The 115,343-nt window shown below is 75.1% G+C and carries 84 protein-coding genes and 3 pseudogenes (2 of these 87 cut by a window edge); 40 read left to right on the top strand and 47 right to left on the bottom strand.

What is annotated here, in order from left to right; genetic code table 11:
• The 3 genes from ABD223_RS17965 to ABD223_RS17955 form a co-directional block, all read left to right on the top strand.
• Positions 1–997: the final stretch of a ThuA domain-containing protein gene (locus tag ABD223_RS17965; protein WP_344037413.1), read on the top strand. It extends 2,429 nt beyond the left edge of the window; only the last 997 of its 3,426 coding nucleotides appear in the window; the start codon falls outside the window, past its left edge; it ends in the stop codon at positions 995–997.
• Positions 998–1,081: 84 nt separating this feature from the next.
• Positions 1,082–1,780 (top strand): hypothetical protein, encoded by a 699-nt coding sequence (locus tag ABD223_RS17960; RefSeq protein ID WP_344037412.1) that lies wholly within the window; start codon positions 1,082–1,084, stop codon positions 1,778–1,780.
• Between the two features lie 281 nt (positions 1,781–2,061).
• Positions 2,062–3,492 carry an Nramp family divalent metal transporter gene (locus ABD223_RS17955; RefSeq protein WP_344037411.1) on the top strand — a complete coding sequence of 477 codons (1,431 nt, stop codon included), beginning with the start codon at positions 2,062–2,064 and terminating at the stop codon, positions 3,490–3,492.
• Positions 3,493–3,536: 44 nt separating this feature from the next.
• Here the strand turns inward: ABD223_RS17955 and ABD223_RS17950 are convergent, their stop codons facing one another.
• On the bottom strand, positions 3,537–4,247 hold the full coding sequence (locus tag ABD223_RS17950; protein ID WP_344037410.1) for a FadR/GntR family transcriptional regulator: 711 nt from the start codon (positions 4,245–4,247) through the stop codon (positions 3,537–3,539).
• A 281-nt stretch (positions 4,248–4,528) separates the two neighbouring features.
• Between ABD223_RS17950 and ABD223_RS17945 the strand changes: the two genes are divergently transcribed.
• The 3 genes from ABD223_RS17945 to ABD223_RS17935 are packed head-to-tail and all read left to right on the top strand — an operon-like array spanning position 4,529 to position 8,164.
• Positions 4,529–5,587, top strand: coding sequence for a sugar ABC transporter substrate-binding protein (locus ABD223_RS17945; RefSeq protein WP_344037409.1), 1,059 nt, complete (start codon positions 4,529–4,531; stop codon positions 5,585–5,587).
• 20 nt (positions 5,588–5,607) lie between these two features.
• The gene (locus ABD223_RS17940; RefSeq protein WP_344037407.1) at positions 5,608–7,113 is read left to right on the top strand and encodes a sugar ABC transporter ATP-binding protein; all 1,506 of its coding nucleotides are present in this window, start codon (positions 5,608–5,610) and stop codon (positions 7,111–7,113) included.
• Complete coding sequence (locus ABD223_RS17935; RefSeq protein ID WP_344037406.1) at positions 7,106–8,164, top strand: ABC transporter permease; 1,059 nt, start codon at positions 7,106–7,108, stop codon at positions 8,162–8,164. The genes ABD223_RS17940 and ABD223_RS17935 overlap by 8 nt, the downstream gene beginning before the upstream one ends.
• A gap of 15 nt (positions 8,165–8,179) precedes the next feature.
• On the opposite strand, the gene prcB is transcribed toward ABD223_RS17935, so the two are convergent.
• From prcB to ABD223_RS17895, 8 genes are all read right to left on the bottom strand, one after another.
• On the bottom strand, positions 8,180–8,956 hold the full coding sequence (prcB, locus tag ABD223_RS17930) for a proteasome subunit beta (protein WP_344037405.1): 777 nt from the start codon (positions 8,954–8,956) through the stop codon (positions 8,180–8,182).
• Between the two features lie 43 nt (positions 8,957–8,999).
• On the bottom strand, positions 9,000–15,071 hold the full coding sequence (locus tag ABD223_RS17925) for a type I polyketide synthase (protein WP_344037404.1): 6,072 nt from the start codon (positions 15,069–15,071) through the stop codon (positions 9,000–9,002).
• Entirely contained in the window at positions 15,068–21,838 is a 6,771-nt protein-coding gene (locus tag ABD223_RS17920) for an amino acid adenylation domain-containing protein (RefSeq protein WP_344037403.1), read from the bottom strand. The genes ABD223_RS17925 and ABD223_RS17920 overlap by 4 nt, the downstream gene beginning before the upstream one ends.
• Entirely contained in the window at positions 21,835–23,631 is a 1,797-nt protein-coding gene (locus ABD223_RS17915; protein WP_344037402.1) for an acyl-CoA dehydrogenase family protein, read from the bottom strand. Before ABD223_RS17915 ends, ABD223_RS17920 begins: the two co-directional genes overlap by 4 nt.
• A gap of 17 nt (positions 23,632–23,648) precedes the next feature.
• Positions 23,649–24,890, bottom strand: a complete 1,242-nt coding sequence (locus ABD223_RS17910; RefSeq protein WP_344037401.1) for a cytochrome P450 family protein — start codon at positions 24,888–24,890, stop codon at positions 23,649–23,651.
• 14 nt (positions 24,891–24,904) lie between these two features.
• On the bottom strand, positions 24,905–26,557 hold the full coding sequence (locus tag ABD223_RS17905) for an FAD-binding oxidoreductase (protein WP_344037400.1): 1,653 nt from the start codon (positions 26,555–26,557) through the stop codon (positions 24,905–24,907).
• A gap of 377 nt (positions 26,558–26,934) precedes the next feature.
• Positions 26,935–27,309, bottom strand: coding sequence for an ATP-binding protein (locus ABD223_RS17900; RefSeq protein WP_344037399.1), 375 nt, complete (start codon positions 27,307–27,309; stop codon positions 26,935–26,937).
• Between the two features lie 142 nt (positions 27,310–27,451).
• On the bottom strand, positions 27,452–28,105 hold the full coding sequence (locus ABD223_RS17895) for a TetR/AcrR family transcriptional regulator (RefSeq protein ID WP_344037398.1): 654 nt from the start codon (positions 28,103–28,105) through the stop codon (positions 27,452–27,454).
• Positions 28,106–28,365: 260 nt separating this feature from the next.
• Between ABD223_RS17895 and ABD223_RS17890 the strand changes: the two genes are divergently transcribed.
• Positions 28,366–28,923, top strand: coding sequence for a hypothetical protein (locus ABD223_RS17890; RefSeq protein WP_344037397.1), 558 nt, complete (start codon positions 28,366–28,368; stop codon positions 28,921–28,923).
• 10 nt (positions 28,924–28,933) lie between these two features.
• On the opposite strand, the gene ABD223_RS17885 is transcribed toward ABD223_RS17890, so the two are convergent.
• From ABD223_RS17885 to ABD223_RS17875, 3 genes are all read right to left on the bottom strand, one after another.
• The gene (locus tag ABD223_RS17885; RefSeq protein ID WP_344037552.1) at positions 28,934–30,163 is read right to left on the bottom strand and encodes an RNA polymerase sigma factor; all 1,230 of its coding nucleotides are present in this window, start codon (positions 30,161–30,163) and stop codon (positions 28,934–28,936) included.
• 2 nt (positions 30,164–30,165) lie between these two features.
• Entirely contained in the window at positions 30,166–30,495 is a 330-nt protein-coding gene (locus tag ABD223_RS17880; RefSeq protein WP_344037396.1) for a YciI family protein, read from the bottom strand.
• 87 nt (positions 30,496–30,582) lie between these two features.
• Positions 30,583–31,200 carry a dihydrofolate reductase family protein gene (locus ABD223_RS17875; protein WP_344037394.1) on the bottom strand — a complete coding sequence of 206 codons (618 nt, stop codon included), beginning with the start codon at positions 31,198–31,200 and terminating at the stop codon, positions 30,583–30,585.
• 368 nt (positions 31,201–31,568) lie between these two features.
• Here ABD223_RS17875 and ABD223_RS17870 point away from each other — a divergent pair, with 368 nt between their 5' ends.
• Entirely contained in the window at positions 31,569–33,221 is a 1,653-nt protein-coding gene (locus tag ABD223_RS17870; RefSeq protein WP_344037393.1) for a glycoside hydrolase family 27 protein, read from the top strand.
• 193 nt (positions 33,222–33,414) lie between these two features.
• On the opposite strand, the pseudogene ABD223_RS17865 reads toward ABD223_RS17870, so the two are convergent.
• From ABD223_RS17865 to ABD223_RS17845, 5 genes and pseudogenes are all read right to left on the bottom strand, one after another.
• Positions 33,415–33,888, bottom strand: a pseudogene (locus ABD223_RS17865) (sugar phosphate isomerase/epimerase family protein); the annotation flags it as partial.
• Positions 33,889–33,955: 67 nt separating this feature from the next.
• Positions 33,956–34,561 carry an NAD(P)-dependent oxidoreductase gene (locus tag ABD223_RS17860; protein ID WP_344037392.1) on the bottom strand — a complete coding sequence of 202 codons (606 nt, stop codon included), beginning with the start codon at positions 34,559–34,561 and terminating at the stop codon, positions 33,956–33,958.
• 71 nt (positions 34,562–34,632) lie between these two features.
• On the bottom strand, positions 34,633–35,706 hold the full coding sequence (locus ABD223_RS17855) for a hypothetical protein (protein WP_344037391.1): 1,074 nt from the start codon (positions 35,704–35,706) through the stop codon (positions 34,633–34,635).
• A gap of 36 nt (positions 35,707–35,742) precedes the next feature.
• Entirely contained in the window at positions 35,743–36,006 is a 264-nt protein-coding gene (locus ABD223_RS17850; protein ID WP_344037390.1) for an RICIN domain-containing protein, read from the bottom strand.
• A gap of 21 nt (positions 36,007–36,027) precedes the next feature.
• Complete coding sequence (locus ABD223_RS17845; RefSeq protein WP_344037551.1) at positions 36,028–36,471, bottom strand: response regulator; 444 nt, start codon at positions 36,469–36,471, stop codon at positions 36,028–36,030.
• Between the two features lie 676 nt (positions 36,472–37,147).
• On the opposite strand from ABD223_RS17845, the gene ABD223_RS17840 reads away from it, so the two are divergent.
• The 3 genes from ABD223_RS17840 (at position 37,148) to ABD223_RS17830 (ending at position 40,832) form a co-directional block, all read left to right on the top strand.
• Complete coding sequence (locus ABD223_RS17840) at positions 37,148–38,002, top strand: alpha/beta fold hydrolase (RefSeq protein WP_344037389.1); 855 nt, start codon at positions 37,148–37,150, stop codon at positions 38,000–38,002.
• Between the two features lie 244 nt (positions 38,003–38,246).
• Positions 38,247–39,065: a lipase family protein gene (locus ABD223_RS17835; RefSeq protein WP_344037388.1), complete on the top strand. Its 819-nt coding sequence runs from the start codon at positions 38,247–38,249 to the stop codon at positions 39,063–39,065.
• A gap of 327 nt (positions 39,066–39,392) precedes the next feature.
• Positions 39,393–40,832: a TIR domain-containing protein gene (locus ABD223_RS17830; protein WP_344037387.1), complete on the top strand. Its 1,440-nt coding sequence runs from the start codon at positions 39,393–39,395 to the stop codon at positions 40,830–40,832.
• Between the two features lie 22 nt (positions 40,833–40,854).
• Here the strand turns inward: ABD223_RS17830 and ABD223_RS17825 are convergent.
• The 5 genes and pseudogenes from ABD223_RS17825 to cmtR all read right to left on the bottom strand — a co-directional run.
• Positions 40,855–41,426 (bottom strand): annotated as a pseudogene (locus ABD223_RS17825) (EAL domain-containing protein); the annotation flags it as partial.
• A 36-nt stretch (positions 41,427–41,462) separates the two neighbouring features.
• Positions 41,463–41,672, bottom strand: a pseudogene (locus tag ABD223_RS43575) (helix-turn-helix domain-containing protein); the annotation flags it as partial.
• 314 nt (positions 41,673–41,986) lie between these two features.
• Positions 41,987–42,499, bottom strand: coding sequence for a hypothetical protein (locus tag ABD223_RS17820; protein WP_344037386.1), 513 nt, complete (start codon positions 42,497–42,499; stop codon positions 41,987–41,989).
• 88 nt (positions 42,500–42,587) lie between these two features.
• Positions 42,588–43,268, bottom strand: coding sequence for a cation efflux transmembrane domain-containing protein (locus ABD223_RS17815; protein ID WP_344037385.1), 681 nt, complete (start codon positions 43,266–43,268; stop codon positions 42,588–42,590).
• On the bottom strand, positions 43,265–43,624 hold the full coding sequence (gene cmtR, locus ABD223_RS17810) for a Cd(II)/Pb(II)-sensing metalloregulatory transcriptional regulator CmtR (RefSeq protein ID WP_344037384.1): 360 nt from the start codon (positions 43,622–43,624) through the stop codon (positions 43,265–43,267). Before cmtR ends, ABD223_RS17815 begins: the two co-directional genes overlap by 4 nt.
• 186 nt (positions 43,625–43,810) lie before the next feature.
• On the opposite strand from cmtR, the gene ABD223_RS17805 reads away from it, so the two are divergent.
• The 3 genes from ABD223_RS17805 to ABD223_RS17795 all read left to right on the top strand — a co-directional run bounded on the left by ABD223_RS17805 (position 43,811) and on the right by ABD223_RS17795 (position 49,087).
• A complete protein-coding gene (locus ABD223_RS17805) occupies positions 43,811–46,183 on the top strand; it encodes a glycosyl hydrolase 53 family protein (RefSeq protein ID WP_344037383.1) in 2,373 nt (790 codons plus the stop codon).
• A gap of 370 nt (positions 46,184–46,553) precedes the next feature.
• Positions 46,554–47,864, top strand: a complete 1,311-nt coding sequence (locus tag ABD223_RS17800; protein WP_344037382.1) for a hypothetical protein — start codon at positions 46,554–46,556, stop codon at positions 47,862–47,864.
• On the top strand, positions 47,861–49,087 hold the full coding sequence (locus tag ABD223_RS17795; RefSeq protein ID WP_344037381.1) for a PLAT/LH2 domain-containing protein: 1,227 nt from the start codon (positions 47,861–47,863) through the stop codon (positions 49,085–49,087). The genes ABD223_RS17800 and ABD223_RS17795 overlap by 4 nt, the downstream gene beginning before the upstream one ends.
• Here the strand turns inward: ABD223_RS17795 and ABD223_RS17790 are convergent.
• The 3 genes from ABD223_RS17790 to ABD223_RS17780 are packed head-to-tail and all read right to left on the bottom strand — an operon-like array spanning position 49,038 to position 50,462.
• Positions 49,038–49,325 (bottom strand): DUF3817 domain-containing protein, encoded by a 288-nt coding sequence (locus ABD223_RS17790; RefSeq protein WP_344037380.1) that lies wholly within the window; start codon positions 49,323–49,325, stop codon positions 49,038–49,040. The genes ABD223_RS17795 and ABD223_RS17790 overlap by 50 nt on opposite strands.
• A 4-nt stretch (positions 49,326–49,329) precedes the next feature.
• Positions 49,330–49,791 carry a hypothetical protein gene (locus tag ABD223_RS17785; protein ID WP_344037379.1) on the bottom strand — a complete coding sequence of 154 codons (462 nt, stop codon included), beginning with the start codon at positions 49,789–49,791 and terminating at the stop codon, positions 49,330–49,332.
• Positions 49,788–50,462, bottom strand: coding sequence for a DJ-1/PfpI family protein (locus ABD223_RS17780; protein WP_344037378.1), 675 nt, complete (start codon positions 50,460–50,462; stop codon positions 49,788–49,790). Before ABD223_RS17780 ends, ABD223_RS17785 begins: the two co-directional genes overlap by 4 nt.
• A gap of 112 nt (positions 50,463–50,574) precedes the next feature.
• On the opposite strand from ABD223_RS17780, the gene ABD223_RS17775 reads away from it, so the two are divergent.
• Complete coding sequence (locus ABD223_RS17775; protein WP_344037377.1) at positions 50,575–51,525, top strand: GlxA family transcriptional regulator; 951 nt, start codon at positions 50,575–50,577, stop codon at positions 51,523–51,525.
• Between the two features lie 79 nt (positions 51,526–51,604).
• Here ABD223_RS17775 and ABD223_RS17770 read toward each other — a convergent pair whose 3' ends face one another.
• Positions 51,605–52,441, bottom strand: coding sequence for an alpha/beta fold hydrolase (locus ABD223_RS17770; protein ID WP_344037376.1), 837 nt, complete (start codon positions 52,439–52,441; stop codon positions 51,605–51,607).
• Between the two features lie 195 nt (positions 52,442–52,636).
• Here ABD223_RS17770 and ABD223_RS17765 point away from each other — a divergent pair, with 195 nt between their 5' ends.
• The 4 genes from ABD223_RS17765 to ABD223_RS17750 are packed head-to-tail and all read left to right on the top strand — an operon-like array spanning position 52,637 to position 57,428.
• The gene (locus tag ABD223_RS17765; protein ID WP_344037375.1) at positions 52,637–53,068 is read left to right on the top strand and encodes a cellulose binding domain-containing protein; all 432 of its coding nucleotides are present in this window, start codon (positions 52,637–52,639) and stop codon (positions 53,066–53,068) included.
• 60 nt (positions 53,069–53,128) lie between these two features.
• Positions 53,129–56,155: a CHAT domain-containing protein gene (locus ABD223_RS17760; RefSeq protein ID WP_344037373.1), complete on the top strand. Its 3,027-nt coding sequence runs from the start codon at positions 53,129–53,131 to the stop codon at positions 56,153–56,155.
• Between the two features lie 9 nt (positions 56,156–56,164).
• Positions 56,165–56,524 carry a hypothetical protein gene (locus tag ABD223_RS17755; protein ID WP_344037372.1) on the top strand — a complete coding sequence of 120 codons (360 nt, stop codon included), beginning with the start codon at positions 56,165–56,167 and terminating at the stop codon, positions 56,522–56,524.
• A gap of 4 nt (positions 56,525–56,528) precedes the next feature.
• On the top strand, positions 56,529–57,428 hold the full coding sequence (locus tag ABD223_RS17750) for a hypothetical protein (protein WP_344037371.1): 900 nt from the start codon (positions 56,529–56,531) through the stop codon (positions 57,426–57,428).
• A 151-nt stretch (positions 57,429–57,579) separates the two neighbouring features.
• On the opposite strand, the gene ABD223_RS17745 is transcribed toward ABD223_RS17750, so the two are convergent.
• Positions 57,580–58,671: a cytochrome P450 family protein gene (locus ABD223_RS17745; RefSeq protein ID WP_344037370.1), complete on the bottom strand. Its 1,092-nt coding sequence runs from the start codon at positions 58,669–58,671 to the stop codon at positions 57,580–57,582.
• Positions 58,672–58,755: 84 nt separating this feature from the next.
• Between ABD223_RS17745 and ABD223_RS17740 the strand changes: the two genes are divergently transcribed.
• Complete coding sequence (locus ABD223_RS17740; RefSeq protein WP_344037369.1) at positions 58,756–61,068, top strand: helix-turn-helix transcriptional regulator; 2,313 nt, start codon at positions 58,756–58,758, stop codon at positions 61,066–61,068.
• A 185-nt stretch (positions 61,069–61,253) separates the two neighbouring features.
• Here ABD223_RS17740 and ABD223_RS17735 read toward each other — a convergent pair whose 3' ends face one another.
• Positions 61,254–61,805 carry a hypothetical protein gene (locus ABD223_RS17735; protein WP_344037368.1) on the bottom strand — a complete coding sequence of 184 codons (552 nt, stop codon included), beginning with the start codon at positions 61,803–61,805 and terminating at the stop codon, positions 61,254–61,256.
• Between the two features lie 228 nt (positions 61,806–62,033).
• Between ABD223_RS17735 and ABD223_RS17730 the strand changes: the two genes are divergently transcribed.
• A complete protein-coding gene (locus tag ABD223_RS17730; protein WP_344037367.1) occupies positions 62,034–64,487 on the top strand; it encodes a DUF6185 family protein in 2,454 nt (817 codons plus the stop codon).
• A gap of 76 nt (positions 64,488–64,563) precedes the next feature.
• On the top strand, positions 64,564–66,027 hold the full coding sequence (locus tag ABD223_RS17725) for a protein adenylyltransferase SelO (protein ID WP_344037366.1): 1,464 nt from the start codon (positions 64,564–64,566) through the stop codon (positions 66,025–66,027).
• A 54-nt stretch (positions 66,028–66,081) separates the two neighbouring features.
• Here ABD223_RS17725 and ABD223_RS17720 read toward each other — a convergent pair whose 3' ends face one another.
• The 3 genes from ABD223_RS17720 to ABD223_RS17710 all read right to left on the bottom strand — a co-directional run bounded on the left by ABD223_RS17720 (position 66,082) and on the right by ABD223_RS17710 (position 68,174).
• Entirely contained in the window at positions 66,082–66,585 is a 504-nt protein-coding gene (locus ABD223_RS17720) for a hypothetical protein (RefSeq protein WP_344037365.1), read from the bottom strand.
• A 146-nt stretch (positions 66,586–66,731) separates the two neighbouring features.
• Positions 66,732–67,253, bottom strand: a complete 522-nt coding sequence (locus tag ABD223_RS17715; RefSeq protein WP_344037364.1) for a hypothetical protein — start codon at positions 67,251–67,253, stop codon at positions 66,732–66,734.
• Positions 67,254–67,388: 135 nt separating this feature from the next.
• Positions 67,389–68,174, bottom strand: coding sequence for an AfsR/SARP family transcriptional regulator (locus tag ABD223_RS17710; protein ID WP_344037363.1), 786 nt, complete (start codon positions 68,172–68,174; stop codon positions 67,389–67,391).
• 339 nt (positions 68,175–68,513) lie between these two features.
• On the opposite strand from ABD223_RS17710, the gene ABD223_RS17705 reads away from it, so the two are divergent.
• The 10 genes from ABD223_RS17705 to ABD223_RS17660 all read left to right on the top strand — a co-directional run bounded on the left by ABD223_RS17705 (position 68,514) and on the right by ABD223_RS17660 (position 81,766).
• The gene (locus tag ABD223_RS17705; RefSeq protein ID WP_344037362.1) at positions 68,514–68,684 is read left to right on the top strand and encodes a thiazolylpeptide-type bacteriocin; all 171 of its coding nucleotides are present in this window, start codon (positions 68,514–68,516) and stop codon (positions 68,682–68,684) included.
• Positions 68,685–68,758: 74 nt separating this feature from the next.
• Positions 68,759–71,323: a lantibiotic dehydratase gene (locus ABD223_RS17700; protein ID WP_344037361.1), complete on the top strand. Its 2,565-nt coding sequence runs from the start codon at positions 68,759–68,761 to the stop codon at positions 71,321–71,323.
• Positions 71,320–72,396 (top strand): hypothetical protein, encoded by a 1,077-nt coding sequence (locus ABD223_RS17695; RefSeq protein ID WP_344037360.1) that lies wholly within the window; start codon positions 71,320–71,322, stop codon positions 72,394–72,396. The genes ABD223_RS17700 and ABD223_RS17695 overlap by 4 nt, the downstream gene beginning before the upstream one ends.
• Positions 72,393–74,177 carry a hypothetical protein gene (locus tag ABD223_RS17690; RefSeq protein WP_344037359.1) on the top strand — a complete coding sequence of 595 codons (1,785 nt, stop codon included), beginning with the start codon at positions 72,393–72,395 and terminating at the stop codon, positions 74,175–74,177. The genes ABD223_RS17695 and ABD223_RS17690 overlap by 4 nt, the downstream gene beginning before the upstream one ends.
• Positions 74,174–75,898 (top strand): TOMM precursor leader peptide-binding protein, encoded by a 1,725-nt coding sequence (locus tag ABD223_RS17685; RefSeq protein ID WP_344037358.1) that lies wholly within the window; start codon positions 74,174–74,176, stop codon positions 75,896–75,898. Before ABD223_RS17690 ends, ABD223_RS17685 begins: the two co-directional genes overlap by 4 nt.
• Positions 75,895–77,046: a nitroreductase family protein gene (locus tag ABD223_RS17680; RefSeq protein WP_344037357.1), complete on the top strand. Its 1,152-nt coding sequence runs from the start codon at positions 75,895–75,897 to the stop codon at positions 77,044–77,046. Before ABD223_RS17685 ends, ABD223_RS17680 begins: the two co-directional genes overlap by 4 nt.
• Complete coding sequence (locus tag ABD223_RS17675) at positions 77,043–78,620, top strand: thiopeptide-type bacteriocin biosynthesis protein (RefSeq protein WP_344037356.1); 1,578 nt, start codon at positions 77,043–77,045, stop codon at positions 78,618–78,620. Before ABD223_RS17680 ends, ABD223_RS17675 begins: the two co-directional genes overlap by 4 nt.
• 112 nt (positions 78,621–78,732) lie before the next feature.
• Complete coding sequence (locus tag ABD223_RS17670; protein WP_344037355.1) at positions 78,733–79,920, top strand: DUF418 domain-containing protein; 1,188 nt, start codon at positions 78,733–78,735, stop codon at positions 79,918–79,920.
• Positions 79,917–81,116 carry a sensor histidine kinase gene (locus ABD223_RS17665; RefSeq protein WP_344037354.1) on the top strand — a complete coding sequence of 400 codons (1,200 nt, stop codon included), beginning with the start codon at positions 79,917–79,919 and terminating at the stop codon, positions 81,114–81,116. The genes ABD223_RS17670 and ABD223_RS17665 overlap by 4 nt, the downstream gene beginning before the upstream one ends.
• Positions 81,113–81,766, top strand: coding sequence for a response regulator (locus ABD223_RS17660; protein WP_344037353.1), 654 nt, complete (start codon positions 81,113–81,115; stop codon positions 81,764–81,766). The genes ABD223_RS17665 and ABD223_RS17660 overlap by 4 nt, the downstream gene beginning before the upstream one ends.
• A gap of 13 nt (positions 81,767–81,779) precedes the next feature.
• Here ABD223_RS17660 and ABD223_RS17655 read toward each other — a convergent pair whose 3' ends face one another.
• From ABD223_RS17655 to ABD223_RS17645, 3 genes are all read right to left on the bottom strand, one after another.
• Positions 81,780–83,045, bottom strand: a complete 1,266-nt coding sequence (locus tag ABD223_RS17655) for a hypothetical protein (protein WP_344037352.1) — start codon at positions 83,043–83,045, stop codon at positions 81,780–81,782.
• Between the two features lie 153 nt (positions 83,046–83,198).
• Positions 83,199–85,310, bottom strand: coding sequence for a putative bifunctional diguanylate cyclase/phosphodiesterase (locus ABD223_RS17650; protein WP_344037351.1), 2,112 nt, complete (start codon positions 85,308–85,310; stop codon positions 83,199–83,201).
• A 104-nt stretch (positions 85,311–85,414) separates the two neighbouring features.
• Positions 85,415–86,212 (bottom strand): SAM-dependent methyltransferase, encoded by a 798-nt coding sequence (locus ABD223_RS17645; protein ID WP_380648986.1) that lies wholly within the window; start codon positions 86,210–86,212, stop codon positions 85,415–85,417.
• Positions 86,213–86,528: 316 nt separating this feature from the next.
• On the opposite strand from ABD223_RS17645, the gene ABD223_RS17640 reads away from it, so the two are divergent.
• Positions 86,529–87,497: an alpha/beta fold hydrolase gene (locus tag ABD223_RS17640; RefSeq protein ID WP_344037349.1), complete on the top strand. Its 969-nt coding sequence runs from the start codon at positions 86,529–86,531 to the stop codon at positions 87,495–87,497.
• A 230-nt stretch (positions 87,498–87,727) separates the two neighbouring features.
• Positions 87,728–89,743 carry a cellulose binding domain-containing protein gene (locus ABD223_RS17635; RefSeq protein ID WP_344037348.1) on the top strand — a complete coding sequence of 672 codons (2,016 nt, stop codon included), beginning with the start codon at positions 87,728–87,730 and terminating at the stop codon, positions 89,741–89,743.
• Between the two features lie 44 nt (positions 89,744–89,787).
• Here the strand turns inward: ABD223_RS17635 and ABD223_RS17630 are convergent, their stop codons facing one another.
• The gene (locus ABD223_RS17630) at positions 89,788–91,257 is read right to left on the bottom strand and encodes a class I adenylate-forming enzyme family protein (protein WP_344037347.1); all 1,470 of its coding nucleotides are present in this window, start codon (positions 91,255–91,257) and stop codon (positions 89,788–89,790) included.
• 67 nt (positions 91,258–91,324) lie between these two features.
• The gene (locus ABD223_RS17625; protein WP_465269853.1) at positions 91,325–93,067 is read right to left on the bottom strand and encodes a glycosyltransferase; all 1,743 of its coding nucleotides are present in this window, start codon (positions 93,065–93,067) and stop codon (positions 91,325–91,327) included.
• Between the two features lie 296 nt (positions 93,068–93,363).
• Here ABD223_RS17625 and ABD223_RS17620 point away from each other — a divergent pair, with 296 nt between their 5' ends.
• Positions 93,364–94,215: an alpha/beta fold hydrolase gene (locus tag ABD223_RS17620; RefSeq protein WP_344037345.1), complete on the top strand. Its 852-nt coding sequence runs from the start codon at positions 93,364–93,366 to the stop codon at positions 94,213–94,215.
• A gap of 23 nt (positions 94,216–94,238) precedes the next feature.
• Here the strand turns inward: ABD223_RS17620 and ABD223_RS17615 are convergent, their stop codons facing one another.
• Positions 94,239–94,559 (bottom strand): hypothetical protein, encoded by a 321-nt coding sequence (locus ABD223_RS17615; RefSeq protein ID WP_344037344.1) that lies wholly within the window; start codon positions 94,557–94,559, stop codon positions 94,239–94,241.
• 1,474 nt (positions 94,560–96,033) lie between these two features.
• Between ABD223_RS17615 and ABD223_RS17610 the strand changes: the two genes are divergently transcribed.
• From ABD223_RS17610 to ABD223_RS17600, 3 genes are all read left to right on the top strand, one after another.
• Positions 96,034–96,555, top strand: coding sequence for an OsmC family protein (locus ABD223_RS17610; protein ID WP_344037343.1), 522 nt, complete (start codon positions 96,034–96,036; stop codon positions 96,553–96,555).
• A 58-nt stretch (positions 96,556–96,613) separates the two neighbouring features.
• A complete protein-coding gene (locus ABD223_RS17605) occupies positions 96,614–97,966 on the top strand; it encodes a DUF6271 family protein (protein WP_344037342.1) in 1,353 nt (450 codons plus the stop codon).
• Between the two features lie 285 nt (positions 97,967–98,251).
• Positions 98,252–98,935, top strand: coding sequence for a glycoside hydrolase family 11 protein (locus ABD223_RS17600; RefSeq protein ID WP_344037341.1), 684 nt, complete (start codon positions 98,252–98,254; stop codon positions 98,933–98,935).
• Between the two features lie 97 nt (positions 98,936–99,032).
• Here ABD223_RS17600 and ABD223_RS17595 read toward each other — a convergent pair whose 3' ends face one another.
• Positions 99,033–100,373, bottom strand: a complete 1,341-nt coding sequence (locus ABD223_RS17595; RefSeq protein WP_344037340.1) for an amidase — start codon at positions 100,371–100,373, stop codon at positions 99,033–99,035.
• 94 nt (positions 100,374–100,467) lie between these two features.
• On the opposite strand from ABD223_RS17595, the gene ABD223_RS17590 reads away from it, so the two are divergent.
• The gene (locus ABD223_RS17590; RefSeq protein WP_344037339.1) at positions 100,468–100,875 is read left to right on the top strand and encodes a cobalamin B12-binding domain-containing protein; all 408 of its coding nucleotides are present in this window, start codon (positions 100,468–100,470) and stop codon (positions 100,873–100,875) included.
• Here the strand turns inward: ABD223_RS17590 and ABD223_RS17585 are convergent.
• From ABD223_RS17585 to ABD223_RS17565, 5 genes are all read right to left on the bottom strand, one after another.
• Entirely contained in the window at positions 100,865–101,611 is a 747-nt protein-coding gene (locus ABD223_RS17585) for a thioesterase II family protein (protein WP_344037338.1), read from the bottom strand. The genes ABD223_RS17590 and ABD223_RS17585 overlap by 11 nt on opposite strands.
• Entirely contained in the window at positions 101,608–104,670 is a 3,063-nt protein-coding gene (locus ABD223_RS17580) for a type I polyketide synthase (RefSeq protein WP_344037337.1), read from the bottom strand. Before ABD223_RS17580 ends, ABD223_RS17585 begins: the two co-directional genes overlap by 4 nt.
• Positions 104,667–106,523: a non-ribosomal peptide synthetase gene (locus tag ABD223_RS17575; RefSeq protein ID WP_344037336.1), complete on the bottom strand. Its 1,857-nt coding sequence runs from the start codon at positions 106,521–106,523 to the stop codon at positions 104,667–104,669. The genes ABD223_RS17580 and ABD223_RS17575 overlap by 4 nt, the downstream gene beginning before the upstream one ends.
• 20 nt (positions 106,524–106,543) lie before the next feature.
• A complete protein-coding gene (locus ABD223_RS17570) occupies positions 106,544–108,136 on the bottom strand; it encodes an MFS transporter (protein WP_344037335.1) in 1,593 nt (530 codons plus the stop codon).
• A gap of 86 nt (positions 108,137–108,222) precedes the next feature.
• Positions 108,223–108,801 carry a helix-turn-helix domain-containing protein gene (locus tag ABD223_RS17565; RefSeq protein ID WP_344037334.1) on the bottom strand — a complete coding sequence of 193 codons (579 nt, stop codon included), beginning with the start codon at positions 108,799–108,801 and terminating at the stop codon, positions 108,223–108,225.
• A 55-nt stretch (positions 108,802–108,856) separates the two neighbouring features.
• Between ABD223_RS17565 and def the strand changes: the two genes are divergently transcribed.
• Complete coding sequence (gene def / locus ABD223_RS17560) at positions 108,857–109,414, top strand: peptide deformylase (RefSeq protein ID WP_344037333.1); 558 nt, start codon at positions 108,857–108,859, stop codon at positions 109,412–109,414.
• 27 nt (positions 109,415–109,441) lie between these two features.
• Here def and ccrA read toward each other — a convergent pair whose 3' ends face one another.
• The 4 genes in view from ccrA to ABD223_RS17540 are tightly spaced (at most 34 nt apart) and all read right to left on the bottom strand, a layout consistent with a single transcriptional unit that may run on beyond the window.
• Entirely contained in the window at positions 109,442–110,779 is a 1,338-nt protein-coding gene (gene ccrA, locus ABD223_RS17555; RefSeq protein ID WP_344037332.1) for a crotonyl-CoA carboxylase/reductase, read from the bottom strand.
• Between the two features lie 34 nt (positions 110,780–110,813).
• Positions 110,814–112,610 carry a condensation domain-containing protein gene (locus tag ABD223_RS17550; RefSeq protein WP_344037331.1) on the bottom strand — a complete coding sequence of 599 codons (1,797 nt, stop codon included), beginning with the start codon at positions 112,608–112,610 and terminating at the stop codon, positions 110,814–110,816.
• Positions 112,607–114,424, bottom strand: a complete 1,818-nt coding sequence (locus ABD223_RS17545) for an AMP-binding protein (protein WP_344037330.1) — start codon at positions 114,422–114,424, stop codon at positions 112,607–112,609. The genes ABD223_RS17550 and ABD223_RS17545 overlap by 4 nt, the downstream gene beginning before the upstream one ends.
• Positions 114,421–115,343: the 3' portion of a condensation domain-containing protein gene (locus ABD223_RS17540; protein ID WP_344037329.1), read on the bottom strand. It continues 367 nt past the right edge of the window; the window shows 923 of its 1,290 coding nt (coding positions 368–1,290); the start codon falls outside the window, past its right edge; the stop codon is at positions 114,421–114,423. Before ABD223_RS17540 ends, ABD223_RS17545 begins: the two co-directional genes overlap by 4 nt.

Here is a 115,343-nt window from a genome sequence, read left to right as displayed (position 1 = left end):
CTGCGGCAGGGTGACCACCACCCCGGCGCTGGGCCACGACCAGCACGCGCACGACCTCTCGCCGATCCCCGGCTGCTCGGGCGCCTTCACGGCCGAGACCGACAGCGCGCACGCCGGCCTGAACTCGTTCTGGGTGGCGGCGAGCAGGTACACCGACAACGGCACGTCCGGCGTGCCCGCGCTGGAGGGCAGCCGGAAGGTCCTGCTGCAACCCAAGCACAAGCAGGCCGAGTTCTTCACCGGCTCCTCCGGCGTGCGGGTCGTGTCGCAGTCCGGCGCGGAGTCCGGCGGCCGGATCGGCGACATCGGCAACAACGACTGGATCTCGTTCACGCCGTACAACTTCACCGGTGTCAACCAGGTGTCCCTCCGGCTGTCCTCGCCGAGCGGCGGCGGGTCGGTCGAGCTCCGCGCCGGTTCGCCGACGGGGGCGCTGATCGCCACGGTCCCGGTCACCTCCACCGGCGGCTGGGACAACTACGCGAGCACGCCCGCGGTGAACGTCACCGACCCCGGCGGCACCACGGAGCTGTTCGTGGTGTTCAAGACCGGCTCGGGCAACGCCTACGACCTCGACTCGATGACGTTCACCGGCACCGGGGTCGGCACACCGGGCACCGGCGGTGGGACCGGCCGCGTCGTCGGCGTCGGCGGCAAGTGCGTCGACGTCAACGGCGGCAGCACCGCCGACGGCGCCAAGGTCCAGCTGTGGACCTGCAACGACGGCGCCAACCAGCGGTGGACGCGCACCGGGCAGACGCTCCGGGCCCTGGGCAAGTGCCTCACCGTCAACGGCGGCAGCACCGCCGACGGCGCGTTGGTGCAGCTGTGGGGCTGCAACGGCTCGTCCGCCCAGAACTGGTCGGCGCAGTCGGACGGCACGCTCCGCACCGGCGGCAAGTGCCTCGACGCCAACGGCGGCAGCACCGCCGACGGCACCCAGCTGATCATCTGGACCTGCAACGGGGGCGCCAACCAGCGGTGGGCGCTGCCCTGAGCGGGTGGTCCGCGGCCCCGGCGCGCGCCGGGGCCGCGGACCACCACCACGAGGTCCTTTCACCGCACGGCAAGGAGGAAGGTCATGGGCAGGACCACGCCGGTGGGGCGCGCACGGCCCGGGAAGCCCCTCCGCCACCCCGCCGGGCCACGCCCCCGGTGGGGCTCGGCCACCGCCCTGGTCACCACGTTCGCGCTCGGGTTCGCCGTCGCGTTCGGGCTCGGCTCGTGGGCGTCGGGGCCGGACGCGACGGAAAGCCGGATCGCCGAGTTGGAGCAGGCCGAAGCCCGGCGTGACGTCGAGCAGGTCGAGGCGTTGATCGAACTCGCCCGGGGTGGCCGGGAGCGCTTGACCCCGGTGCTGGGGGCGATGGCGGCGGTCTCGCCCCAGCAGGGCGTGGCGTCACCGGTCGCGCCCACCGCCGACGAGGTGCGCGGCTGGCGCGACGTGGTGTCCGCGGAGGTGCGGCGGTACTCGGAGACGCCGTCGGCGGGCAACGGGGTGAACGTCGCCCGCACCGGGATGCGGACCGCCGTCGAGCAGCTCGCCGCCGCGGTCGACGGTTTCGCCGCCGCCACCACCGCCGCCCCGGCGCAGGTGGACGACCTGCTGGCGCTGGCCGGCGCGCAGCGCACGCTGGCGCTGCGGGCCTGGTCGGTCGCCGCGCTCCAGCTGGACGTGATCAGCATCGACGCCGGGAAGGGGCACGTGCACGTGTACCTGCCCTCCGCGCCGGGTTCCGGGACGATCCCGGCCGACGGGGCGCCGGAGGGCAGCGGGTGACCTCCGATCCGACCCCGTCGGCAAGCCGCACCCACGCAGAAGGGGAGCGCACCAGTGTTGGAGGACAACCGCTTCCACCGGCGTTGGGCGTCGATCGCCGCCGCCGTGCTGCTCCTGACCGACGCCGGTGTCGCCGGCGGCGAGCCCGCGCCGGCGGCGCCGGGGCGGTGGCACCGGGGCCGTCGCCGCCCGCGCGCGGTCGGTTCTCCCCCACCCGATCATGCGGCTCCCCCCGTATGATCTCCCCGGAGATCTCCTAGTTCCGGCGAAGGGATCACCCGATGACCAGGCAGCACGACGACGTGACCGGCCGGTTCCCCAGCAGCCGCCACCTGCCGCCGCCCGAGGTCCGACCGCTGCCGGAGGCCCCGACCTCCACCTGGCGGATCACCGGACCCGGCATCGTCGCCGCGGGCGTCGGGCTGGCCTCCGGCGAGTTCATCCTCTTCCCCTACATCGCCTCCCAGGTCGGCCTCGTGTTCGTCTGGGCGGCGCTGGTCGGGCTGGCCACCCAGTTCTTCCTGAACATGGAGATCGAGCGGTACACGCTCGCCACCGGGGAGACCGCGCTCACCGGCTTCAGCCGCTCCTGGCGGCACTGGGGCCTGGTGTTCGCGGTGCTGACCCTGCTCGCGAACCTCTGGCCCGGGTGGGCGACCAGCTCGGCAACCATGATCACCTACCTGTGGGGCGGCGAGGTCCGGTGGATCTCCGTCGCGCTGCTGCTCGTCATCGGGCTGGTGCTCACGCTCGCGCCGGTGGTGTACGTGGCGCTGGAGCGAGCCGAGATGCTGAAGGTCGCGGCGGTGCTCGTGCTGCTCGCGGTCGGCGCGGTGGTCGCGATCTCGGCGGACGCGTGGGCCGACGTGCCCGAGATCGTGACCGGGGCGAGCATCCCGGTCGACCCGCTCGGCCTCGCGCTCCTGACCGGCGCGCTCGCGTTCGCGGGCGCCGGTGGCGGCCAGAACCTGGTGCAGAGCAACTGGATCCGCGACAAGGGTTTCGGCATGGGCGCGTACGTGCCGCGGATCAAGAGCCCGGTGACCGGCAAGCCGGAGGCCGCGCCGAGCACCGGGTTCATCTTCGAGCCGACCGACGAGCACCTGGCCCGCTGGCGCAAGTGGTGGCGGTTCGCGAACCGCGAGCAGCTCTGCACCTTCGTGCTGATCACCTTCCTGTCCATCGTGTTCACCTCGCTGCTGGCCTACTCGACCGTCCACGGCCGGCCGGACCTGCCGAACAACATCGGGTTCCTGCGGATCGAGGGCGAGGTGCTGAAGGAGACCGTCAGCCCCTGGTTCGGCACGCTGTTCTGGGTGGTCGGCGCGTTCGCGCTGTTCGCCGCGGCGCTGGGCATCGTGGACTACTCCAGCCGCCTCGTCGCGGACGTGGTCAAGACCGCGTACGCCAAGGGCGTCAAGGAGAGCACGCTCTACTTCGCCGTGGTGTGGGCCTTGGTGCTGGTGGGCTGCGCGGTCGTGCTGGCCGGCCTGGGGCAGCCGCTGGTCCTGCTGGTGATCTCCGCCTGCGTGGGCGCCCTGATGATGTTCGTCTACTCCGGGCTGCTGATCGTCCTCAACCGCAAGGTCCTGCCGGAGCCGATCCGCATCAGCGCCGGGCGCGTGGCCGTGCTCGGTTGGGCGGTCGCGCTGTTCGGCGCGCTGAGCGTCATGACGATCGTCGAACAGGTCGGCAGGCTGTTCGGCGGGTGACCCGCTCCCGCCCGGGAGCACCGCCGGTCCCGCGCGCCGGAGCCTTACCGGGTCCCGCCGCGGGGCGGGGCGCCGTCCCGGTCCACGTGCTCGCGCAGCCACCGCTCGGTGGTGGTGATGTGCACGAGGGCGGCGGCCTGCGCGAGCGCGGCGTCCCGGTCGACCAGGGCCCGGTAGATCGCCTCGTGCTCGGCCAGCGTGCGGCTCGCCGCGTTGTCGTCGACCAGCCCGCGCCAGACCCTGGCGCGCACCGTGCGGCCGGAGATGCCTTCGAGCAGCGTCGTCAACGTCGCGTTGCCGGTGGCGGCGACGACCGCCCGGTGGAAGGCGGCGTCGTGCTCGTTGAGCAGCTCCACGTCGTCACGGGCCAGGCGCATCTCCTGGAGGTGGCGTTCGACCTCGGCGAGGCCCGCCGCGGAGATGCGGGTGGCGGCGAGCCCGGTGGCGACCGGCTCGAACAGCCTGCGCACCTCGGTGAGCTCCAGCAGGGTCTCGCCCCTGAGCAGCTCGACCGCCGACGCGATGCTGCCGAGCAGCACCTCCGGTTCCAGGCTGGTCACGTAGGTGCCGTCGCCACGGCGGATCTCCAGCACCCGCGCGACGACGAGTGCCTTGACCGCCTCGCGCATCAGGTTGCGGGACAACCCCAGCTCGGCCGCCAGCTGCTGCTCCGGGGGCAGTTTGGACCCCGGTCGCAGCTCACCCGACCCGATCATGTCCCTGATGCGGTCGATGGCCTTGTCGGTCAGTGACATTCGGCAGCTCTCCCGGGGACGTGGCGTGCGCGGGGGCAGGCTAGCAAGACATCCCACCTCCTCGTAAAAGATGGGATGTCGTGGACTGCCACAGCTCAGCGAACCCGCGCTTCACCAGGTCAATTTCCTTGCGCTGCACTGTTCTTGCCGCCCAACCCTGGACAGCACCCCTCCTGACACCGGTAAATTCATCCCATGTCAACGTGTCCGGCCGGTGCGCCGTGGACATGCCGCTACCTCAAGGACGCCCTCCTCCCACACCGCGCGACAGGAGAACCGCCGTGCAGACCAAGACCCGCACCCGCCTCGCCGTCGCCGCCGCCCTCGCCGCCGCGCTCACCGCCTGCGGCGCCCCGGGCTCCGGGTCGGGGGCCTCGGGCGCGCCGGTCGTCGGCGTCGACTACCCCCGGTCCGACACCGACTTCTGGAACTCCTACATCCGGTACAGCCCCGGGTTCGCCGAGGAACTCGGCCTGGAGCTGAAGACCACCAACTCGCAGAACGACGTCGCCAAGCTCACCGCCAACGCCCAGACCTTCATCAGCCAGGGCGTCAAGGGCGTCGCGATGGCGCCCCAGGACACCGCGGCCATCGCGCCCGCGCTGGAGCAGCTGGAGGCGAAGAAGATCCCGGTGGTCACCGTCGACACCCGACCCGACACCGGCAACGCGTACATGGTGGTCCGGGCCGACAACCGCGCCTACGGCGAGAAGGCCTGCCGGTTCCTCGGCGCCAAGCTCGGCGGCCGGGGCAAGGTCGTGGTGCTGCAAGGCGACCTCGCCTCGATCAACGGCCGCGACCGGACCGAGGCGTTCAACGAGTGCATGGAGGCCGCCTACCCCGGCATCACCGTGTTCGGGGAGGCCACGAACTGGGACGGCGCGATCGCGGCGCAGAAGCTCCAGACCGCCCTCACCGCCCACCCGGACGTCAAGGGCGTGTACATGCAGTCCAGCTTCGCCCTCGCCGGGACCCTCCAGGTGCTCAGGCAGAAGGACCGGCTGGTCGGGCCGGAGGACCCGGGGCACGTGGTCGTGGTCTCCAACGACGGGATCCCCGAGGAGCTGCGGAACATCGCCGAAGGCCTGATCGACGCCACCGTGTCCCAGCCCGCCGACCTCTACGCCGAGCACGCCCTGCGCTACCTCAAGGCCGCGATCGACGGGAAGGTGTTCGCACCGGGCAGGACCGACCACGGCAGCACGATCGTCCAGGTCCGCGACGGCCTGCTGGAGGACCAGCTCCCCGCTCCCCTGGTGACCTCGGACGGCGGCACCTACGACGGCGTGCCCAGCATCCGGCACGACGACCGGTCCCTGTGGGGCAACGAGCTCGGCTGACCGGAAGGGCGGGACGGCAGATGGCCACGACTGCGCCCGTCGCCGAGGCGACGGGGATCACGAAGCGGTTCGGCCCCACGGTGGCCCTGCACGAGGCCGCCATCAGGGTCGAAGCCGGGCAGGCGCACGCCCTGGTCGGGCGCAACGGCGCGGGCAAGTCGACCCTGGTGTCCATCCTGACCGGGCTCCTGCCGCCGGACGGGGGCGGGGTGAGGTTCGGCGGCGAGCCCGCGCCGCGGCTCGCCGACCGCGGCGCCTGGCGGCAGCGGGTGGCGTGCGTCTACCAGAAGTCCACGATCATCCCCGGGCTGTCCGTCGCCGAGAACCTCTTCCTCAACCGGCACGAGCGCGGTCCCGGCGGGTTGATCAGCTGGAAGGCGGTGCGCGGCAGGGCGAGGGAGCTGCTGGACACCTGGTCGGTCGACGTGGACGTGCGCGCCCCCGCCGGGGACCTCGACGTCGAGCAGCGGCAGTTCGTGGAGATCGCCAGGGCGCTGTCGTTCGGTGCGCGCTTCATCATCCTCGACGAGCCCACCGCCCAGCTGGACGCCGCCGCCACCACCCGGCTGTTCACCCGGATCGGCGACCTCCGGCGACAGGGCGTCACCTTCCTGTTCATCAGCCACCACCTGCGGGAGGTCTACGAGATCTGCGACGCGGTGACGGTGTTCCGCGACGCCCGGCACGTCCTGACCGCCGCGGTCGACGAGCTGCCGCGGGCCGACCTGGTCGCCGCCATGACCGGGGAGGCCGGCGCGGTGGTCCGCGGCGCGCGCCGCGGACCGCCACCGGACGCGGCGGACGTGCTCACCGTGACCGGCGCGTCCCTGCCCGGCTGCTACCACGACGTGTCCTTCCGCGTTCGCGCCGGCGAGGTCGTCGGGCTCGCCGGCGCGGCGAGCAGCGGCCGCACCGAGATCGCGGAAACCGTCGCGGGGTTGCGGGCCGCCGCCGGCGGCACCGTGGAGATCGCGGGTTCGCGGCCCCGGCCGGGCAGCGTGCCGGCCGCCCTGGGCGCGGGCGTCGGGTTCGTGCCGCGGGACCGGCACCACCAGGGCCTCGTGCCGCAGATGTCCATCGCCGACAACGGGACCCTGACCATCCCGGAACGGCTCGGCCGCGCGGGGTTCATCGACGGCCGCCGCCGCGACGACCTCGCCAGGTCCATGATCGAGGACCTGGCGATCAAGGCGCCGGGACCGGGGGCGCCGGTCTCCGGCCTCTCCGGCGGCAACCAGCAGAAGGTCGTCATGGCTCGCGCCCTGGCCAACGACGCCGCGGTGCTGGTGCTGGTCAACCCGACCGCCGGCGTCGACGTGCGGTCGAAGGAGTTCCTGCTCGGCAAGGTCGAGGAGGTCGCCGGGTCCGGCGCCGGGGTGCTCATCGCCTCCGACGAGCTCGACGACCTGCGCACGTGCGACCGGGTCCTGGTGGTGTTCCGGGGCCGGGTGGTCGCCGAGGTCGCCCGCGGCTGGCACGACCACCGGCTCGTCGCCGCGATGGGAGGGGTGGACCTCGATGCGTGAGACCACGACCGCGGGCGCGGTCACCGGCGACGGCTCGACGGGGGAGCCGGTCGGCGAAGGCCCGCCCGCGCGGCCCGCAGGCGGGCGGCGGCTCGCCCTCGCCCGCCTGCGCGACCTGGCGCTCGTCCCCGCGATCATCGCGATCGTCGTCGTCGGGCACCTGGTCAGCCCGGTGTTCCTCCAGGCCGACAACCTGGTCAACATCCTCCAGACCATGTCGGAGATCGCCGTCCTCGTCCTGGCCCAGTCGCTGGTGCTGATCGTCAAGAAGATGGACCTCTCCCTGGAGTCCACCGTCGGCCTCGCACCCGGGATCGCCGCCTGGCTCACCGTGCCGGTCGGCGCCGGTCACGGGCTGGGCCTGCTGCCGGGCGGCTGGTCGGTGCCCGTCACGCTGGCGGTCGGCGTCCTGGTCGGCGTCGTCAACGCGCTGTTCATCATCCGGTTCGGGCTCAACGGCTTCATCGTGACGCTCGGTATGCTGATCGTGCTGCGCGGCGTCCTCACCGGCGTCTCGGGCGGGCAGACCTTCTTCCGGCTGCCGGAGTCGATGCTCTACCTCGGCACGGCGCAGTGGCTCGGCGTCCCCGCGTCGGTGTGGCTGTGCCTGGTCCTGTTCGCCGCCGGTGTCGTGGTGCTCGGCTTCACGAGCTTCGGCCGCTCCCTCTACGCGATCGGCGGCAACGTCGACGCGGCGAAGGCGGCCGGCATCCGCACCGACCGGGTGCTCTGGATCGTCCTCGTCACCGCAGGCCTGCTCGCGGCCCTCAGCGGCCTGCTGCTGTCCGGACGCCTGGCCTCGGTCGCCTCCGCCCAGGGCAGCGGCTACATCTTCACCGTGTTCGCCGCGGCCGTCATCGGCGGCATCAGCCTCAACGGCGGCAGGGGCACCGTGTTCGGCGCCTTCACCGGCGTCCTGCTGCTGTTCATGATCCAGAACGTGCTGACCCTCGGCGGCGTCCCCGCGCAGTGGATCGGCGCCCTCAACGGCACGATCATCCTGATCGCCCTGGCCCTGTCCCGCGTCACCGGGGGCAAGGCGCAGGAGTAGGCGATCCTGCCGGGGTCAGGGCGCCAACCGGGACGCGAGGCCGGCCAGCTCCGCCTCGGCGACCTCGTCGCAGCCCTCGGCCGTGATGACCGCGACGGTCGGGTAGATGTGACGTCCGAGGTCGGGGCCGCCGGTGGCCGCGTCGTCGTCCGCCGCGTCGAACAGCGCCCGCAGGGCCGCGCCGACCGCCTCGTCCCGGGTCATGTCCTGGCGGTGCAGCTTCTTCAACGAGCCCTTGGCGAAGTACCAGCCCGAGCCCGTGCCGCCGAAGTCGTCCTCCTCGGCGGGCGCGCCGGAGATGTCGAAGGTGAAGATCCGGCCCCGCTCCTCGGCCGGGTCCCAGCCGGCGAACAGCGGCACCGCGGCCATGCCCTGCATCGCCTTGTCGAGGTTGCCGCGCACCATCGTGGACAGGCGGTTGACCTTGGCGGGGAAGCTGAGCTCGACGCCCTCGATCTTCTCGTAGTGCCGCAGCTCCAGCTGGAACAGCCGCACCAGGTCCAGGCCGTGGCCGACGGTGCCCGCGAAGGCGATGCACGAGTGGCTGTCGGCCGGTTCGAGCTTGCGCAGGTTGCGCTGCGCGATGAGGTGGCCGGTGGTGGCGCGGCGGTCGCCCGCCATCACCACACCGCCGCGGAAGTGCAGCGCCAGGACCGTGGTGCCGTGCGGCGCGTCCACCACCCCGTCGGTCCGCGGCAGGTCGTGGGGAGCGGTGTCGCGGAGCAGCCCGTAGAACGACGAGCCCTTGGCCGTCATCAGGTCGGAGAAGGAGTAGGGCAACCGCTCAGGCAAGACGAGATCCCCTCATCATCCGTTGATCCCTGCGACCTCGATGCTACACACCGTAGCGATCGAACGCCCCCAGGACGAGGTCCGCGGTCACCGCCGCGGGCTCGGCGTCGAGCACGCCCCAGTGGTCCCCCGGCGCGGCCACGACCTCGATCCCACCGGGGTACAGGCGGGCCGACCGGGCGGCCAGCCGCCGCGCCCCGGTGTCGTCCACCCCGGTCTTGAGCACCACCGCGGGAGCCCGGACCGGGCGCGGGCGGTAGGCCAGCACGGCCCGGACCGCGCGGTTGTGCGACCGGACCAGCTCGTGCCCGTCCGGCAGCACCGCCGCGATCCGGTCGATGCGCGGCACCCGTGACCGGCCCGCGAGGCCCAGGGTCCGGTCGAGCGGCGCCGACCGCCCGAGCCGGGCACCGGCCAGCAGCGCCACCGCGCGCAGCGCCTGCTCCGGCCGCAGCCCCATCGGTCGTCCCTTGGTGTCGGGCAGCAGGCCGTCGAAGCTGACCAGCAGCCGCACCCGCGCCCCGGTCGCCTCCAGCTGCGCGGCCAGCTCGTGCGCCACGGCGAAGCCCGCCGACCAGCCGCCCAGCAGGTAGGGGCCCTCCGGCTGGACCTGCCGGACCAGCGCGGCGTGCCCGGCGGCGATGCCCCGGACGCCGCCGCCGGGATGATCGGCGGGCACGTCCAGGCCGAGCACCGGGCGGTCGCGGCCGATCAGCGGGGCGACGTGCCGGTAGCACAGGCTGCTGCCGGTGGCCGGGGCGCACAGCAACAGCGGGGTGCCGTCGCCGCCCTCGGACAGCGGCAGCAGGTTCGGCACGGGTCCGTCGGCGCGCGGCGCCCGTTCGGCGACCAGCTCCACCAGCCGGCCGAAGGTGGGCGTCGGCGCGAAGCGGGACGTCTCGACCCGGGCGCCGAGGTTCCGGTGCACCTCGCCCAACAGGTGCACCAGGGCCAGCGACTCCCCGCCCGCGACGAAGAAGTCGTCCTCGTCGCGGACCGCGCCCACGCCCAGGTTCTCGCACCACAGGCGCGCCAGCACGGCCCGCCGGTCGGTCGCCGGGGTGGTGGTGGCTGGGGCGGTGGTGGCGGGGACGGCGGCAGCGGTGGTTGGGGCGCTCGTGGCCGGGGTGGCGACGATGGGGGCGGTGGCAGCGGTGGTCGCGGCGCCCACTGCCGGGACGCCCGTGGGCGCGGCGGCGGCCGGACCGGCGGTGAGCGCGGTGCCGTTGACCCCTGTGCCGTTGACCCCTGTGCCGTTGACCCCTGTGCCGTTGACCCCCGCGCCGCCGGCCGCCGGAGCCTCGACCGCGCGAGGTGCGCCGCCGGAGTCCTCCGGCGCGTCCGGGGGCGGGGTCCAGCGGGCCGAGCGCGGCAGGTCCGCCGCGGTCAGCAGGCGGGGCAGCCCGGCCAGCACCCGCCGGTCGAACGCGGCCACCCGCAGGTGGTGCCACGGCGCCACCTCCCCGTCGGGCGGGTCGAGCCGGTCGCGCAGCAGTTCCGCCCGCCAGTCGCCCGGGTCCTCGGTCAGCACGACCGCCCGGCGCGCGCCGCGCTCGCGCACCGCGGCGCAGAACCCCGGCCACGCGCCGGCCGCCGCGCCCGAGGCCAGGTAGAGCACGGCGGCGGGCCGGTCGTCGCCGAGCTGGCGGGTCAGCTCGGCCTCCGGCGACGGCTCGCCCGCCGGCCGGGCCAGCACCACCGCGTGGTCGGCCCCGGCGTCGGCCGAGGCCACCTCGCAGTCCAGGCCCGCCCGGCGCGCGGCGCGCCGCCACCCGTCCGCGTCCAGGTGCAGCGAGTCGGCGCGCAGGTCGTCGGCGTAGTCCCACCAGCCCGGCAGCAGCCCGTACACCAGGTGGGTCCACAGCGCCGCGCTGGTCAGCTCCACCAGCGCCAGCAGCCCGTCCGGGCGCAGCAGCCGCCCCAGCCGGGTCAGCGCCACCGCCACGTCCGGGGCCACGTGCACCACGTTGAACCCCAGCACCACGTCGTAACCGCCCGCCGCGAAGCCCTGCGCCACCGGGTCGGCGGTGATGTCGCACCGCGCGCCGCGCAGCCACCCGACGCCGCGCTCGGCGGCCTGCCGCTCGGCCTTGCGCACCTGCAACCCGCTGACGTCGGTGAAGGCGTAGTCGACCTCCGCGTCGACGCCGAGCCGGTCGACCACCCGCCAGGTCAGGTCGCCCCGGCCGCCGCCGACCTCCAGCACCCGCAGCGGTCGGTCGCGCCCGGCGCCCAGCCGGGCCACCGCGCCGGCCAGGGCGTCCAGGCACGCCTGCTCGTCGGTCAGCGCCACCCGGTTGTCGGCCAGCAGGCGGGCGATCCGCTCGTCCGAACCGTCCTGGTAGAGCACCGCGTGCGGAGCGGTCTCCCCGGCGAACACCGCCGGGTAGCTGCGCACGCAGTGGGCGATCAGCTCGGCGAGGCCCCGCGCCTCGGCGAGCCGGCCGTCCGCGGGCGCGGCCTCGACCCGGGCGGCGGCGTCCTCGGTGAGCAGCAGGCCGCCGTCGCCGGCCACGAGCAGGCCCCGCTCCACCGGGGCCCGCACCACCCGCTCGGCCAGCCGGGGCAGGCGTCCGGCCGGGTCCAGGCCCGCGACCAGCGCCGCCGCCGGCACCGGGGCGCCGATCGCGAGGAGGCCGCGGTCGACGAGCAGCCGCACCACGTGCGCGGCGGCGCAGTCCTCCACGGCGGCGAGCAGGTCGGGTCGCCCGGACAGGCTCGGCCGGCGCGTCCACTCCAGGTCACCGGCCAGCGCCGGGAGTTCCTCGCGCGCCGGCGCGGACCGCAGGTCGACCGTGGCGGCCACCGGCACCCCCGCGGCGGACCAGGCGTGCGCGGCGGTCAGCGCCGCACCGGGGTCGTCGCCGGCCACGACCACCGGACCCGGTTCCCCCGCGCCACCGGGCACGGGCTCGGGCGCGGCGGTCAGCGCCCACCAGCGGCCCGCGCGCCAGGCGTGCGCGGCGCAGTCCGGGTCGGCCCGGGGCGGGCGCGCCGGCGCGCCCTCGGCGCCGAGGTCGATCAGGGCGGTGTCGCGGCGGGCGCGGCGCCGGTGCGCCACCCACGCCAGCAGGTCGCGCCGCCCCTCGTCGGGCAGCGCCGGGTCCCCGGACACGGCCAGCACCAGCCGGACCCCGGCCGCGCGGGCGTGCGCGGCCACCTCGTCCAGCCCGGCGAGGTCGGCGCCGTCGACGCCGTGCACGGCGATCCCGCCGCGCGGCACCGCCGCCGCCAACCGGTCCGCCAACGGCGCCCCGGCCGGGTCACCGGGCAGTCCCACGACCTCCCCGTCACCGGCGAGCAGCCCGGCGGCGACCCGCGCGGCCGGGTGGTCGGCCGTCAGCACGACCGGTTCCCCGGCCGGCGCGCGGGTGCCCGTGTCGATCCACCGGCGGGTGGTCAGCCCGCTCGCCTCGACCGGCGCGGCGACCACCGGCGCGGGCCCGGTCGGGACCACCGGCGGCGGCACCGGCTCGGGCTCCAGCGGGGTGCCGGGCAGGTCGGTGACGGCGGGAACCGGGAACAGCTCCGCCCACGGCAGCTCGACCCCGGCCGCCCACAGCGCGCCCAGGGCCCGGTGCAGCGCCGCCCGCCGGTCCTCCCGGCGACCGCCCAGCAGCGGGACCGCCGCCACGTCGTCCCGGTAGCGCTCGTGCCGCCGCAGGCCGCCGACCACGGTGGCCCCGGGTCCCAGCTCGACCGCCACGTCGCAGCCGTCGCGCAGCAGCGCGCCCATGCCCTCGGTCAGCCGCACCGGGCTGGTCAGGTGCTCCACCCAGTAAGCGGGGTCGGGCACCCGGTCCGGGTCGACCGGCTCGCCGGTGAGGTTCGAGATCACCGGCAGCTCCGGCGGCCTGGGCGCGCTCGCGGCGACCGCGGCGGCGAGCCGGTCGCCGGCGGGCCGCATGGCCGGGGTGTGGAAGGCGCGGTCGGACTCCACCGGGGCCGTGCGCACGTCCTCGGCGGTCAGCGCGCGGACCAGGTCGTCCAGCTCGGGCGCCGGGCCGGCCAGCACCGTCTGCCCCGGCCCGAACGTCGCCACGGCCAGCACGGGCCGCGCCGCCAGGTGCGGTGCGAGGACCTCCGGCGGCGCGTACGCGGCCAGCAGCGCGCCCGGTGGCGCGTCGCGCATCGCCAGCGCCCGCTCCCCCACCACGCGCAGCCCGGCGGCCAGGTCCCAGGCGCCCGCCACCGCCGCGGCGGCGTACTCGCCCGCGCTGTGCCCCAGCACCGCCACCGGTCGCACGCCCCAGGCCAGGAACTGCCCGCCCAGCGCGAAGCCGATGCCGAACAGGCCGAGCTGCTGGCCCAGGCCGGTGCGCAGCGGCGCGTCGTCCACGTCCCCGTCCAGCACCGCGCCCAGCTCCACGCCGAAATCGCGGCGGGCCAGGGCGATCGCGTGGTCCAGGTGCTCGCGGAACACCGGCAGCGCCTCGTGCGCCGCCGACGCCGCACCGGCGTGCAGCGCGCCCTGGCCGGGGAACAGGAACGCCACCCGGGGCGGCCCGTCCGGCGCCACCGCCGGTGCGCGGCCCCGGTCGCGCAGTTCCGCGACCGCCGCGTCCAGGTCGTCGCCCGGCACGGTGAACCGGTGCGCGGACCGCCGCCTGCCGCACAGCAGCGTCCACGCCACCTCCGCCGGTTCCGGCCGGCGCTCGGCCAGGTGGTCGGCCAGCTCGCGGCGGGCCCGGTCCAGCGCGCCCGCGGTCCGCGCGGACAGCGCGAACACCGCCGGTCCGGCGCCGCGCGGCCGGCTCGGCGCGGCCTCCAGCACGGCGTGCGCGTTGGTGCCGCCGATGCCGAACGAGCTGACCGCCACCAGCCGCCCGCCCAGCGGGCCGACCGCGTCGACCAGCCGGAACGGGCTGCGGTCCAGGTCCAGGCGCGGGTTGGGGCGGCGCAGGTGCGCCTGCGGCACGACCTCGCCGTGCCGCAGCAGGAGCACCGACTTGATCAGCCCGGCCACGCCCGCCGCGGACCCGGTGTGGCCGATGTTGCCCTTCACCGACGACAGGGCGCAGAACCCGGTGCGGTCGGTGCCGTGCCGGAACGCCTCGGTCAGCGCGGCCACCTCCACCGCGTCGCCCACCTCCGTGCCGGTGCCGTGGGCCTCCACGTGCGCCACGTCGCCCGGGTCCACGCCCGACTGGCCCAGGGCCAGCAGGATCGCGTCGCGCTGCCCGGGCACCGACGGCGCGGTGTAGCCGATCTTCTCGCCGCCGTCGTTGGTCAGCGCCGAACCCCGGATCACCGCCAGCACCCGGTCGCCGTCGCGGACCGCGTCGACCAGCCGGCGCAGCACCACCAGGCCCGCGCCCGCGCTGGGCACCGTGCCGGTGGCCCCGGCGTCGAACGACCGGCAGCGGCCGTCGCGGGAGAAGATGTGCCCCTCCTGGTGCAGGTAGCCGCGCGCCTGCGGCAGCCGCAGCGACACCCCGCCCGCCAGGGCCGCGTCGCACTCGTGGTTGAGCAGGCTCTGCCCGGCCACGTGCACCGCGACCAGCGACGTCGAGCACGCCGTCTGCACGGTCAGCGCCGGGCCGCGCAGCCCCAGCTTGTAGGCGACGCGGCTGGCCAGGAAGTCCTTCTCGGTGCCGACCAGGCTGCTCATCACGGCCGGGTCGGCGAAGTCGTGCGGCACGGGGGCGGCGTCGCAGCCCGCGAACACGCCGACCCACCCCGGGAACCGCTCCGGGTCGAGGCCGGCGTGGTCGAGCGCGTGCACCGCGACCTCCAGCAGCACCCGGTGCTGCGGGTCGATGGTGCGCGCCTCGGCCGGGGAGTAGCCGAACCACGACCGGTCGAACAGCTCACCGCCCGGCAGCACACCGCCCACCGGCACGTAGGCCGGGTCGCGCAGCAGCTCCTCGGGCACGCCCGCCGCGCGCAACTCGTCCGGCCCGAACCGGGTCAGCGCGTCCGCGCCCGCGCGGAGCACCCGCCGGTAGGCGTCGACGTCCGGCGCGCCGGGGAACCGGCAGGCCGCGCCCACCACGGCGATCGCGCCCTCCGCCCACTCCTCGCCGGCGGTCTCCGCGCTCCACCCGGTGTCCGCCGTCCCCATGCCCGCCGTCCCCTCGGCCCGCTCCCCGCCGGCCGCCCGCGCGCCGCTCATCGCGATCCCCTCCCGTTGCCACCCAGGCGCGCCCGCTGCTGCCGACGGGCGCGGTCCAGCACCCCGCCTCCCGGACCTCCCGGCCCGGAGCGGTCGCCGCGCGCCCACGCCGCCATGCCGCGCACGGTCGGGTGCGCGAACAGCCGGTCCACCGGCACGTCCCGGCCCAGCTCCGCCTCCAGCCGCGCGTGCAGCGACGCCAGCAGCAGCGAGTTGCCGCCGAGGTCGAAGAAGTTGTCGTCCACGCCGACCTCGCCGACCCCGAGCACGTCCGACCACAGCCGCGCGATGCGCCGCTCCAGCTCCGTGCCCGGCCCGGCGCCACCCGCCCGAGCCGCCGCCGGGAACGCCTCCCGCGACGGCTCGGGCAGCGCGGCCACGTCGGGTTTGCCGTGCGCCGTCAGCGGGATGCGGTCCAGCCACACCACCGCGTCGGGCACCATGAACGCGGGCAGCCGCCGCGCCAGCCGGTCGGCCACGGCGGCGCCGTCCCGCTCGGCCCTCGGGCGCGGCACCACGTAGGCCACCAGCCGACCGCCCCGGGCGGCCACCGCGGCGGAGGCCACCGCCGGGTCGTCGCCCAGCACCGCCTCCACCTCCTCCGGCTCCACCCGGTGGCCGCGCACCTCCACCTGCCGGTCCACCCGGCCCAGGAACTCCAGCTCGCCGACCGCGGTCCAGCGGGCCAGGTCGCCCGTGCGGTAGACGCGCGCCGGGACGCCGTCCGGGTCGGTGTCGGCGAACCGCTCCGCGGTCAGGTCGGGCCGCCGCCAGTACCCCAGCGCCACCGAGGCCCCGGACAGGTGCACCTCGCCGGGCACGCCGACCGGGCAGCGCCGCCCCGCCGGGTCCAGCACGTGCACCGCGGTGCCGTCGACCGGCAGGCCGACGGTGGTGCGCGACCGCGGTCGGTCCGGGTCCAGCGGCAGCGCGGCGGCCACCACGGCGTTCTCGGTGGGCCCGTAGGCGTTGCACAGCCGGAACGAGGTGCCCGCGGGCGGGTCCGCGCTCGGCGCCGCGCCGCCGAACAGCAGCAGCCGCAGGTCCGGCAGGTCCGGGTCGCGGGCCAGCACCGCCTCGGCCAGCGGGGTGGGCAGGAACACCTGGGTCAGCCGCGAGTCCGCGATCCAGCGGGCGACCTCCGGGGCGACCAGCGGGCCGCCGGGGTGGGGCACCGCGGTCGCCCCGGCCACCAGCGCGGGCCAGTGCTCCCACTGGCAGGCGTCGAACCCGACGCTGGCCACCGCGCCCACCCGGTCGGCGGGCCCCAGCGGGAAGACCCGCAGGTGCCAGCGCACCAGCTGCGCCAGCCCCCGGTGCGTCACGGCCACGCCCTTCGGCCGGCCGGACGTGCCGGAGGTGTAGAGCACGTAGGCCACGTCGTCCGGGTCCGGCGACACCGGCTCGACCGGCGGCCCGGCCGTCGCGTCGGGCCGCAGCACGGGCACGCCACGCACGCCGGGTTCGTCCACGACACCGTCCGTGACGACCGCGACCGGCCCGAGGTCGTCCAGCACGGTCCGCACCCGCTCGGCCGGGTAGGTCGGGTCGACCGGGCAGAACGCGCACCCCGCCCGCCAGGCGGCCAGCATCGCCACCACCAGGTCCGGCCCGCGCGGCAGCAGCAGCGCCACCGCGTGCGGCCCGTCGCCGGGCGGCAGCACCGCCCGCAGCGCACCGGCCAGGCCGTGCGCCCGCCGGTCCAGCTCGGCGTAGGTCAGCTCACCGGCAGGCCCGGTGACGGCGGCGCCCCCGGTGCGCAGGGCGTCGGCGAGCAGGGCGGGCACGGTCGTGGCGGGCGCGGGCGGCGTCGGCCGCTCGAAGGACCGCACCCGCTCCAGGTCGGCCGGGTCGAGCAGGTCCACCTCGGCCACCCGCTCGTCGAGCACGTCGGGCAGGCGTTCGAGCGCGGTGGTGAGCACCCGAGCGAACTCGACCGCGTCCGCCGCCGCGATCCGGTCGCCCCGGAACGACAGGTGCCCGGTCAGCCGGCCGCCCTGCTCGGTGAGGGTCGCGGTCAGGGTGAACTTGGTGTCGTAGTCGTGCAGGGCGGTCAGGTCCAGCGGGCGCAGCACCGCGCCGTCGAACCTGACCGGTTCGGCCGCGCCGTAGTTCAGCACGACCTCCGAGTACGGCGTCCACCCGACGCGGCGCGGCGGTCGGCACTCCTCCACGACCCGGTCGAACGGCGTGGTCGCGTGCCACAGCCCGGTCAGCACCGAGTCCCGCACCCGCGCCAGCAGCCCGCCCACCGTGGTCTGGTCGTCCACTGTGGACCGCAGCACGACCGTGTTGAGGCAAGGCCCGATCACCCGGTCGCGGCCGGGCAGGTCCCGGTTGGCCACCGGGATCGCCGCCGTCACGTCGTCCGCGCCGGTCCACCGGTGCAGGGTCGCGCACAGCGCCGCCGCGGCGGCGGTGAACGGCGACACGCCCCGCAGGCGTCGCAGCCGCGGCAGCAGGTCGTCGGGCAGCGCCAGCGGCACCGACCCGGGCGGTTCCGGCGCCACCGGCGGTCGCAGCGCCGGGTAGGCCGGCGCGCCCGCCAGCCGCCGCGCCCAGTGCGCCAGCTCGGCGCGCTCGGCGTCCGACCCGGCGCGCGCCCGCTCCGCCTCGACCACCGAGCGGTACTGGGTCACCGGGCCGGTCGCGCCGGCCAGCTCCTCGACCAGCACGGGCAGCGACCCCAGGTCCCACACCAGGTGGTGCAGCACGAGCACGAGCACCGGCCGGTCGCCGGGCCGCTCCACCAGCGTGCAGCGCAGCAGCCGCCCGGCGCCCGGGGACATCCCGTCGGCCAGCTCGGCGCGCAGCCACCGGTCCAGCGAGCCGCCGTCCAGGCGGACCCGAGCGACCACGGGCCGCCACGGCTCGCCCACCACCTGCCGCGCCCGCCCGTCGACCACCTCGAACCGGGTGCGCAGCACCTCGTGCCGCCGCACCGCGCGGGCCAGCGCGTCGGCGAGGCGGTCGACGTCCAGGTCGCCCTCCACCGACCACAGCAGCGGCACCAGGTAGCGGTGCGCGTCGGGGTCGACCCGCGCGGCCAGCCGGATGCGTTCCTGGAAGGCCGACGCGGGCGCCGGCCCGGCCGGCGCATCGGAGATGTCCGCGCCACCGGTCCCCGCGCCACCGATCGCCGCGCCACCGGTCCCCGCGCCACCGGTCGCCGCGCCACCGGTCCCCGCGCCACCGGTCGCCGCGCCACGCCGGGCGAGCTCCCGCACGGCCTCGGCCAGGTCGGCCTGCACGGGGTGCTCCAGCACGGTGCGCAGCGGCACCGGGACGCCGATCACCTCGCCCAGCCGCAGCGCCACCCGGCCGGCCTGCAACGAGTGCCCGCCCAGCTCGAAGAACGAGGCGGACGGCGGCGGGGGCGGCACGTCCAGCAGCTCCGCCCACAACCCGGCGATGACGCCGAGCAGGCCGTCCCCGTCCGGCGCGGAAACCGGCTCGGGAGCCGGAGCCGGGGTGCGCCGCACCGTCAACGCCTTCCGGTCCAACTTGCCGTTGCGGGTCACCGGGAACGGCCCCGACCACCGGCGGAACTCGCCCGGCACCGCGTACGGCGGCACCAGGGCGGCCAGGTGCGCGCGCAGCGCGGCGTCACCCGGGTCCGCGTCGCCGGCGGTGCGGACGAACGCGACGAGCCTGCCCTCGGAGCCGCCCACCAGCAGCACCACCGCGTCCAACACGGCCGGGTGCCCGCGCAGCGCGGCGGCCACCTCGCCCGGCTCCAGGCGGTGCCCGCGCAGCTTGACCTGGTCGTCGGCGCGGCCGAGCACCTCCAGCGACCCGTCCGGCAGTCGCCTGCCCAGGTCGCCGCTGAGGAACACCCGGCCGGCGCCGAACGGGTCGTCGAGGAACCGGGCGGCGGTCAGCGCCGGGCGGCGCAGGTAGCCGCGGGCCACCCCGGAGCCGCCGACCGCGATCTCGCCGACGCACCCGCGCGGCACCAGCCGCCGGCCGGTCACCCGGTCGACCAGGTGGACGGTGGTGTTGGGCAGCGGGCGACCGACGACGCTCGCGCCACCGGCCAGGTCGGCCTCACCGACCAGGTGCACCGTGGAGTGCACGGTGGTCTCCGTGATGCCGTACATGTTGACCAGGGCGACGCCCGGCGAGCGGCGCGCCCAGCCGGCGAGCCTGGCCGGTTCCAGGCGTTCACCGCCGAAGATCACGTAGCGCAGGTCCGGCAGCGCGACGCCGCGCCGCTCGGCGACCTCGGCGAGCTGGTGGAAGGCGGTGGGCGTCTGGTTGAGCACGGTGACGCGCTCGGCCGCGAGCAGGTCGAGCAACCGCTCGGCGTCGCGCGCGGTGTCCTCGGGCACGACCACCAGCCGCGCGCCGGACAGCAGCGCGCCGAACAGCTCCCACACCGAGAAGTCGAAGTGCGCCGCGTGGCACAGCGCCCAGGTGTCGCCGGGCCCGGACGACAGGTGCGGGATGTCGGCCCGCACCAGCCCCACCACGGCGCGGTGGCTGATCGGGACGCCCTTGGGGCGACCGGTGGTGCCGGAGGTGTAGATGCAGTAGGCGGGCGCTCCCGGGTCGCCGGCGGGCGGCCGTGCGACGGGTTCGCCGGCGAGCAGGTCCGCCGGCGCGACCGCCACCGCGTTCTCCGGCACGTCGCCCGCGGCGATCACGAGGTCGGCGCGGGCGTCGGCGACCAGGAACGCGCGGCGGTCGACCGGCGCGGCCGGGTCCAGCGGCAGGTAGGCCGCGCCCGCGCGGAGCACGCCCAGCACCGCCCGCACCTGGTCCAGTCCCCGCGGCAGCTGCACCCCCACGAAGTCGCCCGGCCGCACCCCGCGGGCGAGCAACCCGGCGGCGACGCGCTCGGCGTCGGTGAGCAGCTCGCGGTAGGACAGCTCCCGGCCGGCGTCGGTGACCGCGGGCCGGTCCGGGTCGAGCGCGACCCGCTCCCGGAACAGCTCCACCAGGTCGCGGTCGTCGTGCGGGGCGGCGGTGTCGTTCCACTCCACCAGCTCCAGCCGGCGCTCCTCGTCGGTCAACGGGTCCAGCTCCCCGACCGGGCGGTCCGGCTCGGCGCCGCCGGCCGCGGCGAACCGGGCGAGGTGCGCGGCCAGCCGCCGCAGCCACGGCTCCGGCACACCGCCGTCGCCCACGAGCCGCGGCCGGTCGGTGACCAGGCGCAGCCGGTGCGGTCGCGCGGCGCCCCGCCCGTCCGGGTCGACCAGCACGTCCAGCCGGTGGAACGGCACGGGCAGCCGGGGCGCGCGCAGCGCCGCGCGGACCCGCTCGGTCAGCGCCCCGAAACCGGCCGCCGGGTCGGCGTCGACCCGCAGCGGGGCCACCTCGCCGTCCTCGCCCACCACGCCGACCACCACGTCGGTCGTGCCGCAGTACCAGGACAGCACCCCGACCAGGGCCGCCACCAGCACCTCCGGGGCCGCGGCGGCGACCGGCGCGGTCGAGCCGCCCCCGGCGGGCGGCGGCAGCGGCAGGTCCAGCGGTTCGGCGCCGGACAGGTCCACCCCGGCCACCACCGCGCCCGGCTCGGCCACGACCTCGGCCAGCACCTCCAGGTAGGTCTCGGCCAGCGCGTCGACCACGTCTCCGCCGACCGTGCCGCCGGGGTCCTTCCACAGCAGCGACAGGCCGTCGCGGTCCACCCGCAGCATCGCCTGGAGCCGGTAGCCCGTCACGTCCAGCATGTCGCCCAGCCGCAGCGCGCCGGCGCGGTCGCCGTGCCGCAGCGGCAGCCGCAGCACGTCCACGCCGTCGAGCACGGTGGTGTCCCAGTACTGGAACACCGCCTGCCCGACGCTGCGCGCCACGTCCTCGTGGCGCACGCCGGCCGCGCGCAGGATCGCCGGTTGCGGCAGGTCGGCGAACCGCAGGCAGTCGCGCAGCGTGGCGTCCACCCGCCGGACCAGGTCGGCGAACCGCTCGCCGGCGGCCAACCGGACCCGCACCGGCACCGCGTTGGTGAAGAACCCGTACGCGTCGCGCAGCTCCGGCACGGCGCGGCGAGGGTGCGTGGGGAAGGAGACCACCAGGTCGGTGTCGCCGGTGTGGCGGTGCAGCGCGACCAGGTAGGCGGCGAACAGCACCGCGAACCGGCTCACGCCCAGCGAGGCGGCCAGCGGGCGCAGCGCGGCGGCCGGCTCGCCGGGCACCGGCCTGGACGTGGTGTGCGGCGGGAGCCCGGCACGGCCGGGCGCCAGGGTCAGCGCGGGCGGCTCGGAGCCCAGGTGGTCGCGCCAGAACGCGCGGTGCGCGGCGCCCTCCGGTCCGTCGGCCAGGTCGCGCTGGCGGCGCGCGAACGCCGTCGCGGCGGCCGGGTCGTCCGGCGGGCCCAGGTCGGCGCCCCCGTAAGCCTGGGACAGGGCGTGCACCAGGGCCAGCACGGAGTGCCCGTCGCCGACGACGTGGTGCAGCGCCACCACCAGGGTGCGCCGGTCGCCGGACTCCACCAGCTCGAACCGGGCGAGCGGCCCCACCCGCAGGTCGAACGGGACGTGCGCGGAGCGCGCCACCTCGGTGTCGTGGTCGCCGGCCGCGATGCGCCTGGTCAGCGCCAAGTCGTCGGCGTCCCAGCGCAGCACGGGCGGCTCACCGGCCTCGACGCGCGCCCGCAGCGGCGGGAACCGGCGGCCGACCGCGACCACCGCCGCGGCCAGCCGGTCGAGGTCCACCTCGCCGGTGACCTCCAGCGGCATCCCGATGAGGTCGGTGCGGTCACCGGGCCGCAGCTGCCAGGCCACCCACAGCGCTTCCTGCATGACGGACAGCGGGATCATCGCGGCACCCGGTTCCCCGCGCGGTCGTCGGTCGGGCGCACGAGGTCGGTGTCGGGCGTCCACCCGGCCCCCGAGGTGGTCCAGTGGTCCTCGCCCGGCGGGTCGGCGACCTCCCGCCGCGCCAGCTCCCGCCAGTGCCCGGCCAGCCGGTGCCGGGCCGAGCGGCAGGCCGCCGCGGCGAGCTCGGCCTCCGCCGGCGCGCCCGCCGCCCGCGCCAGCACCAGGGCCGCGGTGTGCAGCTCGTTGCCGATCGCGCCCAGCAGCACCAGCAGGCGCTGGCGGGCGAGCAGCTCGGCCCGGTCCGGGAAGCGGCGGGCCAGCCGCAGGCAGGTCGCGGCGAACCGGTGCGCCTGCCGCACCACCTCGCGCAGGTGCTCCCGGTTCTCCGGCGACAGCGGCGCCTCGTCGCACCAGCGGTCGTCGGGCGGACCCGCGTCGATCTCGGCGGCGTTGTCCGGCTCGGGGTAGTAGAGGGTGAGCGCGATCAGCGTCATCGACCAGTAGTCGAGCAGGAAGTCCACGCCGCCGGAGATGCGGAAGTTCCGCGCGTCCCGGAACGCCCGCTCCAGCGGCACGTCCGGCGCGCCGCGCGCCCGCTTGCCGGCCGCGGTCTCGTAGCCCTCGGCGGCCATCAGCGCCATGGCCCGGTCCACCACCCGCCAGGCCGCCACCGAGCTGATGTTCTTGGTGGCCATCTGCTCCGGCAGCGCGTTGCCCGGCGTCGCGGTCGCGCCGTCGTCCACCAGCATCGCCCACCGGCACGCCGTCTCCACCGCGTAGGTGTCGGCCAGGCACTCGGCCAGCTCGTGGCGCACCTGCTCGTAGCGGTGCAGCGGCACGCCGTCCACGACCCGGCGACCGACGAAGTCCCGCGCCCACCCGGCCGCGCGCTTGGCCAGCGCCAGCGACGGCGCGGCGATCAGGTACATCCGCCCGCGCACGATCAGGTTCAGCATCCGGGGGGTGAGCCGGGTGTCGTCGCCGTCGGGCCGCTCGTCCAGCAGGTGCCAGGCGGGCACCCGGACGCCGCGCAGCCGCACCGCGCCGTTGGGGAAGCCGCGCACCCCCAGGAACCGGTGCTCGGCCACCACCTCGAAACCGGGCGCGGACGTGTCGACCAGGAACAGCCGCCGCTCGGCGCGGTCGCCGTCGCGCAGCGTCGCCGACACGGTCAGCACGTCGGCGATCGGCCCGTTCCCGATGTGGACCTTGTCGCCGTCCAGCACGTAGGCGGCCCCGCCGTCCACCGGCCGCGCGGTGGTCGCCCGGTCCCGGTTGGCCGCCCCGGACGGCTCGGTGTCGGCCGACCCGGACACCTGCCGGGCCAGCACCCGGCGGCGCAGCTCGTCGCGCAGCGGCCCCGGCGCCACCGTGGCGTGCATCGCGCCCGCGCCGATGGACTCCTGGATCGCCAGGACCAGCGCCACCGGCACCGACCAGCTCGCCGCCGCCTGGATCACCCGGAACACGTTCGTCGCGGACAGGCCGCGCCCGCCCAGCGCCGGGTCGACGCCCAGGGCGAGCCACCCCCCGTCGCGCAGCGCCGCCAACGCGGCGTCGGGCAGCGCGCCGGTCCGGTCGACCTCCTCCGGGTCGACGTGCTCGCGCAGCAACCGGCCCAGCTCGGCCACCACCTCGTCCCCGGCGGCGCGGTCGTGGTCGGGTTGGCTCGGGAAGGGGTGCAGCAGGTCCCACCGGACCCGGCCCAGGTAGAGCTGTTCGAGGAAGCTCGGTCGCGCGCCGCTGAACTGGTTGCGGGTCGACCTGTCACGCGTGCCGTGCACGGTCACCATCCCTCGCAGGTAGGGGTTCAGCGCGTGGTCAGCGGCAGGGCCTCCAGGGCGCGGACGAAACCCGTGCGCCAGCGCAGCGCGGCGGGTTCGACGGCGAGGCGGAGCCCCGGGTGGCGGGACAGGAGCGCGCCGACGGCCTCCTCCCCCTCGATGCGCGCCATGCGCGCGCCCAGGCAGTAGTGGATGCCGTGGCCGAACGCCAGCTGCCGCTGCCGGCGCTCCCTGGTCACGTCGAACTCGTCGGGCCGGTCCCACGCGCGCGGGTCGCGGTTGGCGGCGGCGGTGGCCAGGATGACGTGCGCACCGCGCGGCACCACCACGTCGCCCACCGGCACGTCCGCGGTGGCCAGCCGCGGCAGGCCGGGGTTGGCCGAGCCGTCGAAGCGCAGCACCTCGTCCACCGCGTCCGGCAGCCGGCCGGGTTCGGCGCGCAGCAGCGCGGCCTGGTCGGGGTGGGTGAGCAGGGCGAGCACGCCGCCGCCGATGAGCTGCACCGTGGTCTCGTGCCCGGCGAAGATCATCAGCGCGAGCATGGCGACCAGCTCGTCCCCGGTCAGCCGGTCGCCCTCGTCGGACACCTCCACCAGCGTGGTCAGCAGGTCGTCGGCGGGCCTGCGGCGCTTGTGCGCGACCAGGTCGGCGGCGTAGTCGGCGAACCGGTCCATCGCCCCGATCACCTCCGGCGCCGACTCCTCGTCCGCGAAACCGCCCAGCACGCGCGCCGCGGCCCGGAACACCTCGGCGTCCGCCGCGGGCACGCCCAGCACCTCGCACACCACCGTGATCGGCAGCGGCCGGGCGAGCACGGCCATCAGGTCGAACTCCTCGCCCGCCGCGTCCAGCGCCGCCGCCACCAGCTCGCGCACCCTCGGGCGCAGCGCGTCCATCGGCCGCGCGCCGAACGCGGCGGACACCAGCCGCCGGAGCCGGGTGTGGTCGGGCGGGTCGGTGTTGGCCATCGCCCGCCCGAGCAAGTCGTTGGCGCGCAACAGCACCCGCTGCCCGGCGGGCAGCTCGGCGCGGTCGACGCCCGGCGGCGCCAGCGCGGGCACCACCACGTTGCTCAGGCGGGGGTCGGTGAAACCCGCGACCACGTCGGCGTAGCGGCCGACGAACCAGCGCGGCACGCCGAACCCGTCGGCGAACAGCACCGGCGTGGCGGGCGCCCGTTCCCGCAACCGGTCCAGGACGGGGAACGGGTCCTGGAAGAACGACTCGTCCACGACCACCGGGTCCGCGGTGGACACTGCTTCGGACATGGGGACCCGACCTCCTAGGCGGGGCGGACCGACAGCGCGTGCCGGAAGACGTCCAGCGGGTCCCAGCGGGCCTTGACCCGGGACAGCCGCGCGTAGTTCTGCTTGTAGTACAGCTCGTGCCACGGCACCCCGGACCGGTTGACCTCCGGGTCGGCCAGGTCCACGTCCGGGTAGTTCACGTAGGCGCCGTCGCGCCGGTCGGGCACCCCGCCGGTGTCGGCGTAGACCTCGCGGTAGAACTCGCGGATCCAGTCGATGTGGACCGCGTCCTGCGCGGGGTCCTCCCACGCCGACACGTACAGCAGCTTGATCACGGCGTCCCGGTGGGCGGTGGCCGTCGCGTCCGGCGCCACCGCGTTGATCGCGCCGCCGTAGCTGCTCAGCCCCACCGACCCCAGCACCCGGCCGCGGGTGTCGGTCTCGGTGAGCCGGCGGTGGATGACGCCCAACTGGTCGCCGGTGAACGGCTCGCGCAGGTAACCGGACTTGAACTTGATCCGGAGCAGCTTGGACCCGTCCGGACCGGCGAACACCGCGGTCAACCACGGCCGCCACTGGCGCACCACCCCCACCGGCCGGCCGACGCCCTCGGAGAGCACGTCGAGGAACCGGTCGAGCTGCGCGTCGGCGTCCGCACCGGACGCCTGGCCGAGCAGCACGTGCGTGCCGGTCCCGACGTCGCGCAGGATCAGCTCGGCGTAGAAGCGGTCGGTGGGCGTGCCCGGCGCGGCGTTCTCCGCGCACCACCGGGCGTGGTTGGTCGCCAGCCTGCGGAACGCCGCCTCGTCCATGCCCTCCCACGACCACTCGGCGGTGAAGTCCAGCACCATCGGGGGCGGGTTGGGCAGCAGCCGCGACGGGTCGGCGCCCGTGGCCCCCGGCGTGCGCAGCCAGTACCGGGTCACGATGCCGAAGTTGCCGCCACCGCCGCCGGTGTGCGCCCACCACAGGTCGTGGTTCGGGTCGGCAGGGTCGCGCGTGGCCACCACGGTCCGCGCCGCGCCGGAGGCGTCCACGAAGACCACCTCCACCGCCTCCAGGTGGTCGACCACCAGGCCGTGCCGGCGCGACAGGACCCCGTAGCCGCCGCCCGCGACGTGGCCGCCGGCGCCGACCTTCGGGCACCACCCGCCCGGGATGGTCACGTTCCAGCCCAGGAACAGGCGGCGGTACACCTCGCCCAGCGTCGCGCCCGCCTCCACGGCGAACGCCTGGCGCAGCGGGTCGAAGTAGACCTGCGTCAGGCCCGACAGGTCGATCACGGCCCTGATCCCGGGCGAGTCGACGAAGTCCTCCAGGCAGTGCCCGCCGCTGCGCACCGCGAGCCGCTTGCCGGCCCGCACGGCGCTCTCGACGGCTCGTCGGACCTGCTCGGTCGTGCCGACGACGTCGACGTAGTCCGGGGTGCCGACGAAGCGCTTGTGGCCCCGGCGCACCAGCTCCGGGTACCGGGCGTCGTCCGGCAGGGCCCGCACCGGCCCCAGCGGCGGCACACCGCCCGCGGGATCGGCCGCGGCGTCGCCGGTGAACACCCGGCCGGCGGTCAGGCCACCGGCCGCCAAAGCGGTGGCGCGCAAAGCATTCCTACGACTTAATCGGTCCAACGCGAACTCCCCCAGGTCATTGCCGCCCGAGCCTTCGAAGGCCCGCCGCTCGACGGCCGCCACGCCCGGACACCTGCCGGGCGCCTCTTAATCCGTTCTGCCACGATCCCCACGGGGCTGCAACCGCAAGCGCCGGCCGGCGGGACACGCGCAACGGCGCGAGCAGGGAAGACTACCGAGAGGGTGTCATATGCGCCACCCGTCCGGCCTAATGCGAATCCTCGGGCAAGTCCACAGTGGATTGTGGCGGCGAATTCCGGGAAACCGCACCACAGCAACAATTCTTGCGCGGTGGTGTGGAATAAGGGAATTGATCGGACCGCCCGCCTTCCGCACTCGCGGTGACGCCGAAGCCCTTGCGGGCGAAGATGTCGCCGAGCACGGCGCGCACGTGCGCGCCGGTGGCCCGGGCGCCGGGGACCTCGCGGCTGTCCCGCCAGTCAGCCGCGGTGGGAGACCTCGGCCCACACCGTGGTGGCGCCGGCCTTCGTCGACACGCCCCACCGGTCGACCAGCGCGTCCACCAGCAGCAGGCCCGCGCCCAGCCGCCACCCGCGCGGCGAGCCGGTCTCCCGGTCGCACACGCTGACCTTCAGCACGTCCATCCAGCGGTCCAGCGCCAGTTCGACCGCGAAGGGCGGCGCGCCCCACCGGCGCGCGTTGTCGCACAACTCCCCCACCACCACGCCGACCAGGACGGCGTCCAGCTCCGGCCACTCGCGCAACGTCTCGCGCAACCACGGTGCGACCTCGGTGAGCGGCGCCCGCTCGTCGTCGCGGACCACGAGCACGGCCACCTCGTTCCAAGCTGTCACAGGCTCCCCCGGGTAGGTCGTCGGTCGGACGCGCGCTCGTCACCGATCGCCGGTGCGCCCGGTGGCGAAACGCGCCCGACCATCCTGGCGCAGCGGACCGGCTCCGAACCTGAAGAGAACCTGACGGTCCCGGACCCGGGCGTCACGGGGTCCGGCGGGACGCCTTCTCGCTCCGGGGCCCGGCGGGGGTCCGGAGTCCGGGGGAAGTCCCGGGCCCGGGGGAAGTCCGGGGTCCGGCGGGAGATCCACCGCGCTCCAACAGCTCTTCGACGCCGAGGAGGAACGTTTCGCAGATCGGGGCCGGGTCGGACAGGCAACCCGCCGCCATCGCGCCGTCCCTGAGCATGACGAAGTGCCTGGCCGCCGCCTCGGGCGCCGGCTCCCCGGTCCGCCCCAGCAGTTCCGCGGCGGTGCGCTGGAACCACTCCCGGTGCTCGACGACAGCCCTGTGCACGGGGTGCGCGGGATCGGGGTACTCCGCCGCGGCGTTGAGGAACGCGCACCCCCGGAACGTCGCCGACCGGATGTCGTCGGCGATCGACGCGGCGACCGCTCGCACGACGTCGTCCGCGGGGAGGCCTTCGGCCCGGGTGGCCTCGGTGCGGGCGCGGATCGCCCGGTCGGCCTCGCCCAGGTAGGCGACCACCAGGTCGTCCTTGCTCGGGAAGTGCCGGTACAGCGTGGCGCGGGTCACGGACGCCTCGGAGACGACCCGGTCGATGCCGACGGAGTGGAGACCCTCCGCGTAGAAGAGCCGGCTCGCCGTGGCCAGCAGCCTGGATCGCGCTTCGGTCACCTGCTCGTCCACCTTCCCTGTCGCCGCGCCGAGCATAGCAGGTAGAACGTTCGGTATCTCCCAGCCCAGACCATCCGACCAACGACAGAGAACGTTCGGCGTCCCCCTCCAAATTACCCAGCCAACGACAGAGAACGTTCGGTATTGACAGCAGGTCGAACGGCAGGCAGGCTCGCGACAGTAACGAACGTTCTATGTAGCTGGGGTGCGCACCGGCCACGAGGCCGTCGAGCCGCGCCTCTCCCTCCGGAAGGACCACCGTGACCGCTCTCGCCCCGCCGACCACCAACGGGATCGCGCTCGCCCTGCGCCGGCTGTACCTCGCGCGGTTCGGGTTCGCCGTCGTCTGGGCCGGCCTGCTGTTCGCCACCAAGTCGGACCTCGGACCGGTGAGCATCGCCCTGCTCGTCCTGTACCCGCTGTTCGACGTGGCCGCGGCCGTCGTGGACGCCAGGTCCGCCGCCGCCGGGCAGGCCCGCGGACTGCACGTGAACATCGCGATCAGCCTGCTCGCCGCCGTCGGCGTGGCCCTCGCCTGCTCGTCCGGCGTGCCGGACGTCCTGCGCGCGTGGGGCGCCTGGGCGATCGCCTCCGGGCTCGTCCAGCTGGTCGTCGGCGTCAGCCGCCGCGGGATGGGCGGTCAGTGGCCGATGATCCTCAGCGGCGGCATCTCCGTGCCGGCCGGCGCCTCGTTCATCGCGGCGGCCTCCGCGGCGGACCCGTCACTGGCCGCCCTGTCCGGCTACGCGGTCCTCGGCGGCGTCTTCTTCCTCCTCTCGGCGCTGCGCCTCGGCCGGGCCGCCGGGCAGGACCTCTGACGCCCTCGGGTCACCGCCCCAGCTGGTCGCGGCGGCGTGCCAGGTAGGCGGTCTCGGCGGTGTTGCCCGCCAGCTCGATGGCCCTGTCGTACGCCGAGCGCGACTCCCGACCGCGGCCCAGCCGGCGCAACAGGTCGGCACGGGTCGCGTGGAAGGCGTGATAACCGGCCAGCCCGCCCTCCAGGCGGTCGACGACGGCCAGCGCCACCTCCGGGCCGTCGAGCTCGGCGACCGCGACGGCGCGGTTGAGGGCGACGACCGGCGAGGGGTCGAGGCGGACGAGCTGGTCGTAGAGGGCGACGACCTGCGACCAGTCGGTGTCGCGCACGTCGCGGGCGGAGGTGTGCACGGCGTTGATCGCGGCGAGGACCTGGTACCGGCCCGGGGCCACCCCGGTGGCCAGGCGCTCGCGCACCAGCCGGTGGCCCTCGGCGATCAGCTCCGCGTCCCAGGCGCCGCGGTCCTGCTCGCCGAGGGCGACCAGCTCGCCGCTCGCCGAGACCCGGGCGGCGCGGCGGGCCTCGGTGAGGAGCATCAGCGCCAGCAGCCCGGTCACCTCGCCGTCCGCCGGCGCGAGGGAGTGGACCAGGCGGGTGAGCCGGATCGCCTCGGCGGTCAGGTCGTGGCGCACGGGACCGGTGTCGGGACCGGTCGCCAGGTAGCCCTCGTTGAAGACGAGGAAGAGGACGGCGAGCACGCCGGAGAGGCGCGCCGGGAGGTCCTCCGCGGACGGCACCCGGTAGGGGATCCGGGCCGCCTTGACCTTGGCCTTCGCCCGGGTGATCCGCTGCCCCGCGGCGCTCTCCCCCACCAGGAAGGCGCGGGCGATCTCGGGCACGGTGAGACCGCCGACCATGCGCAGCGTCAGCGCCACGCGGGCCTCCACCGCGAGCGCCGGGTGGCAGCAGGTGAAGATCAGCCGGAGCCGCTCGTCGTCGACGGCGCCGACGGGCTCGGGCGGGTCGTCGTCGTGCAACACCCGGGCCTCCTGGTGCTTGTCGTCGCGCTTGCCCTCGCGCCTGAGGCGGTCGATGGCCTTGCGGTTGGCGGTGGTCGTCAGCCAGGCGCCGGGGTTGGGTGGCACGCCGTCGGCCGGCCACCGCTCGACGGCGGTCGCGAACGCCTCGGCCGCCGCCTCCTCGGCGACGTCGAGGTCACCGAAGCGCTTGGTCAAGGCGGCGACGATCCGTGCCCACCCCTCGCGGTGGGCACGGGTGACCTCCTGGTGGGCGTCGATCACGGTCACCCGCCCAGGAACGGCCGCAGCTCGACCCTGCGGTTGCAGCGCTTCGAGCCCTCGGCGGCCAGTTCGAGCGCCACGTCGGGGTCGGGGGCCTCGATGACCCAGAACCCGGCGAGGTGCTCCTTCGTCTCCAGGAAGGGCCCGTCGGTGACCATCGGCTCCCCGCCCCGGTTGTCGACGACGGTGGCCGTGCCGGGCGCGGCGAGGCCGCCCGCGAAGACCCAGTGGCCCCCCGCCGCCAGCCGGTCGTTGAACGCGGTGATCGCGGCCATCTCGTCCGGGGTGGCGGAGCCGGTCTTGTCGTCGATGACGGAAACCAGGTACTGCATCGCGGATCATCTCCTGCGGTTCGGGGTGGCCACTCGCGGACAGCCTTTCACCGGGCGGTGAGCGCGCCCGCACCCGTGGCGCGCCCTTCAGGTCGTGGCGTACCGCGGGCGGCCGCCGGGCCGGTAGACCTGGACCACCACCCCGTTCGAGGTGGCCCGGGAGTCGACCAGGTCGAGCGCCGCGTCCGGGCCGGCGGCGGGGAACAGCCGCGTGCCCCGGCCGACGACCACGGGGTAGGTGAGCAGGACGACCTCGTCGACCAGGCGGTCGTGGAACAGCCGGCGGACCAGGTCGCCGCTCCCGTGCACCTGGAGTTCGCCCTCGTGCTCGGCCTTCAGCCCGCGGACGGCGGTCGCGAGGTCGCCGGGGAGGACGGTCGTGCCCGCCCACCGGGGATCGGTGAGCGTGGTCGACGCCACGTACTTGGGCCGCCCGTTCAACGCCGCCGAGATCGGGTTGTCGCCCTGACCCGTCCCCCAGGAGCCGGTGCCCCAGGAGCGGGCGAAGATCTCGTAGGTCCGCCGGCCGAACAGGAACGCGTCGGCGCGCCGGTAGACCTCGCCGAGGAACGCCTCGGCCTCGTCGTCGAACAGCGGCAGCGCCCACCCGCCGCGCTCGAACCCGCCCCCGCGGTCCTCGTCCGGCCCGCCGAGCCCCTGCATCACCCCGTCGACCGAGAGGTGCGTGACGGTGGTCAGCTTCATGGTCTCCTCCTGCGGGTCGAGGCGGCCCCGGTGGGCGCCCTCCCACCACTGCCACGAACGGCTCCGACCCGATCCGACACCGACCGCCGAATTTCTTCTGCGGGCTTCTCGGCGGGGCCGGACGTCTCGACCGGAGGCCCGGACGTCCGAACGGCGCAGCTTCGGGGCGCATCCTGGCCATCTTCGGCCGACAACGCCGGACAACGCTGGACACCACCGGGCGGGCTGCCTAATGTAACGTTCAATGTTAGCGCTAACAGCGCTAACGCGGGTGGACCGCTCGTTCCGCCGCGCCCGGTTCGCCCTTCCCCGGACCGACAACCGCAGACCTCCCGCCCGCACCGGGCGACGAGGGTCAAGGAGAGGCAATGACGCCCACTCGATCGCGGAGGCGACTCCTGCGCCTGGTCACGGTCGCCGCGGCACTGGCCGCGGTGGTGACCGCCGCGCCACCGGCCCCGGACCGGGCCGCCGCAGCCCCCGGGAGCCCCGCGCTGACCCCACCGATGGGGTGGAACTCGTGGAACTCCTTCGGGTGCGACATCAACGAGGGCATGATCCGCCAGGCCACCGACGCCATCGTGAGCTCGGGGATGCGGGACGCCGGCTACCAGTACGTGGTGGTCGACGACTGCTGGTACGAGCCGCAGCGCGACGGCGCGGGCAACCTGCGCGCCAGCGCCTCCCGGTTCCCCAGCGGGATGAAGGCCCTGGGCGACCACATCCACGCCCGGGGCCTGAAGTTCGGCATCTACATGGCGCCCACCGACCGCACTTGCGCCCAGCGGGTGGGCACCTACCCGGGCTCGACCGGCAGCGGCGGCCGCGAGGCCCAGGACGCCCGCACGTTCGCGTCGTGGGGGGTGGACTACCTCAAGTACGACTGGTGCAACCCCTGGGGCACCCGGGACGAGCAGGTCGCGCGGTTCACCGCGATGCGCGACGCCCTGCGCGCCACCGGCCGCCCGATCGTCTACAGCATCAACCCCAACAGCCTGCACGCCATCACCGGCGACAAGTACGACTGGGGCCAGGTCGCCGACCTGTGGCGCACCACCGAGGACCTGCTCGACATCTGGCAGAACGGCAACGTCAACAGCTACCCGATGGGCGTGGGCAACGTCGTCGACGTCACCGCGCCGCTGGCCGCGCAGGCCGGGCCGGGGCACTGGAACGACCCGGACATGCTCGTGGTCGGCCGACCCGGGCTCACCCTCGCCGAGTCGCGGTCGCACTTCGCGCTGTGGTCGTTGATGGCCGCGCCGCTCATGGCGGGCAACGACATCCGCACCATGTCGGGCGACGTCAGCGCGATCCTGCGCAACCCGGGGCTGATCGCGGTCAACCAGGACCGGCTGGGCGCGGGCGGCAGGCGGGTGCGCGACGACGGCAACACCGAGGTCTTCGCCAAACCCCTCTCCGACGGCTCGGTGGCCGTGGGCCTGTTCAACCGGGGCGGCGGCAGCGCCACGATCTCCACCACCGCCGCGCAGGTCGGCCTGTCCGGCTCCTCCTTCACCCTGACCGACCTGTGGACCGGCGGCGCCACCGGCTCCTCCGGCACGATCTCGGCGACCGTGCCCGCCCACGGCGTCGCGGCGTTCCGGGTCAGCGGCGGCAGCCCCGTCGCCGCCACCACCGCACGTCTGCGCGGCACCGGCTCGGGCCGGTGCGTCGACGTGGACAACGCCGCCACCGCACCGGGGGCCGCCACCCTGCTCTGGGACTGCCACACCGCCGCCAACCAGCTGTGGACCACCTGGGCGAACGGCGAGATCCGCGTGTTCGGCAACCTGTGCCTGGACGCCGACAACCAGGGCACCACCAACGGCACTCGCGTGATCACCTGGACCTGCAACGGCCAGGCCAACCAGAGGTGGACCCCCGGCTCGGACGGCTCCCTCCGCAACGCCCACTCCGGGCTCTGCCTCGACGCCGACCAGGCCGGCACCGCCAACAACACCAGGCTGATCCTGTGGACCTGCAACGGGCAGGCCAACCAGAGGTGGACCCGCGCGTGAACGAACGTGGCGCCCCGGCCGCACGAGCCGGCCGGGGCGCCACCACCACCGCAACTCCATGACCGTCAAGGGCTACGTCAAGTCCAACCACGTCGACTACTTCCTCGGCGCGGGCATGGCGACGCCGCCCCGCCCGAGGATCACCTACCAGCCCAGGTAGGCGATCACCCGGACGAGGAGCGGCCCGCCACGGGTGCACGGCATCCCACGGCACGGCGACCAGCGCGGGGTCGGCGAAGGGCTCGACCAGGCGCAACGCCACCTCACCCGTCGGGTGGGAGTCGTGCGTCTCGACCAGCAGCCGGACACCGCTGTCGCGCAGCTCTGGCAGCACGGCGCCGATGCGGTCGTGGGCCGGACCGACCCGGCCGTCCGCACCGCCGGGGAACACCCGCACGGCGGGAGCCCCGAGCGCGGACGCCAGGTCCACCAGGGCGCGCAGCTCCGCGACCACCGGCTCGTCGGGGCCGGGCGCGCAGACCCTGGCGTGACCGGCCAGGCAGGCGACCGCCAACCCGGCGTCCTCGACCTGCGCGCGCACGGCGGCCGTCCGCGAGGGCGGCAGGCCGAGTCGCACCTCCTCGTCCGGGTGAGCCCGGATCTCCAGGCCGTGGCAACCGTGCTCCGCCGCCACCCGCGCGCTGTCGCGCACCGGGGCGCCCGGCATGCCGAGTGTGCTCATCGCGAACCGCCACGTGCCGCTCACGAGCACCTCACCTCCACCCGTTGGCCTGTCAAGCGATGTACAGGAGCTGCTCGGGCTCCACCCGCCCGAGCAGCGGCGCGCCCTTGACGAACCGGCCCACCTCGCCGAGGCGGCGCAGTTCGCGTCCCTGGGCACCTGCCAGGTGGGGGGTGACCAGGACGTTGGGCAGCGTCAGCAGCGGGTGGTCCGGTGGCAGCGGCTCGGGTTCGGTGACGTCGAGGATCGCGGAGATCGCGCCGGTGCGGCACGCCCGGGCCAACGCCTCGGTGTCGACCAGCGACCCGCGAGCCGTGTCGACCACCACCGCGCCCTCGGGCAGCAGGGCCGGCCCGCGGGCGTCGAGGAGGTGGCGGGTCTCGGGCAGGGCGGGCGCGTGCACGGTGACGAGGTCGCTGCGGCGGCACAGGTCGTCCACGCCGACCGGTTCCACACCGAGGCGGGCGGCTCGGGCGGTGGTCACGAGCGGGTCGTGGAGCAGGACCTCGACGTCGAACGACCGCAGCCGGTCCAGCAGCCCGTCCTGCCGCGGGCACACCAGCCGGCCGTTGCGACCGTCCCGCACGCTCACGGCCGCCGCGGGCGCCGCGGGCGCCGCGGGTGACCCGGCGGTGAGCATGTGCTGCTCGGCACCCACACCGTCATCCTCGACTCGGTCCGGCCCCTCATCTCCGGCGAGCCGCCGGGCGGGGCGCGACCGGTCGGGGTTCAGCACACCGCCCAGGTGCTGTTGACCATCGTGATGTTGCGGAACTCCGAGTTGCCCGCGCACGGGCTCTCCCTGATCGTCTGGTTCGTGACGGTCAGGTTCTGGAGGTTGATCCGGTTGTTGTTGGGGAACTCGGAGCGCACCGCCAGCCGGATCCCGCCGCCGCCGGACACCCAGCCGCCCTGGCTCGCGATCGTGACGCCGTAGCAGTTCTCGATCAGGATCGCGTTGCCGCCGGTGTTCGACAGCTCGACGCGGTCGATGACCAGGCCGCCGCTCTCGGACACGCAGAACACGCCCCGACCGCCGCCGCCGGCCTCGACCAGGCCGACCCTGATGTTGTCCGGGTAGGCGTCGTTGACCCGACCGTTGCGGTTCGCCGTGCGGAACGCCGCGTAACCGGTGCCGGAGCCGGCGTTCTGCGCGTCCACGGTGCCGACCGAGGCGTTGGTGGTCTCGTTGAGCAGCAGGCCGGATTCGCCGACCGAGCGGGCCACCACGGTGCCGATGGTGATGTTGTCGACGCCGTAGGTCTCCACCGCGTGCGACGAGGCCCCGGACACGTAGACGTAGTCGATGGTGATGTCGCGGCTGCGCCGGCTGGTGTCGCCGCGGTTGTCGATGCGGACGCCGAGACCGCGCGACAGCCTCATGTCGACGTGGCCGATGTCGACGTTGGTGACGTTGCGCATGAAGATGCCGTAGAGCGGCGCGCCCGTGACGTAGAGGTGCTGGACCTCGACCTGCGTGGTGCCGCGCGAGTACACCGGCGCGTAGTCGCCCGAGCCCGAGCCGGAGACGTTGATCGTCCCGCACGAGTCCAGGGTGGTGTAGCTGGGCAGAGAGATCCGCTCACCCGCGCCGATCGTGCCGCCCTGCCAGAGGACGACCCGCTCCTTCCACGTCCGGTTCGCGGTCAGGCTCCCGATCGCCGCCTGCGCCGCGGAGCGGAAGTCCGAACCGGAGTACACGACCGTGCCACCGCACCGGGCGGTCCACGTGCCGTTGTTGTTGAACGCCTCCGCGTGGAACGTGCCCGAGCCGCAACCGCTGCCGCCCCCGTTGAGCTTCACCAGCTGCCACTGCTGGTTCGTGCCGCCGGTGTCCGGCTACTGGACGAGCTCGGCGCCGTCCGCGGTGGAGAAGTTGAGCACGTCGACGGCTTTGTTGCCGGCCCGGTTGACCAGCCGGACGTAGCCGTTGTCGGAGTCTGCCAGGCGGAACTGCTGGTTGGATCCGTTGTGGTCGGTCCACTGCGTGAGGCCGGCGGGGTCGTTGGTGGACGGGAAGTCCAGGGCCTTGCCGCTGTTCCGGTTCACCAGGACGTAGTAGGCGGACGTGTCGACCGTCGCCGCGGCGGCGACTCCCGGCACTCACCCGGACGGGTCGACGAGTCAGCCGGGCAGGCAGGCGACCGTGCCGAAGAACCCGGCGACCTGCCGGACCACGGCGGCGAACTCCTCGGCGTCCGACGGCTTGGCGAGGTAGGCGTTGGCGTGGCTGGTGTAGCTGGACAGCACGTCGACCTCGGCCTGCGAGCCGGTCAGCACGACCACCGGGATGGAGCGCAGGCCGTCATGGGCTTTGACCTGGCACAGCATCTCGCGGCCGTCGAGGCGGGGCAGGTTGAGGTCGAGCAGGACCAGGCCGGGGCGGGGCGCGTCGCGGTGTTCCGCGTCCCGCAGCAGGAACGCCAGCGCTTCTTCGCCGTCGCGCACCACGTGGAGCCGCACCGGGCTGTCGGCCAAGGCCTCGGCGACCATGAGCGCGTCGCCGGGGTCGTCCTCCACCAGCAGCACGTCCAGCACCGCACCCGGTTCGAACCCCGAGGAGCCCATCGCGTTGGTCACGGGACGACCCTAGCCGCCGAGCGAGCCGGTCGCCGGGACGTGCCGGCGGGTCGCCCCGGCGCCGGCGGCGGGGACGGTCCCGGTTGGGCGGGACATCTCGCCACATCGCCGCAGGTGAGCACACCTGAGACACCCGATCGAGCAAATCTGTGATCGCTGGAGTAGACATTCACGCCCTGACGCGTGTAGTGTTCTCCTTGTCGGACAGAAGAGAAGATCTTATCGGCGCGGGAGATGACGAACTGCCCGCGAATGGCGCAGTACGGCAAGTCCAGGATTTCCGCGAACGAGTTGGTCGAATTCAGAGGAGAAGGGACGGGTTGCACGCCATCGGATCGCCTGCCTCGGAGTGAAGTCCTCCGGGTGGGTACCGCACTCCAGTCGGATTGGGTGGTGGTTTCCGGTTACGTACGAGCGATCCCCGCGTCATCCGGAACTCGTGAGGACGGCGCGGTCATGACGAACCGGTCTTCGTGATCGGTTTGGTGGAAGTGAACCCATACCCCGGGGCCCGGTGCCAAGACGGCACCGGGCCCCTCGTGGTGCGGTCGCGGAACGGCACGCCGAGCGCGCGACCGGGCACGGCTTTGACGCATTCGGGGAAGGCGGGCGACCGGCGGCGATAGCGTGTGCCGCGATCAAGCAGCTGTCCCGGAGGTTGGCGATGCACTCGACGGTCCGCTCGTTCCGCACCCCCGACGGCGTCACGCTCGGGGTCGAGCACTTCGGTGACGAGGAAGCGCCTCTCGTGCTGCTCGCGGGCGGCACGACCATGCTCTCGTGGCCCGACGCGCTCTGCGAGGCGCTCGCCCGCGGCGGACGTCACGTCGTGCGCTACGACCTGCGCGACTCCGGCACGTCGACGACCGTCGACCCCGAGGCCCCGGCTTACGCGCTGCGCGACCTGGCCGCCGACGCGGCCGCGCTCGCCCGCGGCCTCGACGACCGCCCCGCGCACCTGGCGGGCATCGGGGTCGGCGGGATGGTCGCCCAGGTGGCCGCGCTCGACCACCCGGACGCGTTCTCGGCGCTCACCCTCGTCGGGACGCGGGCGGTCGCACCGGGCCCGGTCGACGACGACCTGCCCGACCACGACGCGGCGACGATCACCCGCCGGTTCGCGCTCCCGAGGCCCGACTGGTCCGACCGCGCCGCCGTGGCGGAGCACGCCGCGACCGGCGCGGAAGTCCTCGGCGACGATCCCGTCGCGGCACGCCTGACCGCCGAGCGCATCTTCGACCGCACGCCCGGCGCGGGGCCGGCCGTCCGGATGGCCAACCACCTGGGCATGGTGTTCTCCAGGCTCGACTGCGCCCCGCGCTGGCGCGAACGCCTGCCCGGACTCGCGGTGCCGACCCTCGTGGTGCACGGCGGCCGCGACCGCTTCTTCCCGGTCGGCAACGGCGAGGCGCTCGCCCGCGAGATCCCCGGCGCGCGGCTCCTCGTGCTCGACCAGGCCGCGGGCGCCATCCCCGCCGCCGACGCCGACGAGGTCGCCGCGGCGATGCTCGCGCTGTAGGCGGTCGGCGACCACGCGCCGGCGCTGCGGGCTCCGGGCAGGTCCGCCCGCTGCTCCCCGCAACCGCACCCGGTACCCGGCCGGACGGCCCGGGTGACCGGGTCGGGTGATGCGACCATCCCGGTGGGGTGAACGGCCTGCGTGGTGCGGTGCGGCCGGGGCAACGGCACGGGTAGGCACGGACCACGCGCGGCGAGAAGTCCCGCCGCCGCACGACGTGTCGTCTCCCGTGAGGATGGAACCGATGTCCGCGCCGACGTTGAACCACCAGGCCACCGGCTACGACGCCCGCCAGGCGTACTGCATGGCCCGCGCCGCCGAGCTCGCCTACCAGGACCGGGAGCGGATCGAGGCCACCGCCGCCGAGTGGGGCTTCGACCGGGTCCGCCACCACCACTCGACGTTCGAGCCGCCGTTCGCGCTCAGCGACACCCAGGCCTACACCATGGCCAGTCCCACCATGGTCGTCACCGCGTTCCGGGGCACCGAGCCGGTCCAGCTGCGGGACTGGCTGTCGGACGCCACAACCCCGCCGTGGCCCGGCCCGGCGAAGACCGGCCTGGTGCACCACGGGTTCGCCGAGGCGCTGCGGGCGGTGCTCCCGTCGGTGCTCGCGGCCGTGGAGGAGCTGCGCGACGACGAGCAGACGGTCTGGTTCACCGGCCACAGCCTCGGCGGGGCCCTGGCGATGCTGGCCGCGGCCTGGCTGCACTTCGAGGACCCCGAGCTCTCCGCGCAGGGCGTCTACACCTTCGGCCAGCCCCGGACCTGCGACACCACCCTGTCCAAGGCCTACGACAAGGCGCTGGCCGGGCGCACGTTCCGGGTGGTCAACAACAACGACGTCGTCGCCCAGGTCCCGCCCGAGCCGGTGTTCCGCCACGTCAAGGGCCTGCGCTACATCGACTCCTCCGGCAAGGTCCGCGAGTCCATGCCCGTGGTGACCAACCTGCTCGACCGCGGCAAGGGGCTCACCGCCGACCCGTTCGCCCCCGCCGGCGACGGCATGCGCGACCACCTCATGAAGGCCTACATCGCCGCCCTGGAGAAGAACCTGCCCTGACCGGCCGCCGTCCGCACGCGCACCCGGGGCGCGCGGAGCGCCGGCCCACCCCGGTGCGGCACCACCGGGCGGCCGGCCCCGAGGTCTCCCCCTGCCGGCCCCGCACCCGCGCGGCGCTTCACGACGCGTCGGGACGGCAGCGGCCACGGGTCCGGTCGCCGGCGGGTGCCGTGATCGGCTGCGGTACCCGGGCGCACGGGCAGCCCGTCCTGGCGGGGTCGGCGTTCGGCGGGCGCGCCCGGCGACGGCAGTAGCATGTGGTCCCCCCGGCCCGACCGCGGGCGGGCGACGGCGCCGATGGCCCGTCACGGCCGGCGAGGACCACTCATGATCCACAAGAAGGACCTGGGCAGGCTGGACTTCATCGCCAAGGGCGCGGACGGCAGCGTCTACGCGCTGCCGGACCTCCGCCTCCCGGGGTGCCCGCCCCTGGCGTACAAGGAGGCGGGGCAGCCCGCCCTCCGCGAGTTCTCCTTGCCGGACTGGAAGCGGGTGCTCGACGCCATGGCGCGAGCCGTCGCCTTCCGCTCGGGGTTGAGCCCGTCGGATCGCGACGACCTCGACGAGTGCACCACCTGGCCGATCGACATGGTCGACGACGGCGGGCTGCCGTGCGGCTCGGTCATGCCGCTGCTGCCACCCGACTTCTTCGTCCGGACGAATCCCGCGTCCGGGCCGCGGAAGGACATCCCCCTGGACCTGTCCTGGCTGTCCGCCAAGGACTCCCAGGCGCGGGCCGCGGGTGTCGACCCCACGGCCTTCCGCGACCAGCGGATCAGGGTCGTGCTGCTGGCGGAACTCGCACGCGCCCTGTGGCGCCTGCACGAGCACGGGATCGTCTACGGCGACCTGAACCTCCGCAACGTGGCGTTCGCCCTCGGCCCGCCGAGGATCAAGCTGCTGGACTGCGACGCCACCGCCCTGCTCACCGATCCGACGCGCAGGCAACTGCACTCGCCGTTCTTCTCACCGCCCGACACGGCGGGTCGGTGGAAGCTCCAGGACGACCGCACCGACGTCTACAAACTGGCGTTGTGCGTCATCCGCGGCCTGAACCCCGGGCCGGGCGCGACCCAGCACCGCGATCCGACGTCGCTCGTCGGCAAGCTCGACCCGCCCGCGATCGAGGTCGTCAGGCGAGCGGTCGACGTGGACCCCCTCCGGCGTCCGACCGCGAGGGAGCTCTTCGAGTGCCTGGAGTGGAACCTCCCGGCGAACGCGCTGCCGCCGGAACGGCGCCCGACGAGCACCGGTGGTGGCGCCCCGTCACGGCGGGAGGCGCCGAACCCGCCGGGCAACGGCGCCTCGGGGAAGGTCTTCCTCAGCTACCGCCGAGCTGACACGCGCCACCTCGTGGGCAGGTTGGCCGACCGGCTGGTGGAGCGGTTCGGCGAGGACCGCGTCTTCTGCGACGTCGACTCCATCGCCGCCGGCGAGGATTTCGCGGAGGTCGTCGAACGCGAGGTCAACGCGTGCACGGTCCTGCTGGCGGTGATCGGGCCGGGGTGGCTGGACGCCGCGGACGGGCAGCGGCGACGGCGGTTGGACGACGGCGACGACCTGGTGGCCTTCGAGGTCCGGACCGCGCTGGCGCGGGGGATCCGGGTGATCCCCGTCCTCGTCGACGGCGCGTCGATGCCACCCGCGGACAGGCTGCCGGCCGGCCTCGCCCCACTGGCCGGGCGCAACGCCGTGACCATGACCCACGAGAGCTTCCGGTCGGACTTCCACCGACTGGCGACCCGGCTCGCGGAACTGGTCGACTGACACGAGGACCGCGGGCGCCACGTCAATCCCACCGCAGGAAGATCACCACGCTTTCCCCGTCGGGCCCGGTCTCCGCCGTCCGCGCCCGGAGCCAGGCTTCGAAGCGGTCCTCGGACAGGGGGCGTGAGATGAGGTAGCCCTGGGCGACGTCGCAGCCCATGCCGATGAGCTGGTCGCGCGCGGCGTCGTCCTCGACGCCTTCGGCGACGACGGTGAGTTGCAGCGAGTGGCCGAGTTCGACGATGGAGCGGACCACGGCCATGTCGCCGAGGCCGGTGGCCTCCACGGCGGGCACGAACTCGTCGGGGTCGACCCGGCCGAACTCGGGGTGCTTCCAGCGCACCAGGGCCTCCGCGCCGACGACCTGCCTGCTGGGCAGGGCCACCTTGGGCTGGTAGTGCACCGAGACCTGGCCGCTCTCCAGCGCCGAGCGGAACTGGGTGACCAGCTGGAAGCGGCGATGGACAGCGCGGTCCGCAGCCGCTCGGCGATCTCTTGCAAGCACCCCGCCTGCCGGTCCAGCAGCAGCACGGCGAACGCGCCGCCCTCCAACCGCGCCGGCGGCACCTCCGGCCCCAGCTCGTTGGCCACGCGCACGCGCTCCGGCCGCCGGCGCTCGTCGGGCGTGCACGCCTCCACCACCGCCTCCACGAACGCCCACGGCGGCAGCTGGTCACCGGCCAGTTGCTTCGACACCGTCGTGTCGCTGCACCCGCAGTGCCTGCCCATCGCCTTGAGCGTCAGCTCCGAGTGGTCCACCAGACCGCGCAGGTGCCGGGCGAGGTCGTGCCGCGCCCGGTCACCGCCTTTGAGGGCACCCCACGGGCGACCTGACCGCATCCCCACCTCGCACCCGTCCCGTCCGCGGACAGCCGGCGGTTGTCCGCGGCGAACCACATTGCCAGTCGGGACAAGGGCGGGACCAGCGGCGGACCGCGAGGGTTCGGCTCGAAGGCGGTGCACGTGCGAGGAAGAGCGAGGAGAACCCATGGTGGTGGACGTGATGGCGTGGGCGGGGACCGCCGCGGTGGCGGTCGGCGTCCTCACCCGGCTGCCCGCCGCGACCACGAAGTTCGTCCGCGCCCTCATCCCCCTGGCCCGCGCGTGCCGTGACCTGCGAGCGGAATTGCGGGGGCGTCAGGGCCCGGACCGCGTCACGGGGCCGGCTCGGCGGCCCGCATCGAGTCGAAAGCGACCGTGCGGATGCCCGTGAGGATCTTCAGGTAGCGGTACGGCTTCGACGACGGGGCCTTGACCGTCGTGGTGCCGGTGGCGCGGATCATGCCCAACTGGCCCTGCCCGAGGCGCTTCCCGTCCCGGTCCAGGAAGTGGACGTCCATGGTCACGCCGAACACGTCGCCGGGCTGGAGGGCGTAGTGGACCTGGAGGTCGCCTACCCCTTCCTCGCCCTCCCCGAGGTCGAGCACCAGGAATTCGGCGAACCGCCCGTGCACGGTGGCGTACCGGCCGTCGGGCGCGCCGACCAGGTCGGCCGCGTCGTCCACCTGCACCTCGTTGTCGGGTGCGAGCGCGTCGACGTACGGGTCCGCGGTGGCGGACGAGGTCCTTGCGGGAGCGGCAGTGGCGGCAGTGGCCCCGGCGGCGGCCCCCGCAGCGGGCAGCAGGAGCGCGGTCAGGGCGGTTGCCAACAGGGTCGGGATGCGCATCCCCCGAGTATCCGAGCCGGTCCTGCGCCCCGGGAGGCGCCGGTGGCGAATTGCGCCATCCGTGCGCGGTCCCCTGCCCGGTGACCGTTCAGCAGCAGTGTTCGCCGCGCCAGGCCTCGCGCCCCTCCTTGACCGCGACGGCGGCGATGACCAGCGCCACGACCGGGTCGGCCCAAGCCCAGCCGAGCAGGGAGTTGAGCAGCAGGCCGACCAGCAGCGCGCCGGACAGGTAGGTGCACAGCAGGGTTTGCCGGGAGTCGGCGACCGCGCTGGCCGACCCCAGCTCACGCCCGGCACGGCGCTGCGCGGCCGACAGGAGGGGCATGACCACCAACGAGACGGCCGCCAGCACGATGCCGACCGTGGAGTGCCCCGCTTCGGCGGCGCCCAGCAGGGAGCGCGCGGACTCGACGGCGACGTAGGCGGCCAGGGCGAAGAAGGACACCGCGATGACCTTCAACGCCGCGCGCTCGCGCTTCTCGGGGTCGGAGCCGGAGAACTGCCAGGCCACCGCGGCGGCCGAGGCGACCTCGATGACCGAGTCCAGGCCGAAGCCGATCAGCGCGGTGGAGGAGGCGATGGTCCCGGCGGTGAGCGCCACGACCGCCTCGACCACGTTGTAGGTGATCGTCGCCGCGACCAGCAGCCGCACCCGCCGGGTGAGCGCCGCCCGCCGCGGCTCCTCGACGGTCTTGGACGCGCAGCAGCCGTCACCGGCCGCTGCCGGGGCGGGCGTCGGAACGGGGGTGAGCGGCAGGTCGGCGCTCACCCGCTCGTCCCCACCGCGGTCGGGACGGCCGCCGGCCGCTCGTCGTTGAGGCAGGGCTCGGCGGTGTCCACGGCGAGCACGACCTCGACCAGGTCGCCCAGCGCCCGCGCCAGGCGGGCGTCGGCCAGGGCGTAGCGGACCTGACGGCCCTCGTAGGCGGCGACCACGAGGCCGCAGCCGCGCAGGCAGGACAGGTGGTTGGACACGTTGGAGCGGGTCAGCCCCAGGTGGTCGGCGAGCCGGGCGGGGTAGCTGATCCCGTCCAGCAGGCCGACGAGGATGCGGCAGCGGGTCGGGTCGGCCAGCGCCTTGCCCAACCGGGCCAGCACGTCCTCCCGCGTCTCGCACTTCATCATGCGCGGAACAATACAGCAGTGGCTGTACTACAGCCATGACTGAACTGCTGGTCCACATCGCACCTCGGTTGTGCACGTTCCCAATCAGTTCAACCAGCACAATCGCCATCTCGGCTCTAGCACCGGTGTTATCGGTTGTGTACGTTCACAGCGCTGGTCCCGGTCATCGCCGATTCGGAGAACACCATGCGAGTCGCCTCCCGCAGCAGGCTGAGGTCGGTGCCGGCCCTGCTGGTGCTGCTCACCACCACTGTGGTGACGCCGCCCGCGACAGCCGCCGACGGCCCGGTCGAGGCGGGCATCGTCGTCCGCAAGGTCGAGAACCTGCCCGCGGACTTCGTCAACGGCGTCGACGTGTCGTCGGTGGTCGCCCTGGAGGACTCCGGCGTGGTGTTCAGGGACGCCGCCGGTCGACCAGCCGACCTGTTCGCCGTGCTCGCCCGAGCCGGGGTCACCGACGTGCGCGTCCGCGTGTGGAACGACCCCTACGACGCAGCCGGCAACGGCTACGGTGGCGGCACCGTGGACGTGGCGCGTGCGGTCGGGATCGGTGCGCGGGCCACCGCCGCGGGGCTGCGGGTGCTCGTGGACTTCCACTACTCGGACTTCTGGGCCGATCCCGCGAAGCAGCAGGCGCCGAAGGCGTGGGCGTCGAGCCACGCCGGCGAGTACGACCCGCACGACGCGGGCCGGTGGTTCGGCGGCTCCGCGTGGGACAACCAGGCCCTGTTCGCCGCCGACGGCAGGCCCCTGGAATCGCTGAACGTGTTCGCGCACGCCCGGACCGGTTCCGCCGCGCCGCGCGAGGTGACCGGCGTGGAGGCCGTGGCGCTGACCGTGCCGGGGGGTTCGCCGGTCATCCTGCCGGAGTCGGTCACCGTCACCTACAACGACGGCTCCGCGGAGCGGCAGGCCGTCACCTGGTCGGGCGCGCAGGGGTGGATGTCCGGGCCGGGGTCGTACCGGGTGAGCGGCGTGACGGCGTCCGGGCACGCGGCCTCCGCCGCCGTGGTCGTCGCGCAGCACGACTTCCTGCGCAACCCCGGCTTCGAGGCCGAGGACACCGGCATGTGGGAGCGCACCGGCACGGGCGTCACGGTGCGCTCCACCGACGACCCGCACAGCGGGGAGCGCTCCGCCCACTTCCACTCCGGAGAGCCCTACTCGTTCACGGTGGCGCAGCGCGTGGAGGACCTGGCGGCGGGTTCGTACGTGGCGCGCGCCGCGCTCCAGGGCGACGGCGAGGCCACGGCCGACGACGTCCGCCTCACGCTGGCGACCCCGGCCGGACCCTCCCGGTCCGCCTCGTTCGCGATGACCGGCTGGCGCAACTGGTCCACGCCCACGACGGGAGCTGCGGAGGTCGCCGAAGGTGGTTCCGCCACCGTGGCGATCACGGCGAACCTGCCCGGCGGCGCCTGGGGCACGGTCGACGACGTCGAACTCGTCCGCCACCTGCCACCGGGCGCCGACACGGTTGCGCTGCGGGCGCTCGTGGACCGCGCCGGTCGGGTCGACCGCGACGCGTTCACCGACGCCTCGCTCGCCGCGCTCGACCACGCCGTCGAGGTGGCCCGGGTGGTGCTCGGCGCCCTCTCCCCCACCGCCGACGGGGTCGCCGGGGCCGCCCGGCGGCTCGACGACGCCTTCGGCGCGCTGGACCTCGACGGACCGGGCGCCCGCGTCGAGGAGACCGACGCCGCCGCCGGTGGTTCGCGCGCGGTGTCGTTCCGGCTCGACTCCGCGTACTCGTTCACCCCGTCCCAGCGGCTGTCCGGTCTCCCGGCGGGCGAGTACGCGCTGTCGGCCGTCACGCAGGGCGCCGGCGCCGGGCCCTCCGACACCCCGGTGCTGTCGGTCCGCTCCACCGCCGGCTCCGCCGACGCCCCGCTGGAACTCGCGGGCTGGAAGGAGTTCCGCACCGCCACCACCGCGCCGGTCGCGGTCGGCGCGGACGGTGAGCTGACCGCGTCGGCGTCGTTCACCCCCGGCGCCGGGGCGCGGGGCTCGATCGACGACCTGCGCCTGGTGCGCGCCGGTGCGGCCGACGTCGACACCAGCGGGCTCGCGGCCGCCGTCACCGGGGCCGAGGGGATCGACCTCGACGGCTGCGCGCCCGAGTCGGCCGCCGCGCTCGTCGCCGCGATCGAACGCGCGCACGTCGTGCTCGACGCCGACCGCCCGTCCCGGGGCGCGGTGGACGACGCCCGCCGGGCCCTCGACGACGCCGTGGCCGACCTGGTCGTCCGCGACACCGCCCGCGCGGCGCCCGGACAGGGCGTGCTCTCGCACGACAACGGTTGGGACACCGGCCTCCGGGACGGCGCGTACACCGTGCGGGTGAACCTGTGGTGGGGCGAGAACGCCACCTCGTTGCGGCTCTACGAGAACGGCGCGCTCGTGGCGGAGGGGCGGCTGCCGGCGGCCGAGCCGGGTGCGCAGCGGGCCGAACTGGTCGTCACCGGCAAGGCCGGGGGTTCCCACCTCTACCGCGCCGAGTTCGTGAACGAGGCGGGCACGAGCACGAGCGGCGACGTGCGCGTGGCGGTCCGCCGGTAGCGACCACCGGCTGGTCCTCCGGCGCCCCGGGTCGGGTCGGCGGGGACCGCGCCGAGGTGCCGGGGAGAACGCGGCGCCGATTTCCGCGAGCGCCCCCGGAACCGCGAAAATCGCATTCCCGAGTCCCGGTGCCGGCGAATTCCCCCGATTTGATCACCGACCCGGGACCGGTGAACTCCCTCCTGGGCTGTTCCGCGGTGATGAGGGGAAGACATTCGTGACGAATCCTCGTGTATTACCCCCTGGCGTTCCCATCACGGCCACTACCAGCCCACACCCGGGTATTGACCGCAAAGGTACGCTCGGTGGCGTCCCCACCCGTTGCAGCCTCGGGAAGGTCATTCGAATGGCTGATCCGCTCATCGGTAAAATGGAAATACGGAACGCCGCGGGACAAGCGGTCTTCGTGTTCGACCCCGACAGCACGCCGCCGAAGTTCGGGGTCCAGCAGGCCGGTGGGTGGATCTGGGTGGAGCTGGCGAACAACGTCCTGTCGCTCGGGCGAGCCGGCGGGGTCGCCAACCCGCCCGTGCGGCTCAACGGGCAGAACGCCGAGATCCTGCTCGGCGGGAACGGCGCCACCGGCGGCCTCGTCGTGCGCGACCTCCAGGACAGGGCGAACGCCAAGCTCGACGGGTTCGGGCTCCTGACGCTCGGCGGCGACCAGCACCCCGGCGGCGTCACGCTCAAGGGGGCGGACGGCAAGTCCGCGCTGGGGTTGGGCGGCGGCGGCCTCCACGCCGGTGGCGACGGCACCGCCGGGAAGATCACGGTGGTCGACGACAAGACCCGCCCGATGTTCGAGGTGCTGGCCGCCGACGGCCAGGTCTCGGTCGGCGGGTTCCAGCGGGCGGGCCGGGTCGTCGCGCGCGCGGCCGACAAGTCGGACGCCGTCGTCCTCGACGGCTCGACCGCGGACGTCACCGTGGGCCACGCCGGCGCCACGGGGACGCTCGTCCTGAACGACACCGCGGGCAACCCGATCCTCAAGTTCGACGCGGCGGGCTCCGGCACCATCACGCTGTTCCGCGGCAACAAGGCGGTCTTCCAGCTGGACGGGGCGACCGGCGAGGCGCGGTTCGGCGGCGGGACGGTCCCGGGCCAGCTCTTCCTGCGGGACGGGGCCGGGAAGGACACGATCCACCTGCGCTCCGGGGACGCCATCGCCCGCGTCGGCGGCAACGGCAAGGACGGGCGCATCCGCCTCTGCCGCGCCGACAACGACGTGAGCATGGAGCTGGACGCGACGAGCGGGGACATCATCCTCCAGAACGCCGACTGCGCCGAGGACTTCGACATCGCCGACGGCGCCGAGGCGGAACCCGGCACGGTCATGGTGCTCGACGAGCAGGGGAGCCTGCGGCCGAGCGCGCGGGCGTACGACTCCGCGGTCGTCGGGGTGGTCGCCGGCGCCGGCGACTTCCGACCCGGCATCGTCCTGGACCGCACGCCCTCGTCGCGGCGGCGGGCGCCGCTGTCGATGGTGGGCAAGGCGTACTGCATGGTCGACGCGACCACCTCCGCGATCGCGGTCGGCGACCTGCTGGCCTCCTCGGACCGGCCGGGGCACGCCATGAAGGCCGGCGACCCCGCGCGCGCCTTCGGCGCGGTCCTCGGCAAGGCGCTGCGCCCGCTGGGCGAGGGCACCGGCCTCATCCCGATCCTGGTCGCGTTGCAGTGACCGCGGACGGCCTGCTCTCCCACAACGTCGACCGGCCGCTCAGCCTGCGAGCGCTCGCGTCCGCCCTCGGCGTCCCGGCGCCGATCTCGGTCAAGGAGGTCATCGCCCGGCTGGAGGACCCCCGGCGGCCCTTCTACCTCATCGCCCACCGGTGCAACGACCTCGAAAAGGTGAAGTGGGCGATCGAGGCGGGCGCCAACGCGATCGAGTGCGACCTCCAGTTCACCTACAACCAGGGTTCGCGCACCATCGAGTTCTGCGTCAACCACGACACCACCATGTTCTCGGACCGGGACAGCCTCGTGCCGTACCTCAAGGGGGTGGCGGAGCTCCTGCGCGACAACCCCCAGGTCGCGCTCTGGCTGTTCGACCTCAAGCAGGACTGGCCGTGGAAGGCGGTCCCGCTGCGCAACCTGATCCGCGAGCACCTGACCGACCACGTCCCGGTCAACGTCCTCATCTCGCAGCCGGCGTACGCGGGCCGGGGGTTCTTCGAGCCGATCGCGACCGGGCTGCGCCCCCGTGAGGGCTACTCGATCGACGCGCACAACGACCCCGACGCCGTCTCCGACTTCTTCACCGGCAAGGGCATCGCCCGCCACGGGTACGGCAACGGGATCTTCGTCGCCGGTGGCGGCGAGCACGTCCCGCGCTCGGTCATGCAGGGCGTCGCCCTGAAGTGGTCCGACCGCAGGATCCGCTTCGTCTACGTGTGGACGCTCGGCTCGAAGTCGTCGATGCGCGACTACATCGCCATGGGCGTCGACGGGATCTTCGTCAACGACGTCCCGGCGCTGAAGCAGGTGCTGGCCGAGCCCGCGGTCCAGGCGCAAGTGGCCCTCGCGTCGCGCGAGCGCGATCCCTTCGCGCTGCCGCCGTACCTGCCCGCCTACGTGCTGACCGCCACGACGGCCGACGTGCTGTGGGCCGGCACCGACGCCGACCTCACCTTCGAGCTGCACGGCAGCGCCGGTGTCGCGAAGACGACGATCGACGCGTCGCCGCCGTTCCTGTTCGAGCAGGGCGACACCGACCGCGTCGCGCTCATCGGGAAGGACGTCGGGACGATCCAGAAGCTCGTCATCACCAACCACGGCGACTCCTCGGGGGGCTGGCGGGTGACCACGGTCAAGGTCCTCAAGAGCGGCACCGGCCAGACGACCACCTTCGCCTTCAACCAGGAGATCGCGTCGAACACGTCCGCGAGCCGGACGCCGGTCTGACGCCGGTCCGGCGCAGCACGAGCAGGCCGCCGACGCCGGGCACCAGGGCCGACAACCGGGCGCGGGCACCCCCGGGCCAGGCGAGCACCACGACCAGCGCGTAGGCGCAGCCGTGCAGGGGGCCGACCGCGGAGGAGACCGCGGGCCAGTGGGCGGTGGCGAGGTTGACCAGCAGCACCACCACGGTCACCAGCTCGACGGCCGCCGCGGCGCGCAGCGCCCTCGGGGACGTGGCCACCGCGTCACGCCCCCGTCGTCGAGCCGGGTCGGACGACCATCAGCACGGTGACCGCCGCCCACAGCAGGTTGAACACCCCGGTGTGCGCCGCCAACCGCGACGGCGGCCACGTCGGCGTCCTCGACGCGACCACGTCGCCGAGGACCGCGCCCTGGCGCGGGAGGATGAGCAGCACGATCACGGCGGCGGCCAGCGCGGTCAGCGCGATCGAGGTGAGCAGCCACGCGTCGCCCAGCACGCCGAGGCTGTTCGCGGTGGCCAGGCCGAACACCGGGACGGCGACGCCGACCGCGGCGTAGACGCGGCAGGTGCGGTGCAGGGCCCGCAGCACGGCCACCTCGCGCTCGTCACCGGGTGCGGCCAGGGCCCGGCGGGTGCTCGCCGGGAACGCGCCGGCGGCCACGGTGACCGGGCCGATGGCGATGATCGCCGCCAGGACGTGCACCGACAGGAGGAACTTCGTCATGCCCGGACCCCGGGCACGACGGGGTCCGGGCCGCCGGCGCGCCACACCGTGCCTCGGCGCTCGTGCGCGACGAGCCCCTCCACCGCGATCGCCACGCGCGGGCCGATCAGGCGCTCCAGCAGGTGCAGGCCCAGGTCCAGGCCCGAGGTGACCGACGAGGAGGTCACCAGGTCGCCGTCGTCGACGACGCGCACGTCCAGCGCCCGGACCCCGGCTGCCGCCAGCGCGTCCAGCCCCATCCGGTGGGTGGTGGCCGGGCGGCCCCGGATCAGGCCCGCCATCGCCAGCAGCAGCGACCCGCCGCACACCGTCGCCACGGTCACGTCCGGCCGGCGCACGGCCCGCGCCAGCAACCCCGTCAGGTCGCTCTCCACCGCGCGGCGCAGGTGCGCCAGGACGCTGCCCTCGGCGGGCTCGCCGCCGTCGGGCATCGAGCCCCCCGCGCCGGGCACGACGACCAGGTCCGCGCGGTCCGGGTCCAGCCGGGCGGTGGCGCGCAGCGACAGCCCGCCCACGCCGCCGGGCACCTCGCGCGGGCCCTCGGCGGTGACCAGCTCGACCTCCAGCCGCCGGTCGCCGGCCGTGACGTCGGCTCCCGTGACGAGCACCTCGTACGGGGCGATGGCGTCGAGCGGGTCGAACCCGTCGAACAGCACTACCTGGGCCAACATCGGTGATCAGTCCTCCCTCGGTTCGGTGCTGTGACGCTATGGCCGCGGGAGGAGAGCCGGAAGTGGCCGGATTGCCATGTTCCAACGGATTCCAGCCGAGTACGCTGCGGCCATGCACACGGTGGTCGTCCTCGCGCTGGACAAGGTGGTCCCGTTCGACCTGTCCACCCCGATCGAGGTGTTCACCCGCACCCGGCTGCCCGACGGCAGGCCCGCCTACCGGCTGCGGGTCTGCGGTCCCGGACCGGCCGTGGACGCGGGTGTGCTCACCCTCCGGCTGCACTGGGGGCTGGAGGCGCTGGCCGAGGCCGACACGATCATCGTGCCCGGCCGCTCCCAGCTCGACCCGGTGCCCGGGAAGGTCCTCGACGCGCTGCGCCGGGCCGCCGCAGACGGCACCCGCATCGCCTCGATCTGCTCCGGCGCGTTCACCCTCGCCGCCACCGGCCTGCTCGACGGGCTGCGCGCCACCACGCACTGGTCGGCCGCCACCGAGCTGGCGGCCCGCCACCCCCTGGTCGAGGTGGACCCGGACGTGCTCTACGTCGACAACGGCCAGTTCCTCACCTCGGCCGGCGCGGCGGCGGGCCTGGACCTGTGCCTGCACCTGATCCGCCGCGACCACGGCTCGGCGGTGGCCGCCGACGCCGCCCGGCTGTCGGTCATGCCGCTGGAGCGCGAAGGCGGTCAGGCCCAGTTCATCGTGCACGACCACCCGCCCGCGCCGCGCGGTTCCGAGCTGGAGCCCCTGCTGCGGTGGGTGGAGGACCACTGCGCGGAGGAGCTGACCCTGGAGGACATCGCGGGCAAGGCGGGCACGAGCACCCGCACGCTCAACCGCCGCTTCCGCGAGCAGACCGGCACCACCCCGCTCCAGTGGCTGCTGCGCGCCCGCGTCCGCCGGGCCCAGCACCTGCTGGAGACCACCGACCACCCGGTCGACCGGATCGCCGCCCAGGTCGGCTTCGGCTCGCCCACGGCGTTCCGCGACCGGTTCAAGCGCGTGGCCGGCACCAGCCCGCAGTCCTACCGGTCCGCGTTCCGCGACCCGGCCGGGCGGTGACCGGAACCCGTTGACTGCCGGTGTTCCGGCCACCGGACGACCACCGGTTCGGAGCGGCCTCGGCCGGGCCGGGCGCGCGTCAGCTCCGCAGGAACCCCACGACCGCCGAGCGGAACCCGGGGCTGTCGCCCACGACGCCGTGATCGCCGGCCACGATCCGGAGCCGGGCGTCGGGGATGGCCCCGGCGAGGACGTGGGGGCGCTCCGCGAGCGGGTCGCGGTCGCCCGCGATGACGAGGGTCGGCGCGGTGATGGCGGCGAGGTCGATCCCGTCCCGGTGCACGGCGCGGGCCTGCGCGGCGAGCGAGGGCAGGTCCGCGCCCACGAGTTCGGCGAACGCGCGCAGGCCCGCGACCTCGGGCGGCAGGGCGGCCGGGTCGTCGGCGAGCAACGCCTCGGCCAGGACGCCGTTGGGCAGGGCGCGGGTGTCGACGCCGCCGACTTCGACGACACCGCCGCCGATGCCGCCGACGACGAGCCGGCGCACGGCGGGTTCCCCGGCCGCGGTGAGCAGGGCGACGACGGCGCCCATGGAGTAGCCGACGAGGTCCACCGCGGGGGCGTCGAGGGTGGCGATGACCGCGCGCAGGTCGCGGGCCATGCGCCGCTCGCCGTAGCGGGTCGGGTCGGGCGACTTGTCGGACAGGCCGTGGCCGCGGGCGTCGACCCCCACGACGGCGCGCCCGGCGGCGGTGAGGGCGGCCACCGCGCCCCGGGCGGCCCACTCGACCAGGGTGTCGGCGCTGAAGCCGTGGTGCAGCACCACCGGGACCGGGTCGGGGTCGACGCCCGGGTCCGGGTCCCAGCGGTGGTGGGCGATCCGGGTGCCGTCGTCGACGACGAGGGTGGCGGTCCGCGGCGGTGGTGCGGCGGCGAGCGCGGCGGCCAACGCGGCCGCGGTCAGGGGGTCGGTCACGGGTGTCCTCCGGGGGCCGTGGCGGTGCGGTGCGGCGGTGTTCCGCGCCGCACCGGGCGGGAGGTCGCTCCCCCTCGGCGAAGTGGTGCACCGCGAGAGGTCGCGCAGTGGCACTGGGGCGCACCGCCCTCACGCACGACGATCGGTGCGGAGCGGGGCGCACCGCACCGCCGATCGCCATCCCGGAGGAGAACCATGAAGCTCGAACGCGCTTTGCCCGGCGCCGTGACCGCCGTGGCCGGGGTGCTCGCCCTGACCACCGGGGCCACCGCCGCCCCCGCCCACGACACCGTACCCGCCTCCGCGCAGGCCGACTGCCACTACACCTACACGGCCTGGAACTTCGCGGGTGGCTTCTCGGCCACGCTGACCGTGACGAACACCGGCCCGGACCCGGCCACCGGCTGGTGGATCGAGTTCGACCTGTCCGCCGGCGCGCTCATCCAGACCACCTCGGGAGGCAGGTTCCTCACCCGCAGCGGCCACATCCACGTCACCGCGCCCGACTGGCTCCGCGACCTCGCCCCCGGCCGGCACGCCAACATCGTGATCAACGGGAGCAACACCGCCTCGACCGGCGTCACCGTCGCCGACGTCACCCTCAAAGACGTCCCCTGCACCGCCTGACCCGTCACGGATCCCCGAACCGGGGCACGGGGAGGCGGCGCGACCGGCACAATCCCCACCGTGCGCGACGAGATCGACTCAGCCGGGGCCGCCCCCGCCCGAAGAGCCCTGTCGCCGCTCGCGATGGGGATGGTCCGAGAGGCGATGGACGCGCCCGACCGGGCCATGCCCTTCGCGGCGGAGCCGGCGGAGTGGCTGGTGTCGACGACGACGCTGGGCAACATGGTGAGCGTCGTCGAGGCCGCCTGGGACAGGCTCCACCCGGACGACGCCGACCTGGAAGCCGTCTACCTGGCCGCCTGCTACCACTACGCGCGAGCCCGTCACCTGCCCGAAGAGGAGCGGGGGTGGGAGGTGCGGGCGGCGATCAGCCTGTTCTCGGTGGTGCACGCCCTGCGACCGCGGAGCGTGCCGGAGCCGCTGCGGACGGCGTTCGCGGCCGATCCCCCGGCTCTGGTGCCACCCTCGGAAATCCTGCACTCCGTCGGCCTGGTGCTGTTCTTCGCGGTCACCCGCGAGCGGGACGCGGCCGGGCTCCGGCGGGCCGCGGGCCTCATCGGGCTGGCGCTGGCGTCCGAGCCCCTGGCCGGGTCGAAGCCCGTCATGCTGTTCAACTCCGGCTCGGTGCTGCTGGAGCAGTGGAAGCTCGACGGTGACCAGGGCACCCTGCGCAAGGCCGTGCTGTTCATGCGCGAGGCGGTGGCCGCCTACCCGGGCCACCTGACCGTTCCCGAGCACGTGCTGTCGACGCTGCGGGCGGCGCAGTCGGAACTGCCGGCCCCGGAGGTCGCCGGTGCGCGGCAGCGCGTCCAGCAGTACCTCAACTCGGGCATCAGGGACGTCGCGCGGCTGGACTCGATCATCCACGAGACCCGGGCCGAGCTGGAGGCCCTGCCGGCGGACGACGACGAGAGGCACGGCCACCTCAGCAGCCTGGCCGTGCTGCTGCGGGTCCGGTTCGAGCTGACGGGCGACGGGAACGACGTCGACCGGTCGATCGAGTTGTTGCGGCAGGTCCTCCGCGAAGCGGGTGACGGCCAGGTCCGGCGGATGGCGAGCAGCGCCCTCGCACTGGGCTGCCTGCACCGCTACGTCGAGCGGAAGGACCCGGCCGACCTGGAGGCGGCGACCGCGGCCGGCCGGGACTCCCTCGCCGGGGTCTCCCCCGGCTCGCCCGAGTACCCCAAGGCGCTGACGAACCTGGCCGCGGTGCTGCTGTCCCGGTTCCTCGCCTCCGAGGACCTGGCGGAACTCGCCGAGGTGATCCGGTACCTGGAGATCGCCGTCGCCACCGAACCGGTCGGCGGCAACGACTACCAGGTCATGCGCGTCAAGCTCGGCGAGGCCCTGACGCTGCGGGGGCTGCGCGCCGGGGAGCTCGCCGACCTGGCCACCGCCGCGGCGGTGCTGCGGTCGGTCGTCGACGAGCCCCCGGCGGAAGGGGTCAACCAGCAGTTCGCCCGGATGGGGCTCGGGCGGCTGGAGGTGGTGTGGGCGAAGGTGTCCGGCAACGCGGGCGCCCTGAGGAACGCGGTGGAGCAGTTCCGGGCGACCGCGTTGGCGCCGTCCCACGACATGAGGACCCGCGTGCAGGCCGCCGGGTCGTGGGGAGCTCTCAGCGCGAGACTGGGTGACGTCGAGGAGTCCTCGCGGGCCTTCGGGTTCGCCCTGGACGAGCTGCTGCCCAAGTTCGCCGGGCTGTTCCTGGACCGCGCCTCCCGGGAATCGCGGTTGCGCCAGGTCACCTCGCTGGCCCGCGACGCGGCATGGGCGGAGATCCGGTGCGGCCGCCCGGAGGAAGCCCTGGTGCGGCTGGAACAGGGCCGTGGCGTCCTGCTGGCGCAAGCGCTGCGCCTGCGCGGCGGGCAGGCCGACCTCGCGGCGGCGGCGCCGGCGCTGGCCGAGCGGTACGAGCGGGTGTGCGCCGCGTTGGTCCAGGAGCCCGACACGGGGGAGCGGCGCCGGGACCTGGCCGCGGAGTTCGACGACCTGGTGCGGGAGATCCGCGGGCTGCCGGGGTTCGCCGGGTTCGCCGTGCCCGCGGACTGGGGCAGGTTGCGCGACGCGGCGCGCGGCGGGCCGGTCGTCGTCGTCAACGTCGCCGAGCTGGGCTGCGACGTGCTCGTCCTGCAGCCCGGGGGCGTCGTCGAGGCGCTGCCGCTGGTCGGTGCCACCAGCGCGGAGGTGGCGCGCCGGGCGGAGGAGTTCCTGGCGGCGGTGGCCTCGATGTCCGACGACGTGGGCGACTTCGAGAGCCGGTACCGCGGCGACCTGGTCATCGCCGACACCCTGGGCTGGTTGTGGGACCACGTCGCGGGTCCCGCCCTGGCCACCCTCGGCCCGCTCCCCGAACGGGTCTGGTGGTGCCCGACCGGGCCGTTGGCGCTGCTGCCGCTGCACGCGGCCCACGACCGGGGCAACGACACCTACGTGCACGACCTCGTCGCCTCCTCGTACACGCCCACCCTCAACGCCCTGGTCGAGGCGCGGTCGGCGCCCCCGTCCGCGGACGGGGGGCTCGTCGGGGTCGGGGTGACCGGCGACCCGCCGCTGCCCGGTGTGCGGGAGGAGCTGACCGCGGTCGGGCGGTGGACGCCGGCGATGACCACCCTCCTCGACGAGGCGGCCACCCCGGAGGCCGTGCTGGGGGCGCTGCGCGCCCACGGCCGCGTCCACCTGGCGTGCCACGGCGTCCGGGACGCCGACGACCCGTCGAACAGCGGACTGGTGCTGCACGGCGGCGTGCTGACCGTGCGGCAGCTGGCCGGGCGGCGCCTGCGCGACGCGGAGTTCGCGTTCCTGTCGGCGTGCCACACCGCGGCGGGCGGGCGCCAACTGGTCGACGAGGTGATCACCCTGGCCTCGGCGTTGCAGCTGTGCGGCTACCGGCAGGTCATCGGCGGGCTGTGGCCGGTCCAGGACGGGCTGATGCCGGCGCTGGCCGGTGACGTGCACCGGCGCCTGGCCGAGAGGGGCACCACGGCGGACGCGGCGCTCGCCCTGCACGCCGCGACGCGACGGCTGCGAGAGGACCCGCGCTACGCCTCCCCCGTGTTCTGGGCGTCGCTGACCCACATCGGCCCCTGAGGAGTTCACGTGTCCGACGACCACGTCTACCTGGCGGCGTTCTGCCACGCGCTGCCGAAGATGCGGGTGGTCCTGCGGCAGCAGGGCAGGTCCGAAGAGCTGCGGGCCGCGGTGGAGGCGGTGCGCGACGGCACACCGGTGCTGGAGGTCCTGCCGGGCCTGGGCATCGCGCCCCACGTCCTCGCCGGCGCCGGCGCCGGTCGAGGGGGCAACGACATCCTGAACCCGTTGCGCCGCGCCGCCTCCGGCGAGGTGTACCGGTGCCCGGACGGTTCCTGCGGGTGGGAGGCCGTGCGCGAACCAGGGGGGCCGATCCCGCGCGACCGGTGCTGGTTGAGGGACCTGCCGACGGCCGTGGGCGAAGCCTGAGCCGATGACGCCGTTCCTGAACGAGCTGGGCAAGAAGCTCGCCGAGAAGTGGCTGTCGGTCCTCGTGCTGCCGGGGCTGCTGCTCCTGGCCACCACCGGTGTCGCGGTGCGCCTCGGCCACTCCTCCGCGCTGGACGGCCGTCTCCTGGTCAAGCTGGTCGGCCAGTGGGCGGCCGCGGTGGCGCGCTGGCCGGCGACCGGTCAGGCGGCGGGTTTCGCCGCGGCCCTGCTGGCGTCGCTGGCCGTGGGCGCGCTGGTCCGCGCCGCGGCCGACGCGGTGCTGAGGCCGATCTGGTTCGGCAACTGGCCGCGACCGCTGGCGACGCGCGCCACCAACCGCAGGGCGAAGCGCTGGAGGGGGCTCCAGGGCCGACTGGGCGAACTGCGCGCGGAAGCCCCGCCGGACAGCCGGTCGACCGAACTGCTGCACCGGCTGGACCGGTTGTCGGCCCGCCGCGACCGGATCGCCCTGGCCGCCCCGAGCAGGCCCACGTTCACCGGCGACCGCTTGGCCGGGACCGCCGCCAGGGTGCGCAACCAGTACGGCGTGGACCTCGCCTCCTGCTGGATGCGGTTCTGGGTGGTGCTGCCGGAGGACGTCCGGGCCGAACTGCGCACCGCCCGCCAACGCCTGGACGACGCGATCAGGCGGTCGACGTGGGCGGCCGCGTACCTGCTGCCGGCGTGCGCGTGGTGGCCCGCCGCGCTGCCGGCCCTGGTGGTCGGGTGCGCCGCGTGGGTGCAGGGCAGGCGAGCCGCGGTCGACCACGCCGACCTGGTCGAGTCGGTGGTGGACGTGCACGTGCACGAGCTCGCCTCGGAACTGCGCCTCCTCGACGGGGATCAGCGGGTCGACCCGGAGACCGGGGCCTGGTTGACCAGGATCGCCCGCAAGGGGGCCTGATCGCGGGAGCGGGCGCCCGCCGGCTGGTCGCGCCCGCCGGAAGGTCGGCGGCACGCCGGCTGGTCGGCCGCGGTCGGACCGCACTCCTGAGCCCTGGTCTTCGACATCAGGTGGTGCGGGCCGGGCAGGTCGTGCGCGGCCGGCCGGGTGCTCACCCGGCCGGCCGCACCGGCAGCGCGGTCACCCCCCGACTGATCGCGTGCCGCCACGTCACGCCGCCTCCGGCGAGCGTGGTCCGCGGGTAGCGGCGCAGCAGGGCGGTCAGGGCGACCTCGCCCTCCAGCCGTGCCAGCCGCGCACCGAGGCAGTAGTGGGCGCCGTGGCCGAACGCCAGGTGCGCGCCGCGCCCGAAGGTCAGGGCGCCGGGGTCGGGGAACCGCTCCGGGTCGCGGTTGGCCGCCGCGACCGAGATCAGCACCAGGTCGCCCGCCGGGATGACGACACCGCCCAGCGCCACGTCCGCGGTCGCCACCCGGAGCACGCCGGGGCTGATCGGGCCGTCGAAGCGCAGCAGCTCGTCCACCGCGGCGGGCGCCAGGTCCGGGTCGGCGACCAGTTCGGCCCACCGGTCCGGGTTCCGCAGCAGGGCGAGCACGCCGTTGCCGATGAGCTGCACGGTCGTCTCGTGCCCGGCGGTGATCAGCAGCACCAGCATCGCGACCAGCTCGGTGTCGGTGAGCAGGCCCGCGTCCCGGTCGGCGAGCAGGGCCGTGGTCAGGTCGTCGCCCGGTTCCTTGGCGGCGGCGAACCGCGCCAGGTGCTCGGCGAGGCGCACGTAGGCGTCGCCCATCCGCTCCGGGTGCACCAGGTCGTCGGTCAACCGGCGCAGCACGACGTGGTCGGCGGGCGGCAGGCCCATCAGCTCGCCGATCACCCGCAGCGGCAGCGGGATCGCGTAGGTGGCGACCAGGTCCACCTCGTCCCGGCCCGCCCACGCGTCGAGCAGCTCCTCGGTGATGGCCTCGACCCGGGGTCGGAGGGCGTCCACCCGCCGCGCGCCGAACGCCCGCACGACGAGCGCGCGCAACCGCGTGTGCTCGGGGGCGTCGGTGTGGCTCATCATCCCGGTGGGGGCGATCGCGCTGCTCAGGTGCTGGTGGGCGAGCGCGGCGACGACGTCGGCGTGGCGGGTGAGCAGCCACGGCCGCGTCCCGTCGGGCATGTCCACCCGCACCGGCCCCGTCCGGCGGTGCTCGTCGTACCGGGGGTACGGGTCCTGGAAGAACGCCTCGTCGATCCGCATGGACCCAGCCTGGCCGCGGCCGGCGCGCCGGTCCTGAGCAGCGAACCACCCATCTCCGGCGCGGCGACCACCTAGCCTGGCGGCATGGGGTGGCCGTTCACGGGGAGGGCGGCGGAGCTGGCCGCGGTGCGGAGGGCCCTGCGGGGCGCCGGGCTGGTCGTGGCGGGTCCGGCCGGGGTGGGCAAGACGAGGTTGTTGGAGGAGGCGGCGCCGGGACGCGTGGTGCGGGCGACGTCGGCGTCCCGGGGGATCCCGCTGGGCGCGCTGGCGCCGCTGCTGCCCGACGACCCGGCGCAGGGGCCGGCGCTGCTGCGCCAGGCTCGGGAGGCGCTGCGCGGCGGCGTGGTGGCCGTGGACGACGCGCACCTGCTCGACGACGCGAGCGCGGTCGTGCTGCACCAGCTCGTGCAGCACCGCGACGCGGTGGTGCTGGCCACGATCCGCTCGGGCGAGCGCCCGCCCGCGCCGGTGACCGCGCTGTGGAAGGACCAGCTGCTCGACCGGCTGGAACTCGCGCCGGTGGGGCGCGACGACGTGGAGTCGCTGCTGGTGGCCGTGCTCGGCGGGCCGGTGGACAGCCGGGCCGTCGCCCGCTTCTGGTCCGCGACGGGCGGGAACCTCCTGCTGCTGCGCGAGCTGCTGCTCGCCTCGGAGCTGGAGCTGCGCGACGGCCTGTGGCGGTCGGCAGGCCCGTGGTCCGTGCCGCCGCGGCTGGCGGAACTGGTCGAGGACCGGCTCGGCGCGCTGCCCGACGCGCGGCGGCGGGTGCTGGAGCTGCTGGCGTTCGGCGAGCCGCTCGACGCGGACCTGTTCGACGCGCACGAGCTGGAGCCGCTGTCCGACCGCGGGCTCGTGGTGGTGGCCGACGACGGCCTGCGCCTGGCCCACCCGCTGTACGGGGAGGTGCTGCGGGCGGGCTGCTCGGACGTGCGGGCGCGCAACCACAAGCGCCGGCTGGCCGCGCTGCTGGACGACCCGCTGCGGGTGGCCGTGCTGCGGTTGGAGAGCGGCACCGCCGACGACCCCGAGCTGCTGCGCGCCGCCGCCCTCCGGGCGTGCCACGCGCTCGACCTGGGCTTGGCCGTGCGGTTGGCGCGGGCCGCGTGGGAGACCGGCGGCGGACCGCCCGCCGGGCACCTGCTCGCGCAGCTGCTCGGTTCCGACGACCGGGCCGAGGAGGCCGAGGAGGTCTACGCCGCGGTGTCCACGCCGGACGACCCGGTGGAGGTGGTCGCGGCCCGCGCGATCAACCTGCGGTGGGGTCTCGGGCGTGACGACGAGGCCGTGACGCTGGAGCGCCTGCCCACCCTGATGCGGGCCTACCTGCTGTTCGACGCCGGTCGGCCGGAGGAGGCCCGGCGGGCGCTGCCGGGCACGGACGAGCCGGAGGAGGCGGTGGTCGCGGCCCTGGTCGACGCCATCACCGGCCGGCCGGTCGGCCCGTTCCCGGTCGTGCGGCCACGAGCCGCCTCCGTGCCGATGGCGCCGGAGACCGTGCGGTTCGCGGAGTGGTTCGTGCTGGTGACCACCGGCGACTTCCCGGCGGCCGAGCGCGTCGCCGACGCCGCGCACGCCGAGAAGGACCGGTGGGACTCGATGCGCGCCCAGTGGACGATCCACCGCGCCATCACCGCCCGGCACCGCGGGCGGCTGGACCTGGCGCACCGGCTGCTGCACGAGGCCGAACCGTCGGCGCTGCCGCCGTTCCGCCGGTTCATCGCGCTGGCGGAGCTGGCGACCGTGCTGGCCATGCGGGGCGAGGACGGGCGGCAGGCGCTGGCGGAGGCGGAGGCGCTGCTGCCCGCGATGAACAGGCAGGGGAACTCGGCCGTCGACCTCGCGCGCATGTGGGTGCTCGGCGCGTCGCCGTTCGAGGTGGCGCGCCGGTCCCGGGAGCGCGGCGAACTGGCGGTGGAGGCGGCGGTGCTGCACGACGCCGTGCGCCTGGGCCACGCCCACGAGGCCCTGCCCCGGCTGACCGAGCTGGCGTCGTCCGTCCACGGCCTGCTGGTGCCGCTGTACGTCGAGCACGCCCGCGCCCTGGTCGAACGGGACGCCGCGGCCCTGGAACGGGTGGCCACCGGTTTCGCCGCCGCCGGGGCCGACCTGCACGCCGCCGAGGCCGCCGCCGCTTCGGGGAACCGCGCCCTGGCCCTCGGCTTGCGCGCGCGCTGCCCGGGGGCCGCCACGCCCGCGCTGGCCCAGGTGACCGCGCCGGAGCTGACGCCGCGCCAGCGCGAGGTGGCCGTGCTGGCGGCGCGGGGGCTGACGAACCGCGAGATCGCCGATGCGCTGACCACGTCGGTGCGCACGGTGGACAACCACCTGTCCGTCGCGTACGCGAAGTTGGGGATCACCGCCCGGGGTGCGCTGCCCGCCGCCCTGGGGTTGGGGTGAGCGGCCGTCCTGCCCGAGACAGGTGTCGGCGCCCTGCCGGTGGTGCCCCCGAGCGTGGCCCCGAACCACGCACCGCACCACCGGCGGGACGCCGACTCATCCCCGGCGCAGCGCCTCGCACCGCCGTGATCAGGGGGTACCCACGCACCCGCGCGGATATTCACGACCGGGGCAGCACGTCCACCTCACATCACCTCGTGCCACGGCCTGCCGGACGCCCAGCAGCGCACCCACCCGGCGAACCCCGGTCCGACCGCGGCGGCGCCGACGCCGAACGGCATCGCGCCCTCACCCGTGACCTGCCAGACGTGCCCGCGGTGCGGGCCCGTGACGACGAGGTGCCAGTTCATCCCGCACCCCTCGGTGCCCAGCACGACCGACCCGTGGTCGAACACCCCGACCAAAGCCTCTTCGAGTTCCCCGACCGGCCCGGGGTCGTCCTCCCACACCCACGTCCGCGTCAGCGGGAACGGCCGGGCCAGGTCGCGTTCCCGCCCGCCGCCCCAGTCGGCGGGCAGCGCCCCCAGCGCCGTCAAGCCGTACTCGGGCGGCCCCGACGACGCGCCGTCGGCGATCTCGGCCACGAACGTCCGGTACGGCTCGGGCAGCACGACACCGGACGCCGCCTCGAAGGCCCGCACACCCGGCCGGCCCAACGGGGGGCCGCTGCCGCGCTCGGCGGTGAAGACCTCGCGCAGCAGTGCCAGGTCCTCGGGATCGGCGCTCTCGGTGTTCACGCGCCACTGACTACCAGACCGGTGCGGAGGCGGTGCCGGCGTGCGCGATCGCCTTCACCCCCCGGTCGGTCGTGGAGTGCGGACGACAGGTCGACGACCGGCTAACGCCCAGCTTGGTGATCAACGATATGCCGATGTCGGATCACCGAGGGTGGGAGAATCCCAGTGAGTCGTCGGATACGACGAAATCGGCCCTTCTCGAGGGCGCTCACGCGGGTCAAGGGCACGGTGACGGACTGGCTGCTGTCGTTTGCGCGAATTCCTTCGGAAACCACCGGTCACGTCCTGTGGCTGACCGCCGACCGGGCGAGGGGAGCCATCAGGTGGACGGCCCGCCGACTCCTCGTCGGGGCGTTCGTGCTCGCCGTCGGCGCGCTCACCGTTCTCGGTGTGGTGCAGTGGAACTCCTCGTTGAACCCGCAGCAGGGCTACCCGGGACCGTGTGAGGTGGACCTGACCGGGGGCACCGAGGTGCGCACCCGGGTCCAGGTCGAGGTCAGGGATTCCGGTTACCCGCGGGTCATCACCGAACAGGTGGTCCGGATCCCGTCCGGCACACCGGACGTGGAGCGCTTCCTGCTGCATGACGGCGACCCCCTGCGCCAATCCGCGTTCGGGTGCGTGTTCCACGTGGAAAAAGCACTTACCGAGGCCCGCGACGCCCCGCCGCGGTTGGTTCGGTCGAAAGAATTCGTCGAGATCAGCGACCGGGTCCACGTGGACGTGTTCGGTCCCGGCACCTCGTGGGCAGGCGCCACCGAGATCCAGGTGGACGACACGGGCGGGTGGAGCCTCTCAGTGGTCCCCCCGCAGGGACTGGCCGCTTCTCCCTGGGAGGTGGAGGTCTCCGCGCCGGAGGGCTGGTTGTCCTCACCAACGCCGTGGGAATCGGCCGGGATCGAGTTCGACCACGTGCGGTGGAGCGGGGTCGTTCCCGAGAAGATCGGCGGACGGCTGTCCGTCCGGGTGAGGCCGGGGTTCGTGACCAAGTGGACGCTGATCGCGTCCTCGCCGTCCTGGAGGCCCTGGAACCGGGGCGCCGACGCCTTGGGCGCGCTGGCCTTCGCCGCCGTCGCGTTGTGCTTCCTCGGCTTGCGGCGCCGGCAGTTCGAGCCGACCTCTCGCCGCACCGCACGTCGGGCGATGTGGGCGTTGGCCCTGTTCACCTCGGCGATCGAAGGCTTGAACATCCATGCCGCGGTGCTGGAAGCACATGCCGCCTCGACTCGGTCGACGATATCCTGGTGGCAGGTCGACTGGTACGTCAACGTGGGGTTCGCGGCCCTGCTGACGTTGCTGGCCTTGATGTGGTGGTTGCCCCGCGGTGTCGCGGCGTTCACGGCCATCGCGATGTTCGGCACGTCGTGGGCGATCCTCCTCGTCGCCGGAAGCCCGGAAGGGCTCAACGACCACGATCCCGCCCTCACCGGCGTGCTCGACGTGTTCCTGGCCTTCACCAGCACCTTGGTCCTGGCGATGGCCGTCGGCAAAGCCGCGCACGTGCTGCTCGGCAACGGCGCGCCTCGCACGGCGCCGCGCCGGCTGTGGATCGGCGGTGCGCTGGTGGCCGCCGTGCTGGTCGTCGAAAGGTACGCCACCGCGTACGTCAACCTGGCCCGACACGAGTGGCTGGGGACGCGCCACGCGGTGAACCTGACCGCGGTGTACCGGGCCCACCCCTGGGAACTGGCGATCGAATCGCTGTGGCTCGTGCTCGGGCTGTCCGCACTCGCGCTGTGGCACTTCATCAGGAGGGCCTGGTTCGAACCGATCGGTTCGCCGGCTCGCACCGCGGCGGTGGTCGTGCTCGCCGTCGGACCGCTGTGGTGGAGCGTCTGGCTGCTGGGCTGGTGGTTGCCGGCCGGCGCGCTCGTGCTGTGGGGGGTGTTGGGCTTCGCTCCGCTGTTCGAGAAGGTGTGGCCACCCGTGCTGCACCGGGCGGGAACAGGACCGAACTTCACCGTGGCCCGACTGCGGTCCAGGGCCAGGAGGTGGTACCGGAACCGCACTCGCGGCTCGTCCCCGTCCCCGATCGACGTGGTGCTGGCAGCGGGCCCGACCGGAAGGCCTAGGGGGAACATGACCGCGGCCATGAGGTTCTGCCTGGTCCCCGCTTCGATGGCCGGGACGGGCATGCTCGCGGCCGGTTGGATCTCCACCCCCCTGTTCGGCTTGAACCAGGAAGACTCGGTACTGCTGCGCGTTGTCGGCGACGTCTTCTGGGAGGCCGCGAAGTGGGTGCTCGGCGCCGCGGCCCTCGGTCTGGCCTGGCAGCACCTGCCGGGACGCCGGGGCGTCGTGAAGGTCCTGCCGGGCATTGCCCTCTACAGCCTGCTGCCACTGGCGACGTTCGTCGTCGATGTGGTGACGGATGGGGTGCACAACTGGTTCTTCGTCGCGCAAGTGGCCGCGTTCGCGCTGGTGGGCGTCTACGTCGCGTTGCGCATGGACAAGGCTTCCCTCGACTCCGTTCGAGCGCATGAGCCCGTCGGCGAGAAGCCCCGGCGCATGCTCAGCGCCTACGGTTTGGAGAACTTCCCCGCCAACATCACCACGCTGCTCACGCCGGCGATCGCGGTGCTGGCGATTTGGAGCGCCGTGCAGGGCGGCGACGTGACCTATCCCACCGTGAACCCGGCTCAACCGCCGCACGGTGGGCAAATCCAGACCGTCGGCAGGTGAGGAGGAAGCCTCTCAATGCGTGGGGCCGCTCTCTCACGTCCCGGGCAGGCGTCGCGCACCACGTACCTTTGACGAGGTGAGCACCGCACCGCCGACCACCGCCCTGAGCGACCACTTCGCCCGCTCGCTCCCGGAGCTGGCCCTCGCCTGGCGGGCCGACGAGGTCCCCGACCCGCGCCTGCTCGCGCTCAACGAGCCGCTGGCCGCCGAACTGGGGTTGGACCCCGGGTGGTTGCGCGGTCCCGAGGGCGTGCGCCTGCTGGTCGGCAACCACCTCCCCGACGGCGCCGCACCGGTGGCGCAGGCCTACGCCGGGCACCAGTTCGGGCACTACTCGCCGCGCCTGGGCGACGGGCGGGCGCTGTTGCTCGGTGAGCTGACCCACGCCGACGGCCACCTGCGCGACCTGCACCTCAAGGGTTCCGGGCGCACGCCGTTCTCCCGCGGCGGCGACGGGTTGGCCGCGGTCGGGCCGATGGTGCGCGAGTACGTCGTCAGCGAGGCCATGCACGCGCTGGGCATCCCCACGACCCGGTCGCTGGCCGTGGTGGCGACGGGGCGGTCGGTGCGGCGCGAGGCGCTGCTGCCGGGCGCCGTGCTCGCCCGGGTCGCGCGCAGCCACCTGCGGGTCGGCAGCTTCCAGTACGCGCGGGCCACCGACGACGTCGACCTGCTGCGCCGGCTGGCCGACCACGCGATCGCCCGCCACCACCCGGGGGCCGCGGAGGCGGACAACCCCCACCTCGCGCTGTTCGAGGCGGTGGTCGCCGCCCAGGCCTCGCTGGTGGCCCGGTGGATGCTGGCGGGCTTCGTCCACGGGGTCATGAACACCGACAACATGACGATCTCGGGCGAGACCATCGACTACGGGCCCTGCGCGTTCATGGACGCCTACGACCCGGCGACCGTGTACAGCTCCATCGACGAAGGCGGCCGCTACGCCTACGGCAACCAGCCGCTGGTGGCCGAGTGGAACCTCGCGCGGCTCGCCGAGGCCCTGCTGCCGCTGTTCGCCGACGACCAGGAGCGGGCGGTCGAGGTCGCGGTCGAGGCGCTGGGCGCGTTCCGCCCGCAGTACGACGCCGCGTGGTCGGCGGGCGCGCGGGCCAAGCTGGGGCTGTCCGGCGCCGACGACGACGCGGTGGTCACGCCGCTGGTCGAGGACCTGCTGGTCCTCCTGCGGGACGGCCACGTCGACCACACGTCGTTCCACCGCAGGCTGGGCGCGGCCGCGCGGGGGAACACCGAGCCCGCGCGGGAGCTGTTCCTCGACCTGGCGGCGATCGACGCGTGGCTCGCCCGCTGGCGGGCCCTGGGCCCGGACGGCGACGCGATGGACCGGGTGAACCCCGCCTACGTCCCCCGCAACCACCTCGTGGAGGAGGCGCTGACCGCCGTGACCGGGGGCGACACGGGTCCGCTGGAACGCCTCCTGGACGCGGTGACCTCGCCTTACGACGAGCGGCCCGGCCTGGAGCGCTACGCCGCGCCCGCGCCGGCCGACTTCGGCGCGACGTACCAGACCTTCTGCGGGACCTGAGCCCGCGCCACCCGGCGCCCGTCGACGTCGGTCGGCGGGCCGGGGGCGTGGCTGCTAGGAGACGGGCGCGTAGAGCCGGTACAGCCAGAGCCAGCGCCCCTCGTAGTCCGCCATCTCGCAGAAGTAGTTGTCGCCGCCGTCGGGGAAGGCTTCCGGCTTCACCTTGTCCCCTTTGTACTTACCGAAGACGGTCTCGACGTTCTTCCCGTCGTCGTGCACGTAAACGGAGTACTTCGAGGCCTCCCCGGAACGGGGCGAAATGTGGATCCACCCCTCCACCGGATTTTCCTGCGTCCCGTTGCGCAGGACCACGAAGTCCGTCCTGGTCAGCGTCGTCCACGCGCCGGGGTTCTCCTCGTGGATGCCGAAGTCGAATGCGCTCGGCGTGTTCGGGGCGACCTTGAAGCACTGGCCCGAACTGGGGTAGGAGCTGACCTGCGGCGGCTGCGGGTAGTGCTCCGTCAGCGCCCACACGCGAATGACCGGCAACCGGGGAACGGGGAAGGTGCGCTGCCCGAACTTCAGGATCTGCCCCTCTGCTCCGCTGACGACCGACATCTCGGAACCCCTCTCTGGAGAACATTTCCGCGAGTGGCACTTTACCGAGATCGAGAAGATCAGCGCATCGGAGCACACTTTTTTGCACAATGGTCGACCTGATCGGGTGATGTGTCTCCTCGCGGCACCGGAAACGCCCACGGGCGTCAGCCCGGTGAAGACCCGCCCCTCTCGTCACCCGGGTTGGTGTGCAGGACGACGAGGGTCGCCTCCTCCGGGTCGAACTCGGCGAGCAGGTCGGTCGGCGTCGCGACGCCGTCGTGGTCCAGGACCACGACCTGGTCGCCGCCGGGCGCGGTGGCGGGGTCGAAGTCCGTCGTGATCTCGCGGCGCAGCAGGGGCACGCCGCCGTCGACCGGCGGCGTGCCGCGCAGGCTCGCCACGGCCTCGCGGAGCCGCTCCGGGCAGGTCCGCACCATGTCGTCGAGCACGCCCGGTGACGTCAGCAGCAGCACCGAGAGCCGGTCGCCGACGCGTTCGCAGCGCGCCCACAGGTCGAACGCGAGCAGGTGGTACACGCCTTCATCGCCCTCGTACCCCAGGCCGCCCAGGGCTCCCACCACCCGCCGGCCGGCGTCGTCGGCCGAGTGGTGGTTGCCGATGACGACGTGCTCCTCGTCGTCGAGCGCCGGCACGGTCGCGATCCACACCTGCTCCGCATCACCCACGGAGGCGATCCGAGCACCGGCTCGCGGAGGCGGACAACCTCGGTCGGAACGGCTGCTGGCCCCGATCGGCGAGCACCGACCGGCGAGCACCGACCGGCGAGCACCGGCCGGCGAGCACCGGCCGGCGGACACCGGTCAGCAGGGGCCGACGATCCCCTCGAACACCGCCCGCGCCTCTCCCCCGGGCCGGATGCCCAGGTCCGCGTCGAGCACGTGCCACAGCCTGCGGTAGACGCCGATCGCGCCCGCGCGGTCGCCCGAGTGCGCCAGCGCGCGCATCAGCAGCACCTGCGAGGACTCGCGGGCGGGGTGGGCGGAGGCCTGCGGCGCCAGCAGGTCGGCCGCTTCCGACCACGTGCCGAGCGCGACCATCGCCTCCGCCAGGTGCTCCACGGCGGCGAGCCTGCGCTCCCGCCACAGCGCGGCCACCGCCGTGGCGGGACCGGAGGGCACGAGCCCGGCCAGGCCGTCGACCGGCCAGCCGGACAGCGCGGAGGACAGCGAGGCCACCGCGGCCGTCAGGTCGCCGCGCCGCAGCGCCGCCGCGCCCCGCCGGGCGAGTTCGTCGACCCACAGCGCGTCCACGGTCTCCGCGCGCACGTCGAGCCGGTAGCCGTGGCCCACGTGGACGAGCAGGCGGGCGAAGCCGGTGTTCGCGGTGTCCAGGCAGCGGCGCAACCGCGACACGTACAGCTGGAGGTTCTTGACCGCGCTGCGCGGGGGTTCCCGCTCCCACAGGTAGTCCAGCAGGCGTTCGGTGGACACGGCCGCGCCGGCGTCCAGCGCCAGCGCCGCCAGCAGCGTCCGCGCCTTCACACCACCGGGCACCACGCCACCCGCGGTGGGCCCGCTCACCGAGGGACCGCCCAGCAGCCGGATGTCCACCTCCTGCTGCGCGCACACCGTCGCACGGACCGACATTCAAGCGCTCCCCACATCGAGCCCGACCCCGTCACCGCACACGGTATGTCGGACCCGGAGGTGCGCGGCTCGACACCGAACGGAATGCGTTACGTGGCTCGCGAACGCATACCGGACGTATACCGGCAGGTGGGATCGTCCCGGCTCGTCGCCCGCGCCCCGGGAGGCGCCCGTCGAGGCGGGACGAATCCGATTCGGAGAACCGCAACACCCGCGCCGGCGTTGCGGTCACCGCCGCGGGTCCCGGGCCGGGTGATCGGCACCACCCGACAGGGCGGACGGGTCCCGGGCTCGCCGCCCGGTCCGCGTCGCCGAACCACTTCCGAAAGGACGCGACCCATGGACCTGACCTTCGACGACTCGGAACTCGACCTCGGCGACCTGGCCGTCACCGCCATGCGCGACGCCGTCGCGCTGCCGGAGACCGGCGCCTCGGCGGCGGCCTGCTCGTGCAGCAGCACCCCGTGCTGCTGCTGCCAGCAGCCGCAGCTGCCGACGCCGGCCAACTGACCTGGTCACCGAGCAGAGCCGGCCGGGGGCGACCGTTCGCGGGCGCCCCCGGCCCACACCGGGGGGAGCACCGGATGGCCGGTGGCGCAGCGGGCCGCACCACCACCGAACTCGCGCCGTACGCGCTGGTCCGGGTGACCGCGTTGCCGCACCCGCGACCGGCGCCCACGGGGTTCCGGGCCGGGCTGGGCGCGCTCGTCGCGGCCGAGGCCCGGGTCGCGGCGCTGGCGCCGGACCTCGCCGACGCCCTGCACGACAGCGCCTCGGACCACCCGGCCGAGTTCCACCGGCGGGTCGTGCTGCCGTTGCGCCGCGACGTGCACAACGGCCGCGCGCCGCGACCGGCGGCGGTGGCGGAGCTGGGCGACCTGCCCGAGCGGGTGCCGCTGCTGGCGCGCTGGCTGGCGGCCCACGCCGACCTGGCGCGCGCGGCGGAGGCGACGTCGGCCGCGTGGCCGGACGGGTTGGCCGCGTCCCGGGCGTGGCTCGCGGAGGTGTGCGCGACCGACGCGCTGCGCCGGGCGAGCGCGGTGACCGGCCCGGACCTGCTGCACGGCCTGGACCGCACCGCCCGGGGCCGCGGCGCGCCCGACCGGAAGGCGCGCAAGGTGGAGCCCGCGGTGCTGCGGTACGCGTTGCGCGCGACCTCGAAGACCAGCCCGCTGTCGTGGTACACGCACGTCGGCTGGGGCGCGTGGGGCGAGGGGCCGTGGCCCGACGCGGAACCCGTGTCGCACCCGGCGGCGCACCGCCTGCTGGTGACCCGGTTGGTGGACGCCCTCGGTCCCGTGCTGCCGCACCGGGTGGCGCCGGGGTTGAGGGAGCGCGGGGGGCGCCTGCTGTTCCGCCGGGACGCGCCGGTCGAGGGTGTCGGCCGCGCCGTGGTGGTCCGGGAGGAGGAGGTGGACGTCGCGGCGACCGGGCCGCTGCGGTTCGTGGTCGAGGCCGTGCGGGGGGCCGGGCCGGACGGGTTGTCGTTGGACCGGCTGGCCGAGGGGTTGGCGGCGCGGCTGAAGGGTGACGACGCGGAGCGCGCGGCGCGCGGGTTCGTGGCGAGGACGCGGGAACTGGGGCTGTTGGTGCCGGTGTCCCCGATCCACCCGCAGGACCCGGACGCGGTGGGTGCGCTGGCCTCCTGGCTCGCCGCGCGACCCGGGGCTTTCCCGGACGCCGGTTCGCTCCCGGGCACCGGGTCGTTCCCGGACGCCGGATCGATCCCCGACACCGGATCGATCCCCGACACCGGATCGATCCCCGACACCGGGTCGTTCCCGGACGCCGCGCGCCGGTTGACCTCGCTCGCCGCGACCACCGCCGCGTTCGCCGCCGCCGACCCGCCCGCCCGGGTCGCCGCGCTCGCGGAGCTGTCCGACGGCTGGCGCGAACTCGGTGAACGGGTCGGCGCGGACCTGACCGGGATCGCGCCCGTGGTCGAGGACGTCGTGCTGCCCGAACCGGTGCCGGTGCCGCCGGGCGCCGCGCCCTCGCTGACCCGCCTCACCCCGCTGCTGGTGGTGTTCGACCAGAACGTGCTGCTGCGCAGGCTGATCCGGACCAGGTTCGTCGAGCGGTTCGGCGTCGGCGGTGTCGCCGGCCTGGCCGACTGCTCCGGCCCGCTGGTCCTGGCGTCGCAGGACTCCATGAGCCCGGAAGCCGCCGACGCCGTGGGCGATCCCGGTGTCCGCGCGGTCCTGGACGCCCGCGAGAAGCTGGCCGGGCAGGTGCGCGACGGCGTCGTCACCGACGAGGTGCTGGCGTCCGCCGCCGACCTGCTGCCCGCGTGGGCGACCAACCGCCCCGGCTCGTACGGCTTCTTCGCCCAGCCGACCCCCGACGGGCGGCTGGTGGTCAACCGGGTCTACGCCGGGTTCGGCAAGTTCACCAGCCGCTTCCTGGACCTGCTGCCCGGCGCGCGCGACGCGGTGACCCGCCAGGTGCGCCGCCACACCGCCGACCCGGTGCAGTTCCGCCCGGTGCAGGGGTTCAACGCCAACCTCCACCCGCTGCTCGGGGCCCGCGAGGTCGGCGAGGACGCCCGCTGGGCCGACCTGCCCGCCGACGAGCTGGACGTGCGGCACGACCCGGTCGCCGACGAGGTCCGGGTGACGCGCCGCGGCGTCCCGCTCGACGTGCTGTACCTGGGTTTCCTGATCCCGGTGGCGCTGCCGGACCGGCAGGTGCCGCTGTACTCCGACCTGGCCTGCGGCTGGGTGGACCTCGACCCGCTGCGGCCCGTCGCCACGCACCGCGGCGTGACCGATCGAGGTCGCTTGACCTGGGGTGACGTCGTGCTGGCGCGCCGGACGTGGGACTTCGCCGCACCGCCCGACGTCGGCGCGGAGGAACGGGCCGCGCCGGACGTGGCCCGGTTGCGCGCCCGGCACGGGCTGCCGGAGCACGTCTTCGTCGGACCGGACCGGGGACCGGTGTCGGCCGACGCGTACCGGCGGGCGCTGACGGCGGACAAGCCGCAGTACGCCGACCTGGGCGACCCGCTGCACCTGCGCTGCCTGCCCCGCCTGCTGGCCCGGTTCCCCGACGGCGTGCGGCTGACCGAGGCGCTGCCCGTGCCCGGCACCGGGTCGCCGGACGGCCGGGTGGTCGAACTGATCGCGGAAACGTACTGGAGGGCCTCGTGATCGACGTCGTCTGCTACTACCACGACCCGGTGAAGGCGCCCCTGCTCCGCGACGCCGTGCTGCCCGCGCTCGCGGAGGCCGAGGGCCTGGGCGCGGTGGGGCACGTGGAGCGGCACTGGCTGCACGGGCCGCACGTGCGGGTGCGGCTCGACGGCCCGGCCGACGTCGCCGAGCTCGTCGCCGACCGCGTGCGGGCGCACCTCGTGGATCAACCGTCCACTGTGGACGTGGAAGTCGCCGCGCTGCTCGACCAGGCGCGGCGCAACGGGATCGCGGAACTCGTGCCGCCGCCCTACGAGCCGATCCACCCGGACAACACCGTCGTCGTCGAGCCGACCGACCTCACCGCCGTGCGGCAGCTGCTGGGTTCCGACGTGCTGGTGGACCTGCGCACCCGGTGCCTGCGGCTCGGCGTGCCCGCGGTCCGCGACGCGGTGACGGCCGCGGGCTCCGGCCAGGCCCGGGTCCGGCTCGCCCTGGTCGCCATGGCGGCGCACGCGAGCCGGTTCCCGGCGGGCCTGGTCAACGGCTACCACTCGTTCCTGTCGCACCTGGAGGACTTCCTGCTGCACAGCGACCCGGACGGCGTGCTGGGCGAGCGGTTCGACCGGGTGTGGGAGCGCAACGCGGACCAGGTGGTGTCCACCGTGCGCGGTGTCGCCGACGGTTCGGCCGGCACGCCGTGGGTGGCGTGGACCGAGGGGTGCCGCGCGCTCGTCGAGGAGGTGTTCGACCGGGGCGAGCTGCCGACCGCCTACCCCGCGCAGCTCGGTGAACGCGCCCTGGAGCTGGGCGAGGAGGAGGCGGTCCGGCGCTGGCACCGCGACCACCGCGACCGCGTCAGCGAGTACCACCTGCGGTTGCGGGAGGTGGACTTCGACCACCCGCGCTACCAGCGGCCCGTCACCGTCTACCGCTTCGGCACGAACATGCTCTACCAGCTGCTGGCCGTGTGCGACGTGACGCCCGTCGAGCGCTACCTCGCCGCGAGCCTCGTCGTGCGGGCGGTGCAGCGGATGACCGGGCTGGGCTGGTCCGAGCACGTCGCGCAGATGGTGGAGGCGACCCGGTGAGCGGGGTGCTGCTGCGGCTGCGGCCGATCGCGCACGCGACGCCCACCGCGACGGGGCTGCACGTGCGGGGGTGGCGGTCCAGCTTCACCCTCGAAGGCGGCCGGGGGTTGTGGACCATCTGGGAGCGGCTGGCCGGCCCGCTGGCCGAGGGGGTGCCGCCGGAGCAGCTGGCCGTGCCGGGGGACGCGTCGCCGGCGGTGGGCCGGGCGCTGGAGCTGATCATCGGCCAGCTCCACGAGCACGACCTGCTGGTGGAGGTGCCCGCCGAGTGGGTCGAGGCCGAGCGGGGTGAGGGCGCGAGCAGCGCGAGTGCGGGCGGCGCGGACGCGAGCACAGGCGGCACGGACGCGAGCAGCACGGGCACGGGCGGCACGGGAGTGGACAGCGCGGGCGGCGCGGGCACAGGCAGCGCGGGCGGCCGGCGTGGTGCCCGCCAAGGTGGTGCGGGCCAAGGCGGTGCCGGCAGGCGTGGTGCAGGCCTGCGCGGCGCCAGCGGAAGTCGCGTGCCGCCCGCCGACATCGCGAGCTGGCTGGAGTCGGTGGCCGCGTCGCCGCTGGAGTCGTGGCGGCGCCTGCGGTCCGCGACCGCCGTCGTCGCCGGCCGGGGCGCCCTGGCCGCCGCGGCCCACCGCGCCCTCACCGCCGCCGGCCTGGACGTGGCGCCGGTCCGGCCCGGTGCGGGTCTGCTCCTGACCGCCGGTCCGCACGCGGTCGCCGCCGGGTGCGCCGCCGACGTCGGTTTCGCGGTCGCGCCGGGGTCGGTCGGCGACGTGGTGGCCGACGCGGCGGCGGTGGCCGGTCGGCTGGCGGGCGCGCCGGGTTCCCCGCCCGAGGTGCTGGCCGCGCTGGTCGGGTCGGCCGCCGCGCACCGGCTGGTGTGCGCGTTGGGCGGCCTGCCCGACCCGGCCACCGAGGTGGTCGACATGTGGAGCGACGTGCCGCCCACCGGGCCGCCGCACCAGGCGGTCCTGGTCGCCCGCGTGGACCCGCTGCACGCCGAGTACCACCCGTGGCTGTCGGCGATTCGCCCGATGGAGCCCAACGGCGCCCTGCTGGAGGTCCTGGGCGACCGGGAACTCGGTCCGGTGCCGACCCCGCTGCCCGGCGACCTGCCCCAGCTGCCGGTCAAGCTCGCCGCGTCCGGTGGCGCGGTCGGCTTCGGCACGACCGAGCACGCCGCGCGGCTCGACGCCCTGCTCCGCGCCGCCCGCGGGCTCGCGCCGGAGGGGGCGTTGGTCGGCGCGGACCGGGTGCACGCCCTCGGCCTGGCGCTGCGCACCGCCGTCCGGGACCTGCCCGGCGCGCCGGTCGCGGAGGACGAGTGGTCCGGCGACCCGACCGCCCGCCGCTGGTGGAAGGCCGTGGTGCTCAGGTTCGCGTTGCCCGCCTCGGTCGAGGTGACCAGGTTGGGGCCGGGTGTGGTCCGCGCGGTGGTGAGGGCCGGCGCCGAGGAGCTGTCCTGGGCGGTCGAGGCCGAGGTGGCGGACGCCGTCGCGTTCGCCGCGCTGGCCGCCGCCGGGCGGGCCCAGGCCAACCGGGCAGGGCCCGACGTGGTCGGACCGGTCGTGCTCTGCGGTGCGGCGCCGTTCGCCGCGCCGGACGGGGCCGCCGCGCCGTGGACCAACCGCGATTGGAACTGGCCGCACGGGGTTCGGGACGGCGAGGAGGCGTTCCAGGACGACCTGCGCGCGCTCGCCGGCGAGGTCGAGCCGGTGCACCTCGGGCCGGTGCTGGAGGCGTCGGGGCTGGTGGCCTTCGCGGTGCCGGGAGCCGGCCGGTGAGCGCCGGGAGCGGGCCGGTGGAGGTGCTGGAGCTGGTCGACTACACGATCGGCGACCTGGACCTGGTCGGCGCGGACGGCCCCGTGCTGCCGGTGCGGTTCGACGGGGCCCTGGTCCTGGTCGGCCCGGTGTTCGGCGGCGACGGCGGCGGGGTGTGCGTGCGGTGCGCGGAGGACGCCCGGCTGGCCGCGCTCGGCGGGTCGGTGCCGCGCGGCGACCGGCGGATGCGGTTGGGCGGCCTGGCGTCCCCGGCGCTGCGCCCGTTGCTGGCGCTGCTGGTGGACCGCGTGCTGGCCGCCCCGGACGCCCACCGCGACCGCGTCCTGGCGCTGCGGACCGACCTCGCCACCACCGGCGAGCACCGGGTGCGCCCCCGGCCCGGCGGCTGCCCGACGTGCGGACCGCTGCCGGAGGACTCGCCGGGAACCGCGACCGTGGTCCGCGCGCCCGTGCCGGTGGCGCCCGGCACGCTGCGCGGCCCCAACCCCCTCACCGCGGGCGACGCCCTGCACCGCGAGCTGTTCGACCTGCGGCACGGCCCGGTCGGCGGGATGCACCGCATCGGGGACCTGGCGGTGGCGGCGGTGAGCGCCGAGCTGGTGGGTGGGCAGGCCGGGTTCGGCCGCACCGCCGACTACGCCGAGGCCGAGCGCGTCGCGCTGTACGAGGCGGTGGAGCGGCACGCGGGCCTGCGGCCGCGGCGCGTCACCACGGTCCTGGAGGCCTCGTACGCCGAACTCGCCGAATCCGCCGGCCACGCGCTCGACCCCACCCGCCTGGGCCTGCCCGACCACGCGTCGCCGCACGTCGTGCCGTACCGCCCGGACACGCGGACCCGGTGGGTGCACGGCTGGTCCTACACCCGCGGCCGGCCCGTCGCGGTGCCCGAGCACGTGGCCTACTGGGGTCCCGCCGAGGGGCCGCGGTTCGTCGACGAGACGTCCAACGGCTGCGGCACCGGCAACAGCCTCACCGAAGCCGTGCTGCACGGCCTGTTCGAGGTCGCCGAGCGGGACGCGTTCCTCGTGGCCTGGTACGGCCGCTCCCCCCTGCCGCGCCTGCGCGTCCGCGACGAGGTCACCGCGCACGTCGCGGACCGGCTGGAGCAGCTCGGCTACGACCTGGAGCTGTACGACGCCACCAACGACCTGGGCGTGCCGTCCGTGCTCTCGCTCGCCCGCTGCACGAGGCCGCGCCCGCGCCTGCCCCGGGCGTTCTTCGCCGCGGGCGCGGGGCTCGACCCGGACGCCGCGATGCGCTCGGCGGCGGCCGAGGTGGTGATGGACGTGGAGGCGGGCGCCAAGCGCTGCCGCACCGAGCCCGGCGACTTCGACCCGGACCGGTTGCGACGGCTGCTGGCCGACCCTCGGCTGGTCCGCACCATGGACGACCACGTCAACGTCAACGGCCTGCCGGAGGCCGCCGACCGGTACGACTTCCTCGTGCCCGGCCCGGAGGTGGACCCGGTGGCGCCCGACGTGCCGCGCGATGACCTGGACGCCCTGCTGGAGCACTACGTGCGCCGGTGGGCGGCACTGGACCTGGAGGTGATCGCGGTCGACCAGAGCGACCCGGTGGTGCGCGACCGGCTCGGCCTGCACTCGGCGAAGGTGATCGTGCCCGGAGCCGTGCCGATGACCTTCGGCGAGCTGAACCGGCGCACGCACGGCCTCCCGCGGCTGCGCCTGGCCGGTCCCCCGCTGCCCCACCCGTTCCCGTGAGCGCGAACGCCATGACACCGGCGACCACGGCCCCGGGAGCCGCGGCGCTGGCCGCCTCCTACGCCCACGGTCCCGGTCGGGTGGTCGAGCCGGGACCGTCACCGCGGCCCGACCCGGCGCCGGGTCCGCGCGTGCCGCTGACCGCGCTGGCCGCGCACGGCCGCTTCGGCGCGGCGCTGGCGCGCCTGCTGACCGAGGTCGCGACACCGCTGCGGTGGGAGCCGTGGAACCAGTACAACGACCACCGCGCCTACCCGTCCGCGCGGGCCGCGGGCACCGTCGACCTGGTGCTGGAGGTCGGGGCGCGCGGCTGGCCGCTCGACCCCGTGCGCCGGGCCCTGGTCGGCGGCGCGCCGACCGCGCTCGACGGGCCCGTGCGGGTCGAGCTGGTCCGCCGCCGCGACCGCCTCTCCCCCGGCTACCGCGAGTTCGGCGACGTGCTCACCGAGCTGGAGGTCGGGCACGTGGCGGCGGCGCTCGTCGAGCACGCGGCACGCCTGGGCCTGCGCGCCCGCGCCACCGGGACGACCGTGACCGTCGGCCCGGACCGGGAGACCGGCGACACCGCGGCCCCGGCGCCGCGCCGCAGCTCGGGCGTCGGACCGCGCGGTATCGCCGCCGATCCCCGGCCGTTGCCGGCGAGCGCGCTGCACGCGGTCGTCGAGGCGGTCAACGACCCGCCGGCCGGCTCGCCGGTGCGCGACGACCTGCGGCACCGGCTGGCCGTGCGCAACGTGGTGGGCGTCGACGACGGCTGGTACGACGTGGTCGGCGGCCTGCGGCTGGTCGAGCCGGGACCGGCGGTGGCCGGGCTCCAGCCGGTGTTCGGGCACCCGCCCGGCACCATCCACGTCGCCTCGGTGAACCTCGCCCTGGTGACCACCGGCGACCCGGCCGCCGCAGTGGCGTCCGACGGCCCGGACGGCTACCGGGCCCTGCTGCGCGCGGCGGGCGCGGCGGCCCAGCACGTGTGCACGGCCGCCGCGGCGGCGGGCGCGTTCTGCCGCCCGGCGCGCAGCGCCGACGACGGCCCGCTGGAGGCCCTGGTCGGCGCGCCCGCCTCGCACGTGCTGCTCTACCTGCTCGTGGCCGGTCGCCCGCGCGGCGCGGGCTTCGCCTACGACCTCACCCCGCTGGAGGCGCGATGACCTGGACGAGCCTGCACGTGCGGCTGTCCTGGGCGGTCGAGCACGTCGACGCGTTCATCGCCGACGTGCTCGCGCCGGCGATGGCCGAGCACCGCGCGGCGGGGCGCGTGGCCGACTGGTTCTACGTGCGGTACTGGCGGACCGGCCCGCACCTGCGCATCCGGCTCCGCGACGCCACCGAGGACCTGACCGGCCCGCTGCGCGAGCTGGTGGCGCGGGCCGGCCACCCGGAGCAGGTCCTGGACCCGGCCGCGTTCCACGCCGCCGCGGGCGCGGCCGGGGGCGACTGGCTGCCGCACGGCGACGTCCGCGAGACGCCTTACGAGCCGGAGGTGGACCGGTACGGCGGCCCGGGGGCGCTGCCGGTCGCCGAGGAGGTGTTCTGCCGGAGCACCGACGTGGCGGTGGCCGTGCTGCGGTCCGCCCGCTCGCCCGGCGCGAAGTTCACCGCCGCCGTGGAGCTGGTGATGGCCACGACGATCGCGTTGGAGCTGGACCGGGTGGAGGCGGCGGCGTGGCTGCGGTCGCTGGCCACCGGGTGGCGGCAGGCGCAGGAGCCGGTCGCGCCTCCCGGGCTCGGCTCGCACGTGGCCGCCGGGCGGCTGCACGAGGCGCGGGCCGCGCGGCTCGCCGCCCGGTGGGACCGGCTCGGCGCGCACGCCACGGGCGCGGTCGCGTACTGGGCGGAGCAGGTGCGGGCGGACCTGCCGCGCTACGCGTGGGCCTCCCAGCTGCACATGCTGTTCAACCGCCTGGGCCTCGACCCGGAGGAGGAGCGCACCGCCTGCCGGCTGGTGGCGCTGACGGCCGAGGAGCCGGACGGGCCCGCGCCGTTCCACGAGGACGGCGCGACCGCGCCGGACCGGCGCTACCTGGCGGCCGGCCGGTTCCGGGCTGGTGCGCCGGACCAGGGTCCCCGCGACGTCGGGCACGCGCCGCCGACGACGCTGCCGTGGTGGCCCGAGGTGGTGCTGCCCGACGCCGCGCCCGTGCCCGGCTCGCTGGCCGACGCGCTGCTGGCCCGCCGCACCGCGCGCGGCCCGGAGCTGTCCGGCCCGGTGGACGCCGGGCAGCTGGCGGCGCTGCTGTGGACCGCGCACGGCGCCCTGCCCGACGGGCGCAGGCCGCACCCCAGCGCGGGCGCGCGGCACAGCGCGCGGCTGCGCGTGGTGGCGTTGCGGGTGGCCGGGCTGGAACCGGGCGTGTACGACGTGGACGAGGCCCGGCGGGTGCTGGTCCGCGTCGCGCCCGCGCCGCCGGTCGCCGACGTGGGCGCGACCTCCATGTGGTTCGGCGAGGGCGAGGGCCGGGTCGACCCGGCCACCACGCCCGCCGTGCTCGGGCTCTACACGCGGATCAGCGCGCTGCGGAAGGCCTACGGCCTGCGGGCGTTGCGGCTGGCGTTCACCGAGGCCGGGCACCTGGCGCAGAACCTCGCGCTGGTCGCCGCGTCGTCGGGGCTCTCGCTGGGGCTGTTCGGCGGTTTCTACGACGACCTGGCGCACGACGTGCTGTGCCTGGACGGCGTGGACGACGCGCTGGTCTACCTGATGCCCCTCGGCTCTACCCCGTAGGAGGAGGCCGGCGCATCGACCGACCGGTTGACCCGCCGGGGTGCGGGGATGACCTCCGACCTCGGTCGATCCGCCGATCCGCGCCGGCGCGCGGGCCAGCACGCTAAAACCCATGTCACTCAACGAAACCGCACCGGTGGTGGGTCCGGTCGCCTTACGGGACCGGGCGCTCACGCCCGACCTCGCGCGGGGGCTGATGCTCGCCCTCATCGCGGTGGCCAACTCGGTGTACTACCTCTACGGCCGCCCGTACGGGGTGCGGCAGCACATCGTCGAGCACGACCTGCTGAACCGGGTCGTCAGCGTGGTCGACGTGACCCTGGTCGACGGGCGCGCGTACCCGATGTTCGCCGCCCTGTTCGCCTTCGGCGTCGTGCAGTCGTTCCGGCGGCAGCGGGCCGCGGGCGTCCCCGAGGTCGACGCCAAGCGGCTGCTGCGGCGGCGGAGCCGCTGGCTGATCGCGTTCGGGTTCGCCCACGCGGTGCTGCTGTTCCCCGGCGACATCCTCGGCCTGTACGGGGTCCTGGGCTTCCTGCTGATCGCGCTGACGCGGGTCTCGGACCGCGCGCTGCTGGTCGCCGCCGCCCTGTGGCTGGTCGTGGGCGCGGCGGTGCAGGGCGCGGCCCAGATGATGCCCCCGACCGGCGAGCGGACGTTCTTCTGGTCGTTCGAGACCGCGGACGCGCTCACGGCGCTCGCGCTGCGCCCCCTGGAGTGGCTGCTGATCCCGGTCGGCAACCTCGCGATCGGCAGCGCGGTGCTGATCGGCACGTGGGCCGCGCGGCGCGGGGTGCTGACCGACCCGGCCTCGCACCGCGCCCTGCTGGTCCGCACGGCGGTCGGCGGGCTGGTGGCGGCCGTGGTGGGCGGGCTGCCCGTGGGGCTGGCGGTCGGCGGGTTCTGGGAGCCGACCTCGACGGGCGCGCTGTGGACCACCTCGGCGCTGCACGCGCTGACCGGGATCGCCGGCGGCCTGGGCTACGCGGCGCTGATCGGGTTGCTCGCGCTCCGCGTCGGCGACCGGCCCGGCCCGGTGGCGCGGGCGCTCGCCGCGTGCGGGCAGCGCTCGCTGAGCTGCTACCTGTTCCAGTCGGTGGTGTTCGTGGCGCTGCTGACGCCCTGGGCGCTGGGACTGGGCCGGACGCTGGGCACGGCCGAGGTCGGGCTGCTGGCCCTGGGCACGTGGCTGGTCTCGGTGCTGCTGGCCGACCGGTTGCGGCGCGCGAACCGGCGGGGGCCCGCGGAAGTGCTGCTGCGCCGGCTCGTCTACCGCGGTCGGCAGGGGAGGATGTCCGGGTGACCACGGTGGACGAGCAGCTGGAGCTGGCGCGGGAGCGGCGGTGGAACCTGGCCTGGGTGCTCACCCCGTACGGCCTGCTGGGCCTGGCGAGCGCGGTGTACGCGGTGTCCGACCCGGCGGGCTGGGGCGAGCGCCTGGTCACGCTGGGCATCGCCGCCGGGCTCGCGGGCTGGCACTGGTGGTTCGCCCTGGCGCACCCGCAGTGGTGGGACCGCTGGTCGTGGGTCATGGTCGGCTACTTCGCCGGCCTGATCGCCTTCGCCTCGGTCCTGGTGATGCGCAGCGACGCGTTCCAGCTGTTCGTCCCCGCGTGCTACGTGCTCGCGTTCATCGCGCTGCCCGGGTGGCCCGCGTACCTCGGCGTGGTGGCCGCCAACGTGCCGTGGTTGATGGCGCCGGGCGCCGAGGCCCTCTCGACCCTGGTGAACCTCGCCGTGGCGACGCCGCTGGCCGCGCTGATCGGCGGGATGGTCCGGGCCATGGAGGGCGAGGCGATCCGGCGGCGGGAGGCCAACCGCGAGCTGGTCGCCGTGGCGGCGGAGAACGCCCGGCTGCACGCGATGCTCGTGGCGCGGGCCAGGGAGACCGGGGTCGCGGAGGAACGCGCGCGGCTGGCCCGCGAGATCCACGACACCGTCGCGCAGGGGCTGACCGGCGTGGTCACGCAGCTGGAGGCGGTCGGGGAGCTGGTGGGGCCCGGTCCGGTGCGCGCCCGGGTCGACGCGGCCCGGGACCTGGCGCGCACCGGCCTGGCCGAGGTCCGCCGGTCGATCGAGGCGCTGCGCCCCGGACCGCTCCAGGGCGCCCGGCTCGGCGACGCCGTGCGGCAGGCCGTGACGACGTGGCGGGCGCAGTACGACGTGCCGGCGACCTTCACCGTGACCGGGACGCCGCAGCCGGTGCACTCGGAGGTCGAGGTGACCGTGCTGCGGGCGGCGCAGGAGGCCCTGGCCAACGTGGGCAGGCACGCGCGGGCGCGGCGGGTGGACGTCACGCTGTCCTACATGGAGGACGTGATCGTGCTGGACGTGCGCGACGACGGGACCGGGTTCGACACCGGGTCGGTCGGCGGGTTCGGGTTGACCGCGCTGCGCCAGCGGGTGCGGTCGCTGTCCGGGTCGGTCGACGTCGAGTCCGCGCCGGGGTCGGGCACGGCGGTCAGCGTCACCGTGCCGGTGATCGAGGTGGAGGCGTGACCGGGCCGGGCGCGGCGGCGCCCCTGCGGTTGGTGGTCGTCGACGACCACCCCGTGGTGCGCGACGGGTTGCGCGGGATGCTCGGCACGCAGCCCGACTTCGAGGTCGTCGGCGAGGCGGCGGGCGGGGCCGAGGCGCTGACCGTGGTGGCGGCGGCGCGGCCGGACGTGGTGCTGACCGACCTGCGGATGCCGGAGCCGAGCGGCGGCGCGCTGATCCGGCTCATCGTCGAGCGCGTGCCCACCACGCGGGTCCTGGTGCTCACCACGCACGACACCGACTCCGACGTGCTGCCCGCGGTGGAGGCGGGCGCGATCGGCTACCTGCTCAAGGACGCGCCGCGCGAGGAGCTGTTCCGGGCCGTGCGCGCCGCCGCCCGCGGCGAGACCGTGCTGTCCCCATCGGTGGCCGCCCTGCTGCTCGGCCGGGTCCGCCCGCGCCGGCCGCTGACCGAGGCCCGGTTGAGCGCGCGGGAGCGCGAGGTGCTGGCGCTGATCGCCCGCGGCCGGACCAACCGGGAGGCCGCGGCGGAGCTCTACATCAGCGAGGCCACGGTCAAGACCCACCTGCTGCACGTCTACGCCAAGCTGGAGGTGCCCGACCGGGCCTCCGCCGTGGCCGCCGCCTACCGCCGGGGGCTCCTCGACTGACGCCGGCGCCGCGTCACAACCTGCCGGTGGGCAGGCGGCCGTTGACGAGGTCCTCGACCTGCTCGCCGGTGAACGGCGGGTCGAGCAGGTCGCCGCGCTGGGCGTGGCAGCGGAACATGTCCGCGATGTAGTGCATCCGGTCGGGCAGGTCCGACCAGTCGCGCGCGGCGGTGCCGAGCAGGCTGTCCGGCGTCGGGTCGACGGTCTTGAGCAGCTCCAGCAGCTCGGGGTCGGACAGCTCCGCGAGCAGCGGCGGGAACCTCGCGGGCAGGTCGTCGCCGAGGTCGAGCAGCTCGCCGCCGGGCAGCGCCAGCGCCATCAGGTGCGCGGTGACCGCCCGGCGGGCCAGGGCGCGGGCGTGGTCGGCCAGCCGCTCGACGGCGGCGCGCACGGGGTTCCGCCTGCCCAGCACGGTCAGGAACGCCAGGCGCAGCCACCTGAGCACGCGGTTGTCCGGGAGGACCAGGTCGAGCAGGCGGCGCTCCAGCTCGCGGGGGTCGACGACGGGCGCTTCGAGCGCGGCGGCGATCTCCGGTTGCAGCCGCGTCTGCTCGTGCAGGCCGATCTCGACGTTGGCCAGGAGCAGCAGCTCGGCGCGCGACTTCGGGTCCTCGGCGGTCATCGCCCGGTGGTAGCGGGCGAAGGCCTGCTTCAGGTAGCGCTGGCCCTCGGGCGGCTCGCCGGGTCGCAGCGAGTCGAGGAACGCCGCGATCCGCCGCTCGTCGGCGGCGGCGCCCGCGTCGGACCCCGGCCGATCCGATCCCGGACCGTCGAACCCCGGCCCAGCCGACCCCGGACCGTCGGACGCGGCGAGGAACCGGGCGAACTCGCGGGCGATCTCCGCGAACACCTTCAGGTTGCCCCGCGCGGAGGCGTCGCTGACGGCGTCGAGCCGCGCGGTCGCCACCACGACCCGGCGCACCAGCCCCGCGGCGTCGTCGAGGGCCTTGCGGGGCACGGCGCGCCGCAGGCCGCCCACCGCGAGCGCCACCGCCGAGGACGCCTCGGGCGAGGACTCCAGCAGGCGTTCCAGCGTGCGCGCCAGGTCCTCCTGCCTGATGGTCTGCCCCACCTGCTTGGACGCCCAGACCGCGAACGTGCACCAGTTGGCGGACCCGCCGGTGCGGTCGGCCAGCGCCCGGGACAGCTCGTGGTAGCAGTGGGTGATCCGGAGGTTGCGGACGACCGGGTCGGCGGCGGCGGCGATCCGGTCGACCTCCGCCGCGGTGGGCGGGACGCCACCGCCGAGCCGGTGCACGTCCGCAGTGGGCTGACTCATGGGGCCGACCTTTCCGTTCGGGCTGCACCCACCTGATCGTCGCGGTGACGTGGAATGTGACACCGCCGCTGAGGCACCGCCGCCGGGACGCCCCAGCCGGGACACCCCGGGGGACACCGCCGCCGGCCCACCCGCCGCGGGGACCGGCGGGCCTCAGCCGGAGCGGATCGCCGTCGACAGGACGTGCGGCGGCTCCTCCTCGCCGTACAGCGGCCCGGTGGCGGTCGTCGCGCCCGCCGCGCGCCACCAGGCGGCCTGCTCCGGCGTCGTCACGCCGTCCACCGCCACCTCGGCGCCCGCCACCGCCACCGGCGGCACCAGGTGGGCCAGGTGGTCCGCGCCGCCGCCCAGCTGCCTGGCCGCGACGCGGCGCGCCACGCGGACCCGCCGGATCGGCAGGTCCGCCACCGCGGCCAGGTCGTCGGGGCCCAGGCCGAAGTCGTCGAGGGAGGTGCCCACGCCCAGCTCGGCGAGGACGGTGAGGTTGTCCACCGCGTCGGGCTCGACCAGCGCGCCGACCGGCACCCCGACCTCCAGCCGGTCGGCGGGCAGGCCCGTGCCGCCCAGCACGCGCCGCACCCGGCGGACCAGGTCGGCGTCGCAGGACTGGTGGCGGGTCAGCGGCACGTGCAGGACGCCGGTGAAACCCGCCTGCCGCCACCACGCGGCCTGGCCGCACGAGGTGGACAGGTGCCACTCGCCGAGCGCGAGGATCAGGCCGGTCCGCTCGGCCTGCTCCACGCACCGGTCGTGCGCCACCTCCTCCTCGCCCCGGCGGTGCCGGCGCAGGCGCGCGGACACGCCGGCCAGCGCGCCGTCCGCCAGGGCCACGACCGGGGTGTAGCGGGCGGAGAGCCGGCCCTCCTCCAGGTCGCCGGGCATGGACGCGGCCAGCCGGTCGCCCTCCCGCTCGACGAGGTCGCGGTCCGGGTCGAACAGCTCCCACTGGCCCCGGCGGCGGGACTTGGCGCGGCGCAGGGCCTGCTCGGCGGCGCGCAGGACGTCGTCGGGCGGGGTGTCGGGGTGCGGGCGGCGGACCACGCCGACGCTCGCGGTGACCGCCACGCCGGACCCGTCGAGGTAGACCGGTTCGGACAGCTCGCGGTTCAGCTCGGCCACGGTGGTGGCGACGTCGGGCGTCGTGGCGGTGTTCTCGACCAGGACGGCGAACTCGTCGTCGCCGAGCCGGGCGACCATCGCCTCCTCCCGCGCCACCACGGCCTCCAGCCGCCGCGCCACGTGCCCGAGGAAGCGTTCGCCGGTGGCCCGGCCCAGGCCGTTGCACACCACGCCGAACCCGTCGAGGTCGAGGTGGAACAGGGTGACGCCGCGAACCGGGTCGGCGCGGCGCAGCGCGCTTTCCAGGTGGGTGGTGAGGAACTGCCGGTTCGGCAGGCCCGTCGGCGGGTCGTGCAGGGCCTGCCGGTGCAGCTCCGCCCGGAGCAGCTCCAGTTCGGTGCCGTCCTCGACCACCGCGACGAAGTGGGCGGGCTCGCCGTCCGCGTCGCGCAGCAGCGACGCGGTGAGCGTGATGCGGGCGGTGTCGCCGTCCTTGCGCAGCAGGCGCTGCGGCTGCCGGACGCGCTCGCGCTCGCCCGCCACCAGGCCCCGGAGCGCTTCGGCCAGGCGCTTCGCCGAGTCCGGGTGGACGAGGTCGAGCAGCGCGAGCCCGGACAGCTCCTCGGCGGTGCGGCCGAGGATGTCGGTGATCGCGGCGTTGGTGCGCGTGAGGCGGCCGTCGAGGTCGACGAGGAGGACGCCGCTGGTGGACGAGGTGACGACCTCCTCGAACCGCGCCTCGCTCTCCCGGAGGTGCCACCGGGCGTCGCCGACCGCCTTGAGCAGGGACGCCTGCACGGCCTCCTGCTGCTCGAACACGGCACGCCGGCTCGCCGCGAGGAACCCGCACGACAGCGCGCCGAGGCCGAGCACGACGCGCTGCGCGTGCCGCTCGACGGGCTGGAACTCGGGCAGCGCGAGCAGGCCCTTGCCGAGCACCTCCACGGTGGCGCGCAGTCCCGCCTCGCCGACGTGACCGAGCCGGACGAGCCGTTCGCCGACCCCCTCGACCGGGCGGGCGGCGAACGGCTCCGCGTGCAGCGCGGCGCACAGCGCGTCGAGGTGGCCGCGCACCTCGCGGTCGAGGGCGTCGCGCGTCAGCGGCACCACCGCTGCCCCGCTGAGCAGGTAGGCCCACTTCCGGGCGAGCAGTTCCCGGCCGTCACCCGACGGCGTCGAACGTGGTTCCCGAGTGGGGTGCGGCATTTCCGTCGCCCTGCTGTGCTGGGGGAAGAGTCCGCGAAAGCTTACCCATCCCCACTGGCCAAGTCCTGGCCTTCAGGGTGAAAAAGGGTCACCCGATCAGGGCATCACCGCCGGAATGCGGCGCGGCAATCCGCGTCGTGCGCTTTCCTGCCCACGCCCCCGTACACGAGCGCGTTCATGCCGGTCTCGTCCGCGATGTCGCCCGGACCGCCGGGCCGCCACGCGGCGCAGCCGACCAGCCCCGGTTCGACGAGGTCGAAGCCGGAGAACAGCTCGGCGATCCCGGCCCGCGACCGCGCGGTGACCCGGTCGGGGCTCCTGCTGCGCTCGATCGCCCCGGTCGCCTCGGTCAGGCCCTCGCCCTGGTGGTCCGCCGTCACGTGGGTCATCGCGAACCAGCTGCCGGGCGCGAGCGCGTCCCGGTAGCGGGCGACGAGGCCGCGCGGGTCGTCCTCGTCCGGCACCCAGTGCAGCACCAGCAGCATGAGCAGCCCGACCGGCTCGTCCAGGTCGAGCAGCCGAGCGGCCTCCGGGCTGGTCAGGACGCTTTCCGGGTCGCGCATGTCGGCCCGCAGGACGGCGGCCCGGTCGTTGTCGCGCAGGAGCAGCTCGCTGTGCGCCACGGCCACGGGGTCGCGGTCGACGTAGAGGACGCGGCACCCCGGGACCTGGGCCTGGGCCACCTCGTGGACGTTGCCGACGGTCGGGATGCCCGACCCGACGTCGAGGAACTGGCGCACGCCCCGGTCCACCAGGTGGCGCACCGCGCGGGCCAGGAACGCCCGGTTCACCCGCGCCGCCGCACGCAGGCCGGGCATGGCGGCCTCGATCCGCTCGCCCACGGCGCGGTCGGCGGCGAAGTTGTGCGCCCCCCCGAGCATGTAGTCGTAGGTGCGGGACATGCTGGGCACGGAAATGTCCAGATCCGGTGGAATCCATTCGGCTGACTTCATGCGGCTGTCTTCATTTCTGGCGCACCTGCCCCGTCTCGCGGAGCGGTTGAGCTTAACGGTTGGCGGAACGAGTAACGCTCTGACTCTTTCGAGTGAAGCCGACCCACCCGATCGGGCACTGTCAGCCTCCGACGAACGGACCCTATGGTGGGTCGTCCCCCTTTTCCGGCCGGGAATCCCGATGGCGGTGATCCCGCCGGCCTTCCGTGAACTCGGTGGAGGTCGTTCAGCCGTGCGTTGGTCGCGTGTCAGGTCGGGTGCCGCCGTGCTGCTCGTCGCGGGGGCCTGCCTGCTGCCCGCGCCGGCGGGCGCCGCGCCCGTGGCGTGCGAGGAGGTCCGGGTCCCGGTGCCGGTCGCCGGCACCGCCCAGGTGATGGCCGGGACGCTGTGCGCGCCGGCCGGGGCGACGACCGTGCAGGTGCTCGTGCCCGGCGGCACGTACAACCGCTCGTACTGGGACGTCTCCCACGAACCGGGGACCAGGTCGTACCGGCTCGCCATGAACGCCGCCGGCATCGCGACCCTGGCCGTCGACCGGCTGGGCACGGGTCGCAGCTCCACACCGCCGAGCGCGCTCGTGACCGCGTCGACCCAGGCCGCGGCGGTGCACCGGGTCATCGGCGCGCTGCGGCCCCGGTTCGCGCGGGTGGTCGTCGGCGGCCACTCGATCGGCTCGGCGATGGCGCTCATCGAGGCCGGGCTGCACCGGGACGTGGACGGCGTGCTCGTCACCGGGTTCACGCACCGGATGAACCTGGTGACCGTGGTCCCGGTGCTGGCCGGCATGGTCCCGGCGGCGCTGGACCCGAAGTTCGCCGGGCGCGCGCCCGACCCGGGCTACCTGACCACGTCCGCCGGGACGCGCTACCGGTCGTTCCACGCGCCGGGTCCGGAGGTGCCGGGCGCGATCGCGGCGGACGAGTCGACCAAGGACGTGTTCGCGGTGACGGAGGCCGTGGACACCTTGGCGCTGAACACCGTCGTCATCCCGCTCTCCCGCCGGGTCGACGCGCCGGTGCTGGTCGTCGTGGGCGACGACAACCACTTCTGCGGGCGACCGCTGGGCAGCGACTGCTCGTCGGCCGAGGCGCTGCGCGCGTCCGAGGCGCCGTTCTTCTCGGCGGCCGCGCGACTGGAGACCTCCGTGCTGCCCGGGTACGGGCACTCGATCAACTACGCCCCGAACGCGCCGGACTTCCACCGGGTCGTGGTGGCGTGGACGCGGGGACTGTAGGGAGCCCTCACCTGTTCGACGGCGTTCGACGGGGCCGTTGAGCGGAGTGGACGCGTGGTCCGTACGCCACCCGTACGCAGTCGCGGACAGCGGGAAACCGGGAATTGACAAGGTCAAGGGCGCGGCCCACAGTTTGGGAGCGCTCCCAGTCCGTCCGCCGGGTTCCCGGCCGCACCGCCGGTCACCGGCCACCGCCCCGATCCGCCATCACCGTCGATGAGGAACCGCCCATGAGACCGCGTCTCGTCGTGCTGCCCGCGCTCGCCGCGCTGGTGGCGACCCAGGCCCTGGTGGTCGCCGGCCCCGCGGCCCAGGCCGACCCGGACGTCACCGTCACGGTCAACACCCGAGCCGGGTTGGAGGTGGTGCACGAGGCCGCGATCGGCGTGAACCACGCCATCTGGGACACCCACCTCGGCAGCGACGCCGTCGCCGACCTGCTGAAGGACGCCGGCGTCAAGGCCATGCGCTACCCCGGCGGGTCCTATTCGGACATCTACCACTGGGAGGACCACACCGCGCCCGGCGGCTACGTGGCGCCCAACACCGACTTCGACACCTTCATGGGCGGCGTGCGGCGCGCGGGCGGTCAACCCATCGTCACCGCGAACTACGGCACCGGCACGCCCGAGGAGGCCGCGGCCTGGGTGCGCTACGCCAACGTCGAGAAGGGTTACGGCGTCGAGTACTGGGAGATCGGCAACGAGAACTACGGCAACGGCCACTACGGCTCGGGCTGGGAGGCCGACGAGCACCCGGACAAGAGCCCGGCGTACTACGCCACCCTCGTCCGCGACTACGCCACGGCCATGAAGGCCGTCGACCCGACCATCAAGGTCGGCGCGGTCCTGACCACGCCGGGCGAGTGGCCGGACGGCATCACCGCCGCGGGCGACGCCGGGTCGTGGAACGAGGTCGTGCTGTCCATCGCCGGCCCCGTGGTCGACTTCGGGATCATCCACTGGTACCCGAGCGGCGACACCGCCGCGCAGGTGCTGACCAAGACCGACCGGGTGGTCGACCAGATCGCCCTGGTGCGCGAGCAGTCGCGCCGCCTGGCGGGCAAGGACCTGGGCATCGCGCTCACCGAGGTGAACACCTCCTACGGCCGCAACACCCAGCCCGGCGCGCTGTTCGCCGCCGACGCCTACGCGACGATGCTGGGCCAGGGCGTGTTCACCGTCGACTGGTGGAACGTCCACAACGGCATCGGCCAGGTGCGCGAGATCGCGGGCCACCCCGACTACGACGACTACGGCCTGCTCTCCAGCGGCAACTGCACCTCGGACGGCGCGGTGTGCCAGCCCGCGCTGAACACCCCGTTCGCGCCGTACCACGCCATCTCGATGGTGTCCCGCTTCGCCCGACCCGGCGACCAGCTCGTCACGGCCGCGGCGAGCGACCCGCTGGTGCGCGCCCACGCGGCCCGGCGACCGGACGGCGGCCTCGCCGTCATGCTGGTCAACCAGGACCCGGAGGCGTCCAAGACGGTGGACCTGCGGCTCTCGGGCTACACCGCCGCCGCCGGCGCGACCGTGCTCACCTTCGCCAACGGCGACACCGGCATCTCCACCACCACCGGGTCGGCCTCCTCCGCGACCCTGCCGCCGTACTCGATCACCACGCTGGTGCTCAAGCCGAAGAGCGCGGCGCCCCTCCCGGCCGCGCCCGCCCGCCCGGTCGCCGGCGCGGTCACCGACCGCACGGCCGCGCTGTCCTGGCCCGCGCCGCCCGCCGGCGTCAAGTACGAGGTGCACCGGGTCGTCGGCGCGAACACCCAGCAGTGGGGCGAGACCACCGGCACGGGCTTCACCGCGGCCAACCTCACCCCCGGCACCGAGTACACGGTCAACCTCGTGGCCAGGGACGACGCGGGCCGCGTGTCGTGGTCGTCGCCGCCGCTGACCTTCGCCACCCGCACCCCCGCCGCGTCGTCGTGCGCGGTGACCTACCGGGAGGCGAGCAACTGGGGCAACGGTTTCGTCGCCGACCTGGAGATCACCAACACCGGCACGCGGCCCCTCGCCGGGTGGACCCTGACCTACACCTGGCCCACGACCTGGCAGCAGGTCTCCAGCGGCTGGAACGCCACGTGGTCGCAGAGCGGCGACCAGGTGACCGTCACCAACACCGCGGCGCTGGCGCCCGGCGCGTCGACCACGGCCGGGTTCGTCGGCGGCTACCAGGGCCCGAACGCGCGCCCGCTGAAGTACTTCCTCAACGGGACCCTCTGCACCACCCGCTGAGCACGCGCGCGGCCCCCGCCGGGCGGCGGGGGCCGCGCCGTGGTTCAGCCGGTGCTCCAGCCCCGCACCACGTGCCGGCGCAGCTTGCCCGAGCCGGTGCGCGGCAGCGACGGCACGAACACCACCTCGCGCGGCACCTTGTAGGCCGTCAGGTCGCGGCGCAGCGAGGCGATCAGCTCGTCCGCCAGCTCGTCGTCGGCCGGCGCGTCCCCGCCGACGGGCCCGTCGGCCCGCACCGCGTAGGCGCGCAGCCGGGTCGCGCCGTCGTGGTCGGTCACGGCGCACACCGCCGCCTCGCGCACCAGCCGGTGGCCCACCAGCAGGTGCTCCACCTCCAGCGGGTGGACCTTGATCCCGCCGACGTTCTCGATGTCGTCCACGCGGCCGGTGACGCGCAGGAAGCCGTCGGCGTCGAACGAGCCGAGGTCGCCGGTGGCGTACCAGTCCCGGGTGCGCACCGGCGCGCCGTCGTCGTCGACGCCGAGCGTCACGGTCGGCGAGCGCACCTGGAGCCCGCCCACCACGTCCGGCCCGACCGGGTCGCCGCGCTCGTCCACCACGCGCACCTCGCACGGCGGCAGCGGCCTGCCCACCGTGCCCACCCGCCGCGCGGTCGGGGTGTTGGCGGCGAACGCCTGCCCGACCTCGGTGGTGCCGATGTTGTTGAGCAGCCGCTCGCCCAGCACCGCCACCAGCCGCTCCTCCAGCGAGGTCGACAGGACCTCGCCGCCGGTGGAGGCGAGGCGGAGGCGGGCCAGCCGCTCGCCGCCCGGGTGGGCGATGAGCCTGGCGTAGAACGTGGGCACCGCGAACAGCGCGGTGACGTCGTACTTGTCCACGATCGCCAGCACGTCGTCGACCAGCGGCGGTTCCTGGTTGAGCACCACGCGGCACCCGCTCATCAGCGGGTACAGCAGGGAGTTGCCCAGGCCGAACGCGAAGTACAGCTTGGACACCGAGTGGACGACGTCGTCGGGGCGCAGGCCCAGCGCCGCCTCGCCGAACGACGCGAAGTTGACGGCCGGGTCGCCGTGCAGGTGCGGGCACAGCCGGGGCACGCCGGTGGTGCCCGAGGTGAACGTCGCGTACGCCTGGTCGTCCGCGGCGCGCGGCGCGACCGGAGCGGGCCGGCCGGCGGCCAGTTCCGCGAACACCGCCGAGCGGAACCCGGTCACGCTCGGCGCGTCGCCCGGTCGGCGCACGACCAGCGCCGGCCGGGCGGAGCCCAGCACCCGGTCCAGCTCGTCGGGGTGCAGGCGGGGGTTGACCGGCACCGCCACCGCGCCCGCGTGCACCGCGCCCAGGAACGCCAGGACGAAGTCCGTCCCGTCGTCGAGCAGGAGCGCGACCCGGTCACCGACCCGCACGCCCGCGTCGAGCGGCGCGCCCGCCACGCGCGCCGCGCCGTCGTACACGCCCGAGTGCGTCAGCAGGGCGCCGTCGACCTCGTAGGCCGGGTGGTCCAGCCACCTGCCGGCGGCGGCCCTGGCGCGCAACGCCTCGACCAGGTTCATCCTGCTGCTCCCTGCTCCGGCCCGCCCGAGCGCCGGGCGGGGAAGGTCTCGCGCAAGCGGGTCCCGGTCACCGAGCCGGTGCCCCGGCCGCGAGGAGCGTGGCCGCTTTCGAACGCCACTCCTGCACCACGCCGAACAGCCCGTCCACCGCGTTCAGGTCCGCCAGTGGCGCGGGTCCGCCGCGCAGCGCGCCGATGAAGTCGGCGTACGCGCCGCTCACCGGCTGCGCGGCGAGGTTCGCGGTGGTCGCGCCGCCCGTGCCGGTGACCGAGACGCGGAACACCGGTGCGCCCCAGCCCACCTCGACCGTCCCGGTCACGCCGCCGGACACCACCACGGCCCGCGCCCGGCCCGGCGTCGCCTCCACCGACCGCAGGCCGGTGACCGGCGCGCCGAGCACCCGCTCGACCGCGTCCACCGCGTCCGGGCCGAGTTCGGCGACGACGTCCCGGTCCGACCGCGCGGGCCGGTCGAGGCGCACCGCGAAGGCGTGCGGCACACCGGCGCGGCCCTCGGTGATCGCCTTGCCCAGCGCGACCAGCTCCGGGTGGTGCGCCAGGGGCAGGTCGACCGAGCACCGGCCGGGAGCCCTCCTCGCGGCCTCGACCAACCGCGGCAGGTCGACCACGGCGTGCTTGTCCAGCAGCACGTGCAGCCCCCGGCGCAGCGCGGTCGACACCGCGTCGGTGTCGGGCGCGCGCACCACGACGCCCTCCGCCGGCACGGTCTCCACCAGCCGCGTCGCGTCGCGCAGCGCCCAGGGCGCGCCGTGCGCGCGTGCGACGGGCAGCGCCGCTCGCACGTCGGGGTCCGCGACGCCGACCACGCGCACGCCGGGCAGCTCCGGCACGTCGCCGCCGACGAGCAGGACCCGCACGTCGGCGGGACCGGTGGCCAGCGCCCGGTCACTGGCGAAGAAGCTGAGGTCGGCCGAGGCGGGCGCGGCGTCGTCGAGCACCGACACGCGCGGCCGGTCCAGGTTGGCGTAGTCCTTCCGCACCGGGACCCACGCCAGGTCCGCCTCGGTGTGCGCGGGCCCGGCGGCGAACAGGTCGGCCCAGCGGCTGCGGATCACCCGCACGTGGCGCTTCCAGATGGGCAGCTTGTCGTGGCCGACGTGGTTGAACGTGGTGCCCTCGAAGTGCCGCACCGCGACCGACCCGACGTACCGGATCCGCTCGCCGTCCGCGCGCAGGCGGCAGCACAGGTCGACGTCCTCGCACAGGGAGACGGGGTCGAACGACTCGTCGAACCCGCCGACGCGGCGGAAGGAGCTGTGCCGGACCATCAGGGCGGCGGTGGGCGCCCAGGTCTGCTCGCGGTGCGCGCGGTGCTCGTCCGCGAGCGGCCTGCCGCGCCCGATCGGCCCGATGCGGCCGTCCGCGGTGGACCCGCCGCCCGCGCACTGCACCAGCTCCGCCTCACCCGGGTAGAGCAGCAGGGGCGACACCGCGCCCAGGCCCGGGTCGGCGGCGAGTTCGGCGGCGAGCGCCTCGACCACGCGCGGGTCGTCGACGAGGACGTCGTTGTCGAGGAAGAGCAGGAACTCGCCGCGCGCCACCGCCGCGCCCGCGTTGCGGCGCTCGCTGCCGCCGCGGTCGTCCTCGTGGCGCAGCACCGCCAGGGGCCTGCCGAGGTCCAGCGCGGCGAGGTGCTCGGCGGTGCCGTCGTCCGACCCGTTGTCCACCACGACGACCTCGAAGTCGCCGGACGCGCGGGCGAGCGAGGCCAGCGCCCGGCGGCTGTGCTCCAGGCGGTTCCTGACCAACATGACGACCGAGACCAGGCCCGGTACCGGGATCGGGTTCACGCTGCGCCCTTCGCCGACTGGGGACGTCCTGACGCGGCACGTGGCCGTGCCGTTCGGAGCACGGGGCGGGGCGGTGCCCGCGAGCTGCCCCGCCGCGGCGTCGGGATCGATCCGACCGGACGGGGTCCGTCGCCCGGTCCACTATGGTGGGGTTCGACGACGGCTGATCAGCGGTGGCCGTGCGGAAAACCGGTGGCACCAGCCCACCCGGGCGCGGGCTGGATCGTTCCGGCGCTGAGCGTAGGTGCGGTTCACCGCGTGCGCCAGCACACGAATCGGACTTCCGAAGGGCAGCCGTGGCAGACGTCGCCGAGACCACCGGTCCCTGGTACGAGCCCCGGCTCCTCGTCGATCCCGGCGCGGCCGCCCGGACGGCGCTGTTCTGCCACGCGGCGGGTTTCACCGGCCTGGTGTGGCGTTCCTGCGCGACGCGGCTGTCGACGCCGTTGCGCGTGGCCACGCCGGACCTCCGCGGCCACGGCGGCGCGCCGCCCCTGGCGGAGGGCGCGGGCTGGGGCGCGTTCGCGGACGACGCCCTCGCCGCGGCCGGCGCGCTGGGTCCGGGGCCGCTGATCGGCGTCGGGCACTCGCTGGGCGGGACGGCCCTGCTGCTGGCCGAGGCCCGCGCGCCCGGCACGTTCGACCTGCTGGTCTGCTTCGAGCCGATCCTGGCGACCCGCGACGACCCGGCCTTCGCCGAGGCCGCCGCCCGGCGACGCGCGGTGTTCCCGTCGCGCGCCGAGGCGCGGGCCCGCTACTCCGCCCGGCCGCCCCTGTCGCTGCTCGCGCCGGAGGTGCTCGACGACTACGTGGACTCCGGTTTCGCCGACGACCCGGGTGGCGGGGTGCGGCTGCGCTGCGACCCGGCGGTGGAGGCGCGGCTGTTCCGCACGGCGACCTCCTGCCCGTGGCGGGGAGCGCTGCCCCTGGTGCGGTGCCCGGTGGTGCTCCTGCGCGGCGCGGAGTCGGTCGTGGTGGCCCGGGAACCGCTCGCGGCGGCCTGCGCGGAACTGCCGGCGGGCCGGCTGCGGGACGTGCCGGGCCTGGACCACCTGGGCCCGCTCGTCCGGCCCGGCGCGTTCGCGGAGGTCCTCGACGGGGTCTTCGCGGAGCACGGCGTGCCCGGCGGGGGCGCGGTTCCCGGCTGACCGGGGACCGCGCCCCCGCCGGCTCAGCGCGGCGGCGCGTCGGTGACCGTGCCGACGACGGGCCCGTTCCCGCCCGGCGGCTCCGACGCCGAGCGCATCGCGATCCGCTCCGCCGGTTCGGCCTCGGCGTCGACCACCGTCGGGATGACGAGGTCTTCGCTGAGCTTCCCCGGCGGCACGTGGGCCCCGGGGCGCAGCCACGTGGTGGACAGCGGCCGGGAGGGCAGCGGGTCCTCGCCCGTCCTCTCCCGGAACCACGTGGCGTCCACGTCCGTGCTCGACAGCTCGGGCCCGCCGTCCGGGGCGATCGGCCGTCCGGTCCAGTGGATGCCCTCGTCGGCCACCGCGACCGACGACCGCGCCCCGGACGGCCTCCACCAGCAGCGCGTGCCACGCGCCCGAGCTCCAGCGGGTGTTGCCGGCCACCGGCACCGGGAACTCGACCACCCGCTGACCCGGCTGGACCGCCACCAGCCGCCCGGTGAACGAGAGGCCGTCCGGCCCGGACGCGAACAGCCGCACCGCGCCGGGGCCGTCGCCGGTGACCGTGATCGGGATCCGGTGGGTCCGCGTGCCCGAGTCGCCCTCCTCGACGGTCAGCGAGCCCACGTCCACGCGCGGCAGCGCGACCGGTCGCGGGTCCGGCAGACCGCGGTCCCAGCCGTGCGCGTCGATGAGCCACGCCCGCCCGGTGGCGGGCAGCCCGTCGAGCGTCACCGGGCCCAGCGGGGCGCGACGGCGAACCTGCCGGGTTCCGGGCCGACCCGGCGAAGTGCGGCGACGTCACCCGCTCCGCCGAGTCGAAGCACGCCATCTCCGCGTTGTCCGGCACCTGCTCGCACAGCCGCGCGCCCGCGCCGAAGTCGAGGTCCCCGGCGTCCTGGGCGTTGGCCGAGTTGGCCGACACGGACACCGTCACATCACCCTGCGAGGCCAGCAGCCGCTGCGCCTGGAGATGACCGCGATAACCGGGCACCGGCTTGGCGGACGCCGGACAGGGCCACATCAGCAGCTCCTGGGTCCCGTCGTAGCAGGTGATGTGCTTGCCGTGCGGGAACAGCGCCAGCGGGCGCTCGCCACGCGCGCCGATCGGCGCGACGACCACCGCCTCCATCTCCAACGGCACCGCGTAGCCGGGCACCGTGATCGGGTCGAGCCGGTGCTCCCCCGTGCGCGTCCGGAAGGGACCGGGTTCGCCCGGGTCCACCTCACCCGCGGGCGGCGTCGCGGGCGGCGTCGCGTTCACCGCGGTCGACGGGGGCGCGGGCTCCTCGACGTCCAACCACCTGCCCGACGCCCGCACCTGGAGCTGTCTCGGGTCGACGGACCCGACACCGTCCAAGGTGTACGAGCGGAGGGCAGCGGCAGGCCGAGCGGCCGGTCGCCCTCCCAGAACTCGACCGCGGCCCCGCCCGGCGGCACCGGCGCGGGCGCCGCCCACACCAGGACCTCGTCCGTGAACGCCCACCCCGGTCGCGACGAGGCCGGCGCCGGTTGGGCGACCGATGTCGGCGCGGTCACACCCGTCGTCAGCAGCGCAGCGACCAATGACACGCCCCAACGCACGGGCAATCCCCCCTCGAATTGATCGCACGACCAGTCGTAGTGCCGTCGCGCGCGGCCCTACAAGGGACCGGACGATGATTTCGCGCTTGGTGGAACCCGGGCCGTCGAAGGTCATCCCGCGATCACCGATTCGATCGCCATAGCACAGGACCACCCGCGGCGGCACCGCTTCCCACGGCGCGAACGGGGCTCCACGGCGCGCCCGAACGGCGGCATCCTGCTGCTGGGAGACAACGACCACCGGGAGCGCACATGACCGCGGAAGCCGGCCACACCCTCAACGACGTCGCCATCGAGGCCGTCGGGAGCCTCGTCGAGGCGATCAGGCAGGACGACGACAAGGCGAAGACGACCTGGGCCGCGCACGTGACCTGGACCGGCGGGTTCCGGTCCGAGGCGCGGGTGCGCGGGTTCGACGCGACGCCCTCCGACGAGCCCGCCGCGCTCGGTGGCGGCGACACCGCGGCCAACCCGGTCGAGCAGCTGCTGAGCGCCCTGGGCAACTGCCTCGCCGTGGGGTACGCGGCCAACGCCACCGTCGCGGGCATCACCCTCGACCGGCTCACCGTGGACCTCAAGGGGGACATCGACCTGAAGGTGTTCCTCGGGCTCGCCGAGGGCCACGCCGGGTTCGGCTCGATCACCGCCAGGGTGCGCATCGACTCCCCCGCGCCGCGGGCGGAGCTGGAGGAACTGCACCGCAGGGTGGTGGCCACGTCGCCGGTCGGCCACACGCTGCGCAGCGCCGTGCCGGTGGACGTCGAGCTGATCTGACCCGCCGGAGGCCCGAAACCCGGTGGTGCGGCGGGCGGCCCGGTCGCAGACTCGGACCGTGAACGCGTTCCCCGAGCCCGCGATCCGGTCGTCGGTCTTCTTCATCCCCACCAACCGGGACTGCTCCCGGGCGGCGACCGGCTACCTGGCGGAGCTGGACTTCGCCCGCGAGCTGTTCGGCAGGGCGATCCCGCTGGTGGTGTCCGAAACGGACCAGGGCCCGCACGCGCGGGCCAACGCGGCAGCGCTCGCCCGGTTGGCGCGCGCCAACCCGGACCAGCCCGTCCACCACCTCACCGCGGAGCTCCAGCGGGACTACTTCGGGCGGCTCCTCGGCGGCGAGCCGGCCGCCGTCCGGGACCCCTTCCTGTCGCCGCGGCGCGATTACGGCACCGCGATGAACAAGCTGTTCCTGATGACCGCCTCGTTCGGCGCGGACGCGCTGCACCGGCGCGACTCCGACACCCGGCCGCTGGGCGAGGAGGTGCCCGAGGCCGCCGGCAGGCACCCGATCGAGGTCGAGCTGTCGCACCTCGGCCGGCGGGTCGGCGAGGTCCGCGCGGCCGGTGGTGTCGACGAGCCGGACGACGTGGACGCCGCCGTCCTCGACCGGCGGATCCACGTCGTCGGCGGCAACTACTCCGGCGAGTGGAACCTCGACGTCAAGGACTTCGCGCGCCGGTCCTACCGCATCGTCCACCGGCTCTACGAGATCCTGGGGTTCGACCCGGACGGCGTGCCGGCGTTGGTGGACGAGGTGTTCCCGGCCGAGCAGGCGCACGACGCGCGGGACGCGCGCACGCTGCTCCTCGCGCCGAACGGGGGCGCCAACCCGGACTGCGGCAACGTGGCGGTCACCGGGATCCACGAGCTGCTGCCGAACGTGCCCGCCCGAAACAGCCTGGCCGTGGACTACTTCGGCTTCGACGTGGCGCTGGCGCTGGGCGTGCCGGCGCTGCACCACACCCGGGCGGTGTTCCACGAGTACCACTCGGGGCGCTTCGACCCGGGGCAGAAGCTGCTCTACTGGGAGGGCGTGGCCCGGTTCGCGGACTACTTCACCTCCTACGGGCCGCTGTTCGAACCGGGCGCGGTCGGCCGGGCCGGGGCGGCGGAGCCGGTTCCGGCGAGTGCGCGGGCGGCGCTGGTCCGGGCGGTCGGCGCGCTGCCCGGCTCCGACCACGCGCCCCGGGCGGCCCGGATCAGGGCGCTGGCGGAGGAGGTCCTGATCCCGTTCGACGAGCGGTACGCGCGGGTCGGCGAGCACCTGGCCGCGCACGCCGACCGCTACGTGCGGGAGGCCGACGAGGACTACGCCGCGCACCGGCTGCTGCTGGAGCGCTGGCCGGACCTCGTCGAGCGGGCCAGGGGCCTGGACCTGGCGGCGATCGCGCCACCGCTGCGCCCGTGACGGCAGCCCGCCGGGCGCTCGACGAACGCCCCGCACCCCTTCGGGCGGAAATACCGGGGCGCGCGAAAGGAGAAAAGAGCGGAACCGGTATTTCATGGGAAATGCCGCGCGGGGAGGGTGTTTCGCAAACTTGCGGAAACTGTTGACAACCCTGCGGAGTCGGTTCGATGCTTTGCGCATTGATGGACCGCGATCACCGCGACGAAGCGGGTCGGGCGAGACCCGGCCGGTCACCAAGGTCTATCACGCCACCTGGTCCGCCGCCAGCCTCAACGAGGAGGAAGCATGCACGTGGACGACGAACCCACCCCGCAGATCAGCCGCAGGTTGTTCGTGGGTGGTGCCGGCGCCCTTGCCTTGGCCACGACCGGACTGGTGCTGCCGGGCACCGCCCAGGCCCAGACCGTCACGCAGAACTCGACCGGCACCCACAGCGGTTACTACTTCTCGTTCTGGACCGACGCCCCGAACACCGTGTCCATGACCATGGGCAACGGCGGCCAGTACAGCACCTCCTGGCGCAACACCGGCAACTTCGTCGCGGGCAAGGGCTGGAGCACCGGCAGCCGCCGGACCGTGCGCTACTCGGGCAGCTTCAACCCGTCCGGCAACGCCTACCTGTGCCTCTACGGCTGGACCTCGAACCCGCTCGTCGAGTACTACATCGTGGACAGCTGGGGCAGCTGGCGGCCGACCGGCACGCACCGGGGCACGGTCTCCAGCGACGGCGGCACGTACGACATCTACCACACGATGCGGTACAACGCCCCGTCCGTGGAGGGCACCAAGACGTTCCCGCAGTTCTGGAGCGTCCGGCAGCAGAAGAAGACCGGCGGCACCATCACCAGCGGCAACCACTTCGACGCGTGGTCGCGCGCCGGGATGCAGCTGGGCGGCTTCCGCTACTACATGATCATGGCGACCGAGGGCTACCAGAGCAGCGGCAACTCCAACATCACGGTGAGCTGACCGGGCTCCACCGGACCACTGCGGCGGGGCGGCGACGAAGCCGCCCCGCCGCAGCGCTGTTCGCGCCGGCCACCGCCGGCTCCGGCGCCGCCCGCCGTCAGCGCACCGGGGGTTCCGCGGTGTGCCAGTCGGTCAGCTCCTCGTACGCGCGGGCCGCCGCGAGCAGGTCCAGGTCCGAGCCGCGCGGGCCGATCCACTGGACGCCCACCGGCAGGCCGTTCGCGAAACCGGCCGGCTGGCTCACCGCCGGCAGGCCGGACAGGCTCAGCGGGATGGTCAGGCTGCCCGCCCTCATCTCCAGCGGCGGCAGGTCGGCCGGCGCGCACGCGGTGAACGGCACGGTCGGCGAGAGCAGCAGCCGCAGCCCGTGCCCGGTGAACAGCGCGTCCCAGGCGCGGCCGATCTCCTCCACCGCGTTCCGCGCCGCCACGAGCGTCCGCTGGTCGAGGCCGTTGCCCGCGGCGACCGCGCCGAGGATGGCCGGGTTGTGGTCCAGCAGGCCGCGGGCGGCGTTCTCGCGGTGGCGCTCCGCCACCTCGCGCAGCGCCACGCCGCCGTAGGCGAGGCCGACCAGGTCCATCGCGGGCGCGGTCACCTCCACCAGCCGCGCGCCCGCTCGTTCGAGCAGGCCGATCGCCTCGGCCACGACCTCGCGCACGTCGTCGTCGGACTCGGCCAGCCAGTCCGCCAGCACGCCGATCCGCACGCCCGCCAGGTCGAGGGCGCGGAAGTCCGAAGTGGACGGCAAGCCCGCCAGGCAGCGGAACAGCAGCTCGGTGTCGTCGGCGTTCCGCGCGATCGGGCCCACCCGGTCCAGGGTCGGCGACGCGGGCCACACGCCGTCGTGCGGCACCTGGTCGCCGGTCGGGCGCAGGCCGACCACGCCGCAGAACGCCGCCGGGATGCGGATCGAGCCGCCGGTGTCCGAACCGACCGACGCGGCGCACTCGCGCGCCGCCACGGCCGCCGCCGAACCGCCGCTGGACCCGCCGGCCACGCGGCCCGGGTCCCACGGGTTGGCGGTCGGCGCGCACGTGATGCCCACCGCGAACTCCTGGGTGGTGTTCTTGCCGAACACCACCGCGCCCGCCTCGCGCACCCGGCGCACCACCGCCGCGTCGTGCGCCGGGTGGACGTCGGGCCACACCGGCGAGCCGTACCTGGTCGGCATGTCGGCGGTGTCGACGATGTCCTTCACGCCGATCGGCACGCCGTGCAGCGGGCCGCGCCACCGACCGGCCGCCACCTCGTCGGCGGCCTGCTTCGCCTGCCGCCGCACGAGTTCGGGGTCGAGGTGGGCGAACGCGCGCACGACGGGCTCGGACCGCTCGGCGCGCTCCAGGAACGCCTCGGCCAGCTCGACGGGCGACAGCGCGGTCGACGCCACCGCGTCGGCCAGCTCTCGGACGGTCCACGAGGTGATCGGGCGATCGGCCATGTGCGCATCTCCTCTGGCGAGCAAGACGCGGTGTTCTCGCGGCCGGTGTCGGGTAGCCTGAAAACGTTGCGCGTCAACGGGAACGGGGATCTTCATGATACGTGTGGTCATCGGCAAGCCCGGTCTGGACGGGCACGACCGGGGGGCGAAGGTGGTGGCGCGGGCGTTGCGGGACGCCGGTGTCGAGGTCATCTACACCGGCCTGCACGTCACCGCCGAGCAGATCGTGCGCACGGCGGTGCAGGAGGACGCCGACGGGATCGGGCTCTCGGTCCTGTCCGGCGCCCACATGGTCCTGTTCCCGCGCGTGGTCGAGCTGCTCGCGCGGGAGGGCGCGTCGGACGTCGTGGTGTTCGGCGGCGGCATCATCCCGGAGGAGGACATCCCCGTGCTGCGCGCGGCGGGCGTGGCCGAGGTGTTCACCCCGGGCACGCCCGTCGACGCCATCGTGGACTGGGTGCGCGAGACCTTCTCCGGCGACCGCCGGCGCGTCACGGCGTAGCGACTCGGGACGCGCTCGACCGCAGGAACGACAGCACCTCCTCGCGGCCGGGCGCGTCCCGCAGGTAGAAGTGGCCGCCCGGCAGCACGGTCAGCCCGAACCCCGCGGTGGTGTGCCGCTCCCACTCCGCGAGGCGGTCCTCGGTGATGTCGTCGTCCCGACCGCCGAACACGTGCAGCGGCACGTCCAGCGGCGGCCGGGGCGCGTAGCGGTAGGTCTCGTAGACCTTGAAGTCGGCCCGGTAGGCGGGCAGCACCATCGCCAGCAGCTCCGGGTCGCCCGCCACGTTCGCCATCCCGCCGCCGTAGGACCCGTCGATGAACGAGATCAGCTCGTCGTCGGGCAGGTGGTGCACCGGCGCGCGGCGCGGGCCCAGGTGCGCCGCGGGGATCGCCGACACGACCAGCAGCTCGGGCCGGGGCCTGCCCCGCTCCCGCAGCTCCAGCGCCACCTCGTGCGCGACCAGCGCGCCCAGGCTGTGCCCGAAGAACGCGAACGGCGGTTCGAAGGCCACGTTGTCGACGACCGCGGACACCACCTCCGCCATGGAGGTCAGCGGTTCCTCGGCGATGCGCGAGCCGTGGCCGGGCAGCTGCACCCCGAACACCTCGACGTCGGGCAGCGCGTCGGCCCACCGGACGAACTCGCCCGGTGAGCCGCCGCTGTGCGGGAACGCGTAGAGCCGCAGCGCCGCGTCGGGCCTGGCCAGCCGGCGCACCGTCCACTTCGGAGTCATGAGTTCCCTCCCGCGGTGCTGTCCGCGGTCATCCGGCCGCGCAGCAGCGCGGCGAGCTGGGTCGGGGTCGGCGCGGTGAAGACCTCCTTGGCCGACACGGGGACCTCGAACCTCTCGCGCAGCCACTTCGCCAGCTGGGTGGCCAGCAGCGAGTCGCCGCCCAGGTCGAAGAAGCCGTCGTGGGGGTCGACCTCGGGCAGGCCGAGCAGGTCGCGGAACGCGGCCACCACCTCGCCCCGCACCGGGTCCTCGTCGGCGGCGGTCGCCGTCGCGGCGGGCGCGGTCGTCGGCGCGGCGGCCTCGGCCGGCCCGACCCGGACGCGCGCGGCGGGCTCGTCGGCGCGGACCCGCGCCGGCTCGACCAGGAACGCCGTGCGCTCGAACGGGTAGAGCGGCAGGGCGGCGCGGCGGCGCGGCGCGTCGTGCAGGCTCGGGAAGTCCACCGCGACGCCGGCCGACCACAGCCGTCCGGCGGCGGTCAGCACGCTGAGCCGGTCGGGCGTGCCCTCGGCCGCGTGCGGCAACGAGTTCACCGCCACGTGCCGCGCCGACCAGGCGGGGTGCCTGCGGGCCAGGGCGGTGAGCGTGGTGCCCGGACCGACCTCCAGCAGCACCGAGTCCCGGTCGGACAGCAGCACCTCCAGCGCGTCGCCGAACCGGACCGGTCGGCGCAGGTGCGCGGTCCAGTAGTCCGGGTCGCACGCCTCGGCGTCGGTCAGCGGCCGGCCGGTGGAGTCGGACACGATCGGCGTGGTCGGCGGAGACAGCCGCACGCCCGCCACCAGCTCGCGGAACCGGTCGGTGATCGGGTCGACCAGCGACGAGTGCCCGGCGGTCGCGATGCGCAGCACCCTGGCGTCGAACTCCCGCTCCCGCAACTGCTCGGCGAACCGCTCGACCAGCTCGGCGGGCCCGGTCACGGTGCACTGGTCGGGACCGTTGACCGCGCCGACGTCGAGCCCGGCGGGCAGCAGCTCCCGGACCTGCTCCTCCGGCAGCCGCACGGCCGCCATGCGCCCCTCGGGCAGGCCCTGGAGCAGCCGGCCGCGCTCGGCGACCAGCGCGGCGGCCTCGTCGACCGCCATCACCCCGGCCACGCACGCCGCGGCGAACGCGCCGAGGCTGTGCCCGACGACCCGGGCCGGCCGCACGCCCCAGCTCTCCCACAGCTTGGCCAGCGCGTACTCGACCGCGAAGACCGCGGGCTGGCCGAACCTGATGGTCTCCAGCGAGGCGACCGCCGCGTCCCGCCCGGCCGGGTCGGGCCGCAGGACCGAGGCGAGGTCGAGGCCGCTGTGCCGGGCGCACTCGTCGAAGGCCTCCCGGAACGCGGGCTCGTGGTGGTGCAGCTGGGCGGCCATGCCGACGTGCTGCCCGCCCTGGCCCGGGAAGGTGAACACGACGGGCTTGTCCTCCGCCTTCGCGGTGGCCGGCACCACGCGGTCGTGCTCGCCCGAGCGCAGCACGCGCGCCGCCTCGGCGGCCGACTCCGCGACGACGAACCGGCGGTGCGGCAGCGCCCGCCGGCCCGCCTGCGAGGTCCACGCCACGTCGGCCAGGTCCTCGCCGGCCGCCTCGGCCGCGTCGAGCCGGTCCGCGGTGCTGCGGGCCAGCTCGTCCAGCGCGGCGGGCGTGCGCGCGGACAGCACCACGAGGTGGCCCGGCCGCGACGGCGCGGGCGGCGCGGCGACCGCGGGCGGCTGCTCGACCACCGCGTGCGCGTTCGTGCCGCCGATGCCCAGGGCGTTGACGCCGGCCCGGCGCGGACCGCCCGCGGGCCACGGCCCGGCCGCGGCCTGCACCGCGAACGGCGACGAGGCGAAGTCGATCTGCGGGTTGGGCGTGGTGAAGTGCAGGCTCGGCGGCAGCACGCCGTCGCGCACCGCCAGCACCGCCTTGATGAAGCTCGCCACGCCGGCCGCCGCGTCGGTGTGCCCGATGTTGGTCTTCAGCGAACCCAGCCCGCAGAACCCGGTGCGGTCGGTGTCGGCGCGGAACGCCCTGGTCAGCGCCAGCACCTCGATCGGGTCGCCGAGCGGGGTGCCGGTGCCGTGCGCCTCGACGTACCCCACCGAGCCCGCGTCGACCTCGGCGGAGTCGAGCGCGGCCCGGATCGCCCGGACCTGGCCCGCGACGCCCGGCGCGGTGAAGCCGATCTTGTCGCCGCCGTCGTTGGCCACGCCGGTGCCGCGCAGCACGGCGTGCACGCGGTCGCCGTCGGCCAGCGCGTCGGCCAGCGGCTTGAGCACGACCAGCGCCGCGGCGCTGCCGCCGACGGTGCCGGTGGCGCCGGCGTCGAACGCCCTGGTGTGCCCGTCCGCGGCGAGGATGCCGCCCTCGACGTAAGTGCCGGCGGGAGGCGGCACGTGCACGGTGGCGCCGCCCGCCAGGGCGATGTCGCAGTCGCCCGCCAGCAGCGCCTGCGCGGCCATGTGGATGGCCACCAGCGACGTGGAGCAGGCGCTCTGCACCGTGCACACCGGGCCGCGCAGCCCGAGCTTGTGCGCCACGCGGGTGGTGAGGAAGTCGGGCGCGGTCGCCATGCGCAGCTGCCAGGCGTCGACCATGGGCAGGTCGGCGCGGGCCGCGTGCAGGGCCGCCAGGTAGCCGGTGGTGCCGCCGCCCGCGAACAGGCCGATCGCGCCGCCGTGAGCGGCCGGGTCGCAGCCCGCGTCCTCCAGCGCGTGGTGCGCGACCTCCAGGAACACGCGGTGCTGCGGGTCGGTGATCAGGGCTTCGCGCGGGGTGAAGCCGAAGAACCCGGCGTCGAAGCCCTCCGCTTCCTCCAGCACGCCGTACCCGCCGGTCCGGCCCTCCTCGTCCACGGTCCTGGTGACCGAGTCGACGCCGGCGAGCACGTTGCGCCACAGCGCGTCGACGTCCGGCGCGCCGGGGAAGCGGCCCGCCATGCCGATCACCGCGATCTGGTAGCCGGCGTCGTCGAACCCCTCGGTGCCGAACCCCTCGGCGTCCAACCCCCCGGCGCCGGAACCCCGGGCGTCGAAGCCGGTGTCGTCGTGACCCGCGTCGTCGTGGCCGGTCTCGTGTGCGGCGCTCACCGCTGTGCCCCTTCCGCGTTCGTGGTTCCCCGCCTCTGCGCCCGCAGCCTGCGCAGCCGGTCCCGGCCGCTGCTGCGGAACGACGCCGAGGCCAGCTCGACGGGCTCGGCACGCTCCTCGCCCGCCCCGCCGTCCGCGCCGCGGCGCAGCCGGTCGGCCAGGCCGCGCACGGTGTGGTGCTCGAACAGCTCCACCAGCTCCACCGCGTACCCCAGCTCGCCGGTCAGCCGACGGTGCACGTCGGCCAGCAGCAGCGAGTGGCCGCCGAGGTCGAAGAAGCTGTCGTCGCGGCCGATCGCGTCCAGGGACAGCACCCGGCGCCACACGCCCACGACGGCGGCCTCCACCTCGTCCAGCCCGCCGGTGGCCGCCGCGGGGGCCGCCACGGCCGGCGCGGCGGGTTCCGGCAGCGCCGCGCGGTCGACCTTGCCGTTGGCCGTCAGCGGCAGCGCGGGCAGCGCGACCACGTGCCGGGGCAGCATGAACGCGGGCAGCCGCTCCTTGAGGTGGGCCGCCAGGTCGGCGGGCGCGTCGCCGCCCGACCCGGTCACCACGTAGGCGACCAGGTGGGCGTCGGGCGTCTCGCGGTGGCGCACCGACACGTGCGCGGCGACGACGTCCGGGTGGGTTTCCACGACCGCGCGCAGCTCGTCCGGCTCGATCCGGTTGCCGCGGATCTTGACCTGGTCGTCGGTGCGGCCGACGAAGTCGTGCTCGCCGTCCGGCCGCAGCCGCACGAGGTCGCCGGTGCGGTACCACCGCACGCCGTCCTCGTCCGCGGTGAACCGCTCGGCGGTGAGGTCCGGCCGGCGGAAGTACCCGCGCGCCACGCCCGGCCCGCCGATGTGCAGCTCCCCGACCTCGCCGGGGGTCGCCGGTCGGCGGTCCGCGTCGAGGACGCGCAGCCTGGCCCCCGCCACGGGCCCGCCGATCGACGGCAGGCCGTCGCCGTCCGGGCGCACCAGGCCGGCGGTGGTGAACACGGTGGCCTCGGTCGGTCCGTACATGTTGAGCACCTCGAACGGCAGGCCGGGCGCCGGCCGCGCGGTCAGGCGCTCGCCGCCCACCATGAGGGTGCGCAGCGCCCCGTCCTCGGGCCAGGTCGTGCCGAGCAGCGGCGTGCCGATGGCCGTGGTGAGGAACAGGGTCTTGACCCGCTCCGCGACCATCCAGTCGCGCAGCAGCCCGGGGGTGAGCACGGTCGGGGTGTCCGCGACCGTGATCGTCGCGCCCGCGGTCAGCGCGGGCCAGGTCTCGAACACCGCGGCGTCGAAGCCCGGGGACGCCACCATGGCGACCCGGTCGCCGGGCCCCAGGTCGTGCGTCCCGACCTGGGAGCCGGCGAACACGGCGAGGGCGTGGTGGTCGATCATCACGCCCTTGGGCTCGCCCGTGGAACCGGAGGTGTAGATGACGTACGCCAACCGGTCCGGCGGGTGCTCGCCCGGCCCGTCGAACGGCTCGTCGGCCGCGGCGGGGTCGAGCACCTCGACCCCGTCCGCGCGCCACCGCTCCGCCTCGGCGGGCGAGGTGACCAGGGGGATGTCGGGCCCGGCGAGCCGCAGCACGGCCGCGGCGCGGCCGTGCGGGTGCGCCGGGTCCATCGGCAGGTAGGCCGCGCCCGCGAGGGCGATGCCCAGCACCGCGGCGACCTGGTCCGCGCCCCGCGGCAGGCGGACCGCGACGACGTCCTCGGGTCCCGTGCCGCGGCGGCGGAGCAGGCCGGCGAACCGACCCGCCCGCGCCGCCAGCTCGCCGTAGGTGACCTCGACTCCGCCCTCCCGGACCGCGACCCGCCGCGGGTGGTCGGACGCCTGCCGCCAGAACGCGGTGACGACCGGCTGTGCTGCCATGTGCCCCCCAGTGCTCGAAATCAGGTTTGACGTGGCGCCGAGGCGTCGGGCTCGACCGCCTCGGTGGTCGGCTCGCCGGCCGCGGGCGCGGCGGCGGGGTCCCCGAAGGCCTTGCGGGGCATGCCCCACAGGGTCGGTGCGATCGCCGCGATCGTCACCAGGCCGGCGACGAGGAACGCGACGTTCAGGCCGCTCGCCGAGGCCGCGCGGGCGATCTCGGTCAGCACGTCCGCGGCGACCGGTGCGTCCTCGGGCACGCGGCCCTCGGAGAGCTGCTCGGTGACGCGGCCCAGCTCGTCGCCCAGCGGCTGCGCGGCGAGCCGCTCCCGCAGGTCGCCGAGGAAGGTGGAGACCTGGGCGGCGCCGATGGCGGCGATGCCCACCACGGTGCCGAACTGGAGGCCGGTCTCGACCGTGCCGGACGCGGTGCCCGCCCGCTCCGGCGGCACGACGCCCAGCGCCACCGTGTTGACCGGCGGCAGGGTCATGCCCCAGCCGATGCCGATCAGCGCGACGGCCCACCAGATGCCGCCGTATCCGGTGTCCGCGTCGGTGAACCACAGCGCGGCCAGGCCGACGCCGCCGATGGCCAGGCCCGCGGCCACGATCTGCGCCGCGCCGTACTTGGCCATGAGCTTGCCCGCGATCGGTGCGGCGAGCACCAGCATGACGGCGGCGGGCAGGAACCCGAGGCCGGCCTTGAACGGGCTGTACCCGAAGGCCTGCTGGAGCAGCTGCGACAGGAAGAAGAACGACGAGGACAGGCCGAAGCCGAGCACGAACGCGACGATCGTGGACGCGGTGAACGGCTTGATCGAGAACAGCGACAGCGGCATCATCGCGTTCTCGCTGCGGCGCTCCACCGCGATGAACGCGATGAACGCCAGCACGGCGACCGCGAACGAGGCGAGGATGACCGGCGAGGTGAAGCCGACGACGACGCCCTCGATGATGCCGTAGGCCAGCGCGAGCGCGGCCAGCGAGCCCAGCAGCAGACCGGGGAAGTCCAGCTTCCGGCCCGCGCCCGGCGCGATGGTGTCCACGGTGAACACGACCAGCACGATCGCGGCGATGCCGAGGGGGACGTTGATCTGGAACAGGATGCGCCAGTCGAAGGTGGCGACGAGCCAGCCGCCGGCCACCGGGCCGAAGGCGATGGCCGCGCCGCTGAGCGCGCTCCAGATGCCCAGGAGCTTGGCTCGCGCGGCGTCACTGCCGGCGAGCAGCGAGATCAGCGCCATGGCGGCGGGCACCAGCATGGCGGCGCCGACGCCCTGGAGGGCGCGGCCGGCGATGAGCACGCCCGCGCTGTCGGCGAGGCCGCAGACCGCGGAGCCGACGATGAACAGCGTGGTGCTGGCCAGCAGGCCGGTGCGGTGCCCGAGGCGGTCGCTGACCGCGCCGCCGGTCAGCACCAGTCCGGCGAACGCCAGGGTGTAGGCGTCGAACATCCACTGGAGGCTGGTCAGCGATGCCGACAGATCGGTGCGGATGACCGGTAAGGCGACCGCGCTGATGGTCAGGTCGAGCATCGCGATCAGGGACGTGGCGAACACCGTGAACAGGGCGATGCGCCGGCGCGTGCCCACAACCGGGGCCGCGGGGGTAGACATGACTCGGACTCCCTCATCGGGTAGCAGGGGTCGAACGGACGGGGGCGACCCGCCCGGTCGGACCCGAGCAGGCCGCCGGGAGTGGATCAGTCGTGCTGGGGACCGGCTTCCTCGGCGGACCCCGGGTCGAGCATCGGGAAGAGCCGCGCCACGACCGCGACCGGCGCGGAGCCGGCCGGACGTGCCTCGGGGTCGTCCTCCCGGTGGCGGAACAGGGCGATCAGCGACCGGACCGCGTCGCCCAGCGCGGCCATCTCCTCCGGGGTGAGGTAGACGACCTGGCTGAACGCCTCGTCCTGCCGCCAGTGCGCGGGCACCCGGTCGCGCCGGTCCAACCAGCGCTGGTAGCTCTCGTCCTCCAGCGCGCGGTTGAGCCCGCGGAGGTCGGGGTGCGCCGGGCGTTCGGCGGCCGGCCGAGGTCGGGGAGCCTTGCGGTCCCCCCGTCCCGCACCGCGCGCCAGCCGCCACGGCCTGGCCCGCCCGGTCACACCCGGGACGTCCTCGACCAGGCCCTGTTCGGCCAGCTTGCGGAGGTGGAACGAGTAGAGCCCGGTGTTGCCGCCCAGTTCGCGCGCGGCCTGCGCCGAGGTCAACTCGGCGCGCGTGCGCAACAGCTCCAGCAGTGCCTCGCGCACCGGGTGCTCGTCCCGCCTCGACTCGTCCACTTTGCAAACAGTAGGAGTTTGCAAACTCAGCGTCAACAGCCCTACCCTCGACGCCATGACAGTGCTGCCCGTGCGCCTGTTCGGCGACCCCGCGCTGATCCAGCCGGCCGCCCAGGTCACCGACTTCGACAAGGAACTGCGTCGCCTCATCCGCGACCTGCACGACACGCTGGACGACCAGCGCGGCGCCGGGCTGGCAGCGCCGCAGCTGGGCATCAGCAGGCGCGTGTTCGTCTACAACGTCGAGGGGACCAAGGGCCACCTGGTCAACCCGACCCTCAGCTTCCCCGACGAGGAGGAGCAGGACGGCCCCGAGGGCTGCCTGTCCATGCCCGGCCTGTACTTCGACACCAAGCGCCGGCTCAACGTCGTCGCCAAGGGGTACACCGCGCACGGCGACCCGCTCCAGATCGTCGGCTCCGGCTACATGGCGCGCTGCCTCCAGCACGAGACCGACCACCTCGACGGCGTGCTGTTCATCGACCGGATGGATGCCGAGCGCCGCCGCGCCGCCCTCAAGGAGATCCTCGCGGCGGACTGGGCGAACCGCCCGGCCCCGACCGTGAAGATCAGCCCGCACGACTCCGGCGCGGGGATGTGGTTGCGCCGTTAGGCGCGGCGGCACGGGCATCATGACGGGTCAGCCCCGCGCGGTCGCGACGGCTCGCAGCGGGGCGACCGCGGTCTCCCCGATCCGCGCCCGCAGCTCCGGGTCGGTGACGCCGAGACCGGAGTGCGGGGCGAGCCCCAGCACCGCGATCTTGCCGACGTGGCGGTTGGTCTGCACCAGGCGGGCCGCCTCCGCGCTCTCCTCCAGCGTGAACACCTCGTTGAGCGCCGACTGCACCCGGCCCAGCGCGACCAGCCGGTTGAACTCGGCCATCTCCTGGAGGTTCGCGCCGTGGCTGCCGATGACGCGCTTGAGCTTCATCCACAGGTAACGGTTGTCGTACTCGTGCCGGTAGCCGGTGCTCGAACCGCAGGTCACCACAATGCCGCCGCGGCGGACGACGAACACCGAGATGCCGAACGTGGCGCGCCCGACGTGCTCGAACACCACGTGCGGGTCCTCGCCCACCGCGCCCCGGATCGCCCGGCCGAGCCGCTTGCCCGCCTCCACCGGGTCGGCCGAGCCGCCGAGCCCGATCTCCTGCCGGTTGAACACGACCTCGCAGCCCAGGGCGCGGGCCGGCTCGACCTTGGACTCGTCGCCGACGATGCCGACCGGGATGCCGCCGCCGTTGCGCACCAGCTGCGCCGCGTACGCGCCCAGGCCGCCGGTCGCGCCCCAGATCAGCACGATGTCGCCCTGCTTGATCTGCGCGCCGCGGTGGCTGACCAGCATCCGGTAGGCGGTGCCGCCGCACAGCAGGTTCGACGCGGCCTCCTCCCACGTCAGGTGGGCGGGCTTGGGCAGCACCTGGTTCGCGCGGGCCACCGCGTAGTGCGCCAGCGAGCCGAAGTTCGTCTCGAAGCCCCACGCGCGCTGGTCGGCGTCGAGCATCCCGTCGCTGTGCGTGGCCGGGTCCTGGTCGTCCACGTAGGACGCCGACACCACGACGTGGTCGCCGACCTTCCAGCGCCGCACGCCCGAGCCGACCCGCACGACGACGCCCGCCGCGTCCGAGCCGAGGACGTGGTGCGGCTGGTCGTGCCGCGCGGCCCAGCCGCCCTGCTTGCCGAAGTGGCGCAGGAACGTGAACGTGGGGATGGGCAGGAACATCGCCGACCACACGGTGTTGTAGTTCATCGCGCTGGACATGACCGCGATGAGCACCTCGTCGGGCGCCAGCTCGGGCATCGGCACCCGGCCCAGGTGCAGGGACTTGCGCACGTCGCGCTCGTCCTGCGTCTGACCGCCGAACATGTCGACGTCCTCGACCCTCAGGTGCACCGCCGGGTACTCCTCGGGCACCGGGATCCGGCTCAGCTCATCGGGTCCTGCGCCTGCCAGTGCGGCCTCGGCGAGCGGGTCCATGGTTCCTCCTCCTGGTCAAGGCCTGTCAGGGACGTCAGGGCGTGGTCGTGACGACGATCCGGCCGGGCAGGTCGAACCCGTCCAGGTGCTCGCGCAGGTGGGTCCGCAGCTCCGCGACCCCGGGCGGGCGGGCCGGGTCGGCGGGCTCCACCACGGCGACGGCCGCGGGGCCGCGGTTGCCGGCGGTGCGCAGCTCGACCCGCGCGCCGCGCACACCGGGGTGCGCCCGCAGCACGCGAGCCACCAGCGGCGTGTCGATGAAGCCGTTGTGCCGCAACCACCTCGCGGACCTCGACCCCAGGTGCTCGACCGCGCCGTCCGGGCGCACCCTGGCCTCCTCGCCGGTGTCCACCCAGGACCCGTCGGCGGGGTCGGACGCGAACAGGGCGCCGGGCACGCCGACGTGCGCGGGCCCGCCGTCCGGGCCGAGCACGGCCAGCGCGCGCCCCGACACGGGCCGCAGCACCGGCGGGTCCAGCGGGTCCAGCGCCTCCTCGACGACGTAGGGGACCGCGGCCGGGCCCTCCTCGGCCGGGGCCGAGGGGACGCCGCGCGCCACCGGTGCCCCCGACGAGCGCGCCAGCGAGCGCACCGCCTCGTGGAAGTGCGCCGCGAACGCCTCCGCGCCCGCCGCGTCCATCGTCTGCGGCCGGTAGTCCAGCCGCACCAGGCCGCGCGGCCAGTCCGCCCGCACCTGGAGCGTCTTGTCGAACGTCGCCGACGTGTTCGCGGTGAAGAAGTCCCAGCTCAGCTCCAGGCCGGGCACGTCGAGCCGCAGCCCCCGCGGCGGGCGCGGGAAGGACAGCCCGAACTGGGTCATCAGCCTGCGCGCGGCCTTGTCCGGCACCTCGGCCAGCAGCCGCCGGAACGGCACGCGGCGGAACCGGCGCATCCGCGCCAGGGCCTCGTCCGCCTCGGCCAGCGCGACCTCGGGCGCCCGGTCGGCGGCGCACGGCAGCACCAGCGGCACGACGTTGACCTGGACGCCCGCGGTGCCCCGCGTGGTCTCGTCGCTGACGTCCGCGGCCACCGCCAGGACCGCCGCGTCGTTGCCGTACCAGGCGAGCTGGCGCGCCAGCGCGGCCAGCAGCGCGGTGAAGGTCGACACCGACGACCGCGCCGCCAGCTCGCGCAGCGCCGCCACGTCCCGCTCGGCCAGCGGCGTGGTCGCGGTCGACCGCACCCCCGTCCGGCCGGGCTCGCGCCCGCCCTGCACCAGCAGCGGGCTCGTCACCCCGGGCAGCGCCCGCGACCAGAACCCGGCCGCCTCGGCGCACACCTCGTCGTCGGCGTCGGCCGGGTGGGCGGCGTCCAGCGGCCGGCCGAGCCCGTCCGGGTCGGTGAGCGCGCGGGCGAAGTCGGCGGCCACCACGAACTTGCTGCGGCCGTCGAAACCCGCGTGGTGGACCGAGAACACGACGGTCCGCCGGTCCGGCGCGTGCGCCAGCTCGTGGAACCTCACCGGCCCCTCGGCGGCCAGGTCCCACCGCCTGCGGTTCTCGCCGGCCGCCATGAACGCCGCGGCGGCCTCCCGCTCCGCGCCCGCCGCGCACGGCGCGCCCACCTCGTCGTAGGACAGGGCGTCCGCGGCGTCGCGCACCACCTGCCGCAGCTCGCCGTCCACGATGCGCAGCACGGACCGCAGCGGCTCGTGCCGGTGCAGCACGGCCAGCGCCGCGCGGCGCAGCCGGCCGGGTCCGAGCGGGCCCGTGATCGCGACGGCGAAGTAGCCGCTGCTGCTGATGCCCGGGTCGTACTCCTGCTCGGCCCACAGCGCCGACTGCGCGGCGCTGACCGGGCGTGCGAGCACCCGCTCCCCGACCGCGGTCACGACCGCACCGCGGCGCGCTGCCTGCGGGCGCGCACGGCCTCGGCGAGCAGACCGGCCAGCGCCACCTTGTCGACCTTCCCGCTGGGCGTGCGCGGGAACGCGTCGAGCACGGTGATCGAGACCGGCACCGCCACCTCGGGCAGCACCTCGCGCAGCCGCCCGGTCACCGCGTCGGTGTCCCACTCGGTCGCGCCGTCGGCGAGCACGACCGCCGAGCGCAGCGTGCGGTGCCCGGACGCGCTCTCCACCACCACGGTCGACGCGCCGTCCACGCCCGGCTCGGCGAGCAGGTGCGCGTCCACCTCCAGGGGGTCCACCCGGATGCCGCGCAGCTTCACCTCGTCGTCGTTGCGGGTCAGGAAGCGCAGCACGCCGTCGACCAGCTCGACCTTGTCACCGGTGCGGAACGCCCTGGTGTGGCCGTGCGCGGTGCGCGGGACGTCGACGTAGCGGCGCGCGGTCAGCTCCGGCTGCCCCAGGTAGCCCGCCGACATCGGCCGGCCGGCGACCAGCAGCTCGCCCACGGTCGGCACGTCCGGGTCGTCGGGCAGCACCAGCGCCTCGCAGCCGGGCAGCGGCGTCCCGATCGGGGGCAGCGCGGGCCAGTCCGCGGGCGGTCCGGTGAGGACGTGCGCGGTGACCATGGCCGACTCGCTCTGGCCGTAGTGGTTGTTGAGCCGGCACCCGGGCAGGCGCTCGAAGAACTCGCGGATCCGGGGCGTGCACACCAGCTGCTCGCCCGCCGTGTTCACCTCGACCAGCCGCAGCCTGGCCAGCAGCTCGTCGGTGGCCGCGATGGTCAGCATCTGGAGCGCCAGGTTCGGCAGGAACACCCGCTGGACGCCGTGCTCGGCCAGCCACTCCAGCAGCTCGCCCGGCTCGCGGCGCAACCGCTCGGGCACGACCGCGATCGTGCCGCCGCCCACCAGCGTGCCCAGCACCTCCTGGAACTGGACGTCGAAGTTCAGCGGCGCGAACTGGGCGGTGCGCAGGTCGGGTGCGACCGAGTGGTCGGCCTGCCACCGCGCCATGGCGTCGATGCAGTGGTAGGACACCTCGACGCCCTTGGGCCAGCCCGTCGAGCCGGAGGTGTAGATCAGGTAGACGGCGCGCTCGGGCACGTGCTCCTCGGGCCACCGCACGTCGGTCGCCGGGTCGAAACCGGTGGCGTCCGGCGCGTCCGGGACGGTCGCGGTCACCGGGTGCCGCACCACGTCCCGGTCGGTCAGCAGCAGCGCGGGCGCCGCGTCCTCGACCATGTGCTCCAGCCGCTTGACCGGGTACTCCGGGTCCAGCGGCAGGTAGGTCGCCTCGGCCAGCAGCACGCCCAGCAGCGCCACCACGGCCCGGGTGCCGCGCGGGTAGGCCACCGCGACCCGGTCGCCCGGCCGCACGCCGCGCTCCCGCAGCACCTCGGCGGTGCGGTGCGCCCAGGCGTACAGCTGGGCGTAGGTCAGCGCCGGCCCGTCGCCGACGAGCGCCAGGTCGTCCCGGCGCTCGTGGGCGGTGCGGCGCAGGGCGAGCGGCAGCCACTCGGCGTCGCTGTCACCGCCCCACAGCCCGAGGTGGCCGGGCGCGACGGGCGCCAGCCTGGTCGCCAGCTCCTCGGCCAGCTCGCCGACGGTGGGGTGGTCGAAGATGACGCGGAGGCCGACGGTCAGGCCGAGCCGGTCCCGGATGCCCGCCGCGATCCTGGTCGCGGTGATCGAGTCACCGCCCAGGTCGACGAAGTTCTCGTCCTCGGCGATGCCGTCGACCCCCAGCGCCTGCTCCCACAGCGCGGTGACCTCGGCGGCGATGTCGGTCGGGTTCATGCCAGCACCTCACGGATGGTTCGCAGCGCGGCGCCCGGGTCCTCGGCCCAGCGGCGGGCGGTCTCCTCGAAGGAGTCGCGGAAGAACTCCGCGCTGTCGGCGGTGAACAGGTCTGCGGAGGTCAGCAGGTGGCCGGTCGCACCGGACCTGGTGAAGTCCAGGTGCAGCTCCACCTCGTACCTCGTGCGGGTCGGCGGCACGGGGTGCCACGCGGTGCGCGCGCCGGGGAACCGGGGCGGCTCGGCGGGCGGGTGCAGGTCGAACACGGACTGCGCCAGCCGCGCCCGGCGCGGCGTCGGCGGCAGGCCGCCCGCCGCGGCGATGCGGTCGAACGGGGCGTCGGCGTGGTCGGCCGCGTCCAGGACGGTCCGCCGCACCCGGTCGGTCAGCTCCCGCAGCGTGGTCGCGGGCGGGCAGGCGATGCGCACCGGCACCAGGTTGACCAGGAACCCGACCAGGCGGTGGTCGGCGGGGTCCAGGCGGCCGGCGACCGGGACGCCGACCACGGTCTCCGCCGCGGGCCGCTCGTCCGCGCCGGTCAGCACGGCCGCGAAGCAGCCCAGCAGCACCTGGAACGGCGTGGCGCGGGCGTCCCTGGCGACGCCGGTGACCGCGGCGCACACCTCGGCGGGCAGCTCGACGCGCCGCGCGTGGGCGAGCCCGCCGCGCCGCGCGGGCGGCGGCAGGTCCGGTCGGGGGCCGCTCAGCTCCGGCACGCCCTCCAGCGCGGCGCGCCAGTGGTCCAGCGCGGCCGTCGGCTCCGGCCTGGCCCGCAGGGCGTGGTCGGTGAAGCGCGGCGCGGGCGGCAGGTCCGGCGACCGCCCCTCCGCCAGCGCCGGGTACAGCTCGGTCAGCTCGCTCACCAGCACCGCGAGCGACCAGCCGTCCACCGCGATGTGGTGGTAGGTGAAGACCAGGA

Source organism: Saccharothrix xinjiangensis (assembly GCF_039527585.1).
In the GTDB taxonomy this organism is placed as follows: Bacteria; Actinomycetota; Actinomycetes; order Mycobacteriales; family Pseudonocardiaceae; genus Actinosynnema; species Actinosynnema xinjiangensis.
This window is presented reverse-complemented; position numbering and strand designations above follow the sequence as displayed.

What these genes read in the sequence shown, in the direction of transcription:
- ABD223_RS17765 (WP_344037375.1), top strand. Translation starts at nt 52,637, where the DNA reads ATGAAGCTCGAACGCGCTTTGCCCGGCGCCGTGACCGCCGTGGCCGGG.
- ABD223_RS17675 (WP_344037356.1), top strand. Translation starts at nt 77,043, where the DNA reads ATGACCTGGACGAGCCTGCACGTGCGGCTGTCCTGGGCGGTCGAGCAC.
- ABD223_RS17935 (WP_344037406.1), top strand. Translation starts at nt 7,106, where the DNA reads ATGCGTGAGACCACGACCGCGGGCGCGGTCACCGGCGACGGCTCGACG.
- ABD223_RS17590 (WP_344037339.1), top strand. Translation starts at nt 100,468, where the DNA reads ATGATACGTGTGGTCATCGGCAAGCCCGGTCTGGACGGGCACGACCGG.
- ABD223_RS17875 (WP_344037394.1), bottom strand. Translation starts at nt 31,200, where the DNA reads ATGAAGCTGACCACCGTCACGCACCTCTCGGTCGACGGGGTGATGCAG.
- ABD223_RS17915 (WP_344037402.1), bottom strand. Translation starts at nt 23,631, where the DNA reads ATGGTGACCGTGCACGGCACGCGTGACAGGTCGACCCGCAACCAGTTC.
- ABD223_RS17655 (WP_344037352.1), bottom strand. Translation starts at nt 83,045, where the DNA reads ATGAGTCAGCCCACTGCGGACGTGCACCGGCTCGGCGGTGGCGTCCCG.
- ABD223_RS17670 (WP_344037355.1), top strand. Translation starts at nt 78,733, where the DNA reads ATGTCACTCAACGAAACCGCACCGGTGGTGGGTCCGGTCGCCTTACGG.
- ABD223_RS17595 (WP_344037340.1), bottom strand. Translation starts at nt 100,373, where the DNA reads ATGGCCGATCGCCCGATCACCTCGTGGACCGTCCGAGAGCTGGCCGAC.
- ABD223_RS17925 (WP_344037404.1), bottom strand. Translation starts at nt 15,071, where the DNA reads ATGAGCGGCGCGCGGGCGGCCGGCGGGGAGCGGGCCGAGGGGACGGCG.
- ABD223_RS17775 (WP_344037377.1), top strand. Translation starts at nt 50,575, where the DNA reads ATGCACACGGTGGTCGTCCTCGCGCTGGACAAGGTGGTCCCGTTCGAC.
- ABD223_RS17780 (WP_344037378.1), bottom strand. Translation starts at nt 50,462, where the DNA reads ATGTTGGCCCAGGTAGTGCTGTTCGACGGGTTCGACCCGCTCGACGCC.
- ABD223_RS17785 (WP_344037379.1), bottom strand. Translation starts at nt 49,791, where the DNA reads ATGACGAAGTTCCTCCTGTCGGTGCACGTCCTGGCGGCGATCATCGCC.
- ccrA (WP_344037332.1), bottom strand. Translation starts at nt 110,779, where the DNA reads ATGGACCCGCTCGCCGAGGCCGCACTGGCAGGCGCAGGACCCGATGAG.
- def (WP_344037333.1), top strand. Translation starts at nt 108,857, where the DNA reads ATGACAGTGCTGCCCGTGCGCCTGTTCGGCGACCCCGCGCTGATCCAG.
- ABD223_RS17950 (WP_344037410.1), bottom strand. Translation starts at nt 4,247, where the DNA reads ATGTCACTGACCGACAAGGCCATCGACCGCATCAGGGACATGATCGGG.
- ABD223_RS17820 (WP_344037386.1), bottom strand. Translation starts at nt 42,499, where the DNA reads ATGCGCATCCCGACCCTGTTGGCAACCGCCCTGACCGCGCTCCTGCTG.
- ABD223_RS17585 (WP_344037338.1), bottom strand. Translation starts at nt 101,611, where the DNA reads ATGACTCCGAAGTGGACGGTGCGCCGGCTGGCCAGGCCCGACGCGGCG.
- cmtR (WP_344037384.1), bottom strand. Translation starts at nt 43,624, where the DNA reads ATGATGAAGTGCGAGACGCGGGAGGACGTGCTGGCCCGGTTGGGCAAG.
- ABD223_RS17630 (WP_344037347.1), bottom strand. Translation starts at nt 91,257, where the DNA reads ATGAACCTGGTCGAGGCGTTGCGCGCCAGGGCCGCCGCCGGCAGGTGG.
- ABD223_RS17805 (WP_344037383.1), top strand. Translation starts at nt 43,811, where the DNA reads ATGCGAGTCGCCTCCCGCAGCAGGCTGAGGTCGGTGCCGGCCCTGCTG.
- ABD223_RS17910 (WP_344037401.1), bottom strand. Translation starts at nt 24,890, where the DNA reads ATGTCCGAAGCAGTGTCCACCGCGGACCCGGTGGTCGTGGACGAGTCG.
- ABD223_RS17610 (WP_344037343.1), top strand. Translation starts at nt 96,034, where the DNA reads ATGACCGCGGAAGCCGGCCACACCCTCAACGACGTCGCCATCGAGGCC.
- ABD223_RS17745 (WP_344037370.1), bottom strand. Translation starts at nt 58,671, where the DNA reads ATGCGGATCGACGAGGCGTTCTTCCAGGACCCGTACCCCCGGTACGAC.
- ABD223_RS17570 (WP_344037335.1), bottom strand. Translation starts at nt 108,136, where the DNA reads ATGTCTACCCCCGCGGCCCCGGTTGTGGGCACGCGCCGGCGCATCGCC.
- ABD223_RS17845 (WP_344037551.1), bottom strand. Translation starts at nt 36,471, where the DNA reads ATGGGCTCCTCGGGGTTCGAACCGGGTGCGGTGCTGGACGTGCTGCTG.
- ABD223_RS17645 (WP_380648986.1), bottom strand. Translation starts at nt 86,212, where the DNA reads ATGTCCCGCACCTACGACTACATGCTCGGGGGGGCGCACAACTTCGCC.
- ABD223_RS17830 (WP_344037387.1), top strand. Translation starts at nt 39,393, where the DNA reads ATGATCCACAAGAAGGACCTGGGCAGGCTGGACTTCATCGCCAAGGGC.
- ABD223_RS17870 (WP_344037393.1), top strand. Translation starts at nt 31,569, where the DNA reads ATGACGCCCACTCGATCGCGGAGGCGACTCCTGCGCCTGGTCACGGTC.
- ABD223_RS17710 (WP_344037363.1), bottom strand. Translation starts at nt 68,174, where the DNA reads ATGTCGGTCCGTGCGACGGTGTGCGCGCAGCAGGAGGTGGACATCCGG.
- ABD223_RS17650 (WP_344037351.1), bottom strand. Translation starts at nt 85,310, where the DNA reads ATGCCGCACCCCACTCGGGAACCACGTTCGACGCCGTCGGGTGACGGC.
- ABD223_RS17750 (WP_344037371.1), top strand. Translation starts at nt 56,529, where the DNA reads ATGACGCCGTTCCTGAACGAGCTGGGCAAGAAGCTCGCCGAGAAGTGG.
- ABD223_RS17940 (WP_344037407.1), top strand. Translation starts at nt 5,608, where the DNA reads ATGGCCACGACTGCGCCCGTCGCCGAGGCGACGGGGATCACGAAGCGG.
- ABD223_RS17955 (WP_344037411.1), top strand. Translation starts at nt 2,062, where the DNA reads ATGACCAGGCAGCACGACGACGTGACCGGCCGGTTCCCCAGCAGCCGC.
- ABD223_RS17880 (WP_344037396.1), bottom strand. Translation starts at nt 30,495, where the DNA reads ATGCAGTACCTGGTTTCCGTCATCGACGACAAGACCGGCTCCGCCACC.
- ABD223_RS17635 (WP_344037348.1), top strand. Translation starts at nt 87,728, where the DNA reads ATGAGACCGCGTCTCGTCGTGCTGCCCGCGCTCGCCGCGCTGGTGGCG.
- ABD223_RS17705 (WP_344037362.1), top strand. Translation starts at nt 68,514, where the DNA reads ATGGACCTGACCTTCGACGACTCGGAACTCGACCTCGGCGACCTGGCC.
- ABD223_RS17960 (WP_344037412.1), top strand. Translation starts at nt 1,082, where the DNA reads ATGGGCAGGACCACGCCGGTGGGGCGCGCACGGCCCGGGAAGCCCCTC.
- ABD223_RS17920 (WP_344037403.1), bottom strand. Translation starts at nt 21,838, where the DNA reads ATGATCCCGCTGTCCGTCATGCAGGAAGCGCTGTGGGTGGCCTGGCAG.
- ABD223_RS17545 (WP_344037330.1), bottom strand. Translation starts at nt 114,424, where the DNA reads ATGAACCCGACCGACATCGCCGCCGAGGTCACCGCGCTGTGGGAGCAG.
- ABD223_RS17600 (WP_344037341.1), top strand. Translation starts at nt 98,252, where the DNA reads ATGCACGTGGACGACGAACCCACCCCGCAGATCAGCCGCAGGTTGTTC.
- ABD223_RS17700 (WP_344037361.1), top strand. Translation starts at nt 68,759, where the DNA reads ATGGCCGGTGGCGCAGCGGGCCGCACCACCACCGAACTCGCGCCGTAC.
- ABD223_RS17840 (WP_344037389.1), top strand. Translation starts at nt 37,148, where the DNA reads ATGCACTCGACGGTCCGCTCGTTCCGCACCCCCGACGGCGTCACGCTC.
- ABD223_RS17720 (WP_344037365.1), bottom strand. Translation starts at nt 66,585, where the DNA reads ATGTCGGTCGTCAGCGGAGCAGAGGGGCAGATCCTGAAGTTCGGGCAG.
- ABD223_RS17835 (WP_344037388.1), top strand. Translation starts at nt 38,247, where the DNA reads ATGTCCGCGCCGACGTTGAACCACCAGGCCACCGGCTACGACGCCCGC.
- ABD223_RS17740 (WP_344037369.1), top strand. Translation starts at nt 58,756, where the DNA reads ATGGGGTGGCCGTTCACGGGGAGGGCGGCGGAGCTGGCCGCGGTGCGG.
- ABD223_RS17575 (WP_344037336.1), bottom strand. Translation starts at nt 106,523, where the DNA reads ATGGCAGCACAGCCGGTCGTCACCGCGTTCTGGCGGCAGGCGTCCGAC.
- ABD223_RS17800 (WP_344037382.1), top strand. Translation starts at nt 46,554, where the DNA reads ATGGAAATACGGAACGCCGCGGGACAAGCGGTCTTCGTGTTCGACCCC.